The sequence below is a fragment of the Streptomyces sp. 549 genome, from assembly GCF_030124175.1.
Lineage (GTDB): Bacteria > Actinomycetota > Actinomycetes > Streptomycetales > Streptomycetaceae > Streptomyces.
Window position 1 is genome coordinate 1 of record NZ_JASKMT010000005.1, and the last position, 113,600, is coordinate 113,600.

Below are 113,600 nucleotides of genomic sequence, written 5' to 3' on the forward strand. Positions count from 1 at the left end.
GGGGGGGGGGGGGGGGGGGGGGGGGCGGGGGGGGGGGGGGGGGGGGGGGGGGGGGGGGGGGGGGGGGGGGGGGGGGATTCAGTCCCCGGTTCTGGGGGAGCCCCCGCCCGCGCTGATCATCGCCGACGGGTGGCGGCCGGGCCGCTCGGCGCCGTTGGCCGCCGGGCGTTCGGTTCCGTTGGCACCGGAGCGTTCCGTCCCGTTGGCACCGGGGCGTTCAGCGCCGTTGGCAGCCCGCAACGAGGTCTCCGCCGAGGCGGCCGGCGCCTCGGCACTGCCGTTGATCTTCTCGATGGCCTGCCGGGCCTGGTCGGAAGGGGAACGTCCGGCCAGGGCGACCGGGGCCGGCGGCGTGGCGGCGGCAGTGGCCCGTTCCGGTGCCGGCGCCGCGTGGGCCGGCCGGGTACGCAGCCGGTAGCTCGCCGCCTCGTCCAGCGACACCGGCCGCTGGTGGCGGGCCGCGAGCCGGGCCGCCTCGTGGCCGAGTGCGGCCACGTCGTCCCACCTCAGCCGCAGGACCACGGTGAGTTCGGCCTCGCCATCGGGGAGAGCGTGCAGGGGAAGGCTGCTGCGATCAGTCATCGGCGGACCCTTCGATGCTCGGTGCGCGGGCGCCGCGTGCCGCAGGCGTCCACAGGCAGGTACGCACAACCGGTCAGATTCGTTCACCCGTGCGCCGAGTAGTACGTCCGGCTGCTTCCGGGCTTGCACCCCTGGCCGGAAAGGGCCGCCGGCCAGGTGTTTTCCAGCCGTCGCCCGAATGGCACTGATCCGTTATCTTCCCCGGCATCGAACCGGGTAGGTGTGGTGCGCCAACACGCCGCAGTCCCGGGCGGCATCCCACCGGGAGACCGCCCCAGTGCGGAGACAGCAGAAAGAGGAGCTCCATGAGTTATCCGTCCGCCAACCCCGGCCCGCCGCACCAGGGCAGCCCGCGCAACGGCCTCGGGGTTGCGGCGCTGGTGCTGGGCATCATCGCGCTGCTCACCTTCTGGACGGTGCTCGGCGGCATCGTGCTGGGCCTGGTCGCGCTGGTGCTGGGCATCATCGGCTTCCGCCGGCAGAAGCAGGGCGTCGCGACGAACGGCACGATGGCCATCGTGGGAGCCGTGCTGGGCCTGTTGGGCATCATCGCCTCCGTGGTGATCCTGGCCGTCGGCGTGTCGTTCCTCAACAGCGAGGAGTTCGGCAACCTGACGGAGTGCCTGGAGCAGGCGGAGACCACCCAGGAGCAGGAGGACTGCCAGCGGGAGTTCAGCGACCAGGTGGGGCGCTGACCCTCGGCACGGGCGCTTGGCAGGCCTGACCGGTCCTCAGCACCGCGGCCCTCGGGGAGACCCGGGGGCCGCGGTGCGTCCCGGGCCGGTCAGCCGCCGTCGGGACGCCCCGGCAGGGCGGCGCCGGGCGCGGGGTCGCGCGGCGGGACGCCGCGCCACACCGGGAGCGCCGCCGCCGCGGTGACGACCGCGGCACCGAACAGCCACCCGGCGAGCACGTCGCTGGGCCAGTGCACGCCGAGGTGGACGCGGGTGAGCCCGACGCCGACCGCACTGGTGACGGCCGCGGTCAGGGCCGCGGTCCGCCACCCGCCGGGCGGGAGCAGCCGGTACCCGAGCACCAGCAGGACTCCGCAACTCACCGTGGCGGCCATGGCGTGCCCCGAGGGGAACGACCAGAACGGCGCCGAGTCGACCGGGTCGGCGAACGACGGCCGCTCCCGGCCGACCACCGCCTTCAGCAGGTACTGGAGCGCCCAGGCGGTGAGCGTCACGCCGGCGGCCCAGGCAGCCGGCTGCGTGGCGCCGGCCCGCAGCAGGAGGAGCACCGCGGCCAGCACGGCGCACCGCATGGTGAGCGGGTCCCAGACCCAGTCGCTCAGGATGCGGGAGAGGTGCGTGAGTCCGGGTTGGTCGACGGCGATCCGGTGGGCCCCGTCGGAGACCGCCCGGTCGGCTGCCAGCAGCGGCTGCCAGCCCAGGGCGACGAGCAGCAGCAGTGCCGCGCCGGCCGCCGCGAGTGCCGCACCCGTCCGCAGCAGTGCCGTCCGGGAGTGCGCCGGACGTGGCCGGGGTGACGTCAGGCTGCCGCTGGGACCTCCGATGCCGCGCAAGCCGTCGCTCCTTTCCGCCAGGCCCCCTCCTCCACTCTGGCAGCGTGCGGCGCGGGATCGGGCACGGCCGCGCCGGAGCGCACGAACGCGCGAGGTCCGGCACCCGACGCGGGCGTCCGCGGACGCCGGAACGGGCGGCGCGCGCGGCGGGTGCCGTGCGCGCCGGCCGCTGCCGTCGCCTCACTTCGGGCTCATGTTCCCGACCGCGTCCGGTCAGCCGGTTCGCTCGACGAGGGCCCGGCGGATGAGGAACTTGCCCGGTTCGCGCACCTCCTCGAAAGCGGCGTCGTTGAGCAGCACGCAGCTTCCCGAGGTCGAGGTGACCTCGACGGTGACGGACCGGTTGTTGTCCAGGTTCGTCACCCGCAGCGTGGTCCCCGCGGGGAACTCGTTGCTGGAGGCGGCGGGCGGCCCGGCCTCCCCGGAGAGCGTGACCGTCGAGCCCGCGCACACCTGCTCCCCGTCCGCGCCCTGCGCGGGCGGCGCCGCCCGGGCCGGCGGCTCTGCGGGTGCCTGCGACGCGGGCGGGTCGGCCGGGGCGTCCTGGGCGGGGGGCTGCGCGGAACCCTGGCCGACCTCGCAACCGGACGCCGCCTGCTTGCGCTTGATCTCCTCGACGACCGCTTCCCGGTTGGCGATTCTCGCGTCGGAGAGAGCGTCGGGAGCCGCCCGCTGGTCGGCGATGAACTTCTCGTTGTTGGCCAGGGCGCCCGCCAGCCCGTCACAGGCCACCGACGCCTGGCTGGTTCCGGCCATCACCGCCGCTCCGCCGCCGACCAGGGCGACCGCCGTCACCAGCATCACGATCTTCTTGCGGCGGCTGACCGTTCTCTTCCGGGACACGTGCCACTTCCGTTCCTCGACAACTGGGGCCACGAAGCGCGTCTTTACTCGTGTGTTGCTGGTGAGAACGGTGGCGGGGACGAGTTCTGCTCAGCCGGCGGCCTGCTTTGGCCGGATCTGACAGCTCGCCTCCGGGCCCGCGAGCGGTCGGGGATGATGTCCGGCCGCCGGGACCCGCAGGGGTCTTCCGGGCCCCGGGCGGAACGGTAGGAGGCGTTCCGGGCGTCTCGGGCCTGGCCGAAAGCCGCGCTGTCCGACGCCGTTCGCCGGGCCATCATGAGCGGGTCATGATCTGAACCTGACATGCGGACGGACGGTGGCCCGTGCCCGGAACAAAGCGGACGGTCGGCACGGTGGCGGCGCTCGTCCTCACCCTCGTGCTGCCGCTGCCCGAGGCGTCCGGCAGCGAGCCCGCGCTGCCCGACGGCCCTGTGCACGTGCAGAGCGCCGTCAACGGCCTCAACGCCGCCGACACCGGTGGCGAGGTGCACCTGCACCGGCCGCGCGGCGACGAGGGCAGACAGCGCTGGCGGATCGCGGAGCGCAGCGGCGGGACCTCCGAACTGCGCAGCACCGACGCCCCGGCGCGCTGCCTGGGCCGGTCATCCGGCCAGGCAGTGGCCGTAGTCGCCTGCGACCACGACGACGCCGCCTGGCTGCTCGTCCCCTCCGGCGGTGGAACGTACACGCTGGATGTGCCCGGCGGCGAGCGGCGCCTGGTGCTGGCGGACGCCCCCAGCGGGCAGGTGCACCCGACCCGGCCGCAGCTGACCACCGGAACGGGGGCCGGCACCCGCTGGTACCTGACACCGGTGCCGCTCCCCGTCCGCCCGATGCCGCCGGCCGGTGAACGCACCCTGGACCAGGTCACCTTCCTCACCACCCACAACGCCTACGCCAACGGCGTGGACGGCGGCTTCGCGCCGCCGTTCGCCAACGCCTTCCCCAACCAGTCGCGCGGCTTGCGGCAGCAGCTGGACGACGGGGTGCGCGGATTCATGCTCGACGTGCACCAGACCCCGGACGGCGCCGTCATGTGCCACGGCAGCTGCACCCTGGTGAGCCGCCCCGTGGCCCTGTGGGTGGGCGTCCAGCGCATCGTGGACCACCTGCGTGCCCACCCGGGCCAGTTCGCCACGGTGTTCCTGGAGGACTACGTGCCGGCCACCCTGCTGCGCAGCGAACTGGCCCGGGTCGACGGACTGGCGGACGTGCTGTACCGCCCGGACCGGGAGGGGGTACGCACCCGGGGCTGGCCCAGGATGGCCGACCTCGGCGGTCCCGGCCGCCAGCTGCTGGTGTTCACCGACCGCACCCGGGGCCAGGACGCCTCGGCGGGACTCACCCGGGACTCCTTCGGGGTGATGTACCAGCGCGAGTGGACGGTGGAGAACCACTGGTCGATGGGGCCGGGTCTGGGCGGCAGCGACTGGTCCTGCTACAGCCGGTGGTACGGCGCCGGGGTGAACGTGCCGCTGACCCGCGAGGAACCCGGGTTCCGGCCGCTGTTCGTGATGAACCACTTCCGGGACGTGCCGATCGCGGCGACCATCTCCTCCGACAACGCCAAGCTGCTCAACCGGGCGGAGAACTTCTGTGCGCCCGCCGCGCGCAAGAAGCCCAACTTCGTCGCGGTGGACCGCTACGAGCTGGGGGACGCGGCTGCCGCGGTGGACAGCCTGAACGGCTACACCGTGCATCCCTGAGGGCGCCGGGGCGGGTCGTGCGGCCGAACGGGTGGATGTGAGGGCCCAGCGTGCCTGTCACTTCGCATGATTATGTGCTTTCTGTGAGGGTGGAGGAACGGTAAGTCACCTTTGTCGCCCACGCAGGAGCCCTCATGATCCTTTCGGTCTCCGGCGTCCTCCTGCTCGGAGTGATCGCCTTCCTCTTCTTCCGCAAGGACGGACTCAAGCTCTCGCACGCGGTGGTCTGCGCCCTGTTCGGCTTCTACCTCGCCGGCTCCGCCATCGCACCGGGCATCAAGGCGGGCGGCGACAGCATCGCCAACCTGCTCGGCGGCCTCAGCCTCTGACCGCCGGACGAGGAGGCACACGTCGATGCTGCGGCCCCTGCTGCGCGCCCTGCCCGCCACCGGCCCGTTCACCCGCGCCTGCGGCTACGCCCGCACCGCCGCCGACCACACGGCGGACGTCTGCCGACCGCTGTACGTCCTCGCCCGCGGGCTGGGCAGGCTGGCCGCGGCGGCCCGGCAGTGGTGGGCGCAGACGCCCAAGGACCGGCGCGGCCCCGGACTCTTCCTCGGCGGCGCGTGCCTGCTCGTGCTGTACCTGGCCCCCTACGGGGCGCTGGCCGGCACGGTCGCACTGCTGGGGGCCGCCGCCTGGCTCGGCCGGGACCGCCCCGAACCGGGGCCCGAGGAGCCGGAAGGTCCCGACGAGGAGCAGGCCGCCCGGTTGCAGACCCTCTACGAGGCGCTGGTCCCGTACTTCCACCCGGCCGAGGAGGGCCATCCCGAGCCGCTGTTCACCCACGACGGCACCTGGGAGAAGTCCTTCACCGAGCCCGCCTTCGGCCCCGACGGCCGACTGGCCGACCTGACGCTGCGCTACCCGCCCTACTTCCCCGACGGCGAACCGGCCTCCCGGCTGCGGGTGCAGCAGGTGCTGTGCGCCAAGGCGGGCCGGGGCCGCGAGTACCGCTTCGACTGGGACGAGGAGGGCAACCAGCTCCGGATCAAGGCGCTCGACCCGCTGCCCACCGACATCTGCGCCCAGCGCTTCGTGGTCACGCAGGGCGAGGCCGTGCTCGGCTTCACCGACCCGGACTCCGTGCAGCGCACCCTGCCCGTAGGCGAGGGTGAGGACCGCCGCGACATGCCGCCGGTGGTGTGGCGGACCGGCCCGCGCTCCAGCGAGTCGCACCTGCTGGCCCTCGGCCAGCCGGGCTCGGGCACCACCACGCTGTTGCGCTCCCTGGCCGTGCAGGCCCTGCAGCACGGCGACGTCCTGGTACTGGACGGCACCGGGACCGGCGAGTACTCCTGCCTGCTGGGACGGCCGGGAGTCCTCGGGGTCGAGACGACCCTGGTGGGTGCGCTGGCCTCGCTGGAGTGGGCCGCGCACGAGACGCAGCGCAGGCTGCTCGCCGCCGGACGGGCCCGGCACGACGGCCAGGTCACCCCGGAGAACGTGTGCCGCCCCCTGTGGCTGATCGTGGACCGGCCGGCCGTGCTCAGCCATGTCGCCAGGTGCGAGGGGCGGACCGACCCGCAGGACCTCCTGGAGGGCGCGCTGCGGCACGGCCGCGCGGCCCGGGTCACGGTGGCCCTGGCCGACCAGTTCGAAGGCGCGGACGGGCTGAGCCAGCCGGTGCGCGCCTACACCCGGGCACGGGCCGTGCTGGGCCCGGCCACCCCCGAGCAGGTGCGGGCCGTGCTCGGAGAACCGCCGCCCACCACCCCGGCCTTCGACGTACCGCCGGGCCGCGGGTACGCCCGGTTGGGCAACGGCCCCGTGATGAGGCTCCAGGTGCCCGACACCCCCGACCCGCTGGACGACTGCGCGCCCGAGGCGCACCGGCGGGCCGTGCTGGCCCTGCTGCCGCAGCGTCCGCAGAGCACCGGCTTCCCTCCGCCCCCGGCTGCCGCCCCGCCGCAGCCGGCGGCGGACCCCGCCTGAGCCGCGGGCCGCTTCGACCCACCCTGATCCGCGCCGGGCTCAGGCGACGAAGGTACGCGGCATGTCGCGCTCGCCGGCCGCTCCGCTGGCCACCAGGTCCGCCGCCGCGGCCAGCCGGGACGCGGCCTCCGCCGCCACCGCGCCGCCCACCGTGAACGGCAGCCGCACGTACCCCTCGAAAGCGCCGTCCACGCCGAAGCGCGGCCCGGACGGGACGCGCACCCCCAGCCGCTCCCCCACCTCGGCGATCCGCGAGCCGGACAGCCCGCCGGCCCGCGCCCACAGGGTGAGGCCGCCGCGCGGCACCGTGAACTCCCAGTCCGGCAGCTCCCTGCGGACCGCCGCGACCAGCGCGTCCCGGTTCTCCGCGGCGCGGCGGCGGCGCACCTCCACCGCCTGGTCCCAGCCGTCGGTGGTCATCAGCCAGGCCAGCGCGAGCTGTTCCAGTACCGGGCTGCCCAGGTCGGCGTAGGCCCGGGCCGCGACCAGGTTGCGCACCACGTCCGGAGCCGCCCGCACCCAGCCGATGCGCAGGCCCGCCCAGATCGCCTTGCTCGCCGATCCGACCGTGACGACCACGGAACCGCCCGGGTCGAAGGCCGCCATCGGGCGCGGCAGCCCTTCCCGGTCACCGGCTTCCAGCACCAGTCCGGCCATCGTCTCGTCCACCACCAGCGAGGTGCCCGCCGCCCGGGCCGCCGCCACCAGCTCGCGCCGCTGCTCGTCGGGCACCAGCGCACCGGTGGGGTTGTGGAAGTCGGGGACCACGTACGCCATGCGGGGCGCGGCGGCCCGCAGCGTGTGCTGCCAGGCAGGCAGGTCCCAGCCGGCGAGGCCGTCGGCCATCGCCACCGGCACCAGCCGGGCGCCGACGTCCCGCATGAGCTGGAGCACGTTGGCGTAACTGGGGTGGTCCACCGCGACCCGCTCCCCCGCGGGAGCCAGCAGCCGGCAGATCGCCGCCACCGCCCCCATGGCACCGGTGGTGACCATGATCTGCTCGGGCATCGTCGGCACCCCGCGTGCGGTGTAGCCGTCGGCGATGGCCTGGCGCAGCACGGGCAGGCCGGCCGGGTAGTCGCCGTGCGTGCGTGCGTACGGCGGCAGTTCGGCGAGCGCGCCCTCGAAGGCCCGACTGAGCCACGGCTCGGGCGCGGGCAGCGCCGCGCAGCCCAGGTCGATCATGGTCCCGGCGGCCTCCGGCGGCAGCGGCTCCAGGCCGCGCGCCGGCAGCGGGTTGCCGGCCGGCACCGCCGTCCAGCTTCCGGCGCCGCGGCGCGACTCCAGGAACCCGTCGGCGCGCAGCGCCTCGTACGCGGCGGCGACGGTGGTGCGGCTCACCGCCAGCGCACCGGCCAGTTCCCGCTCGGCGGGCAGCCGCGCCGCCACCGGCACCCGGCCCTCCAGCACGAGCAGCCGCACTCCGTCCGCGAGGGCCCGGTAAGCCGGGGCACGTCGGCCCGCCGTGCCCTCGCCGGAGCCGAGGGCACGTTGCGAGCCGAGCAGCCGGGCGAGCTGCGGCGCACCCACCGCTGAGGTCCACTGGGGCATTCCCGGTCCACCTTTCGCTGATTGGCCGTGGAATTGGCCTTGTTCTGAGTCCAGAGTGACACGGGCAGGGTGATCGGTACACGAGAGGGGCGGGGACGTTGCCGGGTGAGGGTGGCAGAAGGAGGACGGTGCGCAGGCTGGCGCAGCTGTACGCCGGACTGTGGCTGTACGGGGCGAGCTGCGCGTTCCTGGTGCGTGCGGAGCTGGGCCTCGGCCCCTGGGATGTCTTCCACCAGGGTGTCGCCGGGCGCACGGGGCTCTCCATCGGCACGGTCTCGGTGCTGGTGGGCGCGCTGGTGCTGCTGGCCTGGATCCCGCTGCGGCAGCGGCCCGGCCTTGGCACGGTGTCCAATGTGGTCCTCGTCGGCGTCTCCATGGACGTGACGCTGATGATGCTGCCGACGCTGGAGCTGCTCGCGGTGCGCGTTCCGCTGATGGTGGCCGGAGTGGTGCTCAACGGCCTGGCGACGGGCCTGTACATCGCCGCCCGGTTCGGCCCCGGGCCCCGCGACGGGTTGATGACCGGCCTGAACCGGGTGACCGGACGCTCGATCCGGCTGGTGCGCACCGGCATCGAACTCACCGTGCTGCTCACCGGCTTCCTGCTGGGCGGCGCGGTCGGCGCGGGCACTGTGGCGTACGCGCTGGCCATCGGGCCCCTGGCGCAGGTGTTCCTGCGCGTCTTCACCCGCCGGGAGCGGTCCGGTGCCGGTGGGGAGCAGGACGGCGTGATCACGGGGCGGGTGCCGGCCCCCAGGACACGCCGGGTCATACTGCGGCGGTGACCGACGCCGCGCACCCGTTCCTCGACCATCCGGCTCCCCTGGCGTTCGCCCACCGCGGCGGAGCCGGCGACGGGACGGGTCCCGGCCCGGCGGAGAACACCGTCGGCGCCTTCCGGCGGGCCGTGGAACTGGGCTACCGGTACCTGGAGACGGACGTGCACACGACCGCCGACGGCCGGCTGGTCGCCTTCCACGACGCCACTCTGGACCGGATGGCCGGAGCCGGCGGTCGGCTGGCCTCCCTCTCCTTCGACGAGCTGCGGCGGCTGCGGGTGGCGGGGGAACCCGTGCCGCTCTTCGCGGACCTGCTGCGGGAGTTCCCGCAGGCGCGCTGGAACATCGACGTGAAGGCGGACGCCGCCGTGGCGCCGCTGCTGGAGGTGCTGGACGAGGCCGACGCCTGGGACCGGGTGTGCGTCGGCGCCTTCGCCGAGCGACGGGTGGCCAGGGCCAGGGCCCTGGGCGGCCCCCGGCTGGCGACGTCGCTGGGCGCCGCGGGCGTGCTCGGCCTGCGGCTGCGCTCCTACCGGCTGCCGGGACGGTTCCGCGACAACGCGGTGTGCGTGCAGGTGCCGGTCCGCCAGGCCGGGGTGCCGGTGGTGGACGCCGCCATGCTGCGGGCCGCCCACCGGCGCGGCCTTCAGGTACACGTGTGGACGGTGAACGACGCCGCGACCATGCGGGAGCTGCTGGATCTCGGCGTGGATGGCATCATGACCGATCACATCGAGCTGCTGCGTCAGGTGCTGGTCGAGCGGGGGGCCTGGGCCACCTGAGTTCGCCCCCCGGTACGCCGCGGACCAGCGAGGGGGCACGGGTGGGCACGGAGGCCGTGAGCGAGGCCGCGGACGGCGTCGCGGAGCGCAGACGCGAGCAGCGCGGCTGGTACTACTACGACTGGGCCAACTCGGTCTTCTCGACGAGTGTGATCACCGTCTTCCTGGGGCCGTACCTCACGGAGATCGCCAAGGCCGCTGCGGACTCCGACGGCTACGTGTACCCGCTGGGCATTCCCGTGCGGGACGGCTCCTACTTCGCGTACGTGGTCTCCGCCTCGGTGCTGCTCTCGGTCCTGGTGATGCCGCTGGCGGGCGCGGTGGCCGACCGGACGGGCCGCAAGAAGCCCATCCTGGCGGTCTCCGCCTACCTGGGCGCGGGCGCCACCGCGTGCATGTTCTTCCTCGACGGCGACCGCTACCTGCTGGGCGGGGCGCTGCTGATCCTCGCCAACGTCGCCTACGCGGTGTCGGTGGTGGTCTACAACGCGTTCCTGCCGCAGATCGCGCTGCCGGAGGAACGCGACGCGGTGTCGTCCAAGGGCTGGGCGTTCGGCTACGCGGCGGGCGCGCTGGTGCTGGTCGCCAACCTGGCTCTGTTCCTCGGGCACGAGGCGCTGGGCGTGACCGAGGGCACCGCGGTGCGGATCTGCCTGGCGTCGGCGGGCCTGTGGTGGGGCGTGTTCACCCTCGTGCCGCTCCGGCGCCTGCGGGAGCGGCCCGGCGCGGTGCCCGCCGCGCAGGCCCGACCCTCACTGGGCGGCGGGTGGCGGCAGCTGATCACCACCTTCAAGGAGATGCGCAGGTATCCGCTGACGCTGATGTTCCTGCTGGCCTACCTGCTCTACAACGACGGCGTGCAGACGGTCATCTCGCAGGCGTCGGTGTTCGGGTCGGAGGAACTGGGCGTGGACCAGACGACGCTCATCGGGGCCATCCTCCTGGTGCAGGTGCTGGCGATGGCCGGGGCCCTGCTGCTCGGCCGGCTGGCGCAGACCTACGGGGCCAAACACACGATCCTGGGCTCCCTGGTGGCGTGGACGGCCACCGTGACCGGCGGCTACTTCCTGCCCGCCGGGGAGGCGCTGTGGTTCTTCGCGCTGGCCGGCTCGATCGGGCTGGTGCTCGGCGGCACCCAGGCCCTGTCGCGCTCACTGTTCGCCCAGCTCGTACCGAAGGGCAAGGAGGCGGAGTACTTCTCGCTGTACGAGGTGAGCGACCGGGGCACCAGCTGGCTGGGGCCGCTCGTCTTCGGTGTCACGTACCAGCTGACGGGCAGCTACCGGGATGCGATCATCTCGCTCGTGGTGTTCTTCGTGCTGGGTTTCCTGCTGCTGCTGCGGGTACCCGTACGGCGAGCGGCGGAAGCGGTCGGCAACGTGGTGCCGGGTCGGATTTAGGTCTCGGGCCGCAGGGCCGGTAGTGTACGCCTTTGGCTCGCCGGAGGGACCGTTACTGCAGGCACGAACAGCATGACGTTGGGTGACATCTGCCGATAGATGTGACAAAGCGGGCAGTGGCGGGTACAACAACAGGCGGCACGACGGGCGACGCATGTCCCACTACGGGAATCTTCACCGCCGACCGGACGTTGAACGGATGACGACGACAGCGACACCTGTCCTGTGGGCTACCAGCCCGGGAGGCACGATTCATGAGTGAGCGAGCTCTACGCGGCACGCGACTTGTGGTGACCAGCTACGAGACCGACCGCGGCATCGACCTGGCCCCGCGCCAGGCGGTGGAGTACGCATGCCAGAACGGACATCGCTTTGAGATGCCGTTCTCGGTAGAGGCGGAGATCCCGCCGGAGTGGGAGTGCAAGGTCTGCGGCTCCCAGGCCCTCCTGGTCGACGGCGAGGGTCCCGAAGAGAAGAAGGGCAAGCCCGCGCGTACGCACTGGGACATGCTCATGGAGCGGCGCACCCGCGAGGAGCTTGAGGAAGTGCTGGCCGAGAGGCTGGCGGTACTCCGCTCGGGCGCCATGAACATCGCGGTGCACCCGCGCGACAGCCGCAAGTCCGCCTAGGCGGCCGGCGGCAGGGACAACCTGCGAGGGCGGGGAGCGGCACGCGGAAGCGTGCCGCTCCCCGCCCTCGCATGCGTGCGCCCGGCCCGCCTCATGTGGTGAGGCCCCGGACTCCGCGGAGTCCGGGGCCTCACCACATGTCAGCTCAGCCCGCCCTCTCGGGGCGGGTCCTCACGGATGACCTCACCGGGGACGACCTTGCCGTCGGGGCGGTGGATGCGCACCTGCTCACCGGCGGTACGCGCCTGGCGCACGGCGTCGCCCAGGCCGCCGGGCGCGAGGCCGCCTCGTTCCGCCCAGCGGACCACACCCCGGCGCAGCAGGCCCGCGGTGGGCGGGAAGAGGCACAGCAGCCCGAACAGGTCGGAGAGCAGACCCGGCAGCATCAGCAGCAGGCCGCCCAGCATGGCCAGCCCGTTGCCGCCACTGGGGGACGTGCCCGGCGGAGGTCCGCCCGCCTGAAGGCTCTCGGTCAGGTTGCGCCACGCGCGGCGACCGGCTCGTTTGATCGCCAGCGCCCCGAGCAGGAAGCCGGCCGCGACGACGGCCAGCACGCCCAGGCCGCCCGCGAGGTCGGCCAGCAGCAGGAACAGCCAGATCTCCGCGATCACCCAGACGGCGACCGCCAGCGGCACGAACGAGTGGGAGCGCCTGTGCGGCGCACCCGGGCTGCCGGGGCCGGCTCCGGGCCCGTGCGGGCCTGGCTCCTTGGGAAAGTGCTGGGGACGGTTCTCGCCGGTCGTCATGTTCTCAAGTGTGCCTGCGTCCGGTGAGTTTTCTGAAGCGGGACCCCACTCCCCAGGCGGTGACCCGCCACAGGGCCTCGACCACGATGTCCCGGCTCATCTTGCTGTCGCCGCGCTCCCGCTCGACGAAGGTGATGGGGACCTCCACGACCTGGTAGCCGGCGCGGACCGCCCGGTGCGCGAGGTCCACCTGGAAGCAGTAGCCCTGGGAGGCGACCTCCGCCATGTCCAGGCCCTCCAGGGTCTCGCGGCGGAACGCCCGGAAGCCGCCGGTGACGTCCCGGATCGGGATGTCCAGCAGCACCCGCGAGTAGGTGCTGCCGCCGCGGGAGAGCGCCTTGCGCGAGGCCGGCCAGTTGACGACCCTGCCGCCAGGCACCCAGCGCGACCCCAGGACGAGGTCGGCGCCCTTCAGCGCGGTCAGCAGCCGGGGCAGCTCCTCGGGCTGGTGGGAGCCGTCGGCGTCCATCTCGACGAGCACGCCGTGGCCCTGTTCGATGCCCCATCGGAAGCCGGCCAGGTACGCGGCGCCCAGCCCTTCCTTGCCCCGGCGGTGCAGGACCTGCACGTGGTCGTCCTCGGCGGCCAACTCGTCGGCGACCTTGCCGGTGCCGTCCGGGCTGTTGTCGTCCGCCACCAGGACGTGCGCCTCCGGCACGGCCGCGCGGACCCGCTCCACGATCGGCCGGATGTTGTCGACCTCGTTGTAGGTCGGGATGATCACCAGCACGCTGCCCAGGGGGCCACGGCGTCGCGGTGCTTCGTCTTTCACGGCTGCTGCCCCTTCTGGTAGGTCCGTTCCCGCCTGCCGAGCACAACCGCCGCGACGCAGGAGAGGGCGCCCACGATAGCGAGCAGCCACTCCGGAGCGGCCCCGACGCGGTCGGCCACGGTGATGTCGTCCCGCAGCGGGAGTTCCGCGGTGAGCACGTCCTGAGTGAACTCCTCGGTGCGCTGCTCGATCGTGCCGTCGGGTGCCACCACGGCGCTGATGCCGCTCGGCGCGGCGGTGACGATCGCCCGTCCGTGCTCCATCGCCCGCAGCCGCGACATGGCCAGCTGCTGCTCGGGCTGGCCGGTGCGCCCGTAGGTGGCGTTGTTGGTCTGGATGACGAGGGCCCGCGCACCGGACTTCACGGTGTCGCGCACGATGGGGTCGTAGGCGACCTCGAAGCAGATGACGTCGCCGAGCTTGGCCGGACCGACCTGGAGCACGCCGGTGCGGTCGCCGGGCCAGAAGTCGCGCGGGACCCGGTCCAGGCGGGTGATGACCTTGCTCAGCTGCTCGCGGAAGGGCACGTACTCGCCGAACGGGACCGGGTGCTGCTTCGTGTAGGAGGCTCCGGGCCCGGTCTCGGGGTCCCAGACGATGCCCTGGTTCTCCACGTAGCCCTCCCGGGTGGGGTGGTCCACAAGGGCTCCGACCAGGACGGGAACGCCGATCGCGCGCACCGCCCGGTTGATGGCGTCGCCTGCCTCGCGGTAGCGGTAGGGATCGAGGTCGGAGGCGTTCTCGGGCCAGATGACCAGGTCGGGCTGGCGGGCCCGGCCTGCGGCCACGTCCTCGGCCAGTTCCACGGTCGGGTCGACGTGGTTGTTCAGGATCATCATGGGACGGCCCAGGAAGTCCATGCCGGGCTGCTGCACGTTGCCCTGCACCACGGCGATGGTGACGGTGTCGTCGGCGGCGGTGGGGATCGGCACGGCGTAGCCGGTGCCGGCGACTGCGGCGGCGAGCGCGAGCGCGCCCAGCGCGGGTGCCGCGCGGCGCAACTGCGCGGCACCCGCGCTGGGCGCGGGCGCGGGGTCCGCCGGGGCGGGCGCGGGGCCGGCCGACGCAGGCGCGGACGCCGGGTGGGCCGCGTCGGTCGTCGCGCCAGGTCGGCGGAGGCGGTACGCGGCCAGCGCGGCGGCGGCCAGCAGGGAACCAGACAGCGCGACGGCGAACGTGACCAGCGGCGCTCCGCCCAGGGCGGCGAGCGGCGTGAACGGGGAGCCGGTGTTGGCGAAGGCCAGGCGCCCCCAGGGGAAGCCGCCGAGCGGGATGCGGTCGCGGGCGGCTTCCTCCGCGACCCACAGGCAGGCTCCCCACAGCGGCCAGAGCGGCAACCGTGAGGCGGTGGCCAGCGCGGCACCGAGGGCGCACAGGAACAGGGCCTGCAGCACGCACAGGCCCACCACCGCGTCCCAGCCGATGACGTGCAGCCACTTCAGCAGGCCGAGGAAGAAGGCCAGGCCGAACACCAGGCCCGTCCAGGCCCCTTGGCGGGCGGTGCGGCCGCGGGTGAGCAGGGCGAGCGCGGCGACGGCGAGCAGTGACAGCGGCCAGACGTCGTAGGGCGGGAACGCCGCGGCGAGGCCGAGACCGGCGAGCGCGGCACCTGCCGTGCGCGGGAGGCTCCGGCGGCGGGCCGCCACCCAGCGGGTGAGGCGGCCGGCGACCGGTGACCCGCCCTGGGCCTGCGTGCCCGCGGGTTCCGCCGGGCTGCCCGGAGCGTCCGCCGGGGGCGGCGGGTGCGCGGCGGCGGGCGCCGGGGCGGCCTCGGCCGGCGTCCTCGCTCCGGCGTCGGCGGTGGTGTCGGGGCCCGGTGGCACGGTCGCTGCCTTCCTGCAGGTCATGAGGTGATGAAGCTGACCGTACAACGCGAATGGCCCAACGGGGCCCCGGGGACGCGTGGGAGTGGGCGGGATCTCGCCGGAGGCGGTGGGGCGCGCCACCCGGGGTGCAGGGCCCGGAGCGCGGATCGGGCCCGGCGCTCTTCGGGCCGGCCCGGGAACCGCTGGCTGCGGGTCAACCGAAAGCCGTTGTCTACTGAGCGCCGGGCCCTACCCGGGTCGCACCTGCCGACCTGCTGAAACCTTCCGCCCCCGTGCCGCGGGCGCTGGACCTGGCTGCCTGTGGCGGTGTGCCGTGCGGCGCACCACCGTGGCCCAGCGGCGTTCGACGGCTGCGCGGTGCATCGTTCGGTCGGACGTCCTGTGGTGGGACTCCGCCGAACCTACCCGCCGTCTGCGGCTGCCTGTCAACACCCGCCCGACCTGCGGTTTCCTGACGAATCCGCAGGTCAGTGCGGACCGGCCGGACCCCGGCGGACAGCCCGGTCGGTCATCGTTCGGCGGAACGCGGGCCCCGGGATCACTCGTTCGGCCGCCTGTACACCGTGCGCCCGCCGACCACCGTGCGCAGGCAGACCGGGAGTTGGCCGCCGGGGGTGAGGTCGGGCAGGCCGGGCGTGCCGGAGCGCGGGTCGGTGGACCAGTTGGCGACGCGGTTGTCCGGGGCCTGGAGCACCAGCGCGCCGGTGCGCCACAGCGCGTAGTCGGCGGGGGCGCCCGGAACGAGGACACCCGCGTCGTCACGCCCCAGGGCGCGCCAGCCACCCCGGGTGTGCGCGGTGAACGCCGCCCGGACGGAGACGCGGTGCTCGGGCGTGCGGTGGAAGGCCGCCGCCCGGACGGTCCCCCAGGGGTCCAGGGGGGTCACCGGGCTGTCGGACCCCAGCGCCAGCGGCACCCCGGCCCGCAGCAGCGCCGCGTAGGGGTTGAGCGTGCGGGCCCGCTCCACGCCCAGGCGCCGGGCGTACATGCCCTCCTCGCCACCCCAGGCGGCGTCGAACGCGGGCTGCACGGAGGCGGTCAGGGCGAGGTCGGCGAAGTCGGCGACGGTCGTGGCGGTCATCATCTCGGCGTGTTCCACGCGGTGCCGCATCGCCCGGACCCGGGCGAGGCCGACCCGGTCGGCTGCGGCCCGCACCCCGGCGGTGACGGCGCTGATCGCCGCGTCCCCGATCGCGTGGAAACCGGCCTGCAGGCCCGCCTCGGTGCAGGCCGCCACATGGGCGGCCACCGCGTCGGCGTCCAGTAGCGCCGAGCCCCGGTGGTCGGCGTCCGCGTAGGGCGCGTGCAGGTGGGCGGTGTGCGAGCCGAGCGAGCCGTCTGCGAACAGGTCGCCCGCTGCGCCTGCCGCGCCCAGTTCGCGGATCCGTGCGGCCCCTTTCGCGGAGGTGACGGGTTCGGCCCAGTACCCGGTCACCCGGGGACCACCGCCCTCGGCCGCCAGAGCCAGCAGGGCGGTGAAGTCGTCCTCGCTGGAGATGTCCGGCCCCGCGCACTCGTGCAGCGAGCCGATGCCCAGTTCGGCGGCGCGGACCAGCGCGGCCCGCTGGGCGGCGGCGCGCTGCGCCGGGGTGATCGAGCCGAGCGCCGCCGCGCGCACCGCGTGGTGGGCGGCGCCGGTCAGCGGGCCGTCGGTCGCGAACCCGGGTAGCTCGCGAACTCCGGGCACCAGGTCGAGCAGCGCGGTGGTGGCCAGCGCCGAGTGCACGTCGGCGCGGCTGAGGTAGAGCGGACGGCCGCCGCTGGCGGCGTCCAGCTCGGCCCGGGTGGGCGGCAGGCCGCCGGGCCAGTCGGTGGCGTCCCATCCGTGCCCCAGCAGGATGCGCTCCTCCCGGCGGGCCTCGGCGTGCTGCCGGACGCCGGCCAGCGCGGCGGCGGGAGTGGGCGCGCCGGACAGGTCGAGGCCGGTGAGGGCCAGCCCGGTCGAGGTGGTGTGCACATGGGCGTCGGTGAAGGCGGGGGTGACCAGGGCCCCGTCCAGGTGGACCGTCTCGTCGACCCCGTCGGCGAAGGAGTCGGCGGCACCCTCGGAACCGACCCAGGCGACGGCGTCGCCCTCCACCACCATGGCGGTGGCGAAGGGGTCGGCCGGGCTGTGGACCTCACCGCCGCGCAGCAGGACGGTACGGGGCGGTCGGCGGGGGGTGGTGCTGTCGCTCATGGGGCCAGTCTCCCGCGCGGCGCGCCGGCCGGTGGACCGGGGTCCCGTCCCCCGGTGACGCTCAGATGCGCGGCGGGCGGGCCTCGTAGGGCGTGGAGAGCACCACGGTCGTGCGGGTGGAGACGCCGGCGAGCGAGCGGATGCGGGCCAGCAGGTGCTCCAGCTCGATGGGCGAGGCGACGCGGACCTTCAGGATGTAGTTCTCCTCCCCCGCGACGCTGTGGCAGGCCTCGATCTCGGGCACGTCGGCCAGCCGTTCGGCGATGTCGTCGGGCGCGCTGGGGTCGAAGGGCTTCACCGAGATGAACGCGGTCAGCGGCAGCCCGACGGACTCGGGGTCGACAAGCGCCGTGTACCCCCGGATCACCCCGCGCTGCTCCAGCCTGCGCACCCGCTGGTGCACCGCCGAGGTGGACAGGCCGGTGGCCTTGCCCAGGTCGGTGTAGCTCATCCGCCCGTCCTTGACGAGCAGTTCCGCGATCTGTCTGTCCAGCTCCTCCACAGAACGCAACTTACTGTGCCCGGCGCGCTCCGGCACAGTGGACGCCCCACGAGGGCCCGGTGGACGCGCCGGTGTGACGAAGGCCACACCCGTGCTGCCGTGTCCACCGGCTGACCGCGATTATGCGCCTGGCACGCCGGGAAGTGCTTGCTGTGGCCGAGCTCCGTGCGCCGGCCGGCTCACCCGAGGGGGATCACATGCAGACCGTGAAGCCGATGGGCACCAAGGCGGCGGAACACGTCGGGACCGGCGCACCGGGCGCGGAGTTCGACGAGGGGGCCGCCGGGGGCGAGCCCTACGAGGGGTGGGAGGCCTACCGGGTGGGCTGCCCGGACTGCGCACGCCCCATCGCACTGTTCGCCCACGAGCCGGTGCTGCCGCGCCACGCACTCTGCCCGACGCCGTGGGACCCGTTCGGGTTGACGGTGTGCCAGGGCTCGGGCCGCCCGGTCGCGGACGCGCTGCCGGCTGGGACGTCCCTGCTGAGCGCGGACGAGGACGCTGCGGCCCGCACACTCCCCCAGGGTTTGGACTGGCGGACGCAGCCCTTCTCGCACGCGGGCGGTCCGGGCTCGCGCCCGGTGCGCGTGGTGCGCCGGCCGCAGCGGGTCTGAAGCCGCGCCGCCGGGGCACCGGCGCAGGCTGCCCGCGGGTGGCGCACAGCGGTCCCGTGTGCCGTGGCACAGCGATCCCGGCGGGACGCTAGCAGTACACACATCCGGCCGCCGGGTCTTTGTCCGTTGGTGATGAAGCTTCCACACACCCTCCTCCTGGGGCGTTAGCGTCCGCTCTCATACAGGGCGCTCGTGCACCGAGGAGGACAACTACGCATGGTCAACGGCAAAGCGGTGGCTTCTGGCCGCGCGGTCGGGACAGCGCTGGTCGTCACCGCGCTGGCAGCAACGCTGGCCGCACTACTGCTTCCCGTGCATCTTTTTCCCGGCGCCAACCCGGTCGCGGCCGGGTCGGTGAACTTCGACGACGACGGTCGCGGCACGGTGGCCACCGAGTACGGGCCGCTGACGCCGCTGGACCGCGACTTCGTCCGCAAGGTGCGGCTCGCCGGCCTGTGGGAGTTGCCCGCCGGACGCCAGGCGCAGGAGCGCAGCTCACGCGAGACGGTCATCGAGGCGGGCAAGCACCTCATCGAGGGCCACACCGAACTGGACGAGAGGTCCATCGAGGCCGGACGCGCGCTGGGCATCGAGCTGGCCAACCAGCCGAACGCCCAGCAGCAGGGCTGGCTGGCCGAGATGAACGCGGCCCAGGGCGACGACTTCGACCGGGTCTTCGCGAACCTGCTGCGCGCCGCACACGGCAAGGTCTTCGGCCTTGTCGCACAGGTGCGGGCCGAGACCCGCAACTCCATGGTCCGCTCGCTGGCCACGCGGGCCAACGCCGTCGTGCTGGACCACATCACCGTGCTCGAGGAGACCGGGCTCGTCGACTTCGAGGCGCTCAGCTCGGACGGGGGAGCTTCCCGGCCCGTGCAGCCCTCCACCGCGACGCCGGGTGTTCTCAGCACTTCCCGACCGCCGAGCACGCCGGGTGAACCGAGCGACGAGGGCGACACGAGCGCACCGAGCGGAGCCAACTGATGAGCAGAAAGCTCTCCGACAGACGCGGCCAGGGGCACAAGCGGTCACGCAAGGGTGTCAGAACCCTCGCCCTGGTCGCGGCCCTCGCCGTAGGCGGAGGCGGCACGGCGATCGTCGCCGCGAACGCCTCCGCGGGCAACCACAGCCCCGCGCCGCGCACCGCGGCGCAGCCGTCGACCGGCCCCGCGCAGGTGGCGGCGAAGGGCCCCCGAACGATCAACTGCCCGGACGCGGGCGAACGCCTGCGGGATGTGCCGGAGGCGTCGAAGCGCGCCGTCGCGGCGCATCTGGCGCGGCTGGACGCCCAGGTCGCCGCCGCCTACCACCGGCTCGCCAAGGGCCGCTCCTCCGAGCGGGCGGTACTGGCGAAGCTGAAGAGGTCCCGCAGCCACTCGCTGGACCGGATCAACCGGGCCATCACCCGGGCCGGCGGCCAGGCGCCCGAACTGCGTTCGCTGCGCGTGTGCACGGTGAAGAAGAAGTGGCCGCTTCCGGACAGCACCCGGCCGGCCGCGCAGCCGACGCTGCCCGCACCGCCCGACGGTGCGCCCCCGCAGGGCGGGCCGGTGCCCGAGGACTTCGTCGACATCACCTCGGTCCAGCCCGTCGCGGCCGGGCCGGCGCCGGGCGGGAACGCGTCCACCGGCACCTTCGTGTCGCGGTGCGGCACCAACGAGCGCGGTCACTTCAACTCGGACAACGTCATCGTCGCGCCCGGGGTCAGCAACGGCGCCCACCACGTGCACGACTACGTGGGCAACGTGTCCACCGACGCCTTCTCCACCGAGGAGAGCCTGGCCGCGGCGGAGACGACCTGCACCAACGGGGACCGCTCCAGCCACTACTGGCCGGTGCTGCGGTCGCTGAGCGAGGGCGACGCCGGTGCGCAGGCGCGCGGACCCGGCGCCGACGAGCCGGGCAACGCCCCTGACGGCAACGTGGGGCGCATCCTCCAGCCGGCCGAGGTCTCGCTGACCTTCCGGGGCAGCCCGGTGAGCAAGGTCACAGCGATGCCGCGCTTCCTGCGCATCATCACCGGCGACGCGAAGGCCTTCACCAACGGCACCGCCAACGCCAACGCCTCGTGGAGCTGCACCGGTTTTGAGGACCGCCAGCTGACGGACCGCTACCCGATCTGCCCGCAGGGCAGCAAGGTGGTGCGCACCTTCGCCTTCCAGAGCTGCTGGGACGGTCGGAACACCGACAGCGCCAACCATCGCACGCATGTCTCCTTCGCCGGGCCGGACGGCAACTGCGGGCCCGGATTCACCGCGATCCCGCAGCTGGTCCAGCGGATCGTCTACGACATCCCGCCGGGCACCGCGTTCGCCCTGGACAGCTTTCCCGAGCAGTTGCACAAGCCGGTCACCGATCACGGCGACTTCGTCAACGTGATGGACGACCGGTTGATGCGCAAGGCCGTGAAGTGCATCAACAGCGGACGCAACTGCGGCTGACGCACCCCGGGGGCGGCGGTTTCGCCGCTCCCACTCACAGGTACGGCCGAACGGCCCCGGATGTTCATCGCTCCGGGGCCGTTTCCCTGTCCCGGTTCCGGCCGGCATGCTTCGCCGCTGGCCGGAACCGGGGTCAGAGTCCGTTGACTCTCGCCTCCCGCGCCACCCCCAGCGGGCGCAGGCCGGTGGTGACGCCCCTGGCCCGGCGCCCGCCGCGGGTACTTCGCCGTCTGACGTTGGCCATCAGCCGCCGACTCCGCAGCGTCATCTCCAGTTCGAACCGGGTCCGGGGGTCTCGCAGCGCCGCGCCGAAGAGCTTCTCTATCTGCCGGAGCCGGTATCGCACCGTCTGCGGGTGGACTTGCAGCGTGCGCGCGGCTTCGGGTGCTCCGCCACCCTCCAGCCATGCGAGCAAGGTCACTTCGAGCCGCTCGCTCTGCCGGGGGGTCAGGTCGTCGAGCGGGGTCAGCCACCGCGCGGTGAGTGCCCGGCTCAGCGACTCGTCCTGGAGGAGGAGAAGCAGGGTCAGGTGGTCGTCGACGAACACGACGTCCGGTGCGGAACCAGGGCGGGAGGGTGAGAGGGCCAGTAGCCGCCGGGCCCAGTTCAGCGAGGACGCCGTGTCGCCCAGCGGTACCGGATGGCCGACCGCCGCGGTGCGTCCACGCAGCACGTTCTCCAAGGTGGCGCGGGTTCCGGCGCCCTCGTCCGGCACCAGCAGGCAGGTTTCGCCGTCGGCCAGGCTGAGCAGGGTGTCGCCGAGTACGGCAGCGAGTTGGGCGGCCTCACCGGGCGAGGTGAGGACCACCGCGCGGACGGTGTCCGGCAGCGGCCAGCGCGCGGACCGGGCGAGTTCGGCGAGCGGCGCCTCCGGCGCACAGGCGTCACCGGTCAGCGCGGCGAACAGGTTGCGGCGGGCCCGGTCGATGGGCACGGGGGTGGCCACCGGCTCCCGGACCGGACGAGCCGCACTTGGCTCGTCCTGGTAGCCGAGCACGGTCAACAGTGCCTGCTCAACCGCCCAGTTGATGTCCTCTCGGTCAACAGTGGACGGAAGTACCGAAAACTCCGGTGTGCTGCGCTGCAGTACCTCGACCACCTGGTCAGCGATGGTGGGGAGTTCCTTTCTCACAACTCGGGTCCACTCACCGCGGGGTCGCGACCAGATGCGATTCAGCAGTTCACACATCTCTACCTCGTTCCTGCCGGGTGCGGATCCCGCCCGACGCGGGGGGAGGGGGCGGGTCCGCGGAGGTGGTGTCCCTCTCCAGTTCCCGGATCTGGTGAGGGAGTTGGAACACTCAAGCAACCTTTACTCGGATCGGGTTAGTCCGGACCAAACATTGGGTAAGGCCCTGGACCTTCTGGAGGGGCATCATCCGCAGGGGTGCACTGTAGCGGCGACGCCAGTACAGGAATTTGTCACAGGACGATAAATCTTATGAAGGTTCCGCGAAGTTCGACGATGCTTCTGCCCCCCGAACCCTGTTCCTCGGTGGCGCAGGTGGAGGCATCGGCGCCGGTCAGCACCGGTCGTCCCCATCGACACCCGACCTCCACACCATCACGCCGAGGACGGCTTAACACGACTGCGGTGCACAGCAACCGCACGCTCGGGAGGTCTTGTTGTCCCCGCTCACCCCTCCCCCGCCCCTGCGCACCCGCGGCAGGGCCCGTTCGCGCGCGCCCATCCGGGCCGCGCTCAGCAAGAAGAAGGCCGCTGACCAGGCACCGGCGAAGATCCCGACCCTCGGTCAGGCGCTCCGGCCCGGTCTGGCCTTGATCGCCGTGCTGGTCCTGGTCGTCGCGTTCAGCGCCGGCGCGTTCCACCGCACCCGGGAGTTCCTGGACTTCGGTGCCGGCGTACTGGCCCTGGTGTCACTCACCGCTACCGTGCTCTGGGGTCTGGCCGCCACCGACCGGCTCATCCTGAAGTCCAACCACCGGCTGCTGGCCCAGGGTGTGCACCGCGGAACGGCCGTGGCGGGCCTTGGATTCCTCGCCCTGCACATCTGGGTGAAAGTGGCCGAAAGTCGCGTCACCGTGACCGGCGCGACAGTGCCGTTCGCCGATGGGGCGCGCCCGGTGCTCATCGGACTCGGTACCGTGGCGGCCTACCTCTTCGTGGCCGTGGCCGCGGTCGGTGCGGGCCGCAGGGTCTTCGCCTCCGGCGGCCGGTCCCGCTGGTGGCGCGCGCTGCACATGGGCGCGTACCCCGCCTGGGGCGCCGCGCTGGTGCACGGGCTGAAGGCCGGCCGGGCGGCGAGCGGATGGGTGACGGTGATGTACGCCCTGTGCCTCATCGGCGTCGCGGTGGCCCTGTCGTTGCGACTCCTTCCGAGCCGCAACACGCCGGCCGGCACTACGAACAACAGGTGGTAAGTCATGGCTGAAGTGACCCCGTCGGTCATGTCGATCGGCCCGCCCAGACTCCTGGCGGGCCTTGACGAGGTCTCCCGGATGGACCGGGTCCGGCACCTGACCGTGCACGGCTCGCTTCCCGAACTGCGGGCGAACGAGGTCGTCGAGCTCGCCGAGAACATCGACCTGCGCGGTCGCGGCGGCGCGGGTTTCCCGTTCGCCCGCAAGATGCAGGCAGTCATCAAGTCGGCCGGAAAGCGCGACGGGCGCTGCACGGTGGTGGTGAACGCCAGTGAGGGCGAGCCGAGCTGCCTCAAGGACACCGCGCTGCTGCTGCACGTCCCGCACCTGGTGCTGGACGGCGCCGCGCTCGCCGCGAGGGCACTCGGCGCGGAGGACGTCTGGCTCGGCGTCACCCGTGACGACGTGGAGCGGTCGGTCCGGGACGCCATCGCCGAACGCGGCCGGACCATGCCGCGGCTCAACGTCGCCCGGCTGCCGGAACGCTTCGTCACCGGCGAGGGCAGCGCCCTGATCAACGGCATCGCCCAGGCCCCGGCGCTGCCCAACGGCCGCCGCATCCGCTCCAGCGACAGCGGCCTGGGCGGACTGCCCACACTGCTCTCCAACACCGAGACCTGGGCCCAACTCGGCGTCGCCGCCCGCCTGGGCGCGCTGGAGTTCCGTTCGGTGGGCCTGCCCACCGAACCCGGCACGATCATGCTCACCGTCTCCGGCGGGTCGGGCCCCCGCGTCGTCGAGACGCCCAGCGGCGTGCCGCTGACGTACATCCTGCAGGTCTGCGGCGACACACCAGGTCAGGGCGTGCTGGTCGGCGGCTACCACGGTGGCTGGCTCAGCCCGCAGGCCGCGTGGAACACGGTCATATCCCGCGAGTCCATGAAGGCCAACGGCGGATCGCTGGGCGCCGGCGCGGTGATGCCGCTGCCCGAGACGACCTGTCCGGTGGGCGAGACGATCCTGGTCGCGCGCTGGATGGCCGACGAGACAGCGGGCCAGTGCGGCCCGTGCTTCATGGGCCTGCCCGGACTCGCCGACGACCTGGAGCGTGCTTCCAAGGGCGGCGGCGAGGCCGCGCTGACCGCTATCCGCGACCGCATGGACGCGGTCACCGGCCGGGGCGCGTGCAGCCATCCCGACGGCACGTCGCGCTTCGTGGCGTCGGCGATGAACGCCTTCACCGAGCACTTCGCCCTGCACGCCAGGTCCGGTGACTGCGGCCTGCCGACACTCGGCGTGCTGCCGCTCGACAACGAGGCACCCGCTCCGCAGCGCAAGGCGCTGCCGCCCGCGCCACCCCAGGCCGAGGAGGGCGCCGAGCGCCTGATCGTGGACTGGACGCTCTGTCAGGGGCACGGCCTGTGTGCGGACATCGTGCCCGGAGTCATCCAGCTGGGGCCCGACGGCTACCCGGGCCGAGCGGTGTCCGCCGTGCCCGGCGCCCTGCGGCAGGACGCCCTGCGGGCGGTCCGCCGATGCCCGGCGCTGGCCCTGCGCATCCAGGAGTGACACGCCGCACGGCGCCCGCCGCGGCCTCTCTCGCGGGAGGCCGCCGGAAAATTCTTCGGATGCTCTGAACGCTGGGGCGGTCGCACTCCGTATTCCCCGCTGAACGGCGCAAGTCGCCGAATCAGCAGCGGACGCGGAGGAGTGGTCATGAGGAATCGGCGGCAGACGGCGGCAGCAGGCGCGGCGGTGGCGGCGGTCATGGTGATGACGGCCGCCTGCGGCGGGTCCTCCGACCAGGGCCAGGACCGCGTGGCCCCGGCCGGTGACAGCTCGTCGCTGGCGCCGGACTCGAGTGACTTCGGCACCGACAGCAACGCCCCGGCGGCCGGCGGCGACAAGGGCGGCCCGGCCAAGACCCTGACGCTGCGTCAGGACGCCGACCTGGGCGGCGTGGTGACGGACAGTGCAGGCTGGACCCTGTACCGGTTCGAGGAGGACACGGCCGACCCGGCGAAGAGCAACTGCGACGGCGACTGCGCCACCGCCTGGCCCCCGGTGCCCGCGGAGGACGCCAGCGCGGCCGAGGGCATCGACGCCAAGCTGCTCGGCAAGGTAACCCGCACCGACGGCAAGGAGCAGTTGACGCTGGGCGGTTGGCCGGTCTACCGCTACGCCAAGGACGTCGCCCCCGGTGACACCAAGGGCCACGGCGTCGGCGGCACCTGGAACGCGCTGGCCGCCAACGGCGGCAAGGCCGGCCAGGCGAGCAGCGGCGGCGACGAGGCCGCGGGCAGCGGCGAGGACGTGGCCGGCGGCGGTTCCGACGCCGAGCTGTCGGCGGTGCAGGACCCGGAGCTGGGCACGCTCGTGGCGGACGAGGAGGGACGCATCCTGTACCGCTTCGACAAGGACACCGCCTGGCCGATGAAGTCCAACTGCGAGGGCGAGTGCCTGGAGACCTGGAAGCCGGCCAAGCCGGTCGACAAGAACAAGCTGGAGGGCATCGACCCCGAGCACATCTTCACGGTGAAGCGCTCCGACGGCACCGAGCAGCTGGCCATCGACTGCTGGCCGGTCTACTGGTTCACCGGTGACGCCGGTCCCGGTGACACCGAGGGCCACCTGAAGGGCAACGTGTGGCACGCCATCACCCCCGACGGCAAGAAGGCCAAGTCGGGTTCCTGACCCGGCGTCGGGAGGGCCGATGCAGGGCCGTACGCAGAGCGGACAGCGACAGCACGTCGGTTGGGGCGGGCCCGCGGCATCAAGTGCCGCGGGCCCGCCCCAGTCGACGTGCCGGACCGGGCGGGCGCGGCCGGCGGTCACCGGTTCCGGCCGCGCCCGGCTCTCACCTGCTTTCCGGGCCTGCCAGATGCCGGGCGATGACCACCCGCTGGATCTGGTTGGTGCCCTCGACGATCTGCAGCATCTTCGCCTCCCGCATGTAGCGTTCCGCCGGGAAGTCCGCCGTGTAGCCGTAGCCGCCGAGCAGTTGCACGGAGTCCACGGTGGCCTGCATGGCCGCGTCGGTGCAGAACAGCTTCGCCATCGCCGCCTGGCGGGAGAACGGCAGGCCCCGGTCGCGGAGCCGGGCCGCGGACAGGTAGAGCGCGCGTCCCGCCTCGATCTGGGTGGCCATGTCGGCCAGCATGAACCGCAGGCCCTGGAAGTCCGCCAGCGGGCGGCCGAACTGCTCCCGCGCGGCGACGTAGGCCAGCGCCTCGTCGAGCGCGGCCTGCGCAAGGCCGACCGCGCACGCCGCGATGCCCAGCCGGCCGGAGTCCAGCGCGGCGAGGGCGACAGCGAAGCCCTGGCCCTCGTCCCCGAGGCGCCGCGCGTCGGGCACCCGCACGCCGTCGAAGTGCAGCTGCGCGGTGGGTGAGCCCTTCATGCCCATCTTTCGCTCGGGCGCGGCGGCGGTCAGCCCCGGGGCGTCACCGGGCACGAGGAAGGCGGTGATGCCGCGCGGCCCCTCCCCGCCGGTCCTCGCCAGCACGGTGTAGAAGTCGGCGATGCCGCCGTGGGTGATCCAGGCCTTGGTGCCCTCGATGACCCAGTCGTCGCCCTGCCGGGTGGCGCGGGTGCGCAGCGCCGCGGCGTCCGACCCGGCGGACGGCTCGGAGAGGCAGTAGGCGCCGAGCATGCCGCCGCCGAGCATGCCGGGCAGGTGCTCGGCGCGCTGCTCCTTGCTGCCGAACTCCGCGAGGGCGTGGCAGGCGAGGGTGTGGACGCTGACGCCCAGCCCCACGGTGAGCCGGGCCGCCGCCAGTTCCTCCAGCACCTGGAGGTACACCTCGTAGGGCTGTTCGCCGCCGCCGAACTCCTCGTCGTAGGGCAGGGCCAGCAGGCCCGACTCGGAGAGCAGCGAGAACAGCTCCCGGGGGAAGCGGCCGGACTCCTCCTCCTCCGCCGCAGCGGGCTTGATCTCGCGCTGCACGAGTTCCCGGACGAGGCCGAGCAGGTCCCGGGCCTCCTCGGTGGGCAGCTGGCGGTCGACCGGCTGGGGGCCGTGATCGGACATGGCGGCGCTCTCCTCCCTTTCGGGCGCTGCGGCGGCGAGCGCTCGGGGTGTGGCGACGCCGCCGGACGTACGGGCCCGCTGCGAGGGTGCCGTCCCGGGTCTCGAGCGCGGCTGACCAGCGGCTGGGGCCGATTGGAGTATGCCCGATCGGCGGCGTGCCGTCACTGCCGACCGGGCATTGTGCTCCTGTCGTGTCCGGCCTCTGCCTGGCGGCGGGCCGGGGCCGATGCCTCCAGGGTGCCGGGTCGCCGCCCGCCCCGCACCCCGCAGGGGCGTCAGGGTGTTCAGCGGGCGCGGCGGACGGCGACCACGGTGTCGGTGACGAGTGCCTGCCGACCGCCGGGTCCGGTGGCCGTGCGCTGCGGCTGCTCCAGCCGCTCGGGGGTGAAGACGGACGGGTCGAGGGCGAAGGTGGCGTAGGTCTCGGCGGGCGTGGGGTAGTGCTGGTCGGGGTCGGTGTTCCAGGCCCACGGGCGGGTGGAGCCGTGGTCGACGACAAGCAGCAGGCCGCTGGGGGCGAGCGCCTGCGCGGCCCGGTGCAGGACACGCTCGCGCGGCAGGTCGAACGGGGTGTGCAGGTACTGAGCCGAGACGAGGTCGAAGGTGCCGTCCGGGAAGCCGGTGGCGAGGTCGTGCCGTTCGGTGGTGACACGCCCGCCGACCCCGGCCTCTTCCGCGTGGCGGGCCGTGCGGGCCAGCGCGGTGGAGGCGATGTCGACGGCGGTGACCCGCCAGCCTTGGCGGGCCAGCCATACGGAGTCGCCTCCCTCGCCGCAGCCCAGGTCCAGGGCGCGGCCGGGCGTGAGCTGCCGGGCGGTGTCGGCGAGCAGCGGGTTGGGGGTACCCCGCCAGACGTCGCCGCGATCGGCGTAGTGGGCCTCCCAGAACCGTCCCGCCTCGTCGGTGCCAATGCCGTCCTCGGTGCTGCTGTCTCTCATCTTCGGTCCCTTCGGGGTGCGATCGGCTCGGGTACCGCCGAGAGTGCCCCGCGGATGCTGAAACTGGAAGTTTCCATGCCGGTTCGGCAACATGATCGGACATGGACGAGTTCGAGGACGTACTGACCGCGGTCGGCCCCCGCCTGCGGGCCCTGCGGCACTCGCGCGGGCTCACGCTCGCCGCGCTGGCGGAGCTGACCGGGGTCTCGGAGAGCACTCTCTCCCGGCTGGAGAGCGGCGGACGCAAGCCCCAGCTGGAACTGCTGCTGCCACTCGCCCGCGCGCACGGCGTCGCCCTGGAGGACCTGGTCGGCGCCCCGCGCACCGGGGACCCACGGGTGCACCTGCGTCCGGTCAGCCGCGGCGGCATCACGTACGTGCCGCTGAGCCGCCGCCCGGGCGGGCTCCAGTCGTTCAAGCTGGTCATCGAGCCCGTCCGGGCTGCGCCCGAGCAGCAGACGCACGAGGGGTACGAGTGGCTGTACGTGCTCGACGGACGCCTGCGGCTCCTGCTGGGCGACCGCTCGCTGGTCCTGTCCCCGGGGGAGGCCGCCGAGTTCGACACCCGCGTCCCGCACCGGCTCGACGCGGAGGGAGACCGGCCGGTGGAACTGCTCGTGATCTTCGGCCCCCAGGGTGAACGCGCGCATCTGCGCGCCCGCCCCGCGTGACCTGCCGCCGCGCCGGGCGGCGTTGTCGGACCCTCCTGCCACAATGCGCCTCATGAGCCAGGTCTCCGCTGAGCACGCCCGCTGGGCCCTGGCCGCCGACACCGATCAGGGCGTGCGGGTGTGTCCGCTGGACGACCGCGGGCGCCAGGCCGGGCCGGTGCGGCACGAGCCGGACGCCGCCCGGGCGGTGGGGCGGCTGCCCGCCGGGACCCGCTGGGTGTGGCGGTCCACCGCGGAGTTCTATCCACCGCTGCTGCGCGCAGGGGCGCGGGTGGAGCGCTGCTACGACGTCGAGGTGGCCGAGGGCCTGCTGCTGGCGCACGAGGGCCGCTTCGGCGCACCGCGTTCGCTGGCCGCCGCCTGGGCCCGGCTGCACGGGCTGCCCGAGCCAGCCGACCGGCCGCCGGACACTCCCGACGCGCCACCGTCGCTGTTCGGCTCCGGCCCGGTGCCGCTGGCCGCCGGCACCGATCCGCTGGCGGCGCTGCTGGAGGTGTACGCCGCGCAACTCGCCCGCACCGCCGCGCTGCCGCATCCCGGCCGGATGCGACTGCTGCTGGCGGCGGAGTCCGCGGGCTGGCTGGTCGCCGCCGAGATGGGTGAGGCGGGTATGCCGTGGCGGGAGGACGTGCACCGGGAGCTGCTCACCGAACTGCTCGGCGAGCGCTATCCCGGCGGTCTGGAGCCGCAGCGGCTGGCGGAACTGGCCGAGGAGGTCTCCCGGGCCTTCGGGCCGGGCGAGCGGGTACGCCCCGACCGGCCGGCGGACGTGGTGCGGGCGTTCGGGCGGGCGGGCGTGCCGCTGCGTTCGAGCCGGGCGTGGGAGCTGCGGAGCATCGACCACCCGGCGGTGGAACCGCTGCTGCGGTACCGCAGGCTGTACCGGCTGCACACCGCGCACGGCTGGTCGTGGCTGCGCGCCTGGGTGCGCGACGGCCGGTTCCGGTCCTCCTACCTCCCCGCCGGTGCGCCCTCGGGGAGATGGACGACCAACGGCGGGGGTGCGCTGCAGATCCCGCGGGTGGTGCGGCGGGCGGTCGTCGCCGACCCCGGCTGGCGCCTGGTGGTGGCGGACGCGGACCAGCTGGAGCCGCGGGTGCTGGCAGCCGTGTCGGGGGACGCCGGGTTGCAGCAGGTCTCGGCGGGGGACGGCGACATGTACGCGGTGCTGTCGGACCGCGCCTTCGCCGGCGACCGGGAGCGGGCGAAGCTCGCCCTGCTGGGGGCCATGTACGGGCAGACCTCGGGCGACGGGCTCCGCCATCTCGCCGAGCTGCGGCGGCGGTTCCCCGCCGCGGTCGCCTACGTGGACGACGCCGCCCGGGAGGGCGAGCAGGGCCGGCTGGTCCGCACCTGGCTGGGCCGCACCTGCCCGCCCGCCGTCCGGGCCGATCCGCACGGCGGTGAGGACACGTTCGACGCCGAGGGGGAGGCCGCTGCGGACGCCGGCGCCGATGAGCGGTCCCCCGGGGAGCGGGGTGCGGCGGCGGCCCGGGCCCGGGGGCGCTTCACCCGCAACTTCGTGGTGCAGGGCAGCGCGGCCGACTGGGCGCTGCTGATGCTCGCCGCGCTGCGGCGCTCGCTGGTGGGTCTCCGGGCCGAGTTGGTCTTCTTCCAGCACGACGAGGTGATCGTGCACTGTCCGGCCGAGGAGGCCGAGCGGGTGACCGCCGCGGTGCGCGAGGCGGGGCAGGTCGCCGGGGAGCTGACGTTCGGCACCACCCCGGTCCGCTTCCCGTTCAGCACCGCGGTCGTCGGCTGTTACGCCGACGCCAAGTGAGCCGCCCGCGCCGACGCCAGGTGGACCGGCTGGACGCGGTCGGCTGCGCCGGGGCGGCCCGCGACGTCACCGGCGCATGGCCAGGGTGCTCGCCGAGCAAGCGGTGCGCACCCCCGAGCTGGGCGGCACCGCCACCACGCAGGAGTTCGCCGCCGCCCTGCTCGACGTGCTCTGACGGCTCCCGTCCCCCGGCTGCGGACGGTGCCGCGCCGGGGGCGGGAACGTACCGGTACGTCGCCCGGTGCCGTACCGGGACGTCGGCTCAGGTCCCGGGAGACCGGCTCAGTCCCGGGAGACCGGCTCAGGGCTGCTGCCAGCCGTCCTTCGCCGCGGCCTCGACGCCGATGGTGGTGGTGTCGCCGTGACCGGTGTGCACCACCGTCTCGGGTGGCAGCGTCAGCAGCCGGTCGCTGATCGAGCGCACGATGGTCGGGTAGTCCGAGAACGACCGGCCGGTGGCGCCGGGCCCGCCCTGGAACAGCGTGTCCCCGCTGAAGACGGCCGTCAGGTCTGGGGCGTGCAGGCAGACCGCTCCCGGCGCGTGGCCGGGGGTGTGCAGCACGGTCAGGACGACACCCGCGACCTCGATGACCTGGCCGTCGGCGAGTTCGCCGTCCGGTTCCAGGTCCGGGTGCGTCTGGCGCCACAGCGGCAGGTCGTCCGGGTGCAGCAGCACGGGGGCGCCGGTGCGCCGAGCCACCTCCGGCGCCGCGTCGACGTGGTCGTTGTGTGCGTGGGTGCACACGATCGCCCGGACCGCACGGTCGCCGAGCGCGGCGCAGATGGCGTCCGCGTCGTGAGCGGCGTCGATGACCACGACCTCCCGGTCGTCGCCGACGAGCCACACGTTGTTGTCCACCTCCCACGTCCCGCCGTCGAGGGTGAACACGCCGGAGGTGACGAGGTGGTCGATGCGGGCGCTCACGGCAGCGTCACCACCGAGCGCAGCACGTCGCCGGAGGAGATCCGGTCCAGCGCCTCGTCCACCCGGTCCAGGGTGATGGTCTCGGAGACGAACGCCTCCAGGTCCAGTCGGCCCTGGAGGTGCAGGTCGACGAGCATGGGGAAGTCCCGCGACGGCAGGCAGTCGCCGTACCAGGACGACTTCAGCGAGCCGCCCCGGCCGAACACGTCCAGCATCGGCAGTTCCAGCTTCATCTCCGGGGTGGGTACCCCGACCAGGACCACCGTGCCCGCCAGGTCCCTGGCGTAGAAGGCCTGTTCGTAGGTCTCGGGGCGGCCGACCGCCTCGATCACCACGTCGGCGCCGAAGCCGCCGGTGGCCTCGCGGATCGCCTCGACGGCGTCCGTCGTACGCGAGTTGACGGTGTGGGTGGCGCCCATGGCGCGTGCCTTCTCCAGCTTGCGGTCGTCGATGTCCACGGCGATGATCTTCGCCGCGCCGGCCAGGCGGGCCCCGGCCACCGCCGCGTCGCCCACTCCCCCGCAGCCGATGACGGCCACCGTGTCACCACGGCCGACCTGACCGGTGTTGACCGCGGCGCCGATGCCGGCCATCACGCCGCAGCCCAGCAGCCCGGCCACTGCCGGAGTGACCCGCGGGTCGACCCTTGTGCACTGCCCCGCCGCGACCAGGGTCTTCTCCGCGAACGCGCCGATGCCCAGCGCGGGGCTGAGGGCCGTGCCGTCGGCCAGCGTCATCGGCTGCCGCGCGTTGTGCGTGTCGAAGCAGTACCAGGGCCGTCCGCGGCGGCAGGCCCGGCACTGGCCGCACACCGCACGCCAGTTGAGCACCACGAAGTCACCGGGCGCGACCTCCGTCACGCCCGCGCCGACGGACTCGACCACGCCCGCCGCCTCGTGGCCCAGCAGGAACGGGAAGTCGTCGTTGATACCGCCCTCCTTGTAGTGGAGGTCGGTGTGGCACACCCCGCAGGCCTGCACCGCGACCACCGCCTCACCCGGCCCGGGGTCGGGCACCAGCACCGTCTCCACCCTGAGCGGCTCGTTCCTGCCCGGGGCGACAACGCCGCGTACTTCCTGTGGCATGCGAGGAGTTCCTCTCTGCGGGGGTGCCCGGCGGCTGGTGCGGCCGGCGGACTCGGCAGCCCACTATCGCCGCCACCCGTACAGCGTTCAAGCACGTGGCGCCCGGTGGCGCCCGCGGTCGTGCCACCGGACCCCTGCCGCACGGGGTGGGTGCCGCGCGGGGTGCGCACGTCAGCCGGGCGCGGCGTTCACGCGATGCCGAGCGAGTCCAACGCCCGGCGCTGGGCCGCCGTGGGGCGGGCCGGCCAGATGACGTAGCAGACGCCGCCGGACCCGCTCCTGATCCTGCCGGAGCCGTCCCGGCGCTTGGTGCGCAGCCAGGTGTTCTCCCACTCACCGCGCCGGTAGACGCGCCGCACCGCCGCGTTGTCCGGGGAGTTGGGGTCGTTGGCGATGACGTCTCCGTCAGCGGTGAACCCGATGAGCGTCATGAGGTGCCCGGTGGTGCCGTAGCCGGCGCCGGTCAGTTCGGTGGCGAGGAAGGACTGCGAGGTGACCAGCGGGATGCCGGCCCGCACGAGCCGCTCGGCGTCCGCCAGTGAGGACAGGCGGGTGACCGTCGCGCGCAGCCCCGGGTAGGTGGCGGCGTAGGCGGTGCTGAACGGCCAGTTGCCGCAGCCCTCATAGGTGTGGTCGTAGGTCTGGCGGGCCGCGTGGCAGATCTGGGGGTCGTCGTACTCGGGCTTGACCCACGCCAGGTCGGCCGGATCGGGCCGCCGGTCCCAGTACTCGACGATCATCTGGGTGGACGTCGGGCTGCACCACGCCTCCCCGCCGTTGTCGTAGCGCGGGTACCGGCCCAGGTGGACGTTCTGCGAGTAGCGCGGCACGTCCAGTTCGATCGCGCCGCCCCGGCCCGGCCTGGAGGCGGGGACCTCGAAGCGGTCCTCGATGTCGGAGCCGGTGGTGTCGAGCCGGCACACCCGGGGCGACTCCTCGCTGCCCGGCGCGCGGAGCAGCGTGACCCGCAGGCGGACGGCGGTGAAGCGCTGCTCCCCGGCGCCCGGACCGGTGACCAGGGTGTCGGTGGAGACCGAGCTGCGCCCGTCGCTCTGGCCGTCGACGGAGGTCCGGCAGGGCACGTCGTCGCCGTCGCCGGAGGCCCACACGCCCATGGTGAACCACGGTGTGGTGGTGCCGTCGGTGTAGGTGGCCCGCAGTTCCACCCGGATCCAGGTGCCGGGCGGCGTCCGCGCGTTCCACGAGGTGATCAACTCGCTCGCCGGGGTGCGGAGGGCGCGGGAGGCGGACGTCCAGGTCGCGTACTCCCAGGTGCTCGTGGCGCCGTCCCGGTGCGGGTCGCGGTACTCGGTGGTTCCTGCGGGCTCGGCCAGCAGCAGGCCGGGACGCTCCTCCCCGCCGGGCCGCACGCCCTGGGCGGAGCCGTGCTGCCAGTCCTTGGCGGTGTGCCACGAGTGGTGGGTCACCGTGGTGCCTCCCGGCGTGCGCCGGGGCAGGACGTACGCGCCGGCGGCGGTCGCCACCTGGGGAACCGCGAGCGTCACCGCACCGGCGAGAGCGGCGGTCAGCATACTGCGGCGGGTGGTCTCGAAGCTGGGCATGGCCTGATCCCTCGGTCGGTCCGTCGATGTGCTCGCGTCGGCGCCCGGCACAGGCGAAGATCCCACTATCACCTCGCGCGGGCGCCGCGCAGCGGTACCGGGTGCCCGACACGCCGGGAACCAGCGGTCTGGCGCAGCCGGACCGGCCCGGCACGTCCGAGGGCGCCACGGCCCCGGGGCCGGGCGGGACAGGCCCTTAGGCTGGCCGGATGCACGAGCCCAACGCCGACCGCCGCCCCCGGCAGCCCGCGCCGGCCGGACTGGCCGAGCTGGCCGCGGAGCTGCGGACCGCGGAGCCGTCCTGCGGCCCTGTGCGGGTCGTGGCCGTGGACGGCCACGCGGGATCGGGCAAGAGCACCTTCGCGGGGCGACTGGCGGCGAAGCTCGGCGGTGCGCCGGTGGTGCGGCTGGACGACCTCGCCAGCCACGACGCGCTGTTCGGCTGGACGGACCGCCTACTCACCCAGGTGCTCGACCCGCTGTCCCGCGGCGTGGCGGCCCGGTACCGGGTGTACGACTGGCACCTGCGGGCCTTCAGCGGGGAGCGGGTGGCCCACCCGGCCGGGGTGGTGCTGCTGGAGGGGGTCGGCGCCGGAAGACGGGAGGTGCGCGACCGGTTGGCCCGCGTGCTGTGGATGGACCGGGACGCGGCGGCGTCCTGGACGCGGGGGCGCCACCGGGACGGCCCGGAGCTTGCCGAATTCTGGGACGAATGGGTTCCCGCCGAACAGCGGCACTTCGCCAGTGACCCCACGCGCCCCCATGCGCATCTACTGGTACGGGAGAAATCGCCGGGGTACGAGGTGCTGCTGGGGCCTGCCGGGCGACGCAGCGAAGCCCCCGAACTTGACGGAGAGTGAGCGGACGGTCCCCCCGGGCGAGCACGGCGCGGCCAACACCCCACCATGAGCAGGTGCTTGACCCGATCCCGGCCAGGTTCTACGTTCTCCCTGCGCGGTCCGTGCAGACCGCCCTCCAGACGCGAAGCCCCCGGGCGTTCCCCCGTGACCGGGGGCTTCGCTCTGCCTGCGCACCCTCCGGGGACCAGCCCCCACGGGGTGGTCAACCATTCACTCTGTGTAGTCGGCGAGTGGTGGCCTGACGCGGGTTCCCGCACGTCACCGGGCAGACGGACACGGCCGGGCGCTCTTCGGTCAGGCGGTGCCGCCGGGTACGATGCCACTCATCGCGGGGCGCCGGCGGACCCGGTTGCGGGGTGGCGATTCCCCCCGAAGGCACGGCTGTTGCGCCATCAGGGCGGCGTTCCGGCCGCACAAAGCGGGGGACCACTCGTGGGGGGGATGCCATGGACTTCAGCACGCAGGAGCCCCTGGACGCACGCGCGCACGCACCCGCCGACCTCGCGTGGCTGCGGGGCGTCGACGCGTACACCGTGGGCAGCTACGCCCAGGCCGAGGACGAGTTCCGCAACGCCACGGGACTGGATCCGGGCATGGCGGACGCCTGGCTGGGACTGCACGCGCTCCGCGCGGACACCACCACCGCCCTGCTGCGCATGTTCGAGTACCGGGACCGCTTCGGCGAGCAGCGGTCCCGGCACCGCAGGACGCTCAACTCCTGGTACTGGCTGGGCTGGTGGGTGCAGCCGGTGCTGGAGACCAGCCGCGACCTGCTGCTGGCGCACGCCTCGCACTGGCTCGACGGGCGCCATGTCGCCGAACTCGACCGGGCGCTGGCGGGCTGCCCGCCGCCGGAGTCCGACCCGCAGGTCCGGTTCCTGCATGCCTGTCGCGCCTACCTGGCGAAGGACTGGGAGGGGCTGGTCGCCCACACCGAGCCGCTGGTCGGTGACCACCTGCTCGGCATCGAGGCGGGCCTGTTCGCCGGCATGGCGCGGGTGCGGCTGGAGATGTACGGGCAGGCCGAGCCGCTGCTGTCCGCGGCGCTGATGCGCTGCCGCAGCGAGCAGCCGCAGCGCAAGGAGCTGCGGTACTGGCTGGCGCGGGCGCGGGAGGGCACCGGGCGCAGCGCGGCGGCGCTGCCGCTCTACCGGGCCGTGCACCGGGTCGATCCGGCGTTCATGGACACCGCGGCCCGCCTCACCGCGATCGCCGAGGGGGACGGCGCCGCGGAGGTTCCGGGCCTCGCGGCGGCCGTCACGCTGGCCGGGCAGGATGCCGTCCGCGACCAGTCGCTGGACACCGATCCGCTGGCCGCCGACGGCTCGGACGTGCCGGACCCGGCGGCCGACGGCCTTCGGCTGGGCGGCGGGGAGGCGGGCGCGGAGTCAGCGCCGGTGGACGCCGACGGGGTGCGCGAGCGGTCCGGGCGGCGACCGGGCCAGCCGGCGGCGGACGCCTGGCCGTCCGGGCCCTCGGACTCCGCGCTGCTGACCCGCGCCCTGGACGAACTGGAGCGCATGGTCGGGCTGGAGCCGGTGAAGCGGCAGGTGCGGGCGTTGTCCGCCCAGCTGCACATGGCTCGGCTGCGGGCCCAGCAGGGCCTGCCCGTGCAGCCGCCGAAGCGGCACTTCGTCTTCTCCGGGCCGTCCGGCACAGGCAAGACCACCGTGGCCCGCATCCTCGGCCGGGTGTTCTGCGCGCTGGGCCTGCTCGGCGGCGAGCATCTGGTCGAGGCGCAGCGGGCCGACCTGGTCGGGGAGTTCATGGGGCAGACGGCCGTCAAGGCCAACGAGCTGATCGACTCGGCGCTGGGCGGGGTGCTGTTCGTGGACGAGGCGTACAGCCTCTCCAACTCCGGTTACGCGAAGGGCGACGCCTACGGTGACGAGGCTCTGCAGGTGCTGCTGAAGCGGGCGGAGGACAACCGGGACCGCCTGGTGGTGATCCTGGCCGGCTACCCGGAGGGCATGGACCGGCTGCTGGCCGCCAATCCGGGGCTGGGATCGCGGTTCACCACCCGCATCGACTTCCCCAGCTACCGCCCGCTGGAGCTGACCGCGATCGGGCAGGTCCTGGCCGCGGAGAACGGCGACAGCTGGGACGAGGAGGCGCTGGACGAGCTGCGCAGCGTCAGCGGCCACGTGGTCGACCAGGGCTGGATCGACGAGCTGGGCAACGGCCGGTTCCTGCGCACGCTGTACGAGAAGAGCTGCGCCTACCGGGACCTGCGGTTGTCGGGCTGCGCCGGAGCGCCGTCCAGGGACGACCTGGCGACGCTGCGGCTGCCCGACCTGATGCAGGCGTACGGCGAGGTGATGTCGGGGCGGGCCCCCGGCGGCGCGAACCGGCGGCAGCCCCCGCCGGGCTGAGCCGGGGCAGCGGCCCGCGGGCAGGGCCGGCCGGGGTCAGACGGAGGTGGGGCGGCTGCCGCCGTAGTGCTCGGCGAGGGCCCGCAGCGTCTCGGCGTCCTCGATCGCCTGCCGCTTGTTGACGCCGGGCTGGATGCCCATCGCGGGCAGGCTGGTGCCGTCGGACAGGTCCAGCAGCACCCAGGGGTCACCCGAGCGCAGGTTGACCTGGAGGATCTCCGGCCAGTCCAGGCGCCGCCTGGTGGTGAGGTTGACGACGGTGACGCCGCCCTCCTCGGCCGTCACGTGCGGACGGGCGAGGAGGGCGAGCACCGCGAAGAAGAGCCCGCCGGTGAAGATGAACGTGATCCGCTCCCCCACGCCGATGCCTTCGAGCAGCAGCGCGATGACGGCGAGCACCGCCCAGATCGCGGCCCCCACCGCGAGCAGGACCACACGGGTGCGGGTCGGCCGGAAGGTGAGGGGCAGGCTGGGGCGGGGCGCGGCGGGGGGCACGGGTGCTTCTCCTGGATCGGGTGCGGGTCAGATCCGGCAGGCGTGGATCGTGGTGGTGAGGATGGCGCGCGCACCCATGTCGTAGAGGTCGTCCATGATGCCCTGCGCGTCGGCGGTGGGGACCATCGAGCGCACCGCCACCCAGCCCTTGTCGTGCAGCGGCGAGACGGTCGGTGACTCCAGGCCGGGGGTCAGCTGCACGGCCTTCTCCACGTGCTCGGCGCGGATGTCGTAGTCCATCATCACGTAGCGCCGGGCGACCAGCACGCCGTGCATGCGGCGCAGGAACTGCTGGACCTTGGGGTCGTCGGCCGGGGCGCCGCTGCGTCGCACGACGACCGCCTCCGACTCCAGGATCGGCTCGCTGATGATCTCCAGGCCGGCGTTGCGCAGCGTGGTGCCGGTCTCCACGACGTCCGCGATGACCTGGGCGACACCGAGCTGGATGGCCGTCTCCACCGCGCCGTCCAGACGGACCACGGAGGCCTCGACGCCGTGGTCGGCGAGGTGCTTGGCGACCAGGCCGGAGAAGGACGTGGCGACGGTCATGCCGCCGAACTCGCCGACGTGGGTGGCCGTTCCGGGCCGGGTGGCGTAGCGGAAGGTGGAGGCGGCGAAGCCGAGCTGGAGGATCTCCTCCGCGTCGGCGCCGGAGTCCAGCAGCAGGTCCCGGCCTGTGATGCCGATGTCGAGCTTGCCGGAGCCGACGTAGACGGCGATGTCACGCGGACGCAGGAAGAAGAACTCCACGTCGTTGACGCTGTCCACCAGGACCAGCTCACGGCGGTCCTTGCGCTGCCGGTAGCCGGCCTCATGGAGCATCGCCGACGCAGGCTCGGAGAGTGAACCCTTGTTCGGGACGGCGATGCGCAGCATGGGTGGGGCTTCCTTCACGTGAGGACGGCGGTAACGAGGTGGACGGGTTCCGGGGCGGGTGCCCCGGCGGATCACAGGTGAGCGTATACGTCGTCGAGGGAGATGCCGCGGGCGACCATCATCACCTGGAGGTGGTACAGCAGCTGGGAGATCTCCTCCGCGGTGCGGTCGGCGCCTTCGTGCTCGGCGGCCATCCACACCTCGGCTGCCTCCTCGACGACCTTCTTGCCGATGCTGTGGACCCCGGCCGACACCAGTTCCGCGGTGCGGGAGGTGGCGGGGTCGCCCGTCGCTGCCTTGCGCTGGAGCTCGGCGAAGAGCTCGTCGAATGTCTTGTTCGCCATGGTGGTTCTTACCCTACGGGGTGTTCGCCGCGGCGGTGCACGGCGTCCCGGCACTCGGACGGGCGGGGACGCCGCCCACCGCCGCGGCGTGCGGGCGGCGGGTGCGGAGGAGCGGCCGGGGCCGGGTCAGCGCCAGGGCTCGGCGACGGTCCGCAGCACGGTGGCGGTGGCGACGGCCGCGGTGACGGCCTCGTGGCCCTTGTCCTCGCTGGAGCCGGGCAGGCCGGCCCGGTCCAGGGCCTGCTGCTCGGTGTCGCAGGTGAGCACACCGAAGCCGATCGGCACGCCGGTGTCCACCGAGACCCTGGTCAGCCCCTCGGTGACGCCCTGGCAGACGTACTCGAAGTGCGGGGTGCCGCCGCGGATGACCACGCCGAGCGCGACGACCGCGTCGTAGCCGCGGTCGGCCAGCACCTTCGCCACCACGGGCAGTTCGAAGCTGCCGGGCACGCGCAGCACGGTCGGCTCGTCGATGCCCAGTTCGCCCAGCGCCCGCAGGGCCCCGTTCACCAGGCCGTCCATGACGGTGGGGTGCCACTGCGCGGCGATCACCGCGACCCGCAGGTCTCCGCAGTTCTTCACGGTCAGTTCGGGTGCGCCCTTGCCGCTCAACGTTGCTCCTCATTCATCGGATGTGCCGGGGTGGATCGGTGATACCCGGGGGGATCGGTGGGGCGGCGGGTCACTGACTGCCGCAGGCGGAGGCGTGAGCGTCCTCCAGCCAGGGCAGTTCGTGGCCCATGCGGTCCCGCTTGGTGCGCAGGTAGCGCAGGTTGTGCTCGCCGGCCAGCACCGGCATCGGCTCCCGGCCGTTGACGCGCAGCCCGTGCAGCAGCAGGGCGTCGGTCTTCTCCGGGTTGTTGGTCATCAGCCGCAGCGAGCGCACGCCGAGGTCGGCGAGCATCTGCGCGCCGGCGGCGTAGTCGCGCGCGTCGGCGGGCAGACCCAGCTCCAGGTTGGCGTCGAGGGTGTCCCGGCCGCGCTCCTGGAGTTCGTAGGCGCGCAGCTTCGACAGCAGGCCGATGCCGCGTCCCTCGTGGCCGCGGAGGTAGACGACAACACCGCGGCCCTCCGCCTGGACGCGCGCGAGAGCGGTCTGCAGCTGCGGGCCGCAGTCGCAGCGCTGGGAGCCGAAGATGTCACCGGTGAGGCATTCGGAATGCACCCGAACGAGTACGTCCTCACCGTCGGAGAGGTCACCCGCGACCAGCGCGACGTGCTCCACACCGTCGGTCTCGGAGCGGTAGCCGTACGCCCGGAACTCACCGTGGGCGGTGGGCAGCCGCGTCTCGGCCTCGCGGTGCACGGTGGGCAGCCGGTGGGCGGGCGCCACCACTGCCGGCGGCTCGGCGGTGGCCGGATGCCGGGAGCCGGCCTGCCCGGCTCCGGTGGCCTCGGGCTGCTCCGGGGCCTGGGGCTGCTCGGTGGCCCGGCGGTGCGCGGCGAGGTCCTCGATGGAGATGATCGCCAGCCCGTGCTTGCGGGCGAACGGGACCAGCTCGGGCAGCCGCATCATGGTGCCGTCCTCGGCGGCGATCTCCACGATGGCCGCTGCGGGGCGCAGCCCGGCGAGGCGGGCCAGGTCGACACCGGCCTCGGTGTGGCCGGGCCGGGCGAGCACGCCGCCCGGGCGGGCCCGCAGCGGGAAGACGTGACCGGGCCGCACGAAGTCGCCCGCGGTGTACCGCGGGTCGGCGAGCATGCGGATGGTCGTCGCACGGTCGGCGGCGGAGATGCCGGTGGTCACGCCGTGCTCGGCGGACGCGTCGACCGACACCGTGAACGCGGTGCCCATGGACTCGGTGTTGCTGGCCACCATCTGCGGGAGGTCGAGCCGGTCGAGGACGTCGCCCTCCATCGGGACGCACACCAGGCCGCGGCACTCGGTCATCATGAACGCCACGATCTCGGGCGTGACCTTCTCGGCGGCGATCACGAGGTCGCCCTCGTTCTCCCGGTCCTCGTCGTCGACGACCACCACCGGGCGGCCGGCGGCGATCTCGGCCAGCGCGTACCCGATCGGGTCGAGCGTGAGGTCGGTGAGGTCACCGGCGGTGTGCGGCGCTCCGTACCAGTTGCTCAGCGCGGTCATGAGGTGGCTCCTTCCATGTGCCGGGGCTGCCCGGGAAGCGGTGCGGCGGTGTCACGGGAGCGGAGCCACCAGGCCCGCATGCCCCACAGCACCAGCACGAGGTAGACGAGGTAGACCAGACCCGAGAAGGCGAGGCCGCTGGCGAAGGCGAGGGGGACGCCGACCAGGTCCACCAGCAGCCAGGCGAACCAGAACTCCACGAGTCCCTTGGCCTGCGCGACCATGGCCGCGAGGGTGCCGATGAAGATGTAGGCGTCCGGCCACGGGTTCCACGACAGCTGCGGCACCGCGGTGAACAGCGCGCCCACCGCGGCGGTGCCGGCCGCCGTGCCGGCGACCAGCCAGAGGCGTTCGCGCCAGGTGGCGAAGCGGATGGCGATCGAGCCGTCCTGGGCCTGCCGCCGCCCGTTCTGCCACTGCCGCCAGCCCCACAGCGCCACGGTGATCACCAGCAGCTGCTTGCCGACGCCGCCGCCGAGCTCGGCGGACGCGTAGGCGGCGACCAGGACCAGGCCGGACAGCACCTGCGCGGGCCAGGTCCACAGCGAGCGCCGCCATCCCAGGGCCAGTGCCAGCAGGCCCAGCAGGTTGCCGGTCATGTCGGACCAGATGACGGGCTGGCCCAGCACCTCGAAGGCGGCGCCGTTCAGCCAGTCGAAGAGGCTCACCGCGGCTGCTCCGTCCCGGCCGGGCGCACGCCCGCGTCGAGCAGCCGCTCCACGTACTTGGCGAGCACGTCGACCTCCAGGTTCACCGGGTCGCCGACCTGCTTGGTGCCGAGGGTGGTGAGGTCGAGCGTGGTCGGGATCAGGCTGACCGTGAACCGGTCCCGGCCCGCGTCGACGACGGTGAGGCTGACGCCGTCGATGGTGACGGAACCCTTCGCGACGAGGTAGCGGGACAGCTCCGGCGGCAGCGACACCTCGACGATCTCCCAGTGCTCACCGGGGGTGCGCGCGGTGATGGTGCCGGTGCCGTCCACGTGGCCCTGCACGAGGTGCCCGCCGAGCCGGCCGCCGAGCGCCATGGGCCGCTCCAGGTTGACCCGGGAGCCCTCGGTGAGCGCGCCGAGGCTGGAGCGCTTGAGGGTCTCCGCCATGACGTCGGCCGTGAACTCGCCGTCCCCGCAGGTGACGACGGTCAGGCAGACGCCGTTGACCGCGATGGAGTCGCCGTGCCGGGCCCCCTCGGTGACGAGCGGGCCGCGCAGGCGCAGGCGGCTGGAGTCGCCGAGGTCCTCGACCGCGGTGACCTCGCCCAGCTCTTCGACGATTCCGGTGAACACTCAGGACTCCTCAGTGCGGGTGGGGACGGCGGTGACGCGCAGGTCGGGGCCGAGCTGCGCGGTGCCGGTGACGTGGAGGCGCAGGGCCTGCGCGAGGGTCGTGATGCCGGCGCCGGTGAGGACCTGCGGCCCGGCCCCCAGCAGTACGGGCGCGAGGTAGGCGGTGACCCGGTCCACGGCGCCGGCCGCGACGAAGGCGCCGGCCAGGGTGGGGCCGCCCTCCAGCAGCACCGAGCGGACGGCCCGCTCGTGCAGTGCGCTGAGCAGCGCGGTGAGGTCCAGGCCCGTGCCGTCGGCGGCCCGGGGCAGCCGCAGCACCTCGGCCCGCCCGGCGGGCGGCTCGGGGGCGTCCTCGGCGACGGCGAGCAGGGTGGGCGCGGCGTCGTCCAGGACGCGGGCGCCGGGACGGACGGCGCTCGCGTCGGTGTCGACGACGACGCGCAGCGGCTGGCGCACGCCGGGCAGGCCGCGGACGGCCAGGTGCGGGTCGTCGGTGCGGGCGGTGCCGGAGCCGACAAGCACGGCGTCGCATTCGGCGCGCAGCCGGTGCACGTCGGCGCGGGCCTCGGCGGAGGTGATCCAGCGACTGGTGCCGTCGGCGGCGGCGACCCGGCCGTCGAGGGTCGCCGCGAACTTCCAGTGCACGTACGGGCGGTCCAGCGCCACGGAGGTGAGCCAGGCGGCGTTGACAGCGGCGGCCTCGTCGGCGAGCAGTCCGCCCGCCACGTCCACGCCGGCGGCGGCCAGTGCCGCCGCGCCGCCGGAGGCGACCGGGTGGGGGTCGGCCACGGCGTAGACGACGCGGGCGATGCCGGCGTCGAGCAGCGCCTGGGTGCAGGGGCCGGTGCGGCCGGTGTGGTGGCAGGGTTCCAGGGTGACGACGGCGGTGCCGCCGCGGGCGTCGTCGCCGGCTTCGGCGAGCGCGTGGATCTCGGCGTGCGGGCCGCCGGCCCGCTTGTGCCAGCCCTCGCCGACGGCGCGTCCGGTGCGGTCGAGGACAACGCAGCCGACGACCGGGTTGGGGCTGGTGAGTCCCGCACCGCGGGAAGCCAGGGCGACGGCGCGACGCATGGCGTCGCGCTCGTGCTGCGCAGCGGCGGAATCGGCCACCGGGTCCTCCTGCCTCATCGGGCACGGACTCCGGGGCGTTGCGGCACATCAGCGGACGTCGAACACGGCAGACGGCACACCGGTCCGGTGGGGTGCCCAAGCGGACACCTCGGCCGGCGCCGGCACGTCATGCACCGATACACGCCCGCCGCGCACTGCCTCCCATCCGGACTTTAACCGTCGGTCCAGGAGTTTCACCTGGTCAACCGGTCGCTGGAGGCGATCGGGTCGCGGACTGTAACCGCCGGTTCGGACTTTCACCGACCCCGGAGTGCGCTGACGTCACTGATACGCGTCCAGTCTGCCACGGACGGCGGCGGCACGGACACCCCGTCCGTGTGCGGTGACTCACAGCAGCCCCAGGCGCCTCGGGCGGGTGGGGGACGAACCTCGGGCGGAACGACAGGACTTCACGCATTGGTCCATACCTATTGACGGGTTGGTCTAGTCCACTTAATGTCACCTCAACCTCGCGGAGGAACACCCGGATCCCCCACCCGCGGTTCCGGGAGCACGGCCCCTCCCCCACACCCGCTCCTCCCCGCTGGCCCCCACCCCACCCGTACCGCACCTCTCCCCCCACCCCCTGTTTCCCCTGCCGTCTACAGGAGGTCCCACCGTGTTCCCCCGTACCCGTGCGAGAGCCGCGCTCGCGACCGCCGGCACCGCCGTCGCCGCCCTGCTGCTCGGCTCGCTCTCCGCACCGACCGCCCAGGCCGGCGGTCACGAGTCCTGCCGCCCCGACGGCCTCTACGCCACACCGGGCGTGGACGTGCCCTACTGCACCGTCTACGACAGCGCCGGCCGGGAGAAGATGGGCGCCGACCACCAGCGCCGCATCATCGGCTACTTCACCAGCTGGCGCACCGGCAAGGACGGCCGCGACGCCTACCTGGCCTCGGACATCCCGTGGGAGAAGGTCACCCACCTCAACTACGCGTTCGCGCACGTCGACAGCGCCAACAAGCTGTCCGTGGGTGCCGACAGCCCGGACAACCCGGCCACCGGCATGACCTGGCCCGGCGTGGACGGCGCCCAGATGGACCCGGCGCTGCCCTACAAGGGCCACTTCAACCAGCTGACCAAGTTCAAGAAGCAGCACCCCGACGTCAAGACACTGGTCTCGGTGGGCGGTTGGGCAGAGACCGGCGGCTACTTCGGGGCCGACGGCGAGCGCGTCGACTCCGGCGGCTTCTACTCCATGGCCACCAACGCCAACGGCTCGGTCAACCAGTCCGGCATCAACACCTTCGCCGACTCGGCGGTGGACTTCGTCCGCACGTACGGCTTCAACGGCGTCGACATCGACTACGAGTACGCCACGTCCATGAAGGACGCCGGCAACCCGCTGGACTGGGGCGTCGCCAACCCGCGGCGGGCCGGGCTGAACGCGGGCTACGCGGCGCTGATGAAGACGCTGCGCGAGAAGCTCGACCGCGCCGGGGCAGCCGACGGCAAGCACTACCTGCTGACCGTGGCCGCGCCCTCCTCGGGCTACCTGCTGCGCGGCATGGAGACGTACGAGACGGCGAAGTACCTCGACTACGTCAACATCATGTCCTACGACCTGCACGGCGCCTGGAACGAGCACGTCGGCCCGAACGCCTCGCTGTACGACGACGGCAAGGACAGCGAGCTGGCGGGCGCGGGCGTGTACACCACCTCGCAGTACGGCGGGACCGGGTACCTCAACACCGACTGGGCCTACCACTACTTCCGCGGCTCGATGCCGGCCGGGCGCATCAACATCGGCCTGCCGTACTACACCCGCGGCTGGAAGAACGTGACCGGCGGCACCGACGGGCTGTGGGGCAAGGCCCCTGCGACGACCTGCCCCGCCGGCGCGGGCCTGACCAAGTGCGGTGACGGCGCCTCCGGCATCGACAACCTCTGGCACGACCTGGACACCGCGGGCAAGGAGTCTCCCGCCGGGTCCAACCCGATGTGGCACGCCAAGAACCTGGAGAAGGGCGTCGTCGGCGACTACGTCACCCAGTACGGCTTCCCGGCGAACACCGCCCTGACCGGCACCTACGTGCGCAGGTACGACAGCACGCTGACCGCGCCCTGGCTGTGGAACGCCCAGAAGAAGGTGTTCCTGTCCACCGAGGACGAGCAGTCGGTGAAGGCCAAGGCCGACTACGTGGTGGACAAGGGCATCGGCGGCACCATGGTGTGGGAACTGGCCGGCGACTACGACTGGAACGCCGCCAAGGGCCAGTACGAGACCGGTGACACCCTCACCACCGCCATGTACGACGCGTTCAAGTCGGCACCCGCCTACGGCGCCACCCGCGCCACCACGGACATGCCCTCGCAGACCCTGGACGTGGACGTGCGGTTCACCGACTTCCCGCTCGGCGACTCCAACTACCCGATCAGCCCCAAGCTGAGGATCACCAACAACTCCACCGCCACCCTGCCCGGCGGCACCGAGTTCCAGTTCGACTACGCCACCTCGGCGCCCGGCAACGCCAAGGACCAGTCGGGCTTCAACACCACGATCGTGCGCAGCGACCACACCGCGCCGAACAACGTCGGCGGGCTGCGCGGCGACTACCACCGGGTGTCGCTGAAACTGCCCGCCTGGCAGTCCCTCGCCCCCGGCGCCTCGGTGAGCCTGGACTTCGTCTACTACCTGCCGACGTCCACACCGTCCAACTGGACCGTCCACCTCGACGGTAAGCGGTACGGCATCACCGGTGACCACGCCAGGGGCACCACCCCGGGCAGCCCCGGCGGCGGTGACACCGGCGGGAGCGGCGGCACGGGGGGCAGCACCGGCGGCAACGGCGGTGGTGACAGCGGCGGCAGCAACGGCGGCAACGGCGGCGGGTGCACCGCCGGCGCGTGGGACCGCGGTGCCGTCTACAACGGCGGGAACACCGTCTCCTGGGAGGGCCGCTCCTGGAAGGCCAAGTGGTGGACCAAGGGCGACGAACCCGGCACCACCGGCCAGTGGGGGGTGTGGGAGGACCTGGGTGCCTGCTGACCGGCCACGGGTGTGCGTTCACGGCGGTACCGCCGTGAACGCACACACCGGGAGGTGAGAACCGCCGACGGGCGGACGGTGGGGAGTCGCCCGCGCCCATGGCGCGGAACGACTCCCCACCGGGCGTTCCGGTCGCCGGTCGTGGCAGGCTGCCGGACGGACAGCGGCACGGGGAGGCACCGGCCGGCCGGACGACGAGGTGCGGGATGCGCGAACGGGGCACGGGCATGCGCGAGATCGACACGGACGCGGTACGCCGCGCGCGCTGGGCGGTCGGCGCCGTCTTCGCCGTGCACGGCGCCGCCAGCGGGAGCTGGGCCACCCGCATCCCCTGGGTGCGCGAGCACCTCGACCTGGGACCGGGCGCGCTCGGGCTGGCCCTGGCGTGCGCCACCCTGGGCGCCGCCGCCGCGATGCCGCTCGCGGCGCGCCTCACTCACCGGTACGGGCCGCGCGCCGCGCTGCGCGGACTCGCGGTGCTGTGCTGCGCCGGACTGGCACTGCCCGCGCTCGCCCCGCAGTTGGGCCTGCTGTGTCTGGCGCTGCTCGTCTTCGGCGCCGGCCTCGGCCTGCTGGACGTGGCGATGAACGCCCAGGGCGTGCAGATCGAGGAGCGCATCGGCCGCTCGGTGATGTCCGGCCTGCACGGCCTGTGGAGCGTCGGCGCCCTCGCGGGAGGCGCGGGAGGCGCGCTGGCCGCGCACTTCGGCCTGGACGCCAGGATCCATCTGGCCGCGCTCGCCCCCGTGCTGGCGCTGCTGGCCCTGCTGGCCTCCGGGCTGGCCCTGGACATCAGGGCCGCCGCCACCGAGGCGGCGCCGCCGCACTTCGCGCTGCCCTCCCGCGGAGTGCTGGCGATCGGCGTGGTCGGTTTCTGCGCCGTCTTCGCCGAGGGCGCCTCGATGGACTGGTCGGGTGTGTACCTGAGGGAGGTGGCGGGCTCCTCACCCGGAGTGGCCGCCGCTGCCTACACGGCCTTCGCCTGCACGATGGCCCTGGCCCGGTTGGCCGGCGACGCCACCGTGCGGCGCTTCGGAGCGGTGCGCACGGTACGGGTCGGCGGCGTGCTCGCCACGGCCGGCGGCGTGCTCGTCGTGACGGCCCGCACCCCGGGACCCGCCATCGCGGGCTTCGCCCTGGTCGGCCTCGGCATCGCGGTGGTGGTGCCGCTGTGCTTCGCCGCGGCCGGCCGCACCTCGGCAGCCCCGGGCCAGGCCATCGCCGGGGTGGCGACACTCGCCTACGCCTCGGGGCTGGCCGCACCGGCGCTCGTCGGCTGGATCGCGGAAGCGACCACGCTGTCGGCGTCGTTCGCGGTGGTGACGGCGCTCGCCGCAGGCCTGGTCGCCGGCGCGGGCCTGCTGCGGCCCCGCCCGGCGACCGCCGGCGGCTCCATCGCCGCGGCCGGACCGGGCGCGGGCACGGCGGCGGGACCGGCGGAACAAGCGGGCGGTGCGCAGCCGCCCGGGGCCCTCGGCCACGGCACGGAGACCGACGGCCGCTGACTTCCGCGTCCGCGCAAGCCCGGGCGTGCGGATCGCGTGCCGCGCCCGCCGCGCGCTCCGCCGTTGGTGGTGGTCTCGGCGGCAGCACGCCCTTCGGCCGGGCCGCGGTGGCACGCTGCCGGGCATGACCGAAGCCCAGCGGGTACGCCAGTCGCGGCAGCAGCCGACCGGAGCGGGCATCACCGGCCGGCTGGCCGCCGCCGGGGCCGGGCTGCCGCCCGGCGACGGCCTGCGTCCGTTCCACGACGCCTACCTGGCCGCCTGGCAGCGGTACGAGGACTCCGGCGGTGGGGGCAGCGGCTCCGGCGGCGGCGCCACGGGCGCGCCGGCGGAGTGGGGGCCGGCGGCGGGCGATCCGGGGCGGGTGCTGCGCGTCCGCCTGGCGGAGCGCTACCTCGCCGCGCTGGACACCGCCCATCCGCAACCGCCCGCCTGCTGGCAGCCGTTGCGGCAGCTGCGCGGGCATCCGGCCATCCGGCCGCTGCAGTTCGCGCTCGCCTCGGCGCACGCCCACCTGGGCCACGACCTGCCGCTGGCCCTGCTCGACACCGGTTCCGCGCTCGGGCTGGGCCCGCAGAGTTGCGGGGCCGCCTTCGAGGAGGTCGCCGACGAGCTGACGGCCCTGGTCGAGGGCGTCTGCGAACGGGCCCGGCCGGTCGCCGAGCAGTGGCATGTGGGCGATCCTCTCGCCCACCTGGCCGGCGCGTGGGACGCCGCACGGGCGCGTGAGGGGGCGTGGGACGCGGCGGTGGCGCTGTGGGAGCTGCGTCCGGCGTCACCGGCCGGACGCGGCTGCACGCGGGCGCTCGCCGCCGGTGTCGGACTGGCCTGCCGGTTGCTGCTGACGCCCGTGGCGGACGCGGAACGCCCGCCACGGATGCCGGCTCAGTTCTCCGGCAGCTCCACCGGGGCGATGTCGTCGTAGACGTCTCCCGGGCCCGGGTTGGCGGGGTCGGTGGACCCGCCGAGCTGGTGCATGACGCCCCAGACCGCGTTGAGTGCCGTCTGCACGGCGCCCTCGGCCCAGCCCGCCGTCCAGGAGATGTCGTCGCCGGCCAGGAACAGGCCGCGCTTGTCCTGCGGCAGGCGGTCCTGCATGAAGTGGGTGAACAGACGGCGCTGGTAGCGGTAGTGGCCGGGCAGGTTGGCCTTGAACGCCCCCATGAAGTAGGGCTCGTTCTCCCAGGAGACGGTGACCGGGTTGCCGATGATGTGCCGCCGGATGTCCACCTTGGGGTAGATCTCACCGAGCGACTTCAGCATGACCTCCAGACGCTCGTTCGCGTCCAGCGGCAGCCACTTGAGGCTGTCGTCGCACCAGGTGTACGACAGGCAGATGACCGCGGGCCGGTCCGGGCCGTCGTCGAGCAGGTAGGTGCCGCGTGTCATGCGGTCGGTGAGCGTCATGCTCATCGTGTCGCGACCGGTCGGCTCGCCCCTCTCGTCCAGCTCCGGGTCCAGCCAGAAGGGCCGGTCCACGGGGACGAACAGCTTCGAGGACTCCATGTAGTGGGTGCGCTCGACAGCGGTCCAGTGGTCGATGGGCAGCAGCGAGTCATCACAGTCGATCTTGGACAGCATCATCCAGGACTGCGCGGTGAAGATCGCCGCCCGGTAGGTGCGGATGTCGCCGGCCGCGTCGGTGACGGTGATGCGGTTGCCCGACGTGCGGTGCAGCCGGGTGACGGCGGGCCGGTGGGCGCCCTCGTGCAGGGACTTCAGCGACGTGCCCAGCGGCCAGTGCACCAGCTTCGCCGGCTCGCGCTCCCACAGCCGCAGCGGCAGCTGCTGGCTGCCGCCGACGATGCCGCGGTGGTCGTCGTCCGCGCCGGTGTAGACGACGCGCAGGATCTCCAGGATCGAGTTGGGGAAGTCGGTGTCCCAGCCGCCGGTGCCGAAGCCGACCTGGCCGAAGATCTCCCGGTGCCGGAACGAGGAGAACGCGGGCGAGTCGCACAGGAAGCCGTAGAACGTCTGGTTGTCGAGCTTCTCGACGAGCCGCCCCCAGATCTCCCGGATGCGGGCGACGTCCCTGTTGCGGATGGCGTGCTGCATGTCGGAGAAGTCGGCGCCCTCCTCCAGGCAGGTGTTCCAGGCGTCCATCACCTGGTGGTACACCTCCGGCAGGTCGTCCAGGGTGCGCGCGTAGTGCGACTCGCCCTTGAGGTCGACGACGGTCGAGGGCGTGTCCGGGGAGAGCGGGTTGGGGAACGGCTCCATCTCCAGGTCGGCCAGGTCGACGTAGTGCCGGAAGGCGGTGGACGACGGCGGGAAGCGCATCGCACCCATCTCGGCGGTCAGCGAGCCCTCGCAGCCCTCGAAGGTCGCGGTGCGCAGCCGCCCGCCGATGGCGTCGGCCTCGTAGACGACGGGCTTGAGGCCCATCTTCATCAGCTCGTACGCCGCGACGATGCCGGACAGGCCGCCACCGATCACCGCGACCTCGGTGCCGTGCTCGGTTGCCGGGACGGAGCCCAGACCGGCCGGGTGGCTGAGGAAGTCGTCGTAGGCGAAGGGGAAGTCGGGGCCGAACATCGTGACGGGAGGCGTGGACTGGGCCTCGGCGTGCAGCTCGTCGTGGACGGCGGCGGGCACGGTGGCGGTCATCGGCGCGGTTCTCCTTGCGAACACAGGGACGGGTACAGCTCGGGGCGGCGGTCGGTGAGGTAGGGGTTGGCGGCGCGCGAGGCGGCGAGCGCCGCCGGATCGACGTCGGCGACGAGGAAGTCCTCGCCGGTGCCCGCGCGGACCGGCACGCTGCCGTCCGGGGCGACCACGCAGCTCAGCCCGGCGAAGCTGAACTCGCCTTCCGTGCCGTGCCGGTTGGCGTAGGCGATGTAGAGCTGGCTCTCGTAGGCGCGGGCCGGCAGCAGCGTGTTCGGCACGATCTCGAACGGCCGCATCAGCGCGGTGGGCACCAGCAGCAGCTCCGTGCCCGCCAGCGCGTGGGCCCGCACGGTCTCGGGGAACTCCACGTCGTAGCAGACGAGCAGGCCGACGGTGACGCCGTCCAGCTCCGCCTGGACGACCGGCTGCGTGCCGGGACGGAACGCGCCGCCTTCGAAGGAGCCGTACAGGTGCGTCTTGCGGTAACCGGCCAGCCGCTCGCCGGTCGGGCCGATCAGTTGCACCGCGTTGTACACCGCGTCACCGTCCCGCTCGGGGTAGCCGTAGACGACGGCGACGCCGTGCTCGGCGGCGATCCGTCCGACGGCCTCGGCGCCGGGCCCGTCGGCGGGCTCGGCGACGGCGGCGACGGCGCCGCCCAGCGCGTAGCCGGTGAGTGACAGCTCTGGGGTGACCAGCAGCCGGGCGCCGGCGGCGGCGGCGCGGGCGGCGGCTTGGTCCAGGGCGGCGAGGCTGTCCGCGCGGGACGCGGGCACGCCGCCGGGGCCTTGCAGCAGCGCGGTGCGCAGCGGTGTCATGGAACCTCGTGACCTGGGCTTTTCCGGGGTGGGTGGATACTTTCGACGGTACGTTCGGCGGCCGGTGGCCCACAAGCCGCATTCCTTGCGCACCAGGTGGTGGTTCGTTGCGTCCGGAACGACCGTGGCGGCGATTCGTTGCGCGGACACACGACGGCGGCCGCCCGTCCCCCTGCGGGTCGGGCGGCCGTCGATGCCTGCGGGGACGGGTCGCTCAGGTGGGCGAGCCGGCCGAGAAGCGGCGCAGGAGGGGCGAGAGCACCAGGACGGACTTGGTGCGTTCGACGAACGGCTCGCCCGCGATGCGCTCCAGCACCCGCTCGAAGTGGCGCATGTCGGAGGCGAAGATCTGCACGATCGCGTCGGCGTCGCCGGTCACCGTGGACGCAGACGCCACCTCGGGGTAGCGGGCCAGGCCGCGGCGGATGTCGCCGGGGGAGGTGTTGTGGCGGCAGTACATCTCGATGTAGCCCTCCGTCTCCCAGCCGAGTGCCGCCGGGTCGACCCGCACCGTGAAGCCGGTGATGGCGCCCTCGGCCCGCAGCCGGTCGACGCGGCGTTTGACGGCCGGGGCTGACAGGCCCACCTCGGCGCCGATGTCGGCGTAGGAGCGTCGGGCGTCCTCGGCGAGGGCGTGGACGATGCGTTCGTCGAGATCGTTCAGTCGCACGGCGTGCCGTTCACTTCTGTGTGGTCGAGGTGTCGGTGTTCGGGGTGAGGGCCGTCTGTGTGGTCAGGCGGGAGTGCTTGCGGCCGTAGAGGAAGTAGAACACGAGCCCGGCGGCCATCCAGCACCCGAACACGACCCAGGTGACCACCGGCAGGCTGGTCATCATCCACAGGCAGAAGGCGAAGCCCAGGGCGGGCAGCAGCGGCGACAGCGGCAGCCGGAAGCCGCGGGGCATGTCGGGCCGGGTGCGGCGCAGCACGATGACGGCCACGTTGACGAGGGCGAACGCGAACAGCGTGCCGATGCTGGTGGCGTCGGCGAGCTGCCCCAGCGGCACGGCGGCGGCGAGCACGCCGCAGAAGGCCGCCACCAGCACGGTGTTGGCGCGCGGGGTGCCGGTGCGCGGGTCGACGCGGGAGAACACCTTGGGGACCAGGCCGTCCCGGGACATGGCGAACAGGATGCGGGTCTGGCCGTAGAGCACGGCCAGCACGACGCTGGCGATGGCGACGACCGCGCCGGCGGCCAGCAGCACGGGCCAGAAGTTGTGCCCGGTGACGTCCCGCAGCACCCCGGCGAGCGCGGCCTCGGACCCCTCGAAGGACTGCCAGGGGGTGGCGCCGACCGCGACGGCGGCGACCAGGACGTAGAGCACAGTGACGATGAGCAGGGACAGCATGATGGCCCGCGGCAGGTCCCGCTGCGGGTTCTTCGCCTCCTCGCCCGCGGTGGAGGCGGCGTCGAAGCCGATGTAGGAGAAGAACAGCGACGCGCCGGCGGCGCTGACACCGGCCATGCCCAGCGGCATGAAGGGCGCGTAGTTGCCGGCCTTGATGCCGGTGAAGGCGACCGCGCAGAACATCAGCAGCGCGCCGATCTTCACCATGACCATGATGGTGTTGACCCGTGCGCTCTCCCGGGCGCCGCCCAGCAGGAAGCCCATCGCGAACAGCACCACCAGCAGCGCGGGCAGGTTGAAGAACCCGCCGTCGCCGGGCGGTGCGGAGAGTGCCGCTGGGAGGGTGACGCCGATGGTGCCGTCGAGGAGTTCGTTGAGGTACTCGCCCCAGCCGACGGCGACCGCGGCCACCGAGACGCCGTACTCCAGGATCAGGCAGAGCCCGCAGATCCAGGCCACCAGCTCGCCCATGGTCGCGTAGGAGTAGGAGTAGGAGGAGCCGGACGCGGGGATCGTGCCGGCGAGTTCGGCGTAGGACAGCGCGGAGAACAGTGCGGTGAGGCCGGCGATGACGAACGACACGGTGACGGCCGGGCCGGCTTCGGGCACCGCCTCGCCGAGTACCACGAAGATGCCGGTGCCCAGCGTGGCACCGATGCTGATCATGGTGAGCTGCCACATCGTGAGCGACCGCCGCAGCTGGCCGCCGCTACCGTGGCCGGCCTCGGCGACGAGCTGCTCCACGGGCTTGCGCCGCATCAGCCGGGCGAGTCCGCCGACGGGCGGGGGATGCGGCGCGCTCTGCACTGCGGTGTGGTCCGGCACGGGTGGCTCCTTAAGCCCTTGCTGCGGCTCGCGGCGGTCACGCGCGCACGCCAGCGACCGCCACGCCCACGTGCGGCTCGGGCTGGGGCGGCGGACCGCTGAGCAGGCGGTTTCCGCCACTCCTGGTACAGCGCACGACTCTACGAGCGCGGCGGGCGCACGCGTAACGCGCATTCCTTGCGTGTGCGTGTCGATCCGTTGCGCGATTCGGCGTTCCGTGCGTCGTCACCGACGGGCGCATGCGGGGAACGTGTCACCGGCCGCCGCGCGGGCCCGCACGGCGGCACTCCGGACGCCCCCGCGGGGCTCCCGGAGTGCGGCCGTCCGGTGCTCGGGTCAGCTCCAGCTGGCGTGCAGCGGCTTGCCCTCGGCGTAGCCGGCGGCGCTCTGCACGCCGACGACGGCCTTCTCCGCGAACTCCGCGAGGGAGGCGGCCCCGGCGTAGGTGCACGAGGAGCGCACGCCGGCGATGATCGAGTCGATCAGGTCCTCCACTCCGGGGCGGGCCGGGTCGAGGAACATGCGGGAGGTGGAGATGCCCTCCTCGAACAGGGCCTTGCGGGCCCGGTCGTAGGCGGACTCCTCGGCGGTGCGGTTGCGCACCGCGCGCGCGGAGGCCATGCCGAAGGACTCCTTGTAGAAGCGCCCGTCGGGGGCCTGCTGGAGATCGCCGGGCGACTCGTGGGTGCCGGCGAACCAGGAGCCGACCATCACGTTGGACGCGCCGGCGGCCAGCGCCATGGCCACGTCCCGGGGGTGGCGCACCCCGCCGTCGGCCCAGACGTGGGCGCCGAGGCGGCGGGCCTCGGCGGCGCACTCCAGGACGGCGGAGAACTGGGGGCGGCCGACGCCGGTCATCATGCGGGTGGTGCACATCGCGCCCGGTCCGACGCCTACCTTGACGATGTCGGCACCGGCCTCGACCAGGTCGCGCACGCCTTCGGCGGAGACGACGTTGCCCGCGACCACCGGCACCGCCGGGTCAAGGGCGCGGACGGCCCGCAGGGCGTCGATCATGCCCTGCTGGTGGCCGTGCGCGGTGTCGACGACGAGGGTGTCGGCGCCGGCTTCGAGCAGCGCGGCGGCTCGACCGGCGACGTCCCCGTTGATACCGACGGCGGCGGCGACGCGCAGCCGCCCGTCGGCGTCGGTCGCCGGGGTGTAGAGCGTCGCGCGCAGCGCGGCCTTGCGGGTGAGCACCCCGACCAGGCGGCCTTCGGCGTCGACGGCCGGGGCCATGCGCCGGTGGGCGGTGTCCAGCCGATGGAAGGCCTCGCGGGGGTCGATGTCGGCGGGAAGCAGGAGCAGTTCCCGGGACATGACGGCGCTGAGCTGGGTGAAGCGGTCGACGCCGGTGAGGTCGGCGTCGGTGACGACGCCCACCGGCCGGCCGCCGTCCACGACGATGCCGGCGCCGTGGGCACGCTTGGGCAGCAGCGACAGGGCGTCGGCGACGGTGGCGGTCGGCGCGAGCACGATCGGCGTGTCGAGCACCAGGTGGCGCTGCTTGACCCAGGAGACGACCTCGGCGACCACGTCCAGCGGGATGTCCTGCGGGATGACGACGAGCCCGCCCCGGCGGGCGACGGTCTCCGCCATACGACGGCCGGCGATGGCGGTCATGTTGGCCACGACGAGCGGGATGGTGGTGCCGGTGCCGTCGGGGGCCGAGAGGTCCACCGCCTGACGGGAGCCGACGGCGGAGCGGTTCGGCACCATGAACACGTCGTCGTAGGTCAGGTCGTAGGGGGGCCGCTGGTCGTTGAGGAATCGCACGTGCTGGACATCCAAGTCGTTCGGAGGAGGCCCCCGGCGTCGCAGCCGGAGGAAAACGCACGTACTTGAGTCTCCCACGGCGGCCCCCGTGCCCGTCCACGGATGATTCGCCACAGGTGGGGGGCCATCCGCCGTAGGAAGCTACAGCCCGGGTCGGCTCACCGCTGCTGCGCCGCCTCCTCCTGCAGACCGGGGGTGACGGGCGGCCTGTTGCCCGAGGCCGGCACCTCCTTGCCGGCCCAGGCCAGCACCCGCAGCCCCACGGGTTCGGTCCAGCGCGCGGCGAACGGGCCCAGCAGCACCATCAGCAGCACGTAGGCGGTGGCCAGCGGCGCCAGCTGGGGTTCGGTGCCCGCCGCGAGCCCTGCGATGACGATGGAGAACTCGCCCCGTGCCACCAGCGCGCCGCCGGCGCGCAGCCGTCCGCGCGGGCTGACCCCGGCCCGGCCCGCCGCGTACCAGCCCGTGAGCATCTTGGTGAGGCTGGTGACGACGGCCAGCACGAGCGCGGGCACGAGCACCGGCAGGATGTCGGCCGGCACGGTGGACAGTCCGAAGAAGACGAAGAAGACCGCGGCGAACAGGTCGCGCAGCGGGGTGAGCATGGCCCGGGCGCTGTGCGCCACCTCACCGGAGATCGCGATGCCGACGAGGAAGGCGCCGACCGCCGCGGAGACCTGGAAGCGTTCGGCGATCCCGGCGACGAGCAGTGTCAGGCCCAGCACGACGAGCAGCAGCGTCTCGGCGTTGTCGGAGGAGACGGCCCGGCTGATCAGCCGGCCGTGCCGCAGCGCGAGGACCAGCACCACACCGACCGTGCCGAGCGCGACGGCGAGGGTGATGCTGCCGCTGGCCAGGCCCACGCCGGCGACCACGGTGGTCAGCAGCGGCAGGTACACCGCCATCGCCAGGTCCTCCATGACCAGCACGCCGAGCACGACCGGTGTCTCCCGGTTGCCCAGCCGCCGCAGGTCGGTGAGGACCTTGGCGATCACCCCGGAGGACGAGATCCAGGTGATGCCGGCGAGCGCCACCGCCCCCACCGGCCCCCAGCCCAGGACCAGCGCGGCGACCGCGCCCGGCGTGGCGTTCAGCAGGAAGTCGACCAGGCCCGAGGGGTACTGCGTCTTGAGGCTGGTGACCAGCTCGGAAGCGCTGTACTCCAGGCCCAGCATGAGCAGCAGCAGGATCACGCCGATCTCGGCGCCGATCTCGAAGAAGTCCTCACTCGCGCTGAGCGGGATGATGCCCCCGTTGCCGAAGGCGAGCCCGCCGAGCAGGTAGAACGGGATGGGGGACATCCCGATGCGCCCGGCGAAGCGGCCTACGAGTCCCAGACCGAGGATGACCGCGCCCAGCTCGATCAGGAGAATCGTGGTGTCATGCACGTGGTCATCCTCCGGCGATGATGTCGGCGAGGTCGGAGACGCCCTCGCGGGTGCCCACGACGACCAGCGTGTCGCCGGTCTCCAGGCGGAAGTCGGGTCCCGGGGCCGGTTCGGCCCCGGTGCGGCGCAGCACCGCGACGATGGACGCGCCCGTCCTGGTGCGGGCCCGGGTGTCCCCGAGGGGGCGTCCGCGGTAGGGCGACTTGGGGTCGATGCCGATGCGCTCGGTGACGAGGTCCAGTTCCAGTTCCACGCAGCGCAGCGCATCGACACCGGTCGGCTCGGGCCTGACCAGCTCGGCGAGCGCGCTGGCCTCCTCCGGCTCCAGCGGCACGGTGGCCTGGCAGGTGTCCGGGTCGTCCGGGTCGTAGAAGCCGATGAAGCGGCGCCCGTCCTGGTGGACGACCACGGAGATGTGCCGCCCCGCACGGGTCTGCAGGTCGTACTGGGTGCCGACGCCCGGCAGCGGTGTGCGTCGCGTGGTCATGTCCCTCTCCCCGGAGAGTAGGCGGACTGGTCTGCGCTACAGCGTGGTGCAGGCCCATGGTATTTCCGGCCCGCCTCGTTCCCGACCGCGGCCTCGGGGCGTAGCGTGGGGACATGAGTGATCTTGACCTCCGGCCGACCGCGCGCACCTGCGGTGGTCTGGGCGAGGTGGCGGCCGAACCGGTGCGCGAGCTGATGACCGGGCGGACCGTGCCGCTGGGCGAGTCCACCCGGGTCCGGCGGCTGCTGCCGGGGCTGGGGCGCCGCATGGTCGGAGCCTGGTGCTTCGTCGACCAGTACGGTCCGGACGACATCGCGGACCGGCCGGGCATGCAGGTGCCGCCGCATCCGCACACCGGGCTGCAGACCGTCAGCTGGCTGCACGGCGGCGAGGTGCTGCACCGCGACAGCGTCGGCAGCCTGCAGACCGTGCGCGCCTACGAGCTGGGCCTGATGACCGCGGGCCGGGCGATCTCCCATTCGGAGGAGTCGCCGCGCGACCACTCCCCCATCCTGCACGGCGCCCAGCTGTGGGTGGCGCTGCCCGACGCGCACCGGCACACCGAGCCCGCCTTCGAACACCACACCGACCTGCCGCAGGTCACGTCGCCGGGCCTGCGGGCCACCGTCGTACTGGGTGGGCTGGACGGCACCCGCTCCCCCGGCACCGTCCACTCCCCGCTGGTCGGCGCCGACCTGTCGCTGGTCGGCGGCGCCTCGGCCCGCCTGCCGCTGGAGCCGGACTTCGAGTACGCGGTGCTGTCCATGGCGGGCGCCGCTGACGTGGACGGCGTGCGGGTCGAACCGGGCTCGATGCTGTACCTGGACTGCGGGCGGCGGGAGCTGCCGCTCCGCGCGGACAGCGACGCCGAGCTGATGCTGCTGGGCGGCGAGCCGTTCGAGGAGAAGATCGTGATGTGGTGGAACTTCGTGGGCCGCACACACGAGGAGATCGACCGGGCGCGCACCGACTGGATGACGGGGTCCGGCTTCGGCCAGGTCACCGGCTACGACGGCGACCCGCTGCGGGCCCCGGAGCTGCCACCCGTCCCCCTCAAGCCCCGCGGCCGGGTGCGTTGACCTGGCACCCCACGCCCTGCATGCGGCTCGGGTTCTGAGGCTCGGTGAGTCATTCGCTTGAGGGTAGGAGGTTGTGACTCCGTCGGTTGCCAACACGCTCAACCCTGGCCGTTAGGTTGGGCCCATGGAGATCATTCGCCGGGCCTACGACCACCCGCACGTCGTTTCCCTGGTCGCAGGTCTACAGGCCGAGTACGTGCAGATCTACGGTGCTCCCGACGACAGTCCCACCGAGCCTGGGCAGTTCTCGCCGCCCGATGGGGCGTTTGCTGTGGGATACGAGTCCGCCGTGCCTGTCGTGATGGGAGGCTGGCGGATGCGCGCGGACGGGCGCGCGGAACTCAAGCGCATGTTCGTCGTCGATGGACAGCGCGGGCATGGGCTCTCCCGTCCCATGCTGGCGTGGCTGGAGGAGTCTGCCGCAGCCGCAGGTGCACCTTGGATCGTGTTGGAGACGAACCGGCGCCACCCGGCGGCGATCGGCCTGTACCGCTCGTGCGGCTATGCCGATGTCCCCGCCTTCGGCTACTACACCGACGATCCGCTCACCGTCTGTCTCGGTCGACCGCTGCCCGTCGGCCATGAGCACGAATCACGGGATACGACCGTGCGTTGAAGGCCGCGACGATGACCACGGCCTCGCGCCTCTGCGGTTCAGACGCGGAGCCATCTGCGCCAGGCGGGCCGGCGGCCGGAACCGCCGGGGCTGTCCGGCGCGGGGCGCGACGGCGTGGCTGCTGCGGTGTCCGCCTCCGACTGCTCGTCCTCCTGCTGCCCGTCGTCCTGCCGGTGCGGCTCGGGGCCGCCCGCCGCCGGCCCGGGAGCGCGGTCCGGTTCCGGGCCACCCGCGGGTTCCGGGGCTGGGCCGCCGCCCGTCGGTTCCGGGGCTGGGTCCGGTTCCGGGTCGGGGCCGGGTTCGGCGGGGCCGGGCCCGGCGCCGGGCGTGCCGGGGTCGAGGGTGGCGACGAAGTCGGCGAGGTCGCGGACCACGTGCTCGGGGCGCTCCCAGTACAGGCAGTGCCCGGCGCCCTCGTAGACGACGAGCCGGGAGCCGGGGATCGCGTCCAGCACGGTCTGCTGGTCCTCGCGGGTGAGCAGTTCGTCCCGGTCGCCCCAGAGCACGAGTGTCGGCACGAGGATGCCGGACAGTGTGGCCGGCAGGTCGGTCTCCAGCAGGCCGCGCAGGGTGTCACGCCACACCCGGGCGGGAGCCTTCAGGCTCTCCGTGACCACGGCGTCCGTGAAGGCCGGTGACATGGACCCGGCTGTCATTCCCCGGGAGAACTCCTCGGCGAACGCGCGGTCCACCGGCTCCGGCAGCTCGCGGACGGCCTCCCACAACTCCATGGCGCCCGGTTTGTCGGCAAGCGCGGCGGGAGTGCCCAGCAGGACCAGGCCCGCCACCCGGTCCGGGTAGCGTCCGGCGACGATCCGCGCCTGCACGCCACCGCTGGAGCCACCCACCAGCACGGCCCGCTCGATGCCGACCGCGTCCATGAAGGACACCAGGTCCGCGGCCAGCTCCTCGGGGGTGTAGCCGTCGGGTGGCTTCGCGGCGTCCCCGTGGCCGCGCTGGGTCGGGGCGTAGCCGTGCAGGCTGGCGGGGAAGCGGCGCAGCACCGGTTCGAAGGTGCGCCAGGAGTCCGCCCAGCCGTGGACGAGGACGATGGGCAGCGAACCCGGGTAGCCAGCCTCCGCATACGGGATGACCAGCTCCTGCGGCGCGTTCCCGCGGAGCACGACGTGGCGTTCGGCGATGGTGGACAAGTTTCCGGTCCTCCTCACCCCTGCTCCGAGCGTAGCCGAACGCGTCCTGCCCGGCATTCGCGTGCACGCCGCCGACGACCGAGCCGCCTCCGGCCGCGCGTCCCCACCGCGCCTCCCCGGCGGGCGGCGGCCCGGACGGTGCCAGCGGCGGCGGGACAGGGAGGAGTCGCGCATCACCAGCTCCGGCTGGAGCACGATGCGCTGGTGCTGGTGGCTGTCCGCCCGGTCGCCGGTCTCCTCAATCAGCAGGTCGGCGGCCAGCCTGCCCGTGTGGAAGGCCGGCTGCCGCACCGAGGTCGGCGGCACGGCCGCTGCGGAGGCGAACTCGATGTCGTCGTAGCCGACCAGCGCCACCTCGTCGGGCACGCTCACGCCGGCCCTGTAGAGGGCCTGGAGCACGCCGGGCGGTGACATGGCCGGGGCTGCCGGACGGTGGTTGACTGGGTGGTATGCCGCTCCGCCGCTACGGCGTTCTCGCCGGGACCCTGCACCACCACTTCCGGGACCCGCCCGACGCGCAGGGACGCTGGTTCCACGTCAACCTCACCGTGGACGCTCCCGCCGGGCGCCACCGGTGCGCCGTGGACGTCGACAGCAAGCAGTCCGCCACCGGGGTGCGCTGGAAGTGCCTCATCCTGGACGCGTCGTCGCTCGGTCCGGTGGCCGCGTGGGTCCCCGGCTACCACGAGCTGGCCCGCACTCCGGACTCCGGAGCCCTGGACTTCGTCCGCCATCCGGCGCTCACCGGCCGTCCGGGTTGCGTCTTCGTCCGCCGGCCGCCGGGCCGGCTCGGCGGGTCAGCCGCAGCGCCGCCGTGGTCGCTCGGCTCGCACCTCGACGCCGCCTCGGCGCTGGAACCGCTGCTGGTGCCCGGCCGGGACGTGCTCGTCTTCGGGGAGCCGTTCCGGACCGGGCTGGGCATGCACAACATCCACCAGAACCAGGGCGACCCGCCCGGTAGCCAGTGGTGGGACGAGAACGGCGTCTGGCAGGACGGCGCCGTCCTCACCCGTCGGGAGGACGGGCGGTACGACGCCTTCCTGTCCGCGTTCACCACCCAGGCCGAGCGCACCGACGACGACGGGCACCCGGCCTGACCGCAGTGCTCCGGTGCGGCCGGGCAGTCCCCGGCCGCACCTGCGGTCAGCGGTAGGTCAGGTCGGAGGCCGAGTACTTGCAGTGGGTGCCGTCGGCGTTGCTGCCGTTCTTCGTCGGCTCGGCCCCGGTGTTGTTGCCCAGGTACTTCTGGCAGGGGACGATCTTCCTGCTGCTGTCCCCGATGATGGTGATGCCGCGCAGGGTCAGCGAGTCGCCGTAGTTGGTGTTGATGCCGCCGATCACGCCGCCGGGTGCGGTGATCTCGGTGTTGCTCACGTTGATGGTGCGCTTGTGCTGGGTGGAGCAGTTGCCGCAGGAGCGCACGAAGGTCTTGAAGTCCTGGGCGGCGAAGTTGGAGATGTTGAGCGTGCCGCCGCCGTTGAACTGGAAGATCTTGTCGGAGGCCTTACGGGCGCCGCCTCCGGTCACGGTGTAGGTCTTGCCGGTACCCCGGAAGGTGGCGGCGTCCTCGCCGACGTCCTCCCACCACACGTTCTGCAGCGTGCAGCTGCCGGAGCAGTGGATGCCGTCGGCGGCGGGCGCGCCGAGGATGACGTTCTTCAACGTCGCGCCGTCGGCGAGCTTGAACAGCGGTGACTGGTTCTCCTCCTGGCCGCCGGTACCCAGGTTGCCGGTGCCGTAGTAGCGCTTCATGCCGCCGTCGACGGAACCGGAGATGTTCTTCGTCGCGCTGACGGGCTCGCTGCCGTTGGCCGAGGGCCAGGTGGCGGCGGAGGCGGACGGCAGGGACAGCCCGGTGACGAGGGCGCCGGCGGCGAGGGCGAACGCGCCGATGCCGCCGGCGATCACCCGCCGTTTGCCGGTGAGGGAGAGGTTCTTGGAGTGGGTCATGTGCGTCGGCTCCTTGGGGTGGGGCCTCGTGGGAGGTGGGTCGGACGCCCGGCTGGGAGCGGCGGAGCGGTACGCGGTGACCGGCCCGCGGCCGTCGGCTCCGTGCACCGGGCGCTTGGGGGTGGTGCTGCACCTCCAAGTCGCCGCCCCCGCCCGGAAGGTTGCCGCCGGATGCGAAGAGTTCCGGCGGGGCGGCGGTACCGGCGGTCCCCGTCAGTCGCGCGGGAGTGGCCACATGGTCGGGTTGGTGACGAAGTGACCGCCCAGGCAGGCGTGTTCCGGGTTGCCGGGGTCCAGTTCGCCCTGCTCGGCGATGAGTTGCGCGGCAAAGCCTTCGGAGTCGTCCTGCGGTTCGTAGCCCAGGGAACGGGCGGAGGTCAGGTCCCACCACAGCCGGGTGTTGGCGGACGAGCCGTACACGACGGTGTGGCCGACCGCCTCGGCGGTGAGGGCGGCGTGGAAGAGCCGCGCCCCGTCCTGCGGGCTCATCCAGAGGGAGAGCATGCGCACCGAGGTGGGCTCGGGAAAGCAGGAGCCGATGCGGACGGAGACGGTCTCCATGCCGTGCCGGTCCCAGTACAACTGCGCGAGGTCCTCACCGAAGGACTTCGACAGGCCGTAGTAGGTGTCCGGGCGGCGGGGTGTGTCCACGGGGATGAGCGGTTCGCCCGGGAGCGGCCGGGGGGTGTGGCCGGTGGCGTGGTTGGACGAGGCGAAGACGATGCGCGGCACGCCTTCCTCCCGGGCGGCCTCGTACAGGTGGTACGTGCCCTCGATGTTTGCACGCAGAATCATCTCGAAGGGCGCTTCCAGGGAGATGCCCGCGAGATGGATGATCGCGTCCACGCCGCGCACGGCCTCACGCAGGGCGCCGATGTCGGCCAGGTCGGCGGTGATCGCGTCCGGTGCCCCGGTGACGGGCGCCACGTCCAGCAGGCGCAGCTCGTATCCGTAGGCCGGGAGCAGTTCCCGCATGAGGGTGCCGAGTCCGCCGGCGGCGCCGGTGAGCAGGACGGTGCGCGGAGCGGGCATGCGGGGACTCCTCAGTCGGGACGGACGGGTCGGCCCGGTGCAGGGGCGGCGGTGCCGTCCGTGGTGCGACCGGGCCCGGCGGGAGGGGCGCGAAGGCGGTGCGGCTGAGCTGCGCGGCGGATGGGCGTTGCGTGCGCACACGGTGTGTGCGGCGGGCGGGCGCGCACCGGGGAACCGGCACGGGAGGTGTGCGCCGACGGTCGGCGTTCCCATGCAACGGACAAGCTAGGAAGCGCGGACGACGGCGTCAAGTGCCGTCCCACCCGGCGATGCTCACGGCACCGGCACAGCGCCACCACCACGGGCACCTCCTTGACCTGCGTCGTCGCGCCGCCCTAACGTGACCGCGCCCCGCGGGAGCGCGGCCGGCGAACCCGTGGACGCCGACGGAACCCGCTCGCGCCACACCTCCCCGGCCCTGCCCGCCACGCCCCGGGCCGCCGCTCGCCGGGCGGTCCCGGGGGCCGCGCCTCCCTGCCCGCCCGGTCGCCGAACCGCGCGTCCGCCGCACCTCGTTGCCGACCGGGAACACCGGCGGCCTCAGACCCGAGGAGTCCGAGTGAAGACCTCCGCATTTCTCTACCCGTGGGACGTCGTGGGAGACCCGCACGCCGCGGCGCGCGTCGCGGACCTGGGGGTTCGGCAGGTGACGCTGGCCTCCGCGTACCACTCCACGCGGGCGGTGACGCCGCGCCATCCGGGCCACCGCGTGGTCACCGCCGAGTACGCCGCGGTGCTGTACCCGCCGGACGAGCGCCGGTGGGCGGGGACGGCGCTGCGTCCCCGGCCGCAGACCTGGACGGCCTCGCCGGACGCGTTCGGGGAGGCGGCCGAAGCGCTGGCCGCCGCGGGCCTCGAAGTGCACTCCTGGGTGGTGCTCGCGCACAACTCCCGCCTGGGCGAGGAGCATCCGCGAAGCTGCGTGGTGAACGCGCACGGGGACCGCTACCCGTGGGCGCCCTGCGTGGCGCGGCCCGAGGTGCGGTCGTACCTGGTGGGCCTGGCAGCGGAGGCGGCGGTCCGGCCGGGGGCGGCCGGCACCGAGCTGGAGTCGTGCGGCTGGTACGGCTACGCGCACCTGCACGCCCACGACAAGGTCGGCGGGGTAGCCTTCGGGGACGCCGCCTCGTACCTGATGTCGCTCTGCTTCTGCGACGCCTGCCAGGCCGGGTACGCCGAACACGGCGAGGATCCGGACCGGTTGGCGGCCTCGGTACGCGAGGCGCTGGAACCGGTGTGGGCGGGCGCGCCCTCGCCGGAGGCGGGCTGGGCGGGGGTGCGCGCCCTGTTGGGCGCGCGGGCGGCCGAGGCGACGCTGCGCTGGCGCGGCCACGTCGCCCGCACGCTTCAGCAGTCGGTGGTCGGCGCGGTGCGGGCCGCCGCGGGGGCGGGTTTCCAGGTGCTGCTGCACGCCGATCCGGAGCCGTACCGCACCGGCGCCAACCCCGGGGTGGACGCCCGTCAGGTCCTGTCCGTCGCGGACGGTGTGGTGCTGCCGTGCACCGGCGACGACGCCGCCCGGGAGTCGGTGCTGCGGCCGTTCACAGGCCGGTCCGGGGTGGTCGCGGCCAACCTCAACATCGTCACGGGCATGGGCGGTTCACCCCGGACGCTGGAGCGGGACGCCGCACACGCCGCCTCCCTGGGAGCCGGCGAACTCCGCCTGTACCACGCCGGCCTGGCCTCAGGGCCGGACCTGCGGGCCGTCACCGAGGCGCTCGCGAAGCTCGACCGGGCAGCTGCGGACTGACGGCCGCGCAGCCGTAACGGGCGCTCCCCGCACTCTCCCGCCCTTTCGGACAGAAACCGCTTTCTACCTTGCCGGGCCTGCCACCTGCGGCGAAGCCTCGACGCCTGGACGGCCCCGGAACTTCTTCTGTCAGAAGCGTTGACGAAACATTCGGCCCACCTCTAGCTTCATCGCGTCGTACTTCGTACGTCATATATGAGACGCGATACGCGAGATCTGAGAGCTCCTCACCCATGACCCTTGCGCCCACCCCGATTCCGTCCCGCACGCAGTACGTGCTGGAGGCGATCAAGCACGCGATCCTCACCGCGCAGCTGAGACCGGGGCAGGCGCTCGTCGAGACCGAACTCGCCGCCAGGTACGGGGTGTCGAAGACCCCCGTCCGGGAGGCGCTGAAGACGCTCGCCGGCTCCGGGCTCGTGGTGATGAGCCAGTACAAGGGAGCCGTCGTCCGTCTGGTCGACGCGACCATGGCAAGGGAGGTCTACGACGTCCGCCTGATGCTCGAACCCGAGGCGCTGCGCCGCTCCATCACCCGCAGCGCCTCGCTCGACGCGGCCCGCGAAGCCCTGGAGCGGGCCGACGCGGCGGACGACAAGGCGGACAGGTCGCTGGCCAACAGGGAGTTCCACCGGGCGCTGTACCTGCCCTGCGGCAACCCGCTGCTGGCCCGGATGCTCGACGAACTCCGCGACCAGGCCGCCCTGGTGTCGACCGTGGCCTGGGCCTACCTGCCGACGTGGGAGCGGGAGGCCGCGGAGCACCGCGAGATCCTGCGGCTCGCGCTGGCCGGGGAGGCCGACGCGGCAGCCGCAAGCCTGCACCAGCACATCGCGTCGTTCGTCCACCGCGCCTTTCCCGACGACGAAGCCGGGGGTGGCGCGGCGTGAACGGCCGGTACACCGACGAAAGGCCAGTCCGTATGGACCTCTCACCGCTGAAGACGGCGCTCGCTGACGTCGTCGCCATCCCGGTGACCCCCTTCGCCGCGAACGGGAGCATCGACACCGCCGCGCACCGCGTCCTGCTGCGCAGGCTGCTCGACGGCGGGGTGCGCGTGCTCACCCCCAACGGCAACACCGGCGAGTTCTACGCTCTCTCCCCCGAGGAGCGCCGCGCGGTCACCGAACTGACGGTGGCCGAGGCACGCGGCCGGGCCGCCGTGCTGGTGGGCGTCGGGCACGACGTGCCGACGGCGGTCGCTGCCGCCGAGCACGCCAGGGACTCCGGCGCCGACATGGTGATGGTCCACCAGCCGGTGCACCCCTACGTGTCGCAGGACGGCTGGATCGACTACCACCGGGCCGTCGCCGAGGCCGTGCCGGAACTCGGCGTTGTGCCCTACATCCGCAACCCGCTGCTCACCGGCGACCGGCTCGCCGCGCTGGCCGACGACTGCCCCAACGTCGTCGGGGTCAAGTACGCGGTGCCCGACGCGGCGCGCTTCGGCGCCTTCGCCCGGGACGCGGGACTGGACCGCTTCGTGTGGATCGCCGGGCTGGCCGAGCTGTACGCGCCGTCCTACTTCGCCTCCGGGGCCACCGGGTTCACCTCCGGGCTGGTCAACGTCGCACCGGGCGTCTCGCTGTCGATGCTCGCCGCGCTGCGCGACGGCGACTACGCGGCGGCGATGAAGGTGTGGGAGCAGATACGCAGGTTCGAGGAGCTGCGCGCCGACCGGCAGTCGGCCGACAACGTGACCGTGGTCAAGGAGGCGCTGGCCTCGCTGGGGCTGTGCAGCCGGGACGTGCGCCCACCGAGCCGGGTGCTGCCCCAGGCGCAGCGCCGGGATGTCGCCGACCAGGTCGCCGGGTGGTCGGTGTGACCGGCCGCGCGGCGCCGGAGGACCTGCGCAGCCACCAGTGGTACGGCACGGACGGGCTGCGCTCGTTCAGCCACCGGGCCCGCACCCGGCAGCTCGGCTACCTGCCGGAGGAACACCTGGGCAAGCCCGTCATCGCGATCCTCAACACCTGGTCCGACATCAACCCGTGCCACTCCCACCTGCGCGAGAGGGCCCAGGCGGTGAAGCGGGGCGTGTGGCAGGCCGGCGGTTTCCCGCTGGAGTTCCCGGTCTCCACGCTGTCGGAGACGTTCCAGAAGCCGACGCCGATGCTCTACCGCAACATGCTGGCGATGGAGACGGAGGAACTGCTCCGCTCCTACCCGGTGGACGGGGCGGTGCTGATGGGCGGCTGCGACAAGTCGACTCCGGCGCTGCTGATGGGCGCCGCGTCCGTGGACCTGCCCGCGGTCTTCGTGCCGGCCGGGCCGATGCTTCCCGGGCACTGGCGCAACGAGGTGCTGGGGTCGGGCACCGACATGTGGAAGTACTGGGACGACAAGCGGGCCGGTCTCATCGGTGACTGCGAGATGGCCGAACTGGAGAGCGGGCTGGCCCGCTCCCCGGGCCACTGCATGACGATGGGCACCGCCTCGACGCTGACGGCCGCGGCCGAGGTCCTGGGCGTCACCATGCCGGGTGCCTCGTCCATACCGGCGGTCGACTCCGGGCACGACCGGATGGCCGCGGCCTCCGGGCGGCGGATCGTCGAGCTGGTGTGGCGGCGCCTGACGCTGTCGCAGCTGCTGACCGCCGAGGCGTACCAGGACGCCGTGTCGACGGTGCTCGCGCTGGGCGGCTCGACCAACGCCGTGATCCACCTCATCGCCATGGCGGGGAGGTCGGGTGTCACCCTGACCCTCGACGACTTCGACCGGACCGCCCGCGAGGTGCCGGTACTGGCCGACCTCCGCCCGGGCGGGCGCTACCTGATGGAGGACTTCCACTTCGCCGGCGGGCTGCCCGCGTTCCTGTCCCGGCTGGCGGACGTGCTGCACCTGGACCGGCCGACCGTCGCCCACGACAGCCTGCGCGAGCAGCTGGCCGGTGCGCGGGTGCACAACCCGGAGGTCATCCGGGACCGCGACAAGCCGCTGGCTGAGGAGGGCGGCGTGGCGGTGCTGCGCGGCAACCTGTGCCCGGACGGCGCGGTCATCAAGCACATCGCGGCCGAGCCGCACCTGCTGCGGCACACCGGCCCGGCCGTGGTGTTCGACGACTACCGCGACATGCAGCGGCGCATCAACGACCCGGCGCTGGCGCTCACCCCCGACCACGTGCTGGTGCTGCGCAACTCCGGACCGAAGGGCGGCCCCGGCATGCCCGAGTACGGCATGCTGCCGCTGCCGGACTACCTGCTCAAGCAGGGCGTGCGGGACATGGTCCGGTTGTCCGACGCCCGGATGAGCGGCACCAGTTACGGGGCGTGCGTCCTGCACATCGCGCCCGAGTCGTACGTCGGCGGCCCGCTCGCGCTGGTCCACGACGACGACCTGATCACGCTGGACGTCGCGGCCCGCCGGCTCCACCTGCACGTGGACGAGGCGGAGCTGGCCCGGCGGCGCGCCGGGTGGACGGCCCCGCCCGCCCGCTACGGACGCGGTTACGGCGCGCTCTACGAGGAGCAGATCACCCAGGCCGACACCGGCTGCGACTTCGCCTTCCTGTCCCGCCCAGGTGAGGTCCCCGACCCCTACGCGGGCTGACCGGAGCCTGCATTCCCCCGTGCACCACCGGCCCCTGTCCCCGCCTGACCAGTAGTAAGCGCTTGCCACCCCCGGGTCCGCGCACCCGCACCACGCCCCAGCACCACAGGAGAACGGAGACGTGTCATGGCCCAAGGCGCAGCCGTGGCCACACCGCCCAAGGCGCCCAAGCGCCGCTCGGCGACACCCCGCCGACTGCCGTATCTGCTGATCGCCCCCGCGGGTCTCCTCATGCTGGGATTCATCGCCTACCCGGTGATCAGTGTCTTCTACTACAGCATGCAGGACTACAACGTCACCAAGCCGTGGCGGAACGGCTTCGCCGGCTTCGACAACTTCGTCCGGATCTTCACCGCGGACGACATGTTCTGGACCTCGCTGGTCTTCAGCGCGCAGTGGGTCGTCGTCCAGGTCTCGCTGCAACTGGTCCTGGGCCTGGCACTGGCCCTGATCGTCAACCAGACGTTCATCGGCCGCGGCATCGCCCGGGCCATGGTCTTCTCCCCCTGGGCCGTCTCCGGCGTGCTGACCAGCACGATCTGGATCCTGCTGTACAACTCCTCGACCGGCTTCAGCCGCTACCTCGCAGACGCGGGCCTGGGTGAGTACGGGACGTCCGTGCTGTCCGACACCGGCACCGTCTTCTGGGCCGCGGTCGTCGCCGAACTGTGGCGCGGGGTGCCGTTCTTCGCCATCCTCATCCTCGCCGACCTGCAGTCGGTGTCGAAGGAGCTGTACGAGGCGGCGTCCGTGGACGGCGCCGGACGCGTCCGCCAGTTCGTCCACATCACCCTGCCGCACCTGCGGGACGCGATCGTGCTGTCCACCCTGCTGCGCGCGGTGTGGGAGTTCAACAACGTCGACCTGCTGTACACCCTGACCGGCGGCGGGCCGGCCGGCGTCACCACGACCCTGCCGCTCTATGTCGCCAACACCGGGATCGAGGGGCACGACTTCGGCTACGCCTCGGCGCTCACCACCGTCGCCTTCGTGATCCTCCTGTTCTGCTCGATCCTCTATCTGCGCCTGAGCAAGTTCGGAGGCGACCACAAGTGACTGCCGCACTCGCCGTGAAGCACCCCGCCGGCTCCACCGGGACGTCCCCGCAGGACGCACCTCCGCCCGCCGCGCCGCGCCGCCGGGGGCGGGAGCGGGCCTTCGACGAGGCCCCGCGCTGGCAGATCTACCTGCCGCTGGGCATCTACCTGGTGTTCACGCTCATCCCCTTCTACTGGATGGTGCTGTTCGCCGTCCGCCCGGCCGGCTCCACCTCGCTGCTGCCGTGGCCGATGACCGGGGAGCACTTCTCCAAGGTCTGGAACGAGCGCAGTTTCGCGCTGTTCTTCCAGAACAGCATGATGGTCGGCGTCGCCACGCTGTTCACCACGACGCTGGTGGCGCTGGCCGGCGGCTACGCGCTCGCCCGCTTCCGGTTCCGGCTGAAGAACGCGTTCATGCTGGCGCTGCTGTGCTCGCAGTTCATTCCCGGCGCGCTGATGCTGGTGCCGCTGTTCGAGATCTTCCGGAACCTCCAGCTGATCAACTCCCTGTGGAGCGTGATCATCGCGGAGACGGTCTTCCAGTTGCCGCTGTCCATCATTCTGATCAGCGGGTTCATCAAGAACGTGCCCAACACCCTGGAGGAGGCCGCCTGGGTGGACGGCTGCTCGCGCTTCCGCGCCTTCTGCATGGTGGTCCTGCCGCTGCTGCGGCCCGGGCTGATCGCCGTCGGCTCGTTCGCGTTCGTGCACAGCTGGAACCACTTCCTGTTCGCCCTGATGTTCCTCAGCGAACACGACAAGCAGACCATCCCGGTCGGGCTGAACACCCTCATCGGCGCCGACAGCGTCGACCTGGGCGCGCTCGCCGCGGGCGGTGTGATCGCCGCCGTCCCCGTGGTGATCGTCTTCGCCTTCATCCAGAAGTGGCTGATCACCGGCTTCAGCGCCGGCGCTGTGAAGGGCTGACCGCCGTGCACCGACTCCCCACCACGCCCACAGGCCCGGTCCGGCCGAGGAGGACCCATCCCATGACATGCCACCGGCCAGCACCACGCCCCGGCCGGCCCGCCACGGCCGCGGCGCGGCCCACCCCCCGCAGGAGGCGCGCATGAGCACCACCGCCGCACTGCCCCTGGTCCTGACGGGCGCGCGCGGCCACGGCCGCTGGCACCTGGCCAACATCCGCCGCCTGCAGCGCGAGGGCGTGGTCACGCTCGCCGGGATCTGCGAGCTGACACCGCTCGACGCGGACGAGCTGGCCGGCTTCGACGGACCCGCGCCCGCCCAGTCCCCGGACTTCGGCTCGCTGCTGGAGGTCACCGGTGCCCGCGCGGCGATCGTCTGCACTCCGATCCAGACCCACACCGCGTTCGCGCTGACAGCGGCGGCCCAGGGTGTGCACCTGCTGCTGGAGAAGCCGCCCGCCGCGAACTGGGCCGGGTACCAGCAGCTCACCCAGGGCGTACGGGCCGCCGGTACCGCCTGCCAGATCGGCTTCCAGTCCATGGGCTCGCACGCCCTGCCCGCCATCGCGGAGCTCGTCCGCACAGGTGCCGTCGGCACGCTGCGCGGGGTCGGAGCGGCGGGCGCGTGGGTCCGCGACGAGGCGTACTACCGGCGTGCGCCCTGGGCCGGGCGGCGCCGCCTCGGGGACGCCGACGTGGTCGACGGGGTGCTCACCAACCCGCTCGCGCATGCCGTCGCCACCGCGCTCGCGCTCGCCGGGGCCTCCACCGCCGCCGACGTCGCGGACGTCGAGACCGAGCTGTTCCGCGCCCACGACATCGAGGCCGACGACACCTCCGCGGTGCGGATCACCACCACGGGCGGTCTGCCGGTCACCGCGGCGGTGACGCTCTGCGCCGAGCAGCCCGGCGAGCCGTACGTCATCGTGCACGGCGACCAGGGGCGGATCACCTTCTGGTACAAGCAGGACCGGATGCTCCTCCACCGCTCCGGGCACCCCCCGCAGGAGAGCCGGCACGGCCGCACCGACCTGCTGGAGAACCTGGCCGCGCACCTGCGGGACGGCACGCCGCTGCTCGCGCCCGCGGAGAGCACCGGCGCGTTCATGCGGGTCGTCGAGGCCGTGCGCACCGCGCCCGAGCCGGTCGCGCTGCCGTCCGGCGCCTGGCACTCCGCGCCGACCGACGACGGCGGCGGCGTGCGCCGGGTCGTGCACGGCATCGACGCAATGGTCGCCGCAGGCGCCGACTCGTTGTCGCTCTACTCCGAACTCGCCGCACCCTGGGCCGAGTCCACCGGGATGAGGCCGTCATGACCTCCGCCGCGCTGCACTGCGCGGGCCGTCCGGTGGCCCGCTACGGATACCGGTCCGACACCGACCGGCGCCCCTGCCTGCACCCGGTCAGCACGCTCGGCGGGAGGGCCGTCACCGAGGAGCGGCCCGCCGACCACGTGCACCACCTCGGTGCCGGCGTGGCCATCCCGGACGTGGACGGCTACAACTTCTGGGGTGGGCGCACGTTCGTGCGCGGCCAGGGCCCGACCGTGCTGGACAACCACGGCGTGCAGCGCCACCTGGGCTGGAAGCTCCGCGACCCGGACGGGTTCGTGGCGGAGCTGGGCTGGGAGGCCGACGGCGCCGAACTCCTTCGCGAGCACCGCACGGTGGCCGCCACCGCACTCACCGGCACGGCGTGGGCCGACACGGCCTGGGTGCTGGACCTGTCGTTCTCGTTCACCAGCCGCCGCGGCGCGGACGTCTCCTTCGGCAGTCCCGCCACCAACGGCCGCCCCGGCGCCGCCTACGGCGGCTTCTTCTGGCGCGCGCCGAAGGAGGCGGCACCGCCCGCCGTGTTCACCGCGACGCTGGAGGGCGAACAGGCGGTGCACGGTGAGGCCGCGGACTGGGTGGCGCTGACCGGGGACGGGTGGACGCTGGTCTTCGCCGGCGCGACCGCGGAGACGCGCCGCGACCCGTGGTTCGTGCGGACCACCGAGTACCCCGGCGTCGGCTCCTCCCTCGCGGCCGGGGAACGGCTGCTGCTGCCCGCCGGGCAGACCCTGGTGCGGCGGGTGGTCACCGTGGTGGCCGACGGCCGCCTGGACCGGGCCGACGCGGCGGCGCTCGTGCGCAGGGTGGTGACGGCGTGAGCAGGCCCTGGACCGCCGACCTCGGCGACGGCACGTACCGCAACCCGGTGCTGAACGCCGACTGGTCCGACCCGGACGTGGTCCGCGTCGGCGAGGACTTCTACCTGACCGCGTCCAGCTTCGGGCGGGTGCCTGGGCTGCCGCTGCTGCACTCGCGCGACCTGGTCAACTGGACCCTGGTCGGGCACGCCCTGGACCGCCCCGAACCGGCCGGCGACTTCGTCGTCCCGCAGCACGACCGCGGGGTGTGGGCGCCGTCGATCCGGCACCACGACGGACGGCTGTGGATCTTCTGGGGTGATCCCGACCGCGGCATCCAGCAGGTCAACGCCGAACGGGTGGAGGGCCCCTGGAGCGGGCCGCACCTGGTGAAGGCCGGCCGGGGGCTCATCGACCCGTGCCCGCTGTGGGACGAGCGGACCGGCGAGGCGTACCTGGTGCACGCCTGGGCGAAGTCCCGGTCGGGAGTGAAGAACCGCCTCACCGGCCACCGGATGAGCCCCGACGGCCGTGAACTGCTCGATGAGGGCAAGACCCTCGTCGACGGCGACCTGCTGCCCGGCTGGTTCACCCTGGAGGGCCCGAAGCTGTACCGGCACGACGGCTGGTTCTGGATCCTCGCTCCCGCCGGGGGTGTGGAGACCGGCTGGCAGGGCGCCTTCCGCTCGCGGGACTTCTTCGGCCCGTACCAGGAGCGGGTGGTGCTCGCCCAGGGGCGGACCGGCGTCAACGGTCCGCACCAGGGCGGCTGGGTCCGCACCGCCGCGGGCGAGGACTGGTTCGTGCACTTCCAGGCCCGCGGCCCGCACGGCAGGGTGGTGCACCTCCAGCCGATGCGCTGGACCGGCGAGGGCGACGGCGACAGCGACAGCGACAGCGACAGGAACGACGGCGTCGGCTGGCCGGTGATCGGCGACGGGGGCGAGCCCGTCGCCGTGCACCGCAAGCCCGCCGTGCCCCGGCAGCCGGTCACCGCGCCCGCCACCGACGACACCTTCCCCGGCGGGGGCTTCGGCCCGCAGTGGCAGTGGACGGCGGTGCCCGAACCCGGCTGGACGACCCGGCACGCCGGCGACGGCCTGCGTCTGACCTGCGTGCCCACGGCCTACGCGCACGACCTGCGGGCCCTGCCGCACGTACTGTCCCAGCGGCTCCCGGCGGAGGCCTTCACCGCCGAGGTCGACCTGGCCCTCGACGGCGGACCTCCGGGCGCCAAGGCGGGGCTGGCCGTGCTCGGGGACGCCTTCAGCTGGATCGGCCTGGAACGGGACGAGGACGGCGCGGTGCGCCTGGTGCACCGGTACGCGGAGGCTGTCGCCGAGCACGAGCGGGACGCGGCGCACTCCCGGGCCGCCCCAACCGGGCAGGCCCGGCTGCGGATCGAGGTCACCCCTGGGGTGCGCTGCCGCTTCCTGGCCGACACGCACGACGGGGCGGGCCCGGTGCCCTCGGGCCAGGTGTTCGCCGCCACCGCGTGGCGCTGGGTCGGCGCCCTGCTCGGCCTGTTCGCCACCGCACCGCCCGGCGGCCTTCCCACCGGAACCGCCCACTTCACCCGCTTCCGCGCCACCGGCTGACCCGCCGGCGGACCGGACCGCCCGCCCGGAGCACGAGGACGACCGGGCACGGCACCGACGAGCCCCTCACGGCCCGCACCCCCCGCAGCGCACACGAACCGACCGCATCCACAGAGAAGAGCCGACGATGAACATCTCCAGGACACTCCCGGGACGGGCCGCAGCAGCGGTGTCCCTGGCGACGGTGCTCGCCCTGACCGCCACCGCCTGCGGTGACGACGGCAGCGGCAGCGCCGGGGACGAGGGCAGCGGCAAGGGCGAGATCACCTTCTGGGACAACAACGGCGGCCCCCGCACCGCTGTGTGGAAGGAGATCATCCAGGACTTCGAGAAGCAGAACCCGGACATCAAGGTCAAGTACGTCCCGATCCCGATCGCCGACGTGCAGTCGAAGTACGACACGGCCATCGCGGGCGGCGGACTGCCCGACGTGGGCGGGGTCGGCACCGCGTACCTGTCGAACATGGTGGCCCAGGACGCGCTGGAGCCGGTCAGCGACCGGATCGCGGAGTCCTCGCTGGACGGCAAGCTCGTCGAGGCGATGGTGGACAGCGTCAAGGACGCGGGCGGCCGGGGCGGCGAGATGTTCACCGTGCCCACCTCCGCGAACAACGGCGTGCTGTGGTACCGCACCGACCTGTTCAAGGCCGCGAAGCTGGACGCCCCGACGACCTGGGCGCAGTTCTACGAGGCGGCCGGCAAGCTCACCGACGCCGGAAGCAACAAGTTCGGCTACACCATCCGCGGCGGCGCCGGTTCGATCGCGCAGGCCATCGACGCGGTGTACGGCCAGTCCGGCATCACCGAGTTCTGGGACGGTGACAAGACGACGCTCAACGACCCCAAGAACGTCGCCGCGCTGGAGAAGTACGCCGGGCTGTACAAGCGGACCACACCCGCCGCCGACGTCAACAACGACTTCACCAAGATGGTCGCCCAGTGGGACTCGGGCACCATCGGCATGCTGAGCCACAACCTCGGCTCCTACCAGGACCACCTGAAGGCGCTGGGTGAGGACAAGTTCGCCGGTATCCCCGCTCCGATCGGCGACGGCGGCACCCGCGTGCAGGTCTCCAACCCCGTGGACGGACTGGGCCTGTTCAAGTCCAGCAAGAACAAGACGGCGGCCTGGAAGTTCATCGAGTTCGCCGCGTCGCACAGGTCCAACAGCAAGTGGAACGAGTCCGCGGGCGCCATCCCGGCCAACACCGAGGCTGCGAAGGACCCCTGGATCAACGAGTCCGAGCCGACGGCGCTCGCCGCGAAGTCCCTCACCGACGGTTCGACCGAGATCGTGCAGCTGCCGTACTACCTGGCCGACTGGAACAACATCAGCAAGGCCGACAACGAGCCGGAGTTCCAGAAGCTGCTGCTCGGCAAGACCACCGCGAAGGCGTTCCTGGACAAGGTCGCCGGCGAGCTGAACGAGGCCCAGGCCGAGTGGAAGGAGCGGAACGGCAGCTGACGCACCCCTCCGGCGCCACCGCCGGGCACCAGGCCCTGGTGCCCGGCCCGCGCCCTCCTCCCCCACCCGTCGTCGGCCCCAGGCCGACCCACCCGAGAGGCAGTCCGCGTGTCCCTGACCCGACGACGACTGACCGCCGCGCTCGCCGCGCTGGCGCCGGTCCTGGCCGCCCGTCCCGCCGCCGCGCAGGAGCAGGGCTCCCGCCCGCTTCCGCGTACGCTGCACGTCGCGGGCGACTCCACAGCCGCGACCAAGACCGCGCGCGCCGCGCCCGAGACGGGTTGGGGCATGGCGCTGCCGTTCTTCCTCGGCCGCCGCCTCACCGTGGCCAACCACGCGGTGAACGGCCGCAGTTCCAAGAGCTTCATCGACGAGGGCCGGCTGGACGTCCTGCTGGAGGCGGTGCGCCCCGACGACCTCGTACTGATCCAGTTCGGGCACAACGACGCGAAGACCGACGACCCGACCCGCGGCACCGATCCGTTCACCACCTACCAGAAGTACCTCCGCCGGTACCTCGACGGCACGCGGGCCCGGCGGGCACGACCCGTACTCCTCACCTCCGTGGAGCGACGCCGGTTCGGGCCGGACGGCGCGGCCCGGCCCACCCACGGCGACTATCCGGCCGCCGTGCGCGAGCTGGCCCGCGCCGAGGGCGTGCCGCTGCTCGACCTCCAGGCGCTCTCGCTGGAGCGGTGGCAGGAGCTGGGTGAGCAGGGCAGCATCGCCTGCTTCCTCCACCTGGCCCCGGGTCAGTCGCCGAACCATCCCGACGGCGTGCAGGACAACACCCACTTCAGTCCGCGCGGAGCCGTCGAGGTGGCCCGGATGACCGCCCGCGCGCTGCGGGACAGCCGGGTACTGGCCGCGCGTGACCTGCGCCGGCTGGACGACCCGGTGGATCCGGGACGCATCACCTGGCCGCCGGACTGACCTGCTCCCCGTAGCCGAACCCCTCCGCCCCTCCCCTCCTCGACTGAGAAGGAACCGGTCAATGAACACTCGCAAGTGTCATGTACGTGCCATGAGCATGCTGTTGGGCGGCGCGCTCCTCGCGCTCACCCCCGGAGGCCCCGCCCAGGCGGCGTCCCCGGCCCAGACGTGGGAGCGGGCCGTGCTGCCCGCCGGGGACGGCTGGGCGTCCGCCGAGGGCTCCACCACCGGAGGCTCGGCCGCCGCACCCGAGCACGTGTACACGGTCACCAACCGCGCCGAACTGCTCGCCGCGTTCAAGGAGGCCGGGGACGCACCGAAGATCGTGCGCGTCGCGGGCACCGTGCACGGCAACGCCGACGCCCAGGGCAGGCCGCTCAGCTGCGAGGACTACCACACCGACGGCTACACGCTGGAGAAGTACCTCGCCGCCTACGACCCGGACACCTGGGGCCGCGAGGACCCGTCCGGGCCGATGGAGGACGCCCGCGTCGCCTCCGCCGCCAAGCAGAAGGCAGCCGTCAACGTCGCCGTCCCGTCCAACACCACGATCGTCGGCGTCGGCAAGGACGCCACCATCATCGGGGCCAGCCTCCAGGTCCGCGGCGTGTCCAACGTCATCATCCGCAACCTCAACTTCGAGGACACCTACGACTGCTTCCCGCAGTGGGACCCCACCGACGGTGCGAACGGCGCGTGGAACTCCGAGTACGACAACCTCGTCGTGTACGGCTCCCGCCACGTGTGGGTGGACCGCAACACCTTCAGCGACGGCGACCGGCTCGACGCGGACCAGCCGCGCTACTTCGGTGAGCTGTTCCAGCAGCACGACGGCCTGTTCGACATCGTGCGCGGCGCCGACCTGGTCACGGTGTCCTGGAACGTGTTCAAGGACCACGACAAGACGATGCTGATCGGCAACAGCGACGGCGCCGGGGCGACCGACCGCGGCAAGCTGCGCGTCACCCTGCACCACAACGTCTTCAAGGACCTCAACGAGCGTGCGCCGCGCGTCCGCTTCGGCCAGGTCGACTCCTACAACAACCACTTCGTCGCCACCGCCGGAAGCGTCTACGGCTACACCTACGGCATCGGTTTCGAGTCCCGCCTGGTCGCCGAGCACAACGCCTTCACCCTGGCCCGGGAGTTCGACCCGGCCCGCATCCTGAAGAAGTGGTCCGAGGCCCCGCTGACCGCCAGGAACAACCTCGTCAACGGCCGTACCACCGACCTGATCGCGGTGCACAACGCCGGTGTACCCGAGGAGCAGCTGACCGAGGGCGCCGGCTGGAAGCCGGTGCTGCGCACCCGGGTCGACAACCCGCGCGCCGTCCCCGCCCTGGTGAAGCGCCACGCCGGAGCAGGCCGGCTCCCCGGCTGCTGACCGCCCCCTCAGCACACGAACCCTCCCGGGCCCCTCCGGCCCGGGAGGGAGCGGCGCCCGCCGCGGGACCCCGCGCTGCGGCCCCTCAGGGGGCCGCGGCCCCCGGCCCGGTGCCGCGTGACCCAAGGAGTCCCCCATGTCCTCCTCCCCCAGCCGGCGCACCGCGCTGGCCCTCCTCGCCGCAGCGGGAGGCGCCCTGCTCGGCGCCACCCCGGCCCGTGCCTCGGCACCGGCGACCGCGCCCTTCGGGCGGTACGGTTCGCCGGCCCGCCGGCTGACGCCCCTGACCCGGTACGTCGACCCGCTGGGCCGCGGCGACCACGCCACGGTCCAGGCCGCCGTGGACGCCGCCACCGGCCCCGGCCACACCCTGGTCCTGGCCCCGGGCGTGCACCACGGCACGGTGCACGTCCCCGCCGACCGCACGGACCTCACCCTGCTCGGCGCGGGCGGCGACCCCCGGCGCACCGTGATCTCGCACGCACGGGCCGCCGGCACACCCCGCCCGGACGGCGGCACCTACGGCACCAGCGGATCGGCGACCGTGACACTCGCCGCCGCCGGGTTCACCGCCCGCGACGTGACCTTCGCCAACACCTGGCTGCGCGCGGACCATCCCGGCACCACCGGCACCCAGGCGGTGGCCGTGAAGGTGCAGGGCGACCGGTCGGCGTTCCACCGCTGCCGCTTCCTCGGCCACCAGGACACGCTCTACGCCGACTCGTCCTCCCTCGCAGCCGAGGCCCGCCAGTACTTCCTCGACTGCTACGTGGAGGGCGACGTCGACTTCGTCTTCGGGCGGGCCACAGCCGTCTGGGACCGCTGCCACTTCCACACCCTGGACCGCGGCGACCTGGCCGCCGCGCCCTACGGCTTCGTCTTCGCCCCCAGCACCGCACGGGCCCGCATCCACGGCTACCTGGCCACCGGGTGCCGGATCACCAGCGCCGCCCCGGACGGCCACTACAAGCTGGCCCGCCCCTGGGTGCCCTCCTCGGACCCGACGGCGTGGCCGGGCCTCGTCGTACGGGAGACCCACCTGGGTCCCGGTATCGACGCCGACGCGCCCTACGGCACCATGTCGGCCGGCCACCCCTGGCAGAAGCAGCGCTTCGCCGAGTACCGCAACACCGGCCCCGGTGCCCGGGTCCGCGTGCCGGAGAACCGTCCGCAGCTGAGTGCGGCGCAGGCCCGCCTGCACACACCGGACGCCTACCTGGGCGCCTGGCGGCCAGGCCGGAGCGACTGAGGCCACCGGCGTGCACCCGAACACCGCCTCCGAGCGGCACCCCGGCGACCGGGTGTGCCACACGACGCCCGGCACACTCCCTGCCCCGCCCCCTGGCGGGGCAGGGAGTGTGCCGGGCAGTGCCCGCGCGGCAGGTGCGGGGTCTTGCCAGCAGGGAGGGATCGCCGTGGACCGACGCGTCGACGACGTCAACCACGTAGGCCATGTAGACGAGGCCGCCGAGTTCCACGAGTTCTTCGAGCTCCACTACCGCGAACTGGCCCGGTTCGCGCGGCTGCTCACCGGTGAGGCGGACGCGGCGGACGACCTCGCTGCCGAGGCGCTGCTCGCGCTGTGGCACCGCTGGGACCGGGCCAGACGGGCCGACCGCCCGGTGGCGTACGCGCGCGGCGTGGTGGCGAACCTGGCCCGCTCCCGGGTTCGCAGCACCGTTCGCGAGCGCCGCCGGATCGCACTGTTCTGGCCGCCGTGCGACTCCGGCGACGGGGTCTGCGACGACGGACCGGACGTGCCCGCGGTGGTCGACGTACAGGGCGCGCTGCGCAGGCTGCCGTTCCGCAAACGCGCCTGCGTGGTGCTGCGGCACGCCTTCGACCTGTCCGAGCGGGACACCTCCCTGGTGCTGGGCATCTCCGTCGGCACGGTCAAGAGCCAGACCTCCCGCGGCGTCGCGGAGCTGCAGCGGCTGCTCGACCCCCAGGAGGCGTCCGCCGCATGTGTGCCCGCGCCGCTGGTGCAGTTCGCCGCCGTGCGGCCCCCGGTGCGCCCGGTGGCGCGTTCGGCGGTGCACCCACGGCTTGTTGTGGCGGCCCGACCGGAAATAGAGTCGAGTCGTTCTCCTCACTGAACAATGTTCGTAATCTCGAACGATCTGTGGTGCGTGTGTGCCACAAGAAAGGACCCACCGTGGCAGCAGCACCGGTCTGGAGCGTCGATCCGCGAACGGGCAGGCAGCGCGAGCAGGTGGCGGTGGAGGCCACCGCAGAGGAGGTGGACGGCGCGGTACGGGCCGCCCACGCGGCCCGCGGCGCGCTCGCCGACCGCACGGTGCGGGCCGCGTACCTGCGCGCGGCAGCCGACCTGCTGACCGAGTCCGGTGAGCGGGTCGTCGAGGCGGCGGACGCCGAGACAGTCCTGGGCCCCACCCGGCTCGCCGGTGAACTCGCCCGCACCACAGCCCAGTTGCGGGCGTTCGCGGACGCGGTGGACGCCGGGGAGTTCCTCGACGTCCGCATCGACCACGCGGACGACGGCCGGACCCCGCCCTGGCCCGACCTGCGGCGCTACAAGATCCCTCTCGGCGTGGTGGCCGTCTACGCGGCGAGCAACTTCCCGCTCGCCTTCTCCGTACCCGGCGGGGACACCGCCAGCGCGCTCGCCGCCGGCTGCCCGGTCGTGGTGAAGGCCCACCCCGCCCACCCGGCGACGTCCGAGGTGTGCGCGTCGGTGCTGCGCCGGGCCGCGGCGCAGGTCGGCCTGCCCGAGGACGTGCTGGTGCTGGTGCACGGCTTCGACGCCGGTGTCGAGCTGGTCCGGCACCCGCTGGTCGCCGCCGCCGGTTTCACCGGCTCGGTGCGCGGCGGCCGTGCCCTGTTCGACGCCGCCGCCGCACGTCCCGTCCCCATCCCCTTCCACGGCGAACTCGGCTCGCTGAACCCGGTGGTGGTCACCGAGGCGGCAGCCGCCGAGCGGGCCGAGCAGATCGGCGCCGGCCTGGCCGGCTCGATGACGCTCGGCGCGGGGCAGTTCTGCACCAAGCCGGGCTTCGTCCTGGTCCCGGCGGGTGGCGACGGGGACCGGCTGCTGAAGGCGCTCACCGAGGGCACCAGCCACACGGAGGCGGCGAGCATGCTCGACCTGCGGATGCGGGAGGCGTTCGTCGCAGGCGTTCAGGAGCGGGCCGCGCTTCCCGACGTGGAGACGCCGGTGACGGCGGGCGCGGGCGGCGAGCACACCGTCTCGGCGGGCTACCTCACCGTGCCGGCCGCCCGGCTCACCGCCGAGGGCCCGCACGACCAACTGCTGGAGGAGTGCTTCGGGCCGGTCACCGTGGTGGCCCGCTACACCTCCCGGGAGGAGGTGACCGCCGTGCTGTCGCGCCTGCCCGGCAACCTCACCGCGACGCTCCACACCGCCGAGGCCGACCGGGACGGGGACGCGGCCGGACTGCTCGACGCGCTCGTCCCGCTGGCAGGCCGCGTCCTGGTCGACGGCTGGCCGACCGGCGTCGCGGTGGCTCCCGCCCAGCACCACGGCGGGCCCTACCCGGCCACGACCTCCACGTCGACCTCCGTCGGCATCACCGCCGTCGAGCGGTGGCTGCGGCCGGTGAGCTACCAGTCGGTGCCGGACGCCCTGCTGCCGCCGGAGCTGCGGGAGGACAACCCCCTCGGGCTGCCGCGCCGCGTCGACGGGCGGCTCGTCTGACCCCTCGGGAGCGCTCCAGCCCGGCCGTCCCCGAAGTCGTCCGTACGCCGGCTGACGCCGTCCGCCCGTCCGCCCCGGTTCGCCGGGTCGGACGGGCGGACGGCGTTTGCGGTGGCGACCGCGCCCAGGCCGCGTCACGCGGCTTCGGGCGCCGGCAAGCGACGTCAGGCGTCGTCGGGGTCGGCGCGGTCCAGGGCGGGGCGCGGGACCGGGCCGGCGCGCAGCAGGTCGTCGGCGGCCGCGGTGTCGGTGACCAGGCTGGTCACCAGCCCGGAGCGCAGCACCGCACCGATCGCGTCGGCCTTGCGGCGGCCACCGGCGATGGCGACCACCTCGGGGATGCGGCGGAGCCGGTCGGCCTCCACGGTGATGCAGCGTTCGCCCAGGTCGCGGCCGATGCGGCGGCCGTGGGCGTCGAACAGGTGGGCTGACATCTCGGCGGCGGCACCGAGCGAGGCGTAGTGCGCCCGCTCGGAGTCGCTGAGCATGTCGTGGACCGTGGAGACGCCCGGCTCCCAGGAACCGATGGACACGGCCGCGACGGTCACCTTGTCGAAGTACTCGAAGGCCGCGGCGATGCCGGTCTGGCTGCGCAGCGCGGCGGCCGTGGCCGGGTCGGGCAGCAGCATCGGCGCGTAGATGGGGTGCGCCACTCCCCCGGCGACCTCCGCGGCCCGCCGGACCGCCTCGACCGAACCGCGGTCGGCCGTGCCCGCGTCGTACACGCCGGTGAGCTGCACGACCGTGCACGGCGGCAGACGGCGCAACGCGGTCGCCATGTGGATCGTCGAGCGGCCCCAGGCCAGGCCCAGCACGTCCCCCTCGGTGACGAGTTCACCCAGCAGGTCGGCCGCCACCTCGCCCAGGTTCTCCGGGTCGGCGGCGTCCTCCGTCGCGTCGGCGGGCGACTCCACCACCACGGCGTGCCGCAGCCCGTAGCGGGCGCGCAGCGCGTCTGAGCGTTCGGCGTCCAGCTCGGCGGGCACGCGGATCTCGATGCGCACCAGGTCCCGCTCCAGGGCCGTCTCCAGCACCCGGGCCACCTTGAAGCGGCTGACTCCGAACTCGTCCGCGATCTGGATCTTGGACTTGCCCTCCAGGTAGAACCTGCGGGCCATGGCCGCGGCCTGCATCAGTTCGGCGGGCCCCATCCTTGTCGCTGCCCGACCCGTCGACACCGCAACTCACCTCAGCCTTCCGCCCCGCAGGCGCGTCCACGCCCGGGGTTCATCCTCGCAGATCCTCCGCGACCTTGATCCGTTTCCTGCATGGCACAGGTACTCCCGGGCGGCCATCCGGGTAGCGCTCTCAGCGGGTGCCCGCCCGGGCGGCGGCGTCGGACGCCTGGTGGCGGAGGGCGCGCACGGCCGCCGCGGGGTCGTCCGTGCCGTACACCGCGGAGCCGGCGACGAACACGTCGGCGCCGGCCTCGGCGCAGCGCTCGATGGTCTCCGCGGAGACGCCGCCGTCCACCTGGAGCCACATCTGGAGCCCGTGCCGGTCGATCAGCTGCCGGGTGCGGCGGATCTTCGGCAGCATGATGTCCAGGAACGCCTGCCCGCCGAAGCCCGGCTCGACCGTCATCACCAGCAGCATGTCCAGCTCGGGCAGCAGGTCCTCGTACGGCTCGATCGGCGTGGCGGGCTTGAGCGCCATCGAGGCGCGCGCGCCCTTGGCCCGGATCTCGCGGGCCAGCCGCACGGGGGCGGCGGCGGCCTCGGCGTGGAAGGTGACGGAACCCGCCCCGGCCTCCACGAACTGCGGCGCCCAGCGGTCCGGCTCCTCGATCATGAGGTGGCAGTCCAGCGGGGTGCCGGTGGCCTTGCTCAGCGCTTCGACGACGGGCACCCCGAGCGTCAGGTTGGGCACGAAGTGGTTGTCCATCACGTCGACGTGGAGCCAGTCGGCGCCGTCCGCGCCTCCGACGCGCTCGGCCTCCTCGGCCAGACGGGCAAAATCGGCGGACAGGATGCTCGGGCTGATCTGAACCATGCCCCCAGTATGTCGCCCGCCACACCGCACGCCGCAGCCGGTCCTGCCCACCCGGCGGAAACCGGTCGGCAGCGGGTCGGCAGCGGGCGGGTGGCTGTCACGGCGGGCGGCGGGCACGGCGGGCGGCGGGCCGGATGGCCGCGTCCCGGGCAGCTGGCCGCGCGCAGCGGGCCGGGGACGCGGCGGCGGGCTCAGCCGGTTCGGCGGAGCAGCGCCAGATACATGGCGTCGGTGCCGTGCACGTGCGGCCAGAGCTGGACGTCGGGGCCCTCGCCCAGTTCGGGCACGCCCGCCATCAGCGGGCGGGCGTCGATCCACTCGGTCGCCACCCGCTTGCGCACGTCGTCGACGACCGCCCGGGTCTCGGCGAGGTGCGGGGAGCAGGTCGCGTAGCCGACCACACCGCCGACCCGGACCGCGCGCAGCGCCTCCTCCAGCAGTCCGCGCTGGAGCGGCGCGAAGCCGTCCAGGTCGGCGGGACGGCGGCGCCAGCGTGCCTCCGGGCGGCGGCGCAGCGCGCCCAGGCCGGTGCAGGGCACGTCGACCAGGACCCGGTCGAAGGTGCCGGGGCGCCACGGCGGCCGGGTGCCGTCGGCGGCCACCACCTGGTAGGGGCCGGGGTTGCCGGCGAGGGCCCTGGCCACCAGACGGGCCCGGTGCGGCTGCTTCTCGGCAGCCAGCAGCGAGGCGCCGCGCCCGGCGGCGAAGGCGCCGAGCAGCGCGGCCTTGCCGCCGGGACCGGCGCAGCCGTCCAGCCAGCGCGCGTCAGGTCCGTCCAGCGGGGCGTGCGCCAACGCGGTGGCCACCAGCTGGCTGCCCTCGTCCTGCACGCCCGCGCGGCCCTCGCGCACGGCCTCCACCGCGCCCGGCTCACCGCCCTCGGCGAGCCGCACCGCGTACGGCGACCAGCGGCCGGGAACCGCGTCGCCGGTCAGCAGTTCCTCGGCGGTCGAGCGGCCGGGGCGGGCCACCAGCGTCACAGCCGGGCGCTCGTTGTCGGCCTCCAGCAGCGCCTCGATGCCGGCCCGCCCGCCGCCCAGCGCGTCCCACAGCGCGGAGACCACCCAGCGGGGGTGCGAGTGCACCACCGCGAGGTGCTCCTCGGGGTCTTCGTCATAGGGCGGGGCGACGATGTCCAGCCAGCCGTCCAGGTCGTGCGCGGTGAGGCGGCGCAGCACGGCGTTGACGAACCGGGCACGGCCGTCGCCCAGCACGCAGCGGGCCAGCTCGACGCTGGCGCTCACCGCGGCGTGCTGCGGGATGCGGGTGCCGAGCAGCTGGTGCGCGCCGAGGGCGAGCACGTCGAGCACCGGCGGGTCCACCTCGCGCAGCGGCCGGTCCACACAGCGGGCGATGATCGCGTCGTAGGTGCCCTGGCGCCGCAGGGTGCCGTAGACCAGCTCGGTGGCGAGCGCCGCGTCCCTGGTGTCGAAGTCCCCTGCCTCGCGGGCTGCGCGCAGCAGCGGGGGCAGCACGAGGTTGGCGTAGGCGTCGCGTTCGTCGACCGCCCGCAGCGCCTCGAAGGCGAGGATGCGTACCGGGTCGCGGACGGGGCGGCGGTAGGGCTTGGCGGGACGCTTGCCGGGCTTGCGGCGGGCCTGGTCGGTCACAGGGAAGGTGCTCCGGAGATGGGACGGCAAAGCTCCAGCCTACGCGCCGAGCCGTTCGCCCTCCGTCACCCGCACCCCGCGGGCCCAGTCGGCGGCCTTCATGGGCTTCTTGCCCTGCGGCTGCACCCAGACCAGCTCCAGCGCGTGCGAACCGGTGCCGACGTGGACGGAGTTCTTGCCCGCGGCGATCTCGCCGGGGGCGAGCCCCGCGCGGTCGGGGGCGGGGGTGGCCTGGACGAGCTTGAGCCGGTCGCCGCGGAAGAGCGTCCACGCACCGGGGTTGGGGGCGCAGCCGCGCACCACCCGGTCGACGCGCAGGGCCGGGGCGGACCAGTCGACGCGGGCGTCCTCGACGGTGATCTTCGGGGCGTGGCTGACGCCCTCAGCCGCCTGCGGGACCGGGGTGAGCGAGCCGTCCTCGATGCCGTCCATGGTGGCGGCGAGCAGGCCGGCGCCGGCGAAGGCCAGCCGGGTGAGCAGGTCGCCGCTGGTGTCGGTGGGGCGGACCTCCTCGGTCACCACGCCGTAGACGGGCCCGGTGTCGAGGCCCTCCTCGATCTGGAAGGTCGCGGCGCCGGTCAGCTCGTCCCCGGCGAGCAGGGCGTGCTGCACGGGGGCGGCGCCGCGCCAGGCGGGCAGCAGGGAGAAGTGCAGGTTGACCCAGCCGTGGGCGGGTACGGCGAGCGCGGCGGCCGGCAGCAGGGCGCCGTAGGCGACCACCGGGCAGCAGTCGGGGGCGATCTGCCGCAGCCGGGTGAGGAAGTCCTCGTCGCGGGGCCTGGCCGGCTTGAGGACCTCGATGCCCGCTTCCTCCGCGCGCTGCGCGACGGGCGAGGCGACCAGCCGCCTGCCGCGTCCGGCGGGCGCGTCGGGGCGGGTGACGACGGCGGCGACCTCGTGGCGCTCGGAGGCGATCAGGGCGTCCAGGGCGGGCACGGCGACCTCGGGGGTGCCGGCGAAGACGAGCTTCATCGGGGTGGGACTACCTCTCCAGGGCTGCACGGGGCTGACGGTGCAGTCTACGGTCCGTCACCGCCCGGCGCCTTTGGGGGCGTACAGGGCTCTGCGCGCTCCCTTCGCACCGGCCGCACGCCCCCGGGCCGTGACCAGAGCGCCCGTTGCCGCGTTGGTCAAGGGGACTTGACCGCCCCCGAGAAGTCGACCCACCGAAGGGGCCGCCGCGCGCGGCTTCCGCCCGTTCACTCCACGCCGGTCCGAGAGGCTTGTTCATGGCCGACCACGCCACCCACGACGCCCAGGCACGAGCCAGCCTGCACCTGCTGGTGCGGGACATCGAGCGGGTCCGCCGGCAGGTGGACGCGCTGCGCACCCTCACCGCACAGCTGGGCAACGTCTACCGACCGCGCCGTACCGGCCCCTCGGCGGGTTTTGTCGTCTACGGGCGGGCGCCCGCCCCCACGGTGCGACTCGCCCAGGAGCTGCGGGACAGCGTGGAGACGCTGGTCACCTCGGCGGTCGAGTTCGACCGCTCGCTGGGCTTCTCCTGGGACGCGGTCGGTTCCGCGCTGGGCGTCACCAAGCAGGCCGTGCACCGCAGGTACGGCTCCCGCCGGGCCGCCGAGCGGGCCGCCGGCCCGGCGCTCGCCGCGCCCGGGAACCCGGATGCGGCGGCACCGGCGCAGGAGACGCCCGCGCTGCCCGCCACACCCACCGTGCCGGCCGCCCGCAGCGTCCAGAACCGCCCGGCCGCAAGCGGCGGCGAGAACCGCTCGGGCATGCTGCCCGGCCCGCGCAGCAGCGGCTGAGTCGCCGCCCGGGCGCCGGTGCCCGCCGCGAGCCGGGCCGCGCGAACCGAGCTGCGCCACCCGCCCGGCCAGCTGCCGCCCGGCCCGACCCCCGCTCCGCCGCTCCCCGCCACGCTCAGCCGATCTCCGCCGGATCGACACGCACCCGTACGGGCGGCCCGTCCCGGCGGGTCAGCCGGGCCGCCTGTGCGGACTTCAGCGACGCGGCCAGGGCGGCCCCGCTGCCCGGCGGTACCCGCACCAGAGCCCGTTCCCACGCCTCCCCCGGCGGTGGGTCGCCGACTCGGCGCGGGCGCCCCGACGGGACGGTCGGAAGCGGCGTCGGCCCCATCACCTCCGCCTCGGCCGGCAACCCGGCCGAGGCGAGGAACGTCCCCACCTGATCCTGCGGGCCGCTGACCGACGCCATCCGGGACACCGGCGGGTACCGCAGCTCCGCCCGGTCGGCCAGCTCCCGCGCGGCGTGCCCTTCCGGGTCCCACCGCACCAGGCCCTGCACCGGCCGCAGAGTCGGCTCGGCCAGCACCACGACGGTGCCGCCCTCCCCCTGCGGACGCACCAGCGCCGCCGCGTTCAGCCAGCGGCGCAGCGTCTCCTCCCCGGCCCGCAGGTCCGGGCGGCCCAGCAGCGCCCAGCCGTCCAGCAGCAGCGCGGCAGCGTAGCCGGAGCCCTCCGCCACCGGCTCCGCACCGGGCGTGCTGACCACAAGTGCGGGGCGGTCGGGCACCGTGTCCAGCACGTGGTCCCGGCCCGAGGTGCGCACCGGCACGGCCGGAAAGGCCCGGCCCAGTTCCTCCGCGGTCCGGCGCGCACCGACCACGGCGGCCCGCAGACGACGGCCGCCGCACACCGCGCAGTACCACTCCGGTGAGCCCCGGCCGCACCAGCCGCAGCGCAGCACCTCCCCCGCGCCAACCGACTCCAGCGGGCCCCGGCACGCGCCGCAGCGGGCGGGCTCCCGGCAGTCCTCGCAGTTCAGCCGGGGGGCGTAGCCCCGTCGTGGGACCTGCACCAGCACCGGCCCGGCCGCCAGCGCCTCCCGGGCGACGGTCCAGGCGAGGCTGGGCAGCCGGGCGGTGCGGGCCGCCGGGTCGCGTTCCTCGTCCCGGTCACCGACCGTGCGCACCAGCGGTGCGTGGACGCGCAGTTCCGCACGGTCAGCGGCCAGCGGACGCGCCCAGCCGGTCTCGACGAGCTGCGCCGCCTCCACCGTGCGGGAGTGCCCGCCGAGCAGGAACGCGGTGCCCTCGTGGGCGGCCCGCAGCAGCAGGACCTCCCGGGCGTGCGGCTGCGGCGCGTGGTCGTCCGCGTGGGCGGCATCGGCGTCGTCCCAGATCACCGCGAGGCCCAGGTCGCGCACAGGCGCGAACATCGCGGCCCGGGTACCGATCACCACCCGCACCCGGCCCCGGCTGACCGCGAGCCAGCGGCGGTAGCGGGCCTCGGGCCCCGAGTCTGCCGTCAGCAGCACATGCCGCCCGGAGCCGGCGAGTGCGGTGAAGGCCGCGTCGACCCGGGCGGCGGCCCGGCCGTCCGGCAGCACCGCCAGTGCGCCCCGGCCGCCCGCCAGGGTCGCGGCCAGGGCCGCGGCCACCTCCTGCGGCCACCCCGGGCCGGGCAGTGCCGTCCACACCGCCCGTGGCGTGCCACCCTCGGCCAGGGCGCGGAGGAACCCCGGCCCCTGCGGGTAGCGGGACCAGCCGCCCGGCTCCGGCGCGGGCGGCGGGGCCTGCGGCGGCCCCGGGTCGGGGCTGCGTTCGGCGCGTGCCATCCGGGGCGGCACGGCGAGCTGCACCACGTCGGCCAGCGCGCCCGCGTACCGGTCGGCGACGGCACGGCACAGGTGCAGCAGGTCCGGGGTGAGCACCGGCTCGGGCGACAACACCTGGGCCAGCGGGGCGAGCACGCCGGGGAAGTCGCTGTCCGCCCGGCGTTCCACCACGTAGCCGTTGATGAGCCGCCCGCCCTCGCGCCGCCCGTCGCGTTCGCCCGCGCCGAACCGGACGCGGACGCGGACGCCCGGCTGGGCCTCGGCGTCCATCGCCGCCGGGACGGCGTAGTCGAAGTAGCGGTCCAGGTGGACCAGTCCCTTGTCGACCAGCACCCGGGCCACCGGCAGTTCCCCGGCGAGTTCGGCGTTGCGCCAGGTCCGGGGCCTGGCCCGGGGGGCGGGGGCTCGCTTGCGGACGGCGTCGCGGATGAGCGCGAGCTGCTCGGGAGGGGCTGCCCCCGGGCCGTCCGTACGGGCGTCGTCGCTGCTCACAGCTCCAGTCTTAGCAGACGGCGCGGACACCGCAGTGCCTGCGGCGGCCCGGTGGTGCGGCGCGGGTACAGGACGGGCCCCGGCACCGTGCGGGACACTGTTGGCGAATCCGGCCCGTCGAGTTCTACTCGGCGGGCCGGAGGGCTGCCAGGTGGGATGTGCGCGTGCGGGCTCGCGGGACCTCGGTCCACCATGCGTTGAGGCGGTGGAAGTTCATCGCGGTGGCCGTGAGCTGATGCTGCAACCGGGCCTTGGCGAGGCCGTGATAGCGGCATCGTCGCAGGCCAAAGGCTCGGACGCCTTGCGAGATCGTGCCCTCGACACCGGCCCGATGCGCGTATTGCTCCTTCCACTCCCGGGCGTCCTCCCGGGCGCGCGCCTGCTGGATCACCTCCTGCTCGGAGCGCGGCCGGAGGGTGATGTGACGGCCCCTGTCCGCCTTGGTGTCGGTCCGGGTGCACTGTGCCCGGACCTCGCAGGGGCGGCAGGTGGCCAGTGGGAAACGTACTCTCACCACGGCTGCTCCCTGCTGGGAACGGTCTTCCCTCCACTGATCGGTGCTTCTCCCGTTGGGACAGGTCACCCGGCGGTTGTCCCAGTCGATGGCGAAGTCGGCTTGGGAGAAACCGCCGCCGTCTTTCGCCTGCCAGCTGGTGGAGGCGAGGATCGGGCCCATCAGGTCGACCTTGTGATCCCGGCGGGCGGTGACCACTTCCCGGGCGGTCGCGTAGCCCGCGTCGACCAGGTGGCGTTCGGGCAGGAGGTCGCGCTCGGCAAGGTGAGCGTGGATCGGGGCGACCAGCCGCACGTCCTGGACGGTGGAGTCGGTCGTGGCGACGTGTGTGATCAGGTTCGGGCTCTCTGGCTCGCAGGTCTCGGTGAGGTGAACCTTGTAGCCGTCCCAGAAGATGCCGCGCTTCACGCTTCCCCGCGCGTCAGTGTCGTAGGGGGTGACCAGCCGCTCCGCGCCCGGCGGGCGGTCCTTGAGATCCCGGCGGCGGACCTGCCCGTCGTCGACGAGGTACTGCTGGATCCACATCTGCCGCAGCGTCCTCACTCGGTCGAGCAGTCGCAGGGACACGGGGGCGTCCGGCCGGTGAACGGCCTCCAGGAGCATCAGCCCGTCGGCGCCGATCCGCTCGATCAGCTCGGTCTGCTTGGCCTTCCCTTTGGGCAGCCGGGAGTCCTCGAACCGGATCGCGTACCGGTCGAACCACTCCGGCGGCGCCCATCCGGCCAACCATTCCGGCTCGTGGGCGGCGACGCTGTTCAACGCGGCCCGCAACGTTTCACCGAGCCGCACCAGCCCGTTGATCTGCCGGGCAGCGGACAGCACGATCGTGGAGTCCGTGCGAGCACGGCCACCGGCCTTGAGTAGGCCGGCCTTCACGGCGGCCTCAAGAACCCGGTCCAGGAGCCCAATCCCGGCGTCTCCCGCGATCAGCCGGTCCCTGAACTCGGTGAGTACCGAGTGGTCGAACCCCGGATCGGCCAGCTCCAGCCCCAGCAGATACTTCCAGTCCAGCCGCCCACGCACCGCGTCCGCGGCCTGCCGGTCCGAGAGGCCCTCGGCGAACTGCATGACCGACACCAGCGCCAGCCGGCCCGGCGACCATGCCGGCTTTCCCCTGCTCGGATACAGCCCAGCGAAGTCCGCGTCCGAGAACAGCTCGCCCAGCTCGTCACGGATCCGCATCGCCAGGCTGCCCTTCGGGAACGCAGCCCTCGCCACCCGGGCCGTCTCCTCAGGAACCCCGCCGACCTTCCTCGCGTGCAACGACACCGACACCCTCCCCAAACACAACGTCAGCCTTCACGACCACAACGGGTCATGAAGGCCGACGTCACGCTCAGCCCCGGATTCGCCAACAGTGTCCCGTGCGGTGCCGGGGCCCGTCTGCGGGGCGTGCCGGAGCGGGAGCCTGCGGGGCTCCCGCTCCCTCGGGTCTCAGAGGCCGGCGGCCTTGCGCAGGGCGTCGACGCGGTCGGTGCGCTCCCAGGTGAAGTCCGGCAGCGCGCGGCCGAAGTGGCCGTACGCGGCGGTCTGGGCGTAGATCGGGCGCAGCAGGTCCAGGTCGCGGATGATCGCGGCCGGGCGCAGGTCGAAGACCTCCGCGATGGCGTTCTCGATCTTCCCGACCTCCACCGAGGCGGTGCCGAAGGTCTCCACGAACAGGCCGACCGGCTCGGCCTTGCCGATGGCGTACGCGACCTGCACCTCGCACCGGCCGGCGAGGCCGGCGGCGACCACGTTCTTGGCGACCCAGCGCATGGCGTAGGCGGCCGAGCGGTCCACCTTGGAGGGGTCCTTGCCGGAGAAGGCGCCGCCGCCGTGGCGGGCCATGCCGCCGTAGGTGTCGATGATGATCTTGCGGCCGGTGAGTCCGGCGTCGCCCATCGGGCCGCCGATCTCGAAGCGGCCGGTCGGGTTGACCAGCAGCCGGTAGCCCTCGGTGTCCAGCTTGATGCCGTCCTCGACGAGCTGGGCCAGCACGTGCTCGACGACGAACTCCCGGACGTCGGGAGCGAGCAGCGAGTCCAGATCGATGTCCGAGGCGTGCTGCGAGGAGACCACCACGGTGTCCAGGCGCACGGCCTTGTCACCGTCGTACTCGATGGTGACCTGGGTCTTGCCGTCGGGCCGCAGGTAGGGGATGGTCCCGTTCTTGCGGACCTCCGACAGGCGGCGGGAGAGCCGGTGCGCCACGGTGACCGGGAGCGGCATCAGCTCGGGGGTCTCGTCGCAGGCGTAGCCGAACATCAGGCCCTGGTCACCGGCGCCCTGCCGGTCCAGCTCGTCGGCGTCGCCCTCCACCCGGTTCTCGTAGGCGGTGTCGACGCCCTGCGCGATGTCCGGGGACTGCGCGCCGATGGACACCGCGACGCCGCAGGACGCGCCGTCGAAGCCCTTCTTGGACGAGTCGTAGCCGATCTCGAGGACCTTGTTCCGCACCAGCGTGGGAATGTCGGCGTACGCCTTGGTGGTGACCTCGCCTGCCACGTGGACCTGGCCGGTGGTGATGAGGGTCTCCACGGCGACCCGCGAGGCGGGGTCGTCCTTCAGGAGGGCGTCGAGGATGGTGTCGCTGATCTGGTCAGCGATCTTGTCGGGGTGTCCCTCGGTGACGGACTCCGAGGTGAACAGGCGGCGGGACACATCGCTCCCTGGGGTTGCAGCGGCTGCTGGCTGAAAATTTGGCGGACCGGTCGGGGGCTGCGCCCGGGACGATCCGCGCACAGTTTATCGGTAGGGCCTTGTCTGCCGGTCAAGGCGTCTCACTCAGCGACACGAGAGTTCTACCACCCGGACGCCGCCGAGGGCAGATGGCCGGGTGCGCGAACCGCCCGGCGGGGGCTCACGCGCCCGCGCCCGGCGGGCTCAGCCGCCGTCCGTCCAGCGGCCGGCGACCAGGTCCCACACCGTCTCGGCCAGCGTCTCCTTGGGGCCCAGCGGGACGGGCGTCTCGCTGCCGTCGGCGCCGAGCACCACGGCCTCGTTGGTCTCGGCGCCGAAGGTGCGGTTCTCACCGACCTCGTTGACCACCAGCAGGTCGCAGCCCTTGCGGGCGAGTTTCGCCCGCCCGTTGGCCAGCACGTCGTCGGTCTCCGCCGCGAACCCGACGACCAGCTGGCCGGGGCGCGGCCGGTCGGCCGACAGCTCGGCGAGGATGTCGGGATTGCGGACCAGTGCCACCGGCTCGGGGTCCCGCCCGTCCTGCTTCTTGATCTTGCCGTCCGCGTAACGGGCCGGTCGGAAGTCGGCGACGGCCGCCGCCATGACGACCGCGTCGGCGTCCGCCGCCGCCTTCAGCACGGCCTCACGCAGCTGCACCGCGGTGCCGACGCGTACCAGGTCCACACCTGCCGGGTCGGGCAGTTCGGTGTGGGCGGCGACCAGCGTCACGCGGGCGCCGCGCGCGGCGGCGACCCCGGCGAGCGCGTAGCCCTGGCGGCCCGACGAGCGGTTGCCGAGGAACCGGACCGGGTCGAGCGGCTCGCGGGTGCCGCCGGCGCTGACCACCACGTGCCGGCCGGCGAGGTCGGGGGCCCGCACACCCCGGGCGAGCACCCGGCGGCAGACCTCCCAGATCGCGGCCGGGTCGGGCAGCCGCCCCTTGCCGGTGTCCGCGCCGGTCAGCCGACCCACGGCCGGCTCGACGACCACGGCGCCCCGGCGCCGCAGCGTGGCGACGTTCTCCTGCGTGGCGGGGTGCTCCCACATCTCGGTGTGCATGGCGGGGGCGAACACCACCGGGCAGCGGGCGGTGAGCAGGGTGTTCGTCAGCAGGTCGTCGGCGAGGCCGTGCGCGGCCTTCGCCAGCAGGTCGGCGGTGGCCGGGGCGACCACCACGAGGTCCGCGCGCTGGCCGATGCGCACGTGCGGGACCTGGTGCACCTCGTCCCAGACGCCGGTGGCGACCGGGTTGCCGGACAGCGCCGCCCAGGTGGCCTGGCCCACGAAGTGCAGCGCCGACCCGGTCGGCACCACACGCACGGAGTGACCGGACTCGGTCATCCTGCGCAGCAGCTCGCACGCCTTGTACGCGGCGATGCCGCCGCTGACGCCCAGAACGATCTCCGGCTTGTCCATCGCTCGCCTCTCCCGTTCACGGTGACGCTCGTGCCCGCCCCGTCGGGGCACCGGCTCCTCAGGTGTCCATGACACACCACAGGCCCGGCAGTGGTGCTGCCGGGCCCATGACGGGTCAAGGATCAGGTGTTACTGCGGCGGGGCCTCGACGGCCTCGGATGTCAGCAGGCCGGCGTTGATCTCGCGGAGCGCGATCGACAGCGGCTTCTCGTGCACGTGCGTGTCGACCAGCGGGCCGACGTACTCCAGGAGGCCCTCACCGAGCTGCGAGTAGTACGCGTTGATCTGACGCGCGCGCTTGGCGGCGTAGATCACCAGGCTGTACTTGGAGTCGGTGGCCTCGAGCAGCTCATCAATCGGCGGGTTGATGATGCCCTCGGGCGCGGTGATGGAAGAGGACACGCTCTGCCTTCCGATGGGAAAAGATCAAGTGATACGCATCAAGGCTAGCAGCTCGGCTGCCACGTCCTCGACGGAGGTGTTGACCAGAGTGGTGTCGAACTCGGTCTCGGCGGCCAGTTCGACGCGGGCGGCGCTCAGCCGCCGCTCGATCACCTCGGGCGCCTCGGTGCCGCGGCCGGTGAGGCGGCGGACCAGTTCGTCCCAGCTCGGAGGCGCGAGGAAGACCAGCTGGGCGTCGGGCATCGACTGCCGGACCAGGCGGGCGCCCTGCAGGTCGATCTCCAGCAGCACCGGCTCGCCTGCCTCCAGCCGCTCCAGCACGGCCTTGCGCGGCGTGCCGTAGCGGTTGCCGGCGAACTCCGCCCATTCGAGCAGTTCGCCGTTGGCGATGAGTTTGTCGAACTCGTCGTCGCTGGTGAAGTGGTAGTGCACGCCGTTTCGCTCGCCCGGTCGCGGGGCCCGTGTGGTGGCGGACACCGAGAGCCAGACCTCGGGATGGACCTTGCGCATATGGGCGACGACGGTGCTCTTGCCCACCCCGGAGGGGCCGGAGAGCACGGTCAGCCGAGGACGTTCACTCATGCAGCGATTATCCCGGTTCCTGGGAGTGCTCGGGCCCGCGGAGCCGCTGAGCGGCTGCCGCGGGCCCCACAGCACTCGCCAAGGTCAGTTGGCGCCGCCGAACTCGCGCTCCAGCGCGGCGATCTGGTTGGAGCCCAGACCGCGGACGCGGCGGCTCTCGGAGATGCCGAGCCGCTCCATGATCTGCTTGGCACGGACCTTGCCGACGCCGGGCAGGCTCTCCAGGAGAGCGCTGACCTTCATCTTGCCGATGACGTCGTTCTCCTGACCCTGCTTGATGACGTCATGGAGGGAGGCACCGGAGTGCTTGAGCCTGTTCTTGACCTCGGCGCGCTCCCGGCGAGCCGCGGCGGCCTTCTCGAGCGCGGCTGCGCGCTGTTCAGGGGTAAGGGGCGGAAGAGCCACGCCTTCGTCACCTCGGATGTCGAACTGTCGGATACGGATCGGTGAGGAACCTAGTAGCCCCGCACCTGCGGAGCAACGAGCAACGCACCTGTGCACGTCGCTCTCGTCGGAGACTAGCGGTCGATCGCCGCAGAGTCAGCGAGAACAGCGGAAAAGTCCTGGTCAGACTCAACTGACCAGGACTTTTACGGACAAATCTTCGAGGATTCGCGGGCGGTGGCCGACACCGGACCCCCCTCGGGGCCGCCGGGCGTGCGCCGGGTCAGCGGTTCGCGGCGAGCTCGGACGCGTACCGGTCCGCCGCCTCCCGCAGCCCGGCGGCGGTGGGACCGGCGCCCAGGACTCCGCGGCTGACGCTGGGCAGCACCGCGCGCGCGGCGGCTCCGAAGACCCGGGGCAGGTCCGCCGGAGTGGCCCCCTGCGCGCCCAGGCCGGGCGCCAGCAGCGGGCCGTTGACGTCCAGGTCGGCGTCGGCCCGGTCCAGCGTCGCGCCGACCACCGCGCCGAAGGAGCCCAGCGGGTCGGCGCCGGCGTTCTCCCGGGCCAGGTGGTCGAGCATCACCTGCGCCACCGAGCGGCCGTCCGCGGCCGTCGCACGCTGCACCTCGGGGCCCTCCGGGTTGGAGGTGAGGGCCAGCACGAACACCCCGCAGCCGTGTCGCCGCGCGAGGTCGAGCGCCGGGCGCAGCGAGCCGTAGCCCAGGAAGGGGCTGACGGTCACGGCGTCGGAGAACAGGGGCGCCCCCGGCTGGAGGTAGCCGGCCGCGTAGGCGCCCATGGTGGAGCCGATGTCGCCGCGCTTGGCGTCCATGAGGACCAGCGCGCCGGCGTCCCGGGCGTCGGCGACGGCCCGCTCCAGGACCGCGATCCCCCGGGAGCCGAAGCGCTCGAAGAACGCGGACTGCGGCTTGAGCACGGCGACGCGGTCGGCGAGCGCGTCCACCACCGTGCGGGTGAAGCGCTCCAGACCGGCGACGTCGTCGGTCAGGCCCCACGAGGCGAGCAGCGAGGCGTGCGGGTCGATGCCCACGCACAGCGGTCCGCGGGTGTCCATGGCCCGGTGCAGCCGGGTGCCGAAGGGCACGGGCTCAGGGGCCTTCGCAGCGGCAGGGTGAGCGGGGGCAGCGTGGTCGGGGCGTTGGGGAGCGGTCATGCTGCGGTGTCCGCCTCACGGGTCTCGGCGCCGACCGCGTCGGCGAGGGTGGCGTAGGGGCTCTCGCGGAGCAGTTCGGCGAGCCCGCGGTGGATGCGGCGGGACCAGAACGGCCCCTCGTAGACGAAGGCGCTGTAGCCCTGCACCAGGGTGGCCCCGGCCAGGATGCGCCGCCAGGCGTCCTCTGCGGTGGTGACGCCGCCGACGCCGACGAGCGTGATGCGGTCGCCGACCCGGGCGTACAGGCGGCGCAGCACCTCCAGGGAGCGCTCCTGCAGCGGGGCACCGGACAGGCCACCGGTCTCGGCCGTCAGGGCGGGGGGCGAGACCAGGCCGAGGCCGTCGCGGGCGATGGTGGTGTTGGTGGCGATGATGCCGTCCAGGCCCAGGTCGACGGCGAGGTCGGCGACGGCGTCCACGTCCTCGTCGGCGAGGTCGGGGGCGATCTTGACCAGCAGCGGCACCCGGCGGCCGGTGACGGCGCGGTCGGCGGCCTCACGCACCGCGGAGAGCAGCGGGCGCAGCCGGTCGGCGGCCTGCAGGTCGCGCAGGCCGGGCGTGTTGGGAGAGGAGACGTTGACGACGAGGTAGTCGGCGTGCGGGGCGAGCCGTTCGGCGGAGGTGACGTAGTCGGCGATCGCCTCCTCCTCGGGCACGGCCTTCGTCTTGCCGATGTTGACGCCGACGGTGGTGCGCTGCAGCGGGCGGCGGCGGGCCAGGCGCTCGGCGACGGCAGCCGAGCCCTCGTTGTTGAAGCCCATGCGGTTGATCAGGCCGTGGTCGGCGGTGAGCCGGAACAGGCGCGGTGCGGGGTTGCCGGACTGCGGCCTGCCGGTGACGGTGCCGATCTCGACGTGGTCGAAGCCGAGCATCGCCAGGCCGTCGATGCCGACGGCGTTCTTGTCGAAGCCGGCCGCCATGCCGAACGGGCCGTGCATGCGCAGGCCGAGCGCCTCGGTGCGCAGTTCTCGGTGGCGGGGGGCGAGCAGCGCGGCGAGCAGGGTGCGCAGGACGGGCACGCGGACGGCCCGGCGAATCCAGCCGAAGGCCAGGTGGTGGGCCTGCTCCGGGTCCAGCCGCCGCAGGACGAGCTGGAACAGCAGGCGGTACGGGCGGTACATGCGGGGCCTCTTCGCAGACGGGTTCGGCGGGAACGCGGACAGCGGCGGACAGCGGCGGCCCGCCGGGTGGGGGACGTGTGCGCGTCCCCCACCCGGCGGGTCACATCGCGCGGGCGGCGTTCAGCCGGGCCGCGTGCTCCTGGAGGGAGCACACGCCGACCTCTCCCCGGCTGAGGGCCTCGATGCCCTGCACCGCGGCGGCGAGCGCCTGCACGGTGGTCAGGCAGGGCACGGCCCGGGCTACGGCGGCGGTGCGGATGTCGTAGCCGTCCAGGCGTCCGCCGGTGCCGTAGGGGGTGTTGACGATCAGGTCGACCTGGCCGTCGTGGATGAGCTGCACGATGGTCTTCTCGCCTGCGGGGCCCTCGCCCTCGCTGTGCTTGCGGACCACGGTGGCGTTGATGCCGTTGCGGCGCAGCACCTCGGCGGTGCCGGAGGTGGCCATCAGCTCGAAGCCGAGGGCGACGAGCTCCCGGGCGGGGAAGATCATCGAGCGCTTGTCGCGGTTGGCGACGGAGACGAACGCGCGGCCCTTGGTGGGCAGTGCGCCGTAGGCGCCGGCCTGCGACTTGGCGTAGGCGCTGCCGAAGACGGAGTCGATACCCATGACCTCGCCGGTGGAGCGCATCTCCGGGCCGAGCACGGTGTCCACGCCGCGTCCGTGCACGTCGCGGAAGCGCGACCAGGGCATGACGGCCTCCTTGACGGAGATCGGCGCGTCCAGCGGCAGCGTGCCGCCGTCCCCGGTGGCGGGCAGCATGCCCTCGGTGCGCAGCTCGGCGACGGTGGCGCCGAGCGAGATGCGGGCCGCCGCCTTCGCCAGCGGGACCGCGGTGGCCTTGGAGGTGAAGGGCACCGTCCGCGAGGCGCGCGGGTTGGCCTCCAGCACGTAGAGGATGTCGCCGGCCAGCGCGAACTGGATGTTGATCAGTCCGCGCACGCCGACGCCGCGCGCGATGGCCTCGGTGGAGGCCCGCAGCCGCTTGATGTCGTACCCGCCGAGCGTGATCGGCGGCAGCGCGCACGCGGAGTCGCCGGAGTGGATGCCGGCTTCCTCGATGTGCTCCATGACGCCGCCGAGGTAGAGCTCCTCGCCGTCGTAGAGCGCGTCGACGTCGATCTCGATGGCGTCGTCGAGGAAGCGGTCGATCAGCACCGGGTGCTCGGAGATGAGCCCGGCGTGGCGGCGCAGGTACTCGGCGAGCGAGGGCTCGTCGTAGACGATCTCCATGCCGCGTCCGCCCAGCACGTAGGAGGGGCGGACCATGACCGGGTAACCGATGCCGGCGGCGATGGCGCTGGCCTCGTCGAAGGAGTACGCGGTGCCGTACTTGGGGGCGGGCAGCCCGGCGTCGGTGAGCACCCGGCCGAAGACGCCGCGGTCCTCGGCGGCGTGGATGGCCTCGGGTGAGGTGCCCACGACGGTGACGCCGTTGTCCTTCAGCCCCTGGGCCAGACCCAGCGGGGTCTGGCCGCCGAGCTGCACGATGACGCCGGCGACCGGTCCGGCCAGCGACTCGGCGTGCACGATCTCCAGCACGTCCTCCAGCGTGAGCGGCTCGAAGTAGAGCCGGTCGGAGGTGTCGTAGTCGGTGGAGACGGTCTCCGGGTTGCAGTTGACCATCACCGTCTCGTAGCCCGCGTCGTGCAGGGCGAACGAGGCGTGTACGCAGGAGTAGTCGAACTCGATGCCCTGGCCGATGCGGTTGGGCCCGGATCCCAGGATGATCACCGCGGGCTTCTCGCGCGGGGCGACCTCACTCTCCTCGTCGTAGGAGGAGTAGAAGTACGGCGTGCGGGCGGCGAACTCGGCGGCGCAGGTGTCGACCGTCTTGTAGACCGGGCGCACTCCCAGCGCGTGCCGCACCTCGCGCACCACGTCCTCGCGCAGGCCGCGGATGCCGGCGATCTGCGCGTCGGAGAAGCCGTGCCGCTTGGCCTCGGCGAGCAGCTCGGGGTCGAGCCGCTCGGCGGCGGCGAGGTCGTCGGCGACCTCCTTGATCAGGAACAGCTGGTCGGTGAACCAGGGGTCGATGCAGGTCGCGTCGAAGACCTGCTCGGGGGTGGCTCCGGCGCGGATCGCAGCCATCACCGTGTTGATGCGGCCGTCGGTGGGCCGCCCGGCCTCGGCGAGCAGCGTGTCCAGGTCGCCGGTGGGCGAGGTGAAGTCGAACTGGCTGCCCTTGCGCTCCAGGGAGCGCAGCGCCTTCTGCAGCGCCTCGGAGAAGTTCCGGCCGATCGCCATGGCCTCACCGACCGACTTCATGGTGGTGGTGAGTGTGCTGTCGGCGGCGGGGAACTTCTCGAACGCGAAGCGCGGAGCCTTGACCACCACGTAGTCGAGTGTCGGCTCGAAGGACGCCGGCGTTTTCTCGGTGATGTCGTTGGGGATCTCGTCCAGGGTGTAGCCGACGGCGAGCTTCGCAGCGATCTTCGCGATCGGGAAGCCGGTTGCCTTGGAGGCGAGCGCGGAGGAGCGGGAGACACGCGGGTTCATCTCGATGACGATGATCCGGCCGTCCTTCGGGTCGACCGCGAACTGGATGTTGCAGCCGCCGGTGTCGACGCCGACCTCGCGGATCACCGCGATGCCGATGTCGCGCATCACCTGGTACTCGCGGTCGGTGAGCGTCATCGCCGGGGCGACGGTGATCGAGTCACCGGTGTGCACACCCATGGGGTCGAAGTTCTCGATGGAGCAGACGACCACGACGTTGTCGTTCTTGTCGCGCATCAGCTCCAGCTCGTACTCCTTCCAGCCGAGGATGGACTCCTCCAGGAGGACCTCGGTGGTCGGCGAGAGGGACAGGCCCTGCCCGGCGATGCGGCGCAGCTCGTCCTCGTCGTGGGCGAAGCCGGAGCCGGCGCCGCCCATGGTGAAGGAGGGCCGGACGACGACCGGGTAGCCGCCGAGTTGGTCGACCCCGGCCAGCACGTCGTCCATGGAGTGGCAGATGTAGGAGCGGGCCGAGTCGCCGTGGCCGATCTTCTCCTTCACGGCCTGCACGACGCCCTTGAACAGTTCGCGGTCCTCGCCCTTGTTGATCGCCTCGACGTTGGCGCCGATCAGCTCGACGCCGTGCTTGTCGAGGGCGCCGGACTCGAAGAGGGAGATCGCGGCGTTGAGCGCGGTCTGGCCGCCCAGGGTGGGCAGCAGCGCGTCGGGGCGCTCCTTGGCGATGATCTTCTCGACGAACTCGGGCGTGATCGGCTCGACGTAGGTGGCGTCGGCGATCTCCGGGTCGGTCATGATCGTGGCCGGGTTGGAGTTGACCAGGATGACCCGCAGGCCCTCGGCCTTGAGCACCCGGCAGGCCTGGGTGCCGGAGTAGTCGAACTCGGCGGCCTGGCCGATGACGATCGGACCGGAGCCGATGACCAGGACGGACTGGATATCGGTGCGCTTAGGCACGCTGGCCCTCCATCAGTGATACGAAGCGGTCGAACAGGTAGGCGGCGTCGTGCGGCCCGGCGGCGGCTTCGGGGTGGTACTGGACGCTGAACGCGGGGCGGTCGAGAAGCCGCAACCCCTCCACCACGTTGTCGTTGAGGCCCACGTGGGAGACCTCGGCGCGGCCGTAGGGCGTGTCGGAGACGGTGTCCAGGGGCGCGTCGACGGCGAAGCCGTGGTTCTGCGCGGTGATCTCGACCTTGCCGGTGCTGCGGTCCTGCACGGGCTGGTTGATGCCCCGGTGGCCGTACTTCAGCTTGAAGGTGCCGAAGCCGAGTGCGCGGCCGAGGATCTGGTTGCCGAAGCAGATGCCGAACAGCGGGGTGCCGCGTTCCAGCACCTCGCGCATGAGCGCGACAGCGTGCTCGGCGGCGGCCGGGTCGCCGGGGCCGTTGGAGAAGAAGACGCCGTCGGGAGCGACCGCGTACACCTCCTCGGCGGTGGCGGTGGCGGGCAGCACGTGCACCTCGATGCCGCGTTCGGCCATCCGGTGCGGCGTCATGCCCTTGATGCCGAGGTCGACGGCGGCGACGGTGAACTTCTTCTCACCGACCGCGGGCACCACGTAGGCCTCCTGCGTGGTGACCTCGGCGCTGAGGTCGGCGCCCTTCATCTGCGGGGCCTCCTGCACGCGGGCGAGCAGGGTGGCGTCGTCGGCCAGCGCGTCGCCGGAGAACACCCCGACCCGCATGGCGCCGCGCTCGCGCAGGTGCCGGGTGAGGGCCCGGGTGTCGATGCCGCTGATGCCGACGACTCCCTGGGCGGTGAGCTCGTCGTCGAGGGTGCGCGCCGAGCGCCAGTTGGACGGGACGCGGGCCGGGTCGCGGACGACGAAGCCGGACACCCAGATCCGGCGCGACTCGGCGTCCTCGTCGTTCATGCCGGTGTTGCCGATGTGCGGGGCGGTCATCACGACCACCTGGCGGTGGTAGGAGGGGTCGGTGATGGTCTCCTGGTAGCCGGTCATGCCGGTGGAGAACACCGCCTCGCCGAAGGTCTCCCCCACGGCTCCGTAGGCACGGCCGCGGAAGGTGCGGCCGTCCTCCAGGACGAGTACGGCGGGAGCGCGCTTCGCTCCCCGGGTGGCGGTCGTCATCGTGCGCCTTCCTCGATCTGCGGGGCGTGCGGGGCGGCTGCGTCGGCGGAGCCACCGGAGAGTTCTTCGACGGCTGCGACCCACGCGCCGTGGTCGGCGGAGCGGTCGAGCCGGAACCCGGAGTCGATCCGGGTGTCGCCGAGCTGCCAGACGACGACCAGCAGGCCGCCCTGGGTGAGGACCTTGCCGGCGATGCCGGTGTCGAGCCGGGCGCCGCACAGGTCTGCGACGGGCACGAAGTAGTCGCGGGCGCCGGGGCGCAGCACGGTCAGGCCGTCTGCGGTGAGCGTCAGCGACACCCGGCTGCGGGTGCCCAGGCCGTGCGCGACGATGCGGTCGAGCCACTGGCCGGCGCGGGTGGAGCCGTGGTAGCGGCCCTCCCCGGTGAGCAGCGGCTCGGCCGTCCCGTCGCCGGGGGCGGCGGGTTCGGGCAGGCCGCCCTGGAGCGTGCCGCGCCACTTCCATCCCTCGCGCATCAGCCAGTACAGCAGCGCGATGAACAGCAGCAGGCCCACGACCCAGCCGATGCGGGCCGCCCAGTCCGTCACCTCCTGGGACTTGCGCTCGACGGTGCCGTCCGCGAGGAGGTGCATCAGTTGAGGGTTCACGCCAGTTTCCCGTCCACGACCGTTGCCCGGCCCCGCAGGAAGGTGTGCGTCACCCGTCCCGGCAGCTCGCGACCCCGGTAGGGGGTGTTGCGGCTGCGGGAGGCGAAGCCCGCGGGGTCCACCTGTCCACGGTATGCCGGATCGACCAGGGTGAGGTTGGCGGGCTCGCCTGCCGAGACGGGGCGGCCGTGTCCGGCGAGACGCCCGATGTGCGCGGGCCGGAAGGACATGCGGTCGGCGACCTGCGCCCAGTCCAGCAGCCCGGTGTCGACCATGGTGTGCTGCACCACCGACAGGGCCGTCTCCAGGCCGACCATGCCCATGGCCGCGGCACCCCACTCGCAGTCCTTGTCCTCGTGCGGGTGCGGGGCGTGGTCGGTGGCGACGCAGTCGATGGTGCCGTCGGCGAGGGCCTCGCGCAGCGCCTCCACGTCAGCCGCGGTGCGCAGCGGCGGGTTGACCTTGTAGACCGGGTCGTAGGAGCGCACCAGCTCGTCGGTGAGCAGGAGGTGGTGCGGGGTGACCTCGGCGGTGACGTTCCAGCCCTTGGACTTGGCCCAGCGCACGATCTCCACCGAGCCGGCGGTGGAGAGGTGGCAGATGTGGACGCGGGAGCCGACGTGCGCGGCGAGCAGCACGTCGCGGGAGATGATCGACTCCTCGGCCACGGCCGGCCAGCCGCCCAGGCCCAGCTCGCCGGAGACGACGCCCTCGTTCATCTGGGCGCCCTCGGTGAGGCGGGGTTCCTGCGCGTGCTGGGCGATGACGCCGTCGAACGCCTTCACGTACTCCAGGGCGCGGCGCATGATCACCGCGTCGTCGACGCACTTGCCGTCGTCGGAGAAGACCCGCACGCCGGCGGCCGACTCGTGCATGGCGCCCAGTTCGGCGAGCTTGCTGCCGGCCAGGCCGACGGTGACGGCGCCGACCGGCTGCACGTCGCAGTAGCCGGACTCCCGGCCGAGCCGCCAGACCTGCTCGACGACGCCGGCGGTGTCGGCGACGGGGAAGGTGTTGGCCATGGCGTGCACGGCGGTGAAGCCGCCGGCGGCGGCGGCGCGGGTGCCGGTGAGGACCGTCTCGGAGTCCTCACGGCCGGGCTCCCGCAGGTGGGTGTGGAGGTCGACGAGGCCGGGCAGCAGCACCAGCCCGTCGGCGTCGACGACCTGGGCGCCGCCGGCGTCCAGGCCGGTGCCGACCTCGGCGACGGTCTCGCCGTCGATCAGTACGTCGGCGGGGTCGCCGCCCAGGACGCGCGCGCCGCGGATCAGGGTCTTGGCTGTGCTCACTTGCTCTCCTCGGTGCGGGTGGGCGTGGCGGTCTGGAGGGCCGGGTCGCTGACCGCGGGCTCGGCGCCGCCGAGCAGCAGGTACAGGACGGCCATGCGGATGCTGACGCCGTTGGCGACCTGCTCCACCGCGGTGCACCGCGGGGAGTCGGCGACGTCGGCGGTGATCTCCATGCCGCGGTTCATCGGCCCGGGGTGCAGGACGACGGCGTGCTCGGGCATGCGCGCCATGCGCTGGCCGTCGAGGCCGTAGCGTCGGGCGTACTCGCGTTCGGTCGGGAAGTAGGCGGCGTTCATGCGTTCCCGCTGGACGCGGAGCATCATCACCGCGTCGGACTTGGGCAGCACCTGGTCCAGGTCGTAGGACAGCTCGCACGGCCAGCTGGCGATGCCGACGGGCACCAGGGTGGGCGGGGCCACCACGGTGACGCGTGCCCCGAGCGTGCTGAGCAGGTGCACCCCGGAGCGGGCGACCCGGCTGTGCAGGATGTCGCCGACGATCGTGACATGGCGTCCGTCGAGGTCGCGGCCCGCACCGCCGCCCAGCCTGCGCCGCAGGGTGAACGCGTCCAGCAGGGCCTGGGTGGGGTGCTCGTGGGTGCCGTCGCCGGCGTTGACGACCGAGCCGCCGATCCAGCCGGAGGTGGCGAGGCGGTGCGGCGCGCCCGAGTCGTGGTGGCGGATGACGACCGCGTCGGCACCCATCGCCTCCAGGGTGAGCGCGGTGTCCTTCAGCGACTCGCCCTTGGAGACGGACGAGCCCTTGGCGGAGAAGTTGATGACGTCGGCCGAGAGGCGCTTGGCTGCCAGTTCGAAGGAGATCCGGGTGCGGGTGGAGTCCTCGAAGAACAGGTTGACGACCGTGCGTCCGCGCAGGGTGGGCAGCTTCTTGATCGGCCGGTCGGCGAGCCGGGCGAGTTCCTCGGCGGTGTCGAGGACCATGACGGCGTCGTCGCGGGTGAGGTCGGCGGCCGAGATGAGGTGTCGCTTCATCGGATGCGGGCTCCGTGGAGTGGGATGAAGGGTGCGGGCGGGCAGGCGGCAGCGACGGACCCGCGCTGCGGCGGGCAGGCGGGCGCGGGGGTGCGCTACAGCTCGCCGGCCGGAGCGGTCTCGCGCAGGCCGAGCAGCACGCCGTCGCGGCCGTCCTCCTCGGTGAGCTGGACCTTGACCGTCTCCCGCAGCGACGTGGGGAGGTTCTTGCCGACGTAGTCGGCGCGGATCGGCAGCTCGCGGTGGCCGCGGTCGACCAGTACGGCGAGCTGCACGGCACGCGGCCGTCCGATGTCGCCGAGCGCGTCGAGCGCGGCGCGGATGGTGCGGCCGGAGAAGAGCACGTCGTCGACGAGCACGACCAGGCGGCCGTCGACGCCGTCGGCGGGGATCTCGGTGCGGGCCAGCGTACGGGCCGGGCCCAGCCGCAGGTCGTCGCGGTACATGGTGATGTCGAGCGAGCCCACGGGTACCGGGCGGCCGGTGATGTCCTCGAGCTTGGCTGCGAGGCGCCGGGCGAGGTGCACTCCCCTGGTGGGGATGCCGAGCAGCACCACGTCGTCGGCGCCCTTGGCGCGTTCGACGACCTCGTGGGCGATGCGGGTCAGAACCCGGGCGATGTCGGGGGCCTCAAGAACGGGCCGGGCCTGAGGCGAACCTGCGCTGTCAGCGCTGTCAGCGCGGGCTGTGCTGTCGGAGCTGGATGTGCCGTAGTTGCTGCTGTTGCTGTCCATACGTGACGGACCTCCTTCCCCGCCTCACTGGACGGGCCTTAAAGGACGCCGGAATCGAACAGCACAACCGTAGCAGGAGGCGCGGGGTGATCCGCATCCGCCCAGGTCATCGGGGGGTGGGCGGCTCCCGGCTTGACGCCGGACATTACGCTGCGTAACCTCACAGTGAGTTACGAAAACCTCATCCGGGGAGCCATATGTCCAGCGAATACGCCAAACAGCTCGGCGCCAAGCTTCGCGCCATCCGCACCCAGCAGGGCCTGTCCCTGCACGGTGTCGAGGAGAAGTCCCAGGGCCGCTGGAAGGCGGTCGTGGTGGGCTCCTACGAGCGCGGCGACCGCGCGGTGACCGTGCAGCGCCTCGCCGAACTGGCTGACTTCTACGGCGTTCCGGTGCAGGAGCTGCTGCCGGGCACCACGCCGGGCGGAGCCGCCGAGCCGCCGCCGAAGCTCGTCCTCGACCTGGAGCGGCTGGCCCACGTGCCCGCCGACAAGGCAGGACCGCTGCAGCGGTACGCGGCCACCATCCAGAGCCAGCGCGGCGACTACAACGGCAAGGTGCTGTCGATCCGTCAGGACGACCTGCGCACCCTGGCCGTGATCTACGACCAGTCGCCCTCGGTGCTCACCGAGCAGCTCATCAGCTGGGGCGTACTGGACGCCGACGCCCGGCGTGCCGTCGCCCACGACGACCTCTGACACCTCCAGGTCCGCCCGCGGCGACCGCCCCCGCGGGTCGCGGGGTTCCCGTCGCCCACCGCAGTGCCCCGCAGTCGCCCGCCGAGGCCGACTGCGGGGCACTGGCGCTTCCGTGGCTCCACAGGGGCTCGCAGGGCCTGACGGCGCCTGGGCCTGGAAGCGGCGGGTGGGCGCACGGCCGACGGGGGCGGGTCCGGGACATCTGGTGTCCCGGACCCGCCCCCGTCGGGCGGTGCGGTGGCGGTCAGGCCTGGCGCAGGCTCGGCTTGAGCTCCTTCAGGCGGCCCAGCAGGCCGTTGACGAAGCCCGGCGAGTCGTCGGTGGAGAACTCCTTGGCGAGCTGCACGCACTCGTCGAGCACCACCGCGTCGGGCGTCTCGTCCTCCCAGATCAGCTCGTACGCACCCAGCCGCAGGATGCTGAGGTCGACCACCGGCATGCGGTCCAGCTCCCAGTCCACGGCGTAGGTGGCGATCAGTTCGTCGATCCGCGCCGCGTGAGCGGCGTAGCCCTCGACGAGCTGCATGGTGTACTCGCCGACCGGCGGCTGCCGGGGATCGGTCCGCGCGTGCCGGAGCCAGTCCGCGAGGACCTCCGTCACGGAGGCGTCGCGCTGGTCGGCCTCGAACAGGATCTGGAAGGCGCGCTTGCGGGACTTGCTGCGGGCAGCCACGGTTAGCTGTTCACCCGGCCGAGGTAATCTCCGGTGCGGGTGTCGACCTTGATCTTCTCGCCGGTGGTGATGAACAGCGGGACGCCGATCTCGTGACCGGTCTCCAGCTTGGCGGGCTTGGAGCCACCGGTGGAGCGGTCGCCCTGCACGCCGGGCTCGGTGTGCTCGATGACCAGCTCGACGGCGGCCGGCAGCTCCACGGAGAGCGGGTTGCCCTCGTACATGGCCACCGTCGCCTCGAAGCCCTCGATGAGGTAGTTGGCCGCAGTGCCGACCACCTCGCGGGAGACGTGGATCTGGTCGTAGGTGCCCATGTCCATGAAGACGAAGTACTCGCCGTCCATGTACGAGAACTGCATGCTGCGCCGGTCGACGGTGGCGGTCTCGACCTTCGTGCCGGCGTTGAAGGTCTTGTCGACGGTCTTGCCGGAGAGCACGTTCTTCAGCTTGGTGCGCACGAAGGCAGGGCCCTTGCCGGGCTTGACGTGCTGGAACTCGACAACGGACCAGAGCTGTCCGGCGTCGAGCTTGAGCACCATGCCGTTCTTGAGGTCGTTCGTGGTGGCCACGGTCGCGGAATCTCCTGAGACTGCTTGGGAGACCAAGGGAGCCCTGCCCGCGTGCCCGTGGGCTCACCAGCCCGGTGGGGCGCTAGAGAGCGAGCAGTTCCTTGGTCGTGATGGTGAGTAGCTCCGGCCCGCCGTCTGCGGAGGGGCGGACGACGAGTGTGTCATCGATCCGGACCCCGCCCCGCCCCGGGAGGTGGACCCCCGGTTCGACGGTGACCGGCACGCAAGCGTCCAGTTTACTCATGGCTCCTGGCGACAGCCGAGGGTCCTCACCGATTTCCAGCCCCACCCCGTGCCCGGTGCGGTCGCCGACCGCCTCTCCGTAGCCGGCCGCGGCCAGCACCTGGCGGGTCGCCCGGTCCACCGACCGGCACTCGGCTCCGGGCGCCAGCGCCTCCCGTCCGGCGCGCTGAGCAGCGAAGACCAGCTCGTACAGGTCGATCTGCCACTCGGCGGGCGAGCTGCCGATGACAAAGGTGCGGCCGATCTGGCAGCGGTAGCCGCGGTAGCGGGCACCGAGCCGGACGGTGAGGAAATCGCCCTCCTCCACACGCCGGTCGCTCGGCACGTGCCCAGCCAGGCCGGAGTGCCGGCCGGTGGCGACGGAGGTGGGGAACGCCGCGCCGTCCGCACCGTGGTCGACCAGTCGGCGTTCCAGTTCCAGCGCGAGGTGCCGCTCGGTGCGCCCCACCAGGATCGACTCCAGCAGTTCGCCCAGCGCCTGGTCGGTGATCTCGGCGGCGATGCGCAGCGCTGCGATCTCCTCGCGGTCCTTGACGAGCCGCTGCTGCTCCACGGCGCTGCCCAGGTCGGCCAGGCGCAGCCGGGGGGCGGCGGAGGCGACCAGCCGGTGCCTGGCCACCGTCAGGTGCCGCTCCTCCACCGCGAGTACCGCGCTGCCGGAGCGGTCGGCGAGGGCCGCGGCGGCAGCCGCCGGATCGCCCTGACCCGGCAGCAGCCGGGCCCGCAGCTCACCCGACGGGTCCGGCAGGGGCGGGCCGCCCTCGCCGGGCAGGGCGAACAGCGTGTCGCGGCCGTCGGCGCCCAGCAGCAGCACCGCGCCGGGCGCGTCGCAGCCGGTGAGGTAGTGCAGGTTGGCCGGACTGGTGACCAGTGCGGACGTGGTGTCCGCGGCCGACGCCGCGCAGCGGTCGCGGAGCCGGGAGCGGCGGAGCGTGTGCACCTCGGACATGGGGCGAGCCTAGGCTCGCGGCGCCGATCCGGCCGGTCGAGCGCAGCCGTACGGGCGTCACCCGCCCGATGCCGCCCGCGGGCGGCGGGGTTACCAGGCGGGCGGGCCTACCAGGTCGGCGGGCTGGCGAGGCTGCGGGCGACGATCTCGTCCAGCAGCCGGGCCGTGGTCTCCACGTCGTGCCGGGAGTTGTCCAGGATGGGCAGCCCCGAGCTGTACCAGCCGGCCATGCGCCCGTGGATACGGGCGACCTCCTCGTCGCTGAGCCGCCGGTTGCCGCTGCGGGCGGCGTTGCGCTCCAGGACGATCTCCAGGCCGGGCAGCAGCACCACGGGGATCAGTCCGGGGCCGACGTGCCGCTTCCAGCCGCCCAGGCCGACGGCGGGCCGGTCGGGGAAGACCGCGTCGTCGAGGATGCAGGAGATGCGGTTCGCGAGGAAGTTGCGGGCGGCGAAGCCGCATGTGCGGCGGGCCAGGCGGTACTGCGCCTCCGACTGGTCGTTCCAGCCCGTCTGCGGGTCGGCGAACCCGGCGCGCACCCACTCCCGCACGTCGTCGAGGCTGATGTGGGCGGTGGGCACGGGGCGGCGGTCCGCCCAGTGGCGGGCGACGGTGGTCTTTCCCGCTCCGGCCGGCCCGATGAGCAGCACCGCGACCGCTGCGTGCGCGGCGTCCAGCGTGGCCGGGTCGGCGGCGGGCGCGGGTATCTGCACCGGGGCGCCGGGCGGCAACCGCAGCTGCCCGGTGGGCTCGGGGGCCTGCGCGGCCGGCGGCGGCCCGGCCGCGTGCCATCCCGGGTGCACCGGCGGCTGCGCGGGGTGCGGCGGGTGCCCCGGCGGGACGGGCGGGTGCGCCCCGTAGTGCTGCATCCGTCCCCACTCCGTTCGCTCGGTGCTCGTTGCGGCGCCGGGAGGCGGTCCGTCGCTGACGAACCGTACCGCCCGGGGCGCCCCCAGTATGAACGGGCCCGACCGGTGGCGAGTGCCCGACCTGACCCGTCAGCCGCCGAGTTCGTCGGCGAGGGCCCGCAGCGCCAGGCGGTAGGACCCGATACCGAAGCCCGCGACGGTACCGGTGGCCACCGCGGCCACCACGGACAGGTGCCGGAACTCCTCGCGGGCGTGCGGGTTGGACAGGTGCACCTCGATGAGCGGCGCGGTGCGCTGCGCGGCGGCGTCCCGCATGCCGTACGAGTAGTGGGTGAACGCGCCCGGGTTGAGCACGACCGGCAGCCGGCCGTCGGCGGCCTCGTGCAGCCAGCTGATCAGCTCGCCCTCGTCGTTGGTCTCCCGCACCTCGACGTCGAAGCCGAGTTCGGCGCCGAGTTCGGCGCAGGCCTTCACCAGGCCGGCGTAGGAGGTGGTGCCGTACACGTCCGGTTCACGGGAGCCGAGCCGGCCCAGGTTGGGCCCGTTCAGCACCAGCACCCGGCGGCTCGTGCCGCCGTCGGCGCCGGCGCTCACGCGGCGATCTCCGCGTGGGCGGCGAGCAGCATCGCCGGGTCGGGCCCTTCCAGGACTACGGGGCGGGCCAGGCCGTCGAGCACGATGAAGCGGAGCCGGTCGCCGCGGGTCTTCTTGTCGACCTTCATCGTCTCCAGCAGCTTGGGCCACTGGTCGCCGCGGTAGGTGACGGGCAGTCCGACCGCTTCGAGGAGTGCGCGGTGGCGGTCGGCGGTGGCGTCGTCCAGCCGGCCGGCGATGCGGCCGAGTTCCGCGGCGAAGACCATACCGACGGCGACGGCCGCGCCGTGCCGCCAGTTGTAGCGCTCGTTCTTCTCGATGGCGTGCGCGAGGGTGTGGCCGTAGTTGAGGATCTCGCGGCGGCCGGACTCCTTGAGGTCGTCGGAGACGACGTCGGCCTTGACCCGGATGGAGCGCTCGATGAGCTCGGCCGTGTTCGGCCCCTGCGGGGTGCGGGCCGCGGCGGGGTCGCTCTCGATGAGGTCGAGGATGGCGGGGTCGGCGATGAAGCCGGCCTTGATGACCTCGGCGAGACCGCTGACGTAGTCGTGCACGGGCAGCGAGTCCAGCGCCGCCAGGTCGCAGAGCACCCCGGCTGGCGGGTGGAAGGCACCCACGAGGTTCTTGCCCTCGGCGGTGTTGATACCGGTCTTGCCTCCGACGGCCGCGTCGACCATGCCGAGCACGGTGGTGGGCACGGCGATCCAGCGCACGCCGCGCAGCCAGGTGGCCGCGACGAACCCGGCGAGGTCGGTGGTGGCGCCGCCGCCGACGCCGACGATGACGTCGGTGCGGGTGAAGCCGGTCTGCCCCAGCGCCTTCCAGCAGTAGGCGGCGACCTCGGCGGTCTTGGACTCCTCGGCGTTGGGCAGCTGCACGGCGATCGCGTCGTAGCCCTGCGCGGCGAGGTCCTCGCGCAGCACCTCACCGGTCTCGGCGAGCGCCTCGGGGTGCAGTACCGCGACCCGCTTCGCGGCGGTGCCGATCAGGCCCGGCAGCTCGTCCAGCAGCTGCCGGCCGATCAGCACGTCGTAGGGCTCGGTGCCGGCACTGCCGCCGACGGTGATGCGGGTGGGCGACCCGGTCGGGTGCGATGTCATGACTTCTTCAGCTCCAGGACGTCGAGGATCTCGTCGGCGACCTCGTCGGGGGTGCGGTCTTCGGTGCTGACCACGGCACGGGCGACCTCGGCGTACAGCGGGCGGCGCTCCTCCATCAGCTGCCGCCACTGCTGGCGGGGGTTGACGGTGAGCAGCGGACGGGGCGCGTCCAGGCCGGTGCGGCGCACGGCCTCGGCGACGCCCATCTCCAGCAGCACCACCGGCCGCCCGGCCAGCAGGAGGCGGGTCTCGGCGGCCAGGACCGCGCCGCCGCCGAGGGAGAGCACCCCGTCGTGGCCGGTGACGGCGGCCTGCACCGCCTCGCGCTCCAGCGCCCGGAAGTGCTCCTCGCCCTCGTCGATGAAGATCTCCGCGACGGGCTTGCCGGCCCGCTCCGCGACGTCGTCGTCGGTGTCGCGGCAGGTGGTGCCCAGCCGCTCGGCCAGGATCCGGCCCACGGTGGTCTTGCCCACACCCATCGGCCCGACCAGGATGACCGCCGGGCCGCTCAACGGATCGCCAGGTTGTCGAGGTAGCCGCGCACGTTGCGGCGGGTCTCGGTCACGCTGTCGCCGCCGAACTTCTCCGCGACGGCGTCCGCGAGGACCAGGGCGACCATGGCCTCCGCGACGATGCCGGCCGCCGGGACCGCGCACACGTCGGAGCGCTGGTGGTGGGCCTTCGCCGCCTCACCGGACTGCACGTCGACGGTGGCCAGCGCCCTGGGCACGGTGGCGATGGGCTTCATCGCCGCCCGCACCCGCAGCAGCTCGCCGGTGCTCAGGCCGCCCTCGGTGCCGCCGGAACGGCCCGAGGAGCGGCGGATGCCCTGCTCGGTGCGGTGGATCTCGTCGTGCGCCTTGGAGCCGGGCACCCGGGCCAGGTCGAAGCCGTCACCGACCTCCACGCCCTTGATCGCCTGGATGCCCATCAGCGCCGCGGCCAGCCGCGCGTCCAGACGGCGGTCCCAGTGCACGTGCGAGCCCAGCCCGACCGGCACACCGTGCGCGACGACCTCGACCACCCCGCCGAGCGTGTCGCCGTCGGTGTGGGCCTGGTCGATCTCGGCGACCATCGCCTTGCTGGCGTCGGCGTCCAGGCAGCGCACCGGGTCGGCGTCCAGGCGCTCCACGTCGGCCGGCACCGGCACCTGCCCCTGCGGGGCACGGGCCCGGCCCAGCTCCACCACATGGCTGACGATCTCGATCCCGGCGGTCTGCTCCAGGTAGGAACGCGCGACGGTACCCAGCGCGACCCGGGCGGCGGTCTCCCGCGCGGAGGCGCGCTCCAGGATCGGGCGGGCCTCGTCGAAGCCGTACTTCTGCATGCCCGCCAGGTCGGCGTGACCGGGCCGGGGACGGGTCAGCGGCGCGTTGCGGGCCAGGGCGGCCAGCTCCTCCTCGGGGACCGGGTCGGCGGCCATCACCTTCTCCCACTTGGGCCACTCGGTGTTGCCGACCATGATCGCGACCGGCGAGCCGAGGGTGAGGCCGTGCCGCACACCGCCGAGGAAGGTCACCTCGTCCCGCTCGAACTTCATCCGGGCGCCGCGCCCGTAGCCGAGCCGCCGCCGGGCCAGCGCGTCCGCCACCATGTCGGTGGTGACCGGCACTCCGGAGGGCAGTCCCTCCAGCGTCGCCACCAGTGCGGGGCCGTGCGACTCCCCCGCGGTCAGCCAGCGCAACCTGCTCAACGGTGCTCCTCAATTCGGGCGCGGTGTGCTTGCCCCGATCCTGCCATGCCCGGGGCCGGTGCCCGGACGCCGGTCCAGCAGTCGGAACGGCGTCTCAGCGCACGCGGGCGGCCAGCGCCGCCTCGCCGGCGGCCCGCATCGCGGCGAGCGGCGCGGGGTGGCGGCCCGTCATCTGCTCGACCTGCAGCACGGCTTGGTGGACCAGCAGGTCGAGGCCGCCGACCACCGGGCCGCCACGGGTCGCCCAGGCCTCGGCCAGAGCCGTGGGCCAGGGGTCGTACAGCACGTCGAAGAGGGTGCCCGGCGCGGCGGGAACGGCCCCGGCCAGCGCGTCGGTGGTGCCCGCCGGCGTGGTGGCGACGACCAGGGGGGTGTCCAGGGCGGCGGGCGCCTCCTCCCAGGGCGCGATGCGCACCTCCACGCCCAGCCGCTCGCCCCAGCCGCGCATCTCCCGGGCGCGGGCCTCGCTGCGCACGCAGGCGGTGACCGGCCCGTCGCAGATCCGCGCGAGGGCGGCCAGCGCCGACGAGGCGGTGGCTCCGGCGCCGAGGACCGTCGCCCGGTCCAC

The 113,600-nt window shown here is 73.4% G+C and carries 102 protein-coding genes, 1 pseudogene and 1 riboswitch (1 of these 104 running past the window's edge); of the genes and pseudogenes, 41 read left to right on the forward strand and 62 right to left on the reverse strand.

Annotated elements, in window-relative coordinates:
* Positions 1–78: 78 nt before the first annotated feature.
* Complete coding sequence (locus QNO07_RS27535; protein WP_349636814.1) at positions 79–582, reverse strand: hypothetical protein; 504 nt, start codon at positions 580–582, stop codon at positions 79–81.
* Between the two features lie 305 nt (positions 583–887).
* On the opposite strand from QNO07_RS27535, the gene QNO07_RS07670 reads away from it, so the two are divergent.
* A complete protein-coding gene (locus tag QNO07_RS07670) occupies positions 888–1,277 on the forward strand; it encodes a DUF4190 domain-containing protein (protein WP_283990906.1) in 390 nt (129 codons plus the stop codon).
* Between the two features lie 89 nt (positions 1,278–1,366).
* Here QNO07_RS07670 and QNO07_RS07675 read toward each other — a convergent pair whose 3' ends face one another.
* Together QNO07_RS07675 and QNO07_RS07680 are read right to left on the reverse strand one after the other, a co-directional pair.
* Positions 1,367–2,110, reverse strand: a complete 744-nt coding sequence (locus QNO07_RS07675; protein ID WP_283990907.1) for a phosphatase PAP2 family protein — start codon at positions 2,108–2,110, stop codon at positions 1,367–1,369.
* A gap of 213 nt (positions 2,111–2,323) precedes the next feature.
* Positions 2,324–2,953, reverse strand: a complete 630-nt coding sequence (locus QNO07_RS07680) for an SCO2207 family protein (protein WP_283990908.1) — start codon at positions 2,951–2,953, stop codon at positions 2,324–2,326.
* A gap of 323 nt (positions 2,954–3,276) precedes the next feature.
* Here QNO07_RS07680 and QNO07_RS07685 point away from each other — a divergent pair, with 323 nt between their 5' ends.
* The 3 genes from QNO07_RS07685 (at position 3,277) to QNO07_RS07695 (ending at position 6,594) form a co-directional block, all read left to right on the forward strand.
* Positions 3,277–4,659, forward strand: a complete 1,383-nt coding sequence (locus tag QNO07_RS07685; protein WP_283990909.1) for a phosphoinositide-specific phospholipase C-related protein — start codon at positions 3,277–3,279, stop codon at positions 4,657–4,659.
* A gap of 134 nt (positions 4,660–4,793) precedes the next feature.
* Positions 4,794–4,988: a hypothetical protein gene (locus QNO07_RS07690; protein WP_283990910.1), complete on the forward strand. Its 195-nt coding sequence runs from the start codon at positions 4,794–4,796 to the stop codon at positions 4,986–4,988.
* 25 nt (positions 4,989–5,013) lie between these two features.
* On the forward strand, positions 5,014–6,594 hold the full coding sequence (locus QNO07_RS07695; protein WP_283990911.1) for a hypothetical protein: 1,581 nt from the start codon (positions 5,014–5,016) through the stop codon (positions 6,592–6,594).
* A gap of 39 nt (positions 6,595–6,633) precedes the next feature.
* On the opposite strand, the gene QNO07_RS07700 is transcribed toward QNO07_RS07695, so the two are convergent.
* The gene (locus QNO07_RS07700; protein WP_283990912.1) at positions 6,634–8,145 is read right to left on the reverse strand and encodes an SCO1417 family PLP biosynthesis transcription factor; all 1,512 of its coding nucleotides are present in this window, start codon (positions 8,143–8,145) and stop codon (positions 6,634–6,636) included.
* A 98-nt stretch (positions 8,146–8,243) separates the two neighbouring features.
* On the opposite strand from QNO07_RS07700, the gene yczE reads away from it, so the two are divergent.
* From yczE to QNO07_RS07720, 4 genes are all read left to right on the forward strand, one after another.
* Positions 8,244–8,930: a membrane protein YczE gene (gene yczE / locus QNO07_RS07705; RefSeq protein WP_283990913.1), complete on the forward strand. Its 687-nt coding sequence runs from the start codon at positions 8,244–8,246 to the stop codon at positions 8,928–8,930.
* Entirely contained in the window at positions 8,927–9,706 is a 780-nt protein-coding gene (locus QNO07_RS07710) for a glycerophosphodiester phosphodiesterase family protein (RefSeq protein ID WP_283990914.1), read from the forward strand. Before yczE ends, QNO07_RS07710 begins: the two co-directional genes overlap by 4 nt.
* A gap of 41 nt (positions 9,707–9,747) precedes the next feature.
* Positions 9,748–11,106: an MFS transporter gene (locus QNO07_RS07715; protein WP_283990915.1), complete on the forward strand. Its 1,359-nt coding sequence runs from the start codon at positions 9,748–9,750 to the stop codon at positions 11,104–11,106.
* 254 nt (positions 11,107–11,360) lie between these two features.
* Positions 11,361–11,735 (forward strand): RNA polymerase-binding protein RbpA, encoded by a 375-nt coding sequence (locus QNO07_RS07720; RefSeq protein WP_283990916.1) that lies wholly within the window; start codon positions 11,361–11,363, stop codon positions 11,733–11,735.
* A gap of 140 nt (positions 11,736–11,875) precedes the next feature.
* Here QNO07_RS07720 and fxsA read toward each other — a convergent pair whose 3' ends face one another.
* The 5 genes from fxsA to QNO07_RS07745 all read right to left on the reverse strand — a co-directional run bounded on the left by fxsA (position 11,876) and on the right by QNO07_RS07745 (position 17,760).
* Positions 11,876–12,481 (reverse strand): FxsA family membrane protein, encoded by a 606-nt coding sequence (fxsA, locus tag QNO07_RS07725; RefSeq protein ID WP_283990917.1) that lies wholly within the window; start codon positions 12,479–12,481, stop codon positions 11,876–11,878.
* Between the two features lie 4 nt (positions 12,482–12,485).
* Positions 12,486–13,253 (reverse strand): polyprenol monophosphomannose synthase, encoded by a 768-nt coding sequence (locus tag QNO07_RS07730; protein WP_283990919.1) that lies wholly within the window; start codon positions 13,251–13,253, stop codon positions 12,486–12,488.
* Entirely contained in the window at positions 13,250–15,100 is a 1,851-nt protein-coding gene (gene lnt, locus QNO07_RS07735) for an apolipoprotein N-acyltransferase (RefSeq protein ID WP_283990920.1), read from the reverse strand. Before lnt ends, QNO07_RS07730 begins: the two co-directional genes overlap by 4 nt.
* Positions 15,101–15,617: 517 nt before the next feature.
* Positions 15,618–17,258 (reverse strand): amidohydrolase, encoded by a 1,641-nt coding sequence (locus QNO07_RS07740; protein ID WP_283990921.1) that lies wholly within the window; start codon positions 17,256–17,258, stop codon positions 15,618–15,620.
* 61 nt (positions 17,259–17,319) lie between these two features.
* Positions 17,320–17,760, reverse strand: a complete 441-nt coding sequence (locus tag QNO07_RS07745) for an Lrp/AsnC family transcriptional regulator (RefSeq protein WP_283990922.1) — start codon at positions 17,758–17,760, stop codon at positions 17,320–17,322.
* A 197-nt stretch (positions 17,761–17,957) separates the two neighbouring features.
* On the opposite strand from QNO07_RS07745, the gene QNO07_RS07750 reads away from it, so the two are divergent.
* The 3 genes from QNO07_RS07750 (at position 17,958) to QNO07_RS07760 (ending at position 20,815) form a co-directional block, all read left to right on the forward strand.
* Positions 17,958–18,374, forward strand: a complete 417-nt coding sequence (locus QNO07_RS07750) for a hypothetical protein (protein ID WP_283990923.1) — start codon at positions 17,958–17,960, stop codon at positions 18,372–18,374.
* Positions 18,375–18,590: 216 nt separating this feature from the next.
* Positions 18,591–19,358: a DUF4142 domain-containing protein gene (locus QNO07_RS07755; RefSeq protein WP_283990924.1), complete on the forward strand. Its 768-nt coding sequence runs from the start codon at positions 18,591–18,593 to the stop codon at positions 19,356–19,358.
* A complete protein-coding gene (locus QNO07_RS07760) occupies positions 19,358–20,815 on the forward strand; it encodes a DUF1996 domain-containing protein (protein WP_283990925.1) in 1,458 nt (485 codons plus the stop codon). Before QNO07_RS07755 ends, QNO07_RS07760 begins: the two co-directional genes overlap by 1 nt.
* Positions 20,816–20,948: 133 nt before the next feature.
* Here QNO07_RS07760 and QNO07_RS07765 read toward each other — a convergent pair whose 3' ends face one another.
* Positions 20,949–21,947: a PucR family transcriptional regulator gene (locus QNO07_RS07765; RefSeq protein WP_349636815.1), complete on the reverse strand. Its 999-nt coding sequence runs from the start codon at positions 21,945–21,947 to the stop codon at positions 20,949–20,951.
* Between the two features lie 494 nt (positions 21,948–22,441).
* Between QNO07_RS07765 and QNO07_RS07770 the strand changes: the two genes are divergently transcribed.
* The 3 genes from QNO07_RS07770 (at position 22,442) to QNO07_RS07780 (ending at position 25,831) form a co-directional block, all read left to right on the forward strand.
* Positions 22,442–23,197: a hypothetical protein gene (locus QNO07_RS07770; RefSeq protein ID WP_283990927.1), complete on the forward strand. Its 756-nt coding sequence runs from the start codon at positions 22,442–22,444 to the stop codon at positions 23,195–23,197.
* Between the two features lie 3 nt (positions 23,198–23,200).
* On the forward strand, positions 23,201–24,706 hold the full coding sequence (locus QNO07_RS07775) for an NADH-ubiquinone oxidoreductase-F iron-sulfur binding region domain-containing protein (protein WP_283990928.1): 1,506 nt from the start codon (positions 23,201–23,203) through the stop codon (positions 24,704–24,706).
* Positions 24,707–24,853: 147 nt separating this feature from the next.
* Positions 24,854–25,831: an SCO0930 family lipoprotein gene (locus QNO07_RS07780; RefSeq protein WP_283990929.1), complete on the forward strand. Its 978-nt coding sequence runs from the start codon at positions 24,854–24,856 to the stop codon at positions 25,829–25,831.
* A 163-nt stretch (positions 25,832–25,994) separates the two neighbouring features.
* Here QNO07_RS07780 and QNO07_RS07785 read toward each other — a convergent pair whose 3' ends face one another.
* Positions 25,995–27,167, reverse strand: coding sequence for an acyl-CoA dehydrogenase family protein (locus QNO07_RS07785; protein WP_283990930.1), 1,173 nt, complete (start codon positions 27,165–27,167; stop codon positions 25,995–25,997).
* A 284-nt stretch (positions 27,168–27,451) separates the two neighbouring features.
* Positions 27,452–28,105, reverse strand: coding sequence for a class I SAM-dependent methyltransferase (locus tag QNO07_RS07790; RefSeq protein WP_283990931.1), 654 nt, complete (start codon positions 28,103–28,105; stop codon positions 27,452–27,454).
* Between the two features lie 101 nt (positions 28,106–28,206).
* Here QNO07_RS07790 and QNO07_RS07795 point away from each other — a divergent pair, with 101 nt between their 5' ends.
* Both QNO07_RS07795 and QNO07_RS07800 read left to right on the forward strand, forming a co-directional pair.
* Entirely contained in the window at positions 28,207–28,776 is a 570-nt protein-coding gene (locus QNO07_RS07795) for a helix-turn-helix domain-containing protein (RefSeq protein WP_283990932.1), read from the forward strand.
* A 52-nt stretch (positions 28,777–28,828) separates the two neighbouring features.
* Positions 28,829–30,556 carry a bifunctional 3'-5' exonuclease/DNA polymerase gene (locus tag QNO07_RS07800; RefSeq protein WP_283990933.1) on the forward strand — a complete coding sequence of 576 codons (1,728 nt, stop codon included), beginning with the start codon at positions 28,829–28,831 and terminating at the stop codon, positions 30,554–30,556.
* A 301-nt stretch (positions 30,557–30,857) separates the two neighbouring features.
* Here QNO07_RS07800 and QNO07_RS07805 read toward each other — a convergent pair whose 3' ends face one another.
* The 3 genes from QNO07_RS07805 to QNO07_RS07815 form a co-directional block, all read right to left on the reverse strand.
* Positions 30,858–31,481 carry an MBL fold metallo-hydrolase gene (locus QNO07_RS07805; RefSeq protein WP_283990934.1) on the reverse strand — a complete coding sequence of 208 codons (624 nt, stop codon included), beginning with the start codon at positions 31,479–31,481 and terminating at the stop codon, positions 30,858–30,860.
* Positions 31,478–32,566: an S-(hydroxymethyl)mycothiol dehydrogenase gene (locus QNO07_RS07810; protein ID WP_283990935.1), complete on the reverse strand. Its 1,089-nt coding sequence runs from the start codon at positions 32,564–32,566 to the stop codon at positions 31,478–31,480. The genes QNO07_RS07805 and QNO07_RS07810 overlap by 4 nt, the downstream gene beginning before the upstream one ends.
* A 188-nt stretch (positions 32,567–32,754) precedes the next feature.
* Positions 32,755–34,128: a C39 family peptidase gene (locus tag QNO07_RS07815; protein ID WP_283990936.1), complete on the reverse strand. Its 1,374-nt coding sequence runs from the start codon at positions 34,126–34,128 to the stop codon at positions 32,755–32,757.
* A 209-nt stretch (positions 34,129–34,337) separates the two neighbouring features.
* Between QNO07_RS07815 and QNO07_RS07820 the strand changes: the two genes are divergently transcribed.
* Complete coding sequence (locus tag QNO07_RS07820; protein ID WP_283990937.1) at positions 34,338–34,988, forward strand: uridine kinase family protein; 651 nt, start codon at positions 34,338–34,340, stop codon at positions 34,986–34,988.
* A gap of 446 nt (positions 34,989–35,434) precedes the next feature.
* A complete protein-coding gene (locus tag QNO07_RS07825; protein WP_283990938.1) occupies positions 35,435–37,360 on the forward strand; it encodes an AAA family ATPase in 1,926 nt (641 codons plus the stop codon).
* A gap of 36 nt (positions 37,361–37,396) precedes the next feature.
* Here the strand turns inward: QNO07_RS07825 and QNO07_RS07830 are convergent, their stop codons facing one another.
* The 8 genes from QNO07_RS07830 to ribD form a co-directional block, all read right to left on the reverse strand.
* Positions 37,397–37,855 carry a PH domain-containing protein gene (locus QNO07_RS07830; protein ID WP_283990939.1) on the reverse strand — a complete coding sequence of 153 codons (459 nt, stop codon included), beginning with the start codon at positions 37,853–37,855 and terminating at the stop codon, positions 37,397–37,399.
* A 27-nt stretch (positions 37,856–37,882) separates the two neighbouring features.
* A complete protein-coding gene (hisG, locus tag QNO07_RS07835) occupies positions 37,883–38,731 on the reverse strand; it encodes an ATP phosphoribosyltransferase (RefSeq protein WP_283990940.1) in 849 nt (282 codons plus the stop codon).
* Between the two features lie 71 nt (positions 38,732–38,802).
* Entirely contained in the window at positions 38,803–39,075 is a 273-nt protein-coding gene (locus QNO07_RS07840; protein ID WP_283990941.1) for a phosphoribosyl-ATP diphosphatase, read from the reverse strand.
* A 126-nt stretch (positions 39,076–39,201) separates the two neighbouring features.
* Positions 39,202–39,687 carry a 6,7-dimethyl-8-ribityllumazine synthase gene (gene ribH, locus QNO07_RS07845; protein WP_283990942.1) on the reverse strand — a complete coding sequence of 162 codons (486 nt, stop codon included), beginning with the start codon at positions 39,685–39,687 and terminating at the stop codon, positions 39,202–39,204.
* Between the two features lie 70 nt (positions 39,688–39,757).
* Positions 39,758–41,167 carry a GTP cyclohydrolase II gene (gene ribA / locus QNO07_RS07850; protein ID WP_283990943.1) on the reverse strand — a complete coding sequence of 470 codons (1,410 nt, stop codon included), beginning with the start codon at positions 41,165–41,167 and terminating at the stop codon, positions 39,758–39,760.
* On the reverse strand, positions 41,164–41,835 hold the full coding sequence (locus QNO07_RS07855; protein ID WP_283990944.1) for a nicotinamide mononucleotide transporter family protein: 672 nt from the start codon (positions 41,833–41,835) through the stop codon (positions 41,164–41,166). Before QNO07_RS07855 ends, ribA begins: the two co-directional genes overlap by 4 nt.
* Positions 41,832–42,452 (reverse strand): riboflavin synthase, encoded by a 621-nt coding sequence (locus tag QNO07_RS07860; protein WP_283990945.1) that lies wholly within the window; start codon positions 42,450–42,452, stop codon positions 41,832–41,834. Before QNO07_RS07860 ends, QNO07_RS07855 begins: the two co-directional genes overlap by 4 nt.
* On the reverse strand, positions 42,453–43,580 hold the full coding sequence (gene ribD, locus QNO07_RS07865) for a bifunctional diaminohydroxyphosphoribosylaminopyrimidine deaminase/5-amino-6-(5-phosphoribosylamino)uracil reductase RibD (protein WP_283990946.1): 1,128 nt from the start codon (positions 43,578–43,580) through the stop codon (positions 42,453–42,455).
* Positions 43,581–43,710: 130 nt separating this feature from the next.
* Positions 43,711–43,841: riboswitch (FMN riboswitch) on the reverse strand.
* A gap of 340 nt (positions 43,842–44,181) precedes the next feature.
* Here ribD and QNO07_RS07870 point away from each other — a divergent pair.
* The 3 genes from QNO07_RS07870 to QNO07_RS07880 all read left to right on the forward strand — a co-directional run bounded on the left by QNO07_RS07870 (position 44,182) and on the right by QNO07_RS07880 (position 48,984).
* On the forward strand, positions 44,182–46,554 hold the full coding sequence (locus QNO07_RS07870) for a chitinase C-terminal domain-containing protein (RefSeq protein ID WP_283990947.1): 2,373 nt from the start codon (positions 44,182–44,184) through the stop codon (positions 46,552–46,554).
* A 206-nt stretch (positions 46,555–46,760) separates the two neighbouring features.
* Positions 46,761–48,059 carry an MFS transporter gene (locus QNO07_RS07875; RefSeq protein WP_283990948.1) on the forward strand — a complete coding sequence of 433 codons (1,299 nt, stop codon included), beginning with the start codon at positions 46,761–46,763 and terminating at the stop codon, positions 48,057–48,059.
* A gap of 124 nt (positions 48,060–48,183) precedes the next feature.
* Positions 48,184–48,984, forward strand: a complete 801-nt coding sequence (locus QNO07_RS07880; protein ID WP_283990949.1) for a DUF5995 family protein — start codon at positions 48,184–48,186, stop codon at positions 48,982–48,984.
* Here QNO07_RS07880 and QNO07_RS07885 read toward each other — a convergent pair.
* From QNO07_RS07885 to QNO07_RS07915, 7 genes are all read right to left on the reverse strand, one after another.
* Positions 48,945–50,666: a flavin monoamine oxidase family protein gene (locus tag QNO07_RS07885; RefSeq protein WP_283990950.1), complete on the reverse strand. Its 1,722-nt coding sequence runs from the start codon at positions 50,664–50,666 to the stop codon at positions 48,945–48,947. The genes QNO07_RS07880 and QNO07_RS07885 overlap by 40 nt on opposite strands.
* Entirely contained in the window at positions 50,663–51,484 is an 822-nt protein-coding gene (locus QNO07_RS07890) for a carbon-nitrogen hydrolase family protein (RefSeq protein WP_283990951.1), read from the reverse strand. Before QNO07_RS07890 ends, QNO07_RS07885 begins: the two co-directional genes overlap by 4 nt.
* A 214-nt stretch (positions 51,485–51,698) precedes the next feature.
* Positions 51,699–52,154: an Lrp/AsnC family transcriptional regulator gene (locus QNO07_RS07895; RefSeq protein ID WP_283990952.1), complete on the reverse strand. Its 456-nt coding sequence runs from the start codon at positions 52,152–52,154 to the stop codon at positions 51,699–51,701.
* A 10-nt stretch (positions 52,155–52,164) separates the two neighbouring features.
* The gene (locus tag QNO07_RS07900; protein WP_283990953.1) at positions 52,165–53,658 is read right to left on the reverse strand and encodes an amino acid permease; all 1,494 of its coding nucleotides are present in this window, start codon (positions 53,656–53,658) and stop codon (positions 52,165–52,167) included.
* Positions 53,659–53,994: 336 nt separating this feature from the next.
* Positions 53,995–55,434 carry a GuaB1 family IMP dehydrogenase-related protein gene (locus QNO07_RS07905; protein ID WP_283990954.1) on the reverse strand — a complete coding sequence of 480 codons (1,440 nt, stop codon included), beginning with the start codon at positions 55,432–55,434 and terminating at the stop codon, positions 53,995–53,997.
* A gap of 158 nt (positions 55,435–55,592) precedes the next feature.
* On the reverse strand, positions 55,593–56,822 hold the full coding sequence (locus QNO07_RS07910) for a cation:proton antiporter (protein WP_283990955.1): 1,230 nt from the start codon (positions 56,820–56,822) through the stop codon (positions 55,593–55,595).
* A 4-nt stretch (positions 56,823–56,826) separates the two neighbouring features.
* Positions 56,827–57,309, reverse strand: a complete 483-nt coding sequence (locus QNO07_RS07915; protein WP_283990956.1) for a cation:proton antiporter regulatory subunit — start codon at positions 57,307–57,309, stop codon at positions 56,827–56,829.
* Positions 57,310–57,422: 113 nt separating this feature from the next.
* On the opposite strand from QNO07_RS07915, the gene QNO07_RS07920 reads away from it, so the two are divergent.
* Both QNO07_RS07920 and QNO07_RS07925 read left to right on the forward strand, forming a co-directional pair.
* Positions 57,423–58,388 (forward strand): pirin family protein, encoded by a 966-nt coding sequence (locus tag QNO07_RS07920; RefSeq protein WP_283990957.1) that lies wholly within the window; start codon positions 57,423–57,425, stop codon positions 58,386–58,388.
* 124 nt (positions 58,389–58,512) lie between these two features.
* A complete protein-coding gene (locus tag QNO07_RS07925; RefSeq protein ID WP_283990958.1) occupies positions 58,513–59,004 on the forward strand; it encodes a GNAT family N-acetyltransferase in 492 nt (163 codons plus the stop codon).
* A gap of 38 nt (positions 59,005–59,042) precedes the next feature.
* Here the strand turns inward: QNO07_RS07925 and QNO07_RS07930 are convergent, their stop codons facing one another.
* Positions 59,043–60,329 carry an alpha/beta fold hydrolase gene (locus tag QNO07_RS07930; protein ID WP_349636818.1) on the reverse strand — a complete coding sequence of 429 codons (1,287 nt, stop codon included), beginning with the start codon at positions 60,327–60,329 and terminating at the stop codon, positions 59,043–59,045.
* A pseudogene (locus QNO07_RS07935) lies at positions 60,303–60,557 on the reverse strand (substrate-binding domain-containing protein); the annotation flags it as partial. The gene QNO07_RS07930 and the pseudogene QNO07_RS07935, both read right to left, overlap by 27 nt.
* Positions 60,558–60,604: 47 nt before the next feature.
* Here QNO07_RS07935 and QNO07_RS07940 point away from each other — a divergent pair.
* Entirely contained in the window at positions 60,605–61,252 is a 648-nt protein-coding gene (locus tag QNO07_RS07940) for a DUF2278 family protein (RefSeq protein ID WP_283990959.1), read from the forward strand.
* A 46-nt stretch (positions 61,253–61,298) separates the two neighbouring features.
* Here QNO07_RS07940 and QNO07_RS07945 read toward each other — a convergent pair whose 3' ends face one another.
* A complete protein-coding gene (locus QNO07_RS07945) occupies positions 61,299–62,105 on the reverse strand; it encodes a pectate lyase (protein ID WP_283990960.1) in 807 nt (268 codons plus the stop codon).
* A 213-nt stretch (positions 62,106–62,318) separates the two neighbouring features.
* A complete protein-coding gene (locus QNO07_RS07950; RefSeq protein WP_283990961.1) occupies positions 62,319–63,137 on the reverse strand; it encodes an NAD-dependent epimerase/dehydratase family protein in 819 nt (272 codons plus the stop codon).
* 559 nt (positions 63,138–63,696) lie between these two features.
* On the opposite strand from QNO07_RS07950, the gene QNO07_RS07955 reads away from it, so the two are divergent.
* From QNO07_RS07955 to QNO07_RS08025, 15 genes are all read left to right on the forward strand, one after another.
* Positions 63,697–64,887, forward strand: a complete 1,191-nt coding sequence (locus QNO07_RS07955; RefSeq protein WP_283990962.1) for a hypothetical protein — start codon at positions 63,697–63,699, stop codon at positions 64,885–64,887.
* Positions 64,888–65,120: 233 nt separating this feature from the next.
* Positions 65,121–65,777 (forward strand): GntR family transcriptional regulator, encoded by a 657-nt coding sequence (locus QNO07_RS07960; RefSeq protein ID WP_283990963.1) that lies wholly within the window; start codon positions 65,121–65,123, stop codon positions 65,775–65,777.
* 32 nt (positions 65,778–65,809) lie between these two features.
* The gene (locus QNO07_RS07965) at positions 65,810–66,712 is read left to right on the forward strand and encodes a dihydrodipicolinate synthase family protein (protein WP_283990964.1); all 903 of its coding nucleotides are present in this window, start codon (positions 65,810–65,812) and stop codon (positions 66,710–66,712) included.
* Complete coding sequence (gene araD / locus QNO07_RS07970; protein ID WP_283990965.1) at positions 66,709–68,436, forward strand: L-arabinonate dehydratase; 1,728 nt, start codon at positions 66,709–66,711, stop codon at positions 68,434–68,436. The genes QNO07_RS07965 and araD overlap by 4 nt, the downstream gene beginning before the upstream one ends.
* A gap of 126 nt (positions 68,437–68,562) precedes the next feature.
* The gene (locus QNO07_RS07975) at positions 68,563–69,492 is read left to right on the forward strand and encodes a carbohydrate ABC transporter permease (protein WP_283990966.1); all 930 of its coding nucleotides are present in this window, start codon (positions 68,563–68,565) and stop codon (positions 69,490–69,492) included.
* Positions 69,489–70,403: a carbohydrate ABC transporter permease gene (locus QNO07_RS07980; protein ID WP_283990967.1), complete on the forward strand. Its 915-nt coding sequence runs from the start codon at positions 69,489–69,491 to the stop codon at positions 70,401–70,403. Before QNO07_RS07975 ends, QNO07_RS07980 begins: the two co-directional genes overlap by 4 nt.
* Before the next feature lie 142 nt (positions 70,404–70,545).
* On the forward strand, positions 70,546–71,718 hold the full coding sequence (locus QNO07_RS07985) for a Gfo/Idh/MocA family protein (protein WP_283990968.1): 1,173 nt from the start codon (positions 70,546–70,548) through the stop codon (positions 71,716–71,718).
* Positions 71,715–72,554, forward strand: coding sequence for a DUF6807 domain-containing protein (locus QNO07_RS07990; RefSeq protein WP_283990969.1), 840 nt, complete (start codon positions 71,715–71,717; stop codon positions 72,552–72,554). Before QNO07_RS07985 ends, QNO07_RS07990 begins: the two co-directional genes overlap by 4 nt.
* A complete protein-coding gene (locus QNO07_RS07995; RefSeq protein WP_283990970.1) occupies positions 72,551–74,131 on the forward strand; it encodes a glycoside hydrolase family 43 protein in 1,581 nt (526 codons plus the stop codon). The genes QNO07_RS07990 and QNO07_RS07995 overlap by 4 nt, the downstream gene beginning before the upstream one ends.
* A gap of 127 nt (positions 74,132–74,258) precedes the next feature.
* Positions 74,259–75,596 (forward strand): ABC transporter substrate-binding protein, encoded by a 1,338-nt coding sequence (locus QNO07_RS08000; protein ID WP_283990971.1) that lies wholly within the window; start codon positions 74,259–74,261, stop codon positions 75,594–75,596.
* Positions 75,597–75,704: 108 nt separating this feature from the next.
* Positions 75,705–76,529 (forward strand): rhamnogalacturonan acetylesterase, encoded by an 825-nt coding sequence (locus tag QNO07_RS08005; protein WP_283990972.1) that lies wholly within the window; start codon positions 75,705–75,707, stop codon positions 76,527–76,529.
* Positions 76,530–76,590: 61 nt separating this feature from the next.
* Complete coding sequence (locus QNO07_RS08010) at positions 76,591–77,913, forward strand: pectate lyase family protein (RefSeq protein WP_283990973.1); 1,323 nt, start codon at positions 76,591–76,593, stop codon at positions 77,911–77,913.
* 136 nt (positions 77,914–78,049) lie between these two features.
* Positions 78,050–79,162, forward strand: coding sequence for a pectinesterase family protein (locus QNO07_RS08015; RefSeq protein ID WP_283990974.1), 1,113 nt, complete (start codon positions 78,050–78,052; stop codon positions 79,160–79,162).
* 166 nt (positions 79,163–79,328) lie between these two features.
* Entirely contained in the window at positions 79,329–80,009 is a 681-nt protein-coding gene (locus tag QNO07_RS08020; RefSeq protein ID WP_283990975.1) for a SigE family RNA polymerase sigma factor, read from the forward strand.
* Between the two features lie 59 nt (positions 80,010–80,068).
* Positions 80,069–81,589 carry an aldehyde dehydrogenase (NADP(+)) gene (locus QNO07_RS08025; RefSeq protein ID WP_283990976.1) on the forward strand — a complete coding sequence of 507 codons (1,521 nt, stop codon included), beginning with the start codon at positions 80,069–80,071 and terminating at the stop codon, positions 81,587–81,589.
* A gap of 164 nt (positions 81,590–81,753) precedes the next feature.
* Here QNO07_RS08025 and QNO07_RS08030 read toward each other — a convergent pair whose 3' ends face one another.
* The 4 genes from QNO07_RS08030 to fmt all read right to left on the reverse strand — a co-directional run bounded on the left by QNO07_RS08030 (position 81,754) and on the right by fmt (position 86,163).
* Positions 81,754–82,740: a sugar-binding transcriptional regulator gene (locus tag QNO07_RS08030; RefSeq protein ID WP_283990977.1), complete on the reverse strand. Its 987-nt coding sequence runs from the start codon at positions 82,738–82,740 to the stop codon at positions 81,754–81,756.
* Positions 82,741–82,897: 157 nt separating this feature from the next.
* Entirely contained in the window at positions 82,898–83,581 is a 684-nt protein-coding gene (rpe, locus tag QNO07_RS08035; protein WP_283990978.1) for a ribulose-phosphate 3-epimerase, read from the reverse strand.
* A 191-nt stretch (positions 83,582–83,772) separates the two neighbouring features.
* On the reverse strand, positions 83,773–85,191 hold the full coding sequence (locus tag QNO07_RS08040) for an RsmB/NOP family class I SAM-dependent RNA methyltransferase (RefSeq protein WP_283990979.1): 1,419 nt from the start codon (positions 85,189–85,191) through the stop codon (positions 83,773–83,775).
* Positions 85,192–85,230: 39 nt separating this feature from the next.
* Entirely contained in the window at positions 85,231–86,163 is a 933-nt protein-coding gene (gene fmt, locus QNO07_RS08045) for a methionyl-tRNA formyltransferase (RefSeq protein WP_283990980.1), read from the reverse strand.
* Positions 86,164–86,420: 257 nt separating this feature from the next.
* Between fmt and QNO07_RS08050 the strand changes: the two genes are divergently transcribed.
* Positions 86,421–86,957 (forward strand): hypothetical protein, encoded by a 537-nt coding sequence (locus tag QNO07_RS08050; protein WP_283990981.1) that lies wholly within the window; start codon positions 86,421–86,423, stop codon positions 86,955–86,957.
* 115 nt (positions 86,958–87,072) lie between these two features.
* On the opposite strand, the gene QNO07_RS08055 is transcribed toward QNO07_RS08050, so the two are convergent.
* The 15 genes from QNO07_RS08055 to pyrR all read right to left on the reverse strand — a co-directional run bounded on the left by QNO07_RS08055 (position 87,073) and on the right by pyrR (position 105,644).
* Complete coding sequence (locus QNO07_RS08055; protein WP_283990982.1) at positions 87,073–89,220, reverse strand: primosomal protein N'; 2,148 nt, start codon at positions 89,218–89,220, stop codon at positions 87,073–87,075.
* A gap of 124 nt (positions 89,221–89,344) precedes the next feature.
* Positions 89,345–91,003 carry an IS1182 family transposase gene (locus QNO07_RS08060; RefSeq protein WP_283990983.1) on the reverse strand — a complete coding sequence of 553 codons (1,659 nt, stop codon included), beginning with the start codon at positions 91,001–91,003 and terminating at the stop codon, positions 89,345–89,347.
* Positions 91,004–91,168: 165 nt separating this feature from the next.
* The gene (metK, locus tag QNO07_RS08065) at positions 91,169–92,377 is read right to left on the reverse strand and encodes a methionine adenosyltransferase (protein ID WP_283990984.1); all 1,209 of its coding nucleotides are present in this window, start codon (positions 92,375–92,377) and stop codon (positions 91,169–91,171) included.
* 222 nt (positions 92,378–92,599) lie between these two features.
* Positions 92,600–93,811, reverse strand: a complete 1,212-nt coding sequence (gene coaBC / locus QNO07_RS08070; protein ID WP_283990985.1) for a bifunctional phosphopantothenoylcysteine decarboxylase/phosphopantothenate--cysteine ligase CoaBC — start codon at positions 93,809–93,811, stop codon at positions 92,600–92,602.
* Positions 93,812–93,940: 129 nt separating this feature from the next.
* On the reverse strand, positions 93,941–94,213 hold the full coding sequence (gene rpoZ, locus QNO07_RS08075) for a DNA-directed RNA polymerase subunit omega (RefSeq protein ID WP_283990986.1): 273 nt from the start codon (positions 94,211–94,213) through the stop codon (positions 93,941–93,943).
* Positions 94,214–94,237: 24 nt separating this feature from the next.
* Complete coding sequence (gene gmk / locus QNO07_RS08080) at positions 94,238–94,795, reverse strand: guanylate kinase (protein WP_283990987.1); 558 nt, start codon at positions 94,793–94,795, stop codon at positions 94,238–94,240.
* Between the two features lie 84 nt (positions 94,796–94,879).
* Complete coding sequence (locus QNO07_RS08085; protein WP_283990988.1) at positions 94,880–95,200, reverse strand: integration host factor; 321 nt, start codon at positions 95,198–95,200, stop codon at positions 94,880–94,882.
* 262 nt (positions 95,201–95,462) lie between these two features.
* On the reverse strand, positions 95,463–96,353 hold the full coding sequence (gene pyrF / locus QNO07_RS08090; RefSeq protein ID WP_283990989.1) for an orotidine-5'-phosphate decarboxylase: 891 nt from the start codon (positions 96,351–96,353) through the stop codon (positions 95,463–95,465).
* The gene (locus QNO07_RS08095; RefSeq protein ID WP_283990991.1) at positions 96,350–97,474 is read right to left on the reverse strand and encodes a quinone-dependent dihydroorotate dehydrogenase; all 1,125 of its coding nucleotides are present in this window, start codon (positions 97,472–97,474) and stop codon (positions 96,350–96,352) included. Before QNO07_RS08095 ends, pyrF begins: the two co-directional genes overlap by 4 nt.
* A gap of 100 nt (positions 97,475–97,574) precedes the next feature.
* Positions 97,575–100,886, reverse strand: coding sequence for a carbamoyl-phosphate synthase large subunit (gene carB / locus QNO07_RS08100; protein WP_283990992.1), 3,312 nt, complete (start codon positions 100,884–100,886; stop codon positions 97,575–97,577).
* Positions 100,879–102,021, reverse strand: a complete 1,143-nt coding sequence (carA, locus tag QNO07_RS08105) for a glutamine-hydrolyzing carbamoyl-phosphate synthase small subunit (RefSeq protein WP_283990993.1) — start codon at positions 102,019–102,021, stop codon at positions 100,879–100,881. Before carA ends, carB begins: the two co-directional genes overlap by 8 nt.
* Positions 102,018–102,614, reverse strand: a complete 597-nt coding sequence (locus QNO07_RS08110; RefSeq protein WP_283990994.1) for a PH-like domain-containing protein — start codon at positions 102,612–102,614, stop codon at positions 102,018–102,020. The genes carA and QNO07_RS08110 overlap by 4 nt, the downstream gene beginning before the upstream one ends.
* 11 nt (positions 102,615–102,625) lie before the next feature.
* Positions 102,626–103,918: a dihydroorotase gene (locus QNO07_RS08115; RefSeq protein ID WP_283990995.1), complete on the reverse strand. Its 1,293-nt coding sequence runs from the start codon at positions 103,916–103,918 to the stop codon at positions 102,626–102,628.
* Positions 103,915–104,910: an aspartate carbamoyltransferase catalytic subunit gene (locus tag QNO07_RS08120; protein ID WP_283990996.1), complete on the reverse strand. Its 996-nt coding sequence runs from the start codon at positions 104,908–104,910 to the stop codon at positions 103,915–103,917. The genes QNO07_RS08115 and QNO07_RS08120 overlap by 4 nt, the downstream gene beginning before the upstream one ends.
* A gap of 95 nt (positions 104,911–105,005) precedes the next feature.
* Positions 105,006–105,644 (reverse strand): bifunctional pyr operon transcriptional regulator/uracil phosphoribosyltransferase PyrR, encoded by a 639-nt coding sequence (gene pyrR / locus QNO07_RS08125; RefSeq protein WP_283990997.1) that lies wholly within the window; start codon positions 105,642–105,644, stop codon positions 105,006–105,008.
* A gap of 197 nt (positions 105,645–105,841) precedes the next feature.
* On the opposite strand from pyrR, the gene bldD reads away from it, so the two are divergent.
* Positions 105,842–106,342 (forward strand): transcriptional regulator BldD, encoded by a 501-nt coding sequence (gene bldD / locus QNO07_RS08130; protein WP_283990998.1) that lies wholly within the window; start codon positions 105,842–105,844, stop codon positions 106,340–106,342.
* 244 nt (positions 106,343–106,586) lie between these two features.
* Here the strand turns inward: bldD and nusB are convergent, their stop codons facing one another.
* The 9 genes from nusB to QNO07_RS08175 all read right to left on the reverse strand — a co-directional run.
* Positions 106,587–107,015 (reverse strand): transcription antitermination factor NusB, encoded by a 429-nt coding sequence (nusB, locus tag QNO07_RS08135; RefSeq protein ID WP_283990999.1) that lies wholly within the window; start codon positions 107,013–107,015, stop codon positions 106,587–106,589.
* Positions 107,016–107,017: 2 nt separating this feature from the next.
* On the reverse strand, positions 107,018–107,584 hold the full coding sequence (efp, locus tag QNO07_RS08140) for an elongation factor P (RefSeq protein ID WP_283991000.1): 567 nt from the start codon (positions 107,582–107,584) through the stop codon (positions 107,018–107,020).
* Positions 107,585–107,666: 82 nt separating this feature from the next.
* Positions 107,667–108,776 carry a M24 family metallopeptidase gene (locus QNO07_RS08145; RefSeq protein WP_283991001.1) on the reverse strand — a complete coding sequence of 370 codons (1,110 nt, stop codon included), beginning with the start codon at positions 108,774–108,776 and terminating at the stop codon, positions 107,667–107,669.
* A 107-nt stretch (positions 108,777–108,883) separates the two neighbouring features.
* Positions 108,884–109,645 (reverse strand): AAA family ATPase, encoded by a 762-nt coding sequence (locus tag QNO07_RS08150; RefSeq protein ID WP_283991002.1) that lies wholly within the window; start codon positions 109,643–109,645, stop codon positions 108,884–108,886.
* A gap of 129 nt (positions 109,646–109,774) precedes the next feature.
* A complete protein-coding gene (aroQ, locus tag QNO07_RS08155; RefSeq protein WP_283991003.1) occupies positions 109,775–110,239 on the reverse strand; it encodes a type II 3-dehydroquinate dehydratase in 465 nt (154 codons plus the stop codon).
* Positions 110,236–111,339, reverse strand: coding sequence for a 3-dehydroquinate synthase (gene aroB / locus QNO07_RS08160; RefSeq protein ID WP_283991005.1), 1,104 nt, complete (start codon positions 111,337–111,339; stop codon positions 110,236–110,238). Before aroB ends, aroQ begins: the two co-directional genes overlap by 4 nt.
* Positions 111,336–111,851, reverse strand: coding sequence for a shikimate kinase (locus QNO07_RS08165; RefSeq protein WP_283991006.1), 516 nt, complete (start codon positions 111,849–111,851; stop codon positions 111,336–111,338). Before QNO07_RS08165 ends, aroB begins: the two co-directional genes overlap by 4 nt.
* Positions 111,848–113,032 carry a chorismate synthase gene (aroC, locus tag QNO07_RS08170; RefSeq protein WP_283991007.1) on the reverse strand — a complete coding sequence of 395 codons (1,185 nt, stop codon included), beginning with the start codon at positions 113,030–113,032 and terminating at the stop codon, positions 111,848–111,850. The genes QNO07_RS08165 and aroC overlap by 4 nt, the downstream gene beginning before the upstream one ends.
* Before the next feature lie 94 nt (positions 113,033–113,126).
* Positions 113,127–113,600, reverse strand: the 3' portion of a protein-coding gene (locus QNO07_RS08175) for a shikimate dehydrogenase (protein WP_283991008.1). The gene runs 360 nt beyond the window's last position; the window shows 474 of its 834 coding nt (coding positions 361–834); its start codon lies off the right edge, out of view — the gene reads right to left on this strand; its stop codon occupies positions 113,127–113,129.

Excerpts from the sequence above, each read along its gene's own strand:
- QNO07_RS08145 (WP_283991001.1), bottom strand. The coding sequence starts at position 108,776 with ATGTCCGAGGTGCACACGCTCCGCCGCTCCCGGCTCCGCGACCGCTGC.
- QNO07_RS08010 (WP_283990973.1), top strand. The coding sequence starts at position 76,591 with ATGAACACTCGCAAGTGTCATGTACGTGCCATGAGCATGCTGTTGGGC.
- QNO07_RS07920 (WP_283990957.1), top strand. The coding sequence starts at position 57,423 with ATGAGTGATCTTGACCTCCGGCCGACCGCGCGCACCTGCGGTGGTCTG.
- fxsA (WP_283990917.1), bottom strand. The coding sequence starts at position 12,481 with ATGACGACCGGCGAGAACCGTCCCCAGCACTTTCCCAAGGAGCCAGGC.
- QNO07_RS07690 (WP_283990910.1), top strand. The coding sequence starts at position 4,794 with ATGATCCTTTCGGTCTCCGGCGTCCTCCTGCTCGGAGTGATCGCCTTC.
- fmt (WP_283990980.1), bottom strand. The coding sequence starts at position 86,163 with ATGAAGCTCGTCTTCGCCGGCACCCCCGAGGTCGCCGTGCCCGCCCTG.
- QNO07_RS07785 (WP_283990930.1), bottom strand. The coding sequence starts at position 27,167 with ATGTCCGATCACGGCCCCCAGCCGGTCGACCGCCAGCTGCCCACCGAG.
- pyrF (WP_283990989.1), bottom strand. The coding sequence starts at position 96,353 with ATGACCGCTCCCCAACGCCCCGACCACGCTGCCCCCGCTCACCCTGCC.
- QNO07_RS07780 (WP_283990929.1), top strand. The coding sequence starts at position 24,854 with ATGAGGAATCGGCGGCAGACGGCGGCAGCAGGCGCGGCGGTGGCGGCG.
- coaBC (WP_283990985.1), bottom strand. The coding sequence starts at position 93,811 with ATGGACAAGCCGGAGATCGTTCTGGGCGTCAGCGGCGGCATCGCCGCG.
- QNO07_RS08015 (WP_283990974.1), top strand. The coding sequence starts at position 78,050 with ATGTCCTCCTCCCCCAGCCGGCGCACCGCGCTGGCCCTCCTCGCCGCA.
- QNO07_RS07875 (WP_283990948.1), top strand. The coding sequence starts at position 46,761 with ATGCGCGAACGGGGCACGGGCATGCGCGAGATCGACACGGACGCGGTA.
- QNO07_RS07890 (WP_283990951.1), bottom strand. The coding sequence starts at position 51,484 with ATGACACCGCTGCGCACCGCGCTGCTGCAAGGCCCCGGCGGCGTGCCC.
- QNO07_RS07925 (WP_283990958.1), top strand. The coding sequence starts at position 58,513 with ATGGAGATCATTCGCCGGGCCTACGACCACCCGCACGTCGTTTCCCTG.
- QNO07_RS07930 (WP_349636818.1), bottom strand. The coding sequence starts at position 60,329 with ATGCGCGACTCCTCCCTGTCCCGCCGCCGCTGGCACCGTCCGGGCCGC.
- QNO07_RS07840 (WP_283990941.1), bottom strand. The coding sequence starts at position 39,075 with ATGGCGAACAAGACATTCGACGAGCTCTTCGCCGAGCTCCAGCGCAAG.
- ribA (WP_283990943.1), bottom strand. The coding sequence starts at position 41,167 with ATGACCGCGCTGAGCAACTGGTACGGAGCGCCGCACACCGCCGGTGAC.
- aroB (WP_283991005.1), bottom strand. The coding sequence starts at position 111,339 with ATGACATCGCACCCGACCGGGTCGCCCACCCGCATCACCGTCGGCGGC.
- QNO07_RS07825 (WP_283990938.1), top strand. The coding sequence starts at position 35,435 with ATGGACTTCAGCACGCAGGAGCCCCTGGACGCACGCGCGCACGCACCC.
- QNO07_RS07965 (WP_283990964.1), top strand. The coding sequence starts at position 65,810 with ATGGACCTCTCACCGCTGAAGACGGCGCTCGCTGACGTCGTCGCCATC.
- QNO07_RS07990 (WP_283990969.1), top strand. The coding sequence starts at position 71,715 with ATGACCTCCGCCGCGCTGCACTGCGCGGGCCGTCCGGTGGCCCGCTAC.
- QNO07_RS07790 (WP_283990931.1), bottom strand. The coding sequence starts at position 28,105 with ATGAGAGACAGCAGCACCGAGGACGGCATTGGCACCGACGAGGCGGGA.
- ribD (WP_283990946.1), bottom strand. The coding sequence starts at position 43,580 with ATGAGGCAGGAGGACCCGGTGGCCGATTCCGCCGCTGCGCAGCACGAG.
- bldD (WP_283990998.1), top strand. The coding sequence starts at position 105,842 with ATGTCCAGCGAATACGCCAAACAGCTCGGCGCCAAGCTTCGCGCCATC.
- QNO07_RS07720 (WP_283990916.1), top strand. The coding sequence starts at position 11,361 with ATGAGTGAGCGAGCTCTACGCGGCACGCGACTTGTGGTGACCAGCTAC.
- QNO07_RS07670 (WP_283990906.1), top strand. The coding sequence starts at position 888 with ATGAGTTATCCGTCCGCCAACCCCGGCCCGCCGCACCAGGGCAGCCCG.
- QNO07_RS27535 (WP_349636814.1), bottom strand. The coding sequence starts at position 582 with ATGACTGATCGCAGCAGCCTTCCCCTGCACGCTCTCCCCGATGGCGAG.
- rpe (WP_283990978.1), bottom strand. The coding sequence starts at position 83,581 with ATGGTTCAGATCAGCCCGAGCATCCTGTCCGCCGATTTTGCCCGTCTG.
- QNO07_RS07755 (WP_283990924.1), top strand. The coding sequence starts at position 18,591 with ATGGTCAACGGCAAAGCGGTGGCTTCTGGCCGCGCGGTCGGGACAGCG.
- QNO07_RS07950 (WP_283990961.1), bottom strand. The coding sequence starts at position 63,137 with ATGCCCGCTCCGCGCACCGTCCTGCTCACCGGCGCCGCCGGCGGACTC.
- gmk (WP_283990987.1), bottom strand. The coding sequence starts at position 94,795 with ATGAGTGAACGTCCTCGGCTGACCGTGCTCTCCGGCCCCTCCGGGGTG.
- QNO07_RS08050 (WP_283990981.1), top strand. The coding sequence starts at position 86,421 with ATGGCCGACCACGCCACCCACGACGCCCAGGCACGAGCCAGCCTGCAC.
- QNO07_RS07795 (WP_283990932.1), top strand. The coding sequence starts at position 28,207 with ATGGACGAGTTCGAGGACGTACTGACCGCGGTCGGCCCCCGCCTGCGG.
- QNO07_RS07880 (WP_283990949.1), top strand. The coding sequence starts at position 48,184 with ATGACCGAAGCCCAGCGGGTACGCCAGTCGCGGCAGCAGCCGACCGGA.
- QNO07_RS08000 (WP_283990971.1), top strand. The coding sequence starts at position 74,259 with ATGAACATCTCCAGGACACTCCCGGGACGGGCCGCAGCAGCGGTGTCC.
- QNO07_RS07915 (WP_283990956.1), bottom strand. The coding sequence starts at position 57,309 with ATGACCACGCGACGCACACCGCTGCCGGGCGTCGGCACCCAGTACGAC.
- QNO07_RS07940 (WP_283990959.1), top strand. The coding sequence starts at position 60,605 with ATGCCGCTCCGCCGCTACGGCGTTCTCGCCGGGACCCTGCACCACCAC.
- QNO07_RS07885 (WP_283990950.1), bottom strand. The coding sequence starts at position 50,666 with ATGACCGCCACCGTGCCCGCCGCCGTCCACGACGAGCTGCACGCCGAG.
- QNO07_RS07750 (WP_283990923.1), top strand. The coding sequence starts at position 17,958 with ATGCAGACCGTGAAGCCGATGGGCACCAAGGCGGCGGAACACGTCGGG.
- QNO07_RS07810 (WP_283990935.1), bottom strand. The coding sequence starts at position 32,566 with ATGCCACAGGAAGTACGCGGCGTTGTCGCCCCGGGCAGGAACGAGCCG.
- QNO07_RS08030 (WP_283990977.1), bottom strand. The coding sequence starts at position 82,740 with ATGGGGCCCGCCGAACTGATGCAGGCCGCGGCCATGGCCCGCAGGTTC.
- QNO07_RS07820 (WP_283990937.1), top strand. The coding sequence starts at position 34,338 with ATGCACGAGCCCAACGCCGACCGCCGCCCCCGGCAGCCCGCGCCGGCC.
- QNO07_RS07775 (WP_283990928.1), top strand. The coding sequence starts at position 23,201 with ATGGCTGAAGTGACCCCGTCGGTCATGTCGATCGGCCCGCCCAGACTC.
- QNO07_RS07695 (WP_283990911.1), top strand. The coding sequence starts at position 5,014 with ATGCTGCGGCCCCTGCTGCGCGCCCTGCCCGCCACCGGCCCGTTCACC.
- QNO07_RS08095 (WP_283990991.1), bottom strand. The coding sequence starts at position 97,474 with ATGTACCGCCCGTACCGCCTGCTGTTCCAGCTCGTCCTGCGGCGGCTG.
- carA (WP_283990993.1), bottom strand. The coding sequence starts at position 102,021 with ATGACGACCGCCACCCGGGGAGCGAAGCGCGCTCCCGCCGTACTCGTC.
- QNO07_RS08110 (WP_283990994.1), bottom strand. The coding sequence starts at position 102,614 with ATGCACCTCCTCGCGGACGGCACCGTCGAGCGCAAGTCCCAGGAGGTG.
- QNO07_RS07975 (WP_283990966.1), top strand. The coding sequence starts at position 68,563 with ATGGCCCAAGGCGCAGCCGTGGCCACACCGCCCAAGGCGCCCAAGCGC.
- QNO07_RS07700 (WP_283990912.1), bottom strand. The coding sequence starts at position 8,145 with ATGCCCCAGTGGACCTCAGCGGTGGGTGCGCCGCAGCTCGCCCGGCTG.
- QNO07_RS07815 (WP_283990936.1), bottom strand. The coding sequence starts at position 34,128 with ATGCCCAGCTTCGAGACCACCCGCCGCAGTATGCTGACCGCCGCTCTC.
- QNO07_RS07945 (WP_283990960.1), bottom strand. The coding sequence starts at position 62,105 with ATGACCCACTCCAAGAACCTCTCCCTCACCGGCAAACGGCGGGTGATC.
- QNO07_RS07800 (WP_283990933.1), top strand. The coding sequence starts at position 28,829 with ATGAGCCAGGTCTCCGCTGAGCACGCCCGCTGGGCCCTGGCCGCCGAC.
- lnt (WP_283990920.1), bottom strand. The coding sequence starts at position 15,100 with ATGACCTGCAGGAAGGCAGCGACCGTGCCACCGGGCCCCGACACCACC.
- QNO07_RS07960 (WP_283990963.1), top strand. The coding sequence starts at position 65,121 with ATGACCCTTGCGCCCACCCCGATTCCGTCCCGCACGCAGTACGTGCTG.
- QNO07_RS08150 (WP_283991002.1), bottom strand. The coding sequence starts at position 109,645 with ATGCAGCACTACGGGGCGCACCCGCCCGTCCCGCCGGGGCACCCGCCG.
- pyrR (WP_283990997.1), bottom strand. The coding sequence starts at position 105,644 with ATGGACAGCAACAGCAGCAACTACGGCACATCCAGCTCCGACAGCACA.
- QNO07_RS08120 (WP_283990996.1), bottom strand. The coding sequence starts at position 104,910 with ATGAAGCGACACCTCATCTCGGCCGCCGACCTCACCCGCGACGACGCC.
- hisG (WP_283990940.1), bottom strand. The coding sequence starts at position 38,731 with ATGCTGCGCATCGCCGTCCCGAACAAGGGTTCACTCTCCGAGCCTGCG.
- QNO07_RS07760 (WP_283990925.1), top strand. The coding sequence starts at position 19,358 with ATGAGCAGAAAGCTCTCCGACAGACGCGGCCAGGGGCACAAGCGGTCA.
- QNO07_RS07740 (WP_283990921.1), bottom strand. The coding sequence starts at position 17,258 with ATGAGCGACAGCACCACCCCCCGCCGACCGCCCCGTACCGTCCTGCTG.
- QNO07_RS07985 (WP_283990968.1), top strand. The coding sequence starts at position 70,546 with ATGAGCACCACCGCCGCACTGCCCCTGGTCCTGACGGGCGCGCGCGGC.